Below are 115343 nucleotides of genomic sequence, written 5' to 3'. Positions count from 1 at the left end.
CGTCGGATTCGTGTCACTCTCGGTGTAATGGAGCCTTTTAGCTTTCCTCTTACTTGCCCCGGCGCTCGGACGGCCTGCGCAGCGGGTCGAGCAGCGTATCCGGGTTGGAGATGCCGAGCATACTGCGCCCGCCGGTCGATTCCGGGTGATGGGCCAGAATCGCCAGCGAAATCGCGCCCGGAATCATGATGATCGCGGCAATCGCCGCCAGTCCCCAGCTCACGAAGATTCCGATGCCGACCAGTACGACCGCAACCACCGCGATTGCGCCGATGATGGTCGCCCGGGCCTGCTTCGGCCCCGATGCCTTGGTCCATGTGCCTTTCGCCGTCTTCGTTGCTTTCGGCGCTTTTGGCGCAGAGCCGCCGTTCCGCTGTGGGCGCTTGTCATCCGTATTCGTCATACCCATCAGCATATGCCCATGGACGCAGGCTGGTGAACGTTCCCGCTGGCGGACGTTCGGCTCGTAGTAACGTGAATTCCATGAGCGAGCACAACGGTACTTCAACACAGATCGCATACTTCGCCGGCGGCTGCTTCTGGGGGCTCGAGCGGTACTTCCAGAACGTCGACGGCGTCACGGACACCACGGTCGGCTACGCGCAGTCCAAGGTGGAATCGCCCACCTACGAGCAGGTCTGCTCGGGCGCGACGGACGCGGCCGAAACCGTGCAGGTCACGTTCGACCCGTCGCAGGTGAGCCTGCGTACGTTGGCACTGCTGTTCCTGGAGGTCATCGACCCGTTCTCCGTGGACCGTCAGGGCGAGGACACCGGCCGCCAGTACCGCACCGGCATGTTCTACGCGGACGACGCGCAGAAGTCCGTGTACATCGCCGCGTTGGAACAGCTGGTGGACCGCCAGCCGCAGCGTCCTGCTGTGCTGGTCGAGCCGCTGCGCAACTTCTACCCGGCCGAGGCGCATCATCAGGACTATCTCATCAACAATCCCGGCGGCTACTGCCATGTGCCGATCGCGGCCATCGCGAACGTGAAGCGCCGCCAGAAATACGTGGAACGGATCTGGGACCTGACGCTGGAGCAGTTCGCGGTCACGCAGAACGCCGCCACCGAGCGTCCGTTCGTCAACGAGTACGACGAGGAGTTCGAGCCGGGCATCTACGTGGACATCGTCAGTGGTGAGCCGCTGTTCTCCTCGCGCGACAAGTTCGATTCCGGCTGCGGCTGGCCGGCGTTCTCTCGCCCGCTTTCCGATTCGCTGCTGACCGAGCATGAGGACCATCGCATTCCCGGCCGCGATCGCATCGAGGTGCGCACGGCGGAGACGCAGATTCACCTGGGCCATGTGTTCGAGGACGGCCCGGCCGACCGCGGCGGCCTGCGCTACTGCATGAACTCGGCGGCCCTGCGGTTTGTGCCGCGCTCGCGGATGGAGGCCGAGGGTTACGGCGACTGGATTCCCGCCGTGGATGGCACCGATACGGGTGCCGCCAACGCCGCGAAGGGCGACGAGTCATGAGCATGGAGAACGTGCCGCCGGCTGCTGAAACCGGCTCGGCATATCCGGCGCATCCGCGGCCGAGGAAGCGGGAAGACGAGCATACGGTCGCTGGCGAGCATCGTCCGATGCGCCGCGCCGATCGCGAGGTGACCGATCCCGCGCAGATCGCCGCGATTATCGACGGTTGCGACGTCGTGGAGATGGCGTACGCGGACGCCGAGGGACTGACCATCGTGCCGCTGAACTTCGGGTATGAGTACTCGGCTGATGCGGCGGGTGCGGTTGGCGTGGTTGTCGTGAATGGTCCGGCTGGTTCGGTTGATTCAGCGGGTACGACTGATTCGACCGGCTTGACTGATTCGACCGGCTTGACTGATTTGACTGACCTGGCTGATTCGATTGGCACGAATGCCGCCGCGGCGACCGGCAATCGCGTCGATCCTGCCGGTGCGCCTGGCCATCTGACGCTCTGGTTCCACTCCGCCCCGCGCGGCCGCAAGCTCGACGCGATTCGAGCCGCCGGCAATCGCCTCCCGGTCGCCTTTACCATGCAGACCGACTGCGAGGTGGTGGCCGGCCGGACCGCATGCAACTGGGGCGAGGCGTTCAAGTCGATCGTCGGCAACGGCGCCGCCTCGCTGGTCGACAGCCTGGACGAGCGCCGCCGTGGTCTGCAGGCCCTCATGGCCCAGCAGGCGCACATGCCGCACGTCGAATTCACCGACGCCCAGCTCATGAGCGTGTCCGTCTGGAAAATCGAGGCCGACTATTTCACTGTCAAGGTCCGCCCCAAGCCCGGTCCGGCGCACCGGGGCTAATCGTTCACATGGAATCTATGGCGTCTACGATGGGGCGAAGTCGTGCCGCCAGCTCCGATGCATCGTGCATGACGGTGTCATAGAGTGATTCAACGTCGATTTCGTCGTAATCGTGAACCAGTACGTTGCGAAGCGCGCGGAGCTCGGCCCAAGGCAAGTCCGGCATTGACTGACGGCAGCTTCCGGAGAGCCGGCGAGCACATTCCTGAGCCTGCGTCATTTCCATGGCGACGGAATTGAAGCGCATGCGATCGGCGAACAGATCATCGGGCGATTGGGTGCCTCGCGCGTCTTCGATGGCATGGTTGAGATGCTCCAGCAGGCGGATAAGGGTGGTTTGGTCACGGAAGAGCTGGTCGCTATGAATTATGGGCGCGGTGCTATCCCGGTAACCCGCCTGGTGTAGGACGTCGTTCATGGGTGTCAGGCCACCTTAATCATGTCTTTGGCGATGTGTTCGAGGAATCGTTGGCTGGCCCGGCTTCGTTGCGCGTTGCGGAGCAGCGAGTCGTATGAAGTCAGCGACACCTTGCGGCCGGTCATCGATTCCAAGTCGTCAGTAAGCCGTTGCATTGTCATCATCGAATGCGAAGCGCCGGGTTTGAGCCGATACAGCAAATCCACGTCGGAATCCGGTCGTGCCTCACCGCGCGCCACGGAGCCGAAAACGTACATGTCCGCGATGTCGTATCGCTCGACGAGCTGGGAGATGATCAGTCGTAATGTGACGATTTCGAGTGTGCTGTCATGAGAAGCGCTCGGATTGCCGGCTGGTCTTTGATCCGGGAGTGGCTGGACTGCGGCGCCGTGACCAGTACCTGTATCGCCCATGATGATGCTGCGTAACGAGTTCTCATAGCGCTGCAGGAAGTCCTGTGTTGGGTTGCCGTCGCGCTCTGCGCGAGACACTGCCGACTGCGTGGTCCCCATCATCGCGGCCACGCTGGCTTGATTGATATGTGCGCGCAGTCGTTCTTCGCGCAGTTCCCCAATCGTCTTCATGCCACGAATATAGCATATGTGCTATACGACTGGTCTGTAGATCCGTCTTTCGCGGTGTTTTCTGCATCAAATCACGCCAATATGAGGCAGAAAACCGTCCTATGGTGCAGAAAATGATGCAGAAAAGCCAACGTATGGCTGTTTGCCGCTACTGAAGAGCACTTGCCAATACCAAGCGGTTCAGCCAGTATGGGTTATGGATACCGATTGAACCAGCGAGCCAAAGGAGACCCACGATGATTCTCGTCACCACCACGCCATCCGTCGACGGATACACCATCACCAACTATCAGGGCATCGTGTTCGGCGAGGTCGTCTCGGGCGTGAACATGTTCAGGGACATCGGCGCGAGCTTCCGCAACGTGTTCGGCGGCCGCAGCCAGGGTTATGAGGAGGAGCTGCTGAACGCCCGCAACGAGGCCATCGCCGAGATGCAGCAGCGTGCCGAGGCGATGGGCGCGCATGCGGTGGTCGGCGTCGACATCGACTACGAGGTGCTCGGCACGGACGGCTCCATGCTCATGGTCACCGCCTCCGGCACAGCTGTGCAGCTCGCGCGCAAGGCCTGAGGCCGGCAGCCGAACGCGAACGGGAACGACCCGCCGCGCGATTCATCGACTATTCATCCGAGCTCGCGCGATTCCGGCCCGCCGGCCCGCCATAATCGGGTTATGGATGCGGATATGGGCGCCTGGTTCGAGGGGCGGGAAGACGTCGGCCGTGAGGCTTGGAATGGCATGAAGCCGGTGGGTGGCATCGCGATGGCGCTGCTTTTCTTCGGCTGTTGGACGGTGGCAGTCGTAATCGTCATGGCGATTCCGTATACGCGGGAGATATTCAACCATTTCGAAGACCATAAAGTCGAAGCGCTGATTCTCGCCGGCGTGACGTTCGTCATCGCACGGGTTCTTGCACAGGCGCAGGTGTTCTGGCATCGGGCGCATATGCCGGAGGGATTGGTTGGCGTGCAGACGGCGCTGTTCGAGCCGCAAGGCTACGAAATCGTTGGCGGCGACGACCATACGGATTCCAACAATGACAGCATGGCGCCCTCGTGGCTGTCCAGGCCGGTGCGGACGCTGCTGTTCCGCCCGGCCTCCGGTGATCGCAGCATCGACGTGTACGCCTATCCCGCAGGCAGCAAGGTCGGAGATCGAGGGGATGCGGCCCGCGTCACCCTACTGATTTCCGGTACCCGGGTTCGTCTGGTGGGGCTTGCCGCCGACCAATCCGGCTCGGATGCGTCTCCTGTGCACCCAGCGGCCAAGTACTACGAACGAGGCGAGTATCTGCTGGTGCCGGATGCGGCGGACTCGGCGCAGTCCTCGTTCTGAGCACTGCAGATTCGTGCCGGCCGCCGTTACAACGCGCTGACGCCGCCGGTATGCTCAAAGTCGGTGAAAAGCAAAAGGGCCGGAACCTTTCGGTTCCAGCCCTTTCTTGCTGGTGCGAGTGGGGGGAGTTGAACCCCCACGAGCATACACTCACTGCCACCTGAAGACAGCGCGTCTACCATTCCGCCACACTCGCAGACAATCGACTAACTTACACCCTCATCGCGGATTGTACAATCCTCGGCGTGTCGCGCCGGAATCCCAGTATTTCCAAGGCATCGTTAACACATGTCCGGAATGCCGCAGTCTGATCGTCTTGTGCGATGCGGTCATATCGCGGAGGGCATACGAAGACTCCCCTCAGCCGGCCGCATGCGCGGGATGAGGGGAGTCTTCAGTCAATTCCGATGCCGCCATACGCGGCCGCTTACAGGATCACAGCCCCGGCTTGCGCTCGCCGTTGCCGTAGAAGCGGGCCAGCGTTTCGTCGCGGAACTCGTCGAAGTAGCCGCCGTCGATGGAGGCGCGGATGTCGTCCAGCAGCTTCACGAAGAAGTGCTCGTTGTGGATGGTGGCCAGCGTGAACCCGTTGAACTCGCGGGCGCGCAGCAGATGATCCACATACGCGCGCGAGTAGTGCCGGCAGGTGTAGCAGTCGCAGCCCTCCTCGAGCGGCCCGAAATCGAACTTGTGCTGCGCGCGCTTGATGTTGTACCGGCCGGAGCGCGTGTAGATGGCGCCGTTGCGGGCGCAGCGGGCGGGGGCCACGCAGTCGAACGTGTCGCCGCCGTTCTCCACGCACGCGAAGATGTCGTCCACGGAGGCGATGCCGAGCACGTGGCGCGGACGGCTCTCCGGCATCGCGTCGCAGATCCACGCGCACGTGTTGCCGATGATGCGCTTCTCGATGGCGCCGCCGATGCCCACGCCGTCGAAGTCCAGCGAGGCGATCTGCTCGGCCGCGTGACGGCGCAGGTCCTCGTAGTTCGCGCCCTGCACCACGCCGTACAGCGCCTGGTACGGCTTGCCCAGACGCTCGGCGGTCAGCCGTTCGTGCTCGGCCACGCATCGTTTGGCCCAGCGGAAGGTGCGCTCCACCGAATCCTCCTGGTAGGAGCGCGTGTTCATCAGCGTGGTGAGCTCGTCGAACGCGAACATGATGTCCGCGCCGAGCTTGTGCTGGATGCCCATCGAGATCTCGGCGGAGAAGCGGTGCTCATCGCCGTTCAGGGGCGACTTGAACGTCACGCCGTCCTCGTCCACCCACGCCATGCGTTCCTTGCCCTTGGCAATGATGTCGTCCGACTTCATGCCGGTCACGTCCATCGCCAGCGTCTTCTTGAAGCCCACGCCCAGGGACATGACCTGGAAGCCGCCCGAATCGGTGAAGGTCGGGCCGTCCCAGTTCATGAAGCGCGCGAGGCCGCCGGCCGCGTCCAGCACGTCCTCGCCGGGGCGTTCGAACAGGTGGAAGGCGTTGGCGAGCAGGCACTGCGCGCCCAGATCCTTCATCTGTTCGGGCAGCACGGCCTTCATGGCGGCCTGCGTGCCCACCGGCACGAATGCGGGGGTCTTGATGTCGCCGTGGGGCGTGTGGATGATGCCGGTTCGGCCGTAGCGTGCGCCGTCGCGGCCCAGTCCCTCGGACGAGGAGGGCAGACGGGTGATGGTCTCGAAATGGAAGGCGCTGCGATCGCCGGGCTTGCCGGCTTCCGCGCCGCGCGGATGGTCAAGAAGGCCTGTCGCTGTAGGTTCGCTCATACGTTTCACTTTAGGCAGAAGGGCCAGAAAATGTGAAGATGTTCGGGCTTTCCGGGTTACGAAGGGCGGTTGCGCGGTGTTCGGAACATCCATCCGCGTTGCGAGGGGATTCGCTTCTCCTCAACCAACCCGAAATCCGCCGTTTCAAGCCCTTATGAGGCTTTTTGGCAAGGGTGGGGCAGCCCTTCGTAGCGCAGGTGGATCTCCGGAAAATCCCGAATCGGCCCCTCGTAAGCGTGATGCTCATCAGACTCTGCGATGATTACTCCAAGACTCCCAACCAACGTTCAGAAAACCTCCAGATTGACTGCCTTTACTACAGAGGTAGCGAACGAGAGGCGCGCAGCCCAACGGATTTTGGCAGTGAACGATCCGCAGCCGCGCGCCGATGAACGTGATTGGAATGTAGACAAAGGAGCAGCAATGGCTGACGAATTCAACCCGCAGGGCGTCGACCAGACCCCGCAGAGCAGCAATACCAATGAGGCCGCGCAGGCCCCGGCCGGGGAGCAGGCAGCCCCCGCCATCAACGAGGCGTCTGCCCAGCCGCAGACCGAACAGACCGCCGTCACCGAGCCGATTCCGGACTACGCCTCCGCCAAGGGCGAGAGCACCGTGGTTTCCAGCGCCCCGTCAACGCCGACCACCGCGCTGCCGCACGATTCCGCCGCTCAGGCATCCCAGACCGCCCCCACGGCCCCGCTCTACCGTCCGGCCCCGGAATACGGCGCGTATGGACCGGTTCCCACCCAGAACCAGTCGGCCGGCACCCCGAACGCTGCCAACAACTACCCGTTCGGCGCCCCCGCTGCACAGAACCAGGCCCCCCAGGGCCAGCAGGGCAACCGCAACCCGTACTTCACCAACAACCCGCAGCCCACCGGCAACGGCAACCCGTTCGCGCCGGCCGGCTCCAACCCCGCCAACGGTCCGCAGAACGGCCAGAATCCCGCCAACAACGGCAATCCGTTCACGAACCCGGCCCAGGGCGGCATGTTCGTGGGCAACGGCGCGCCCGGCACTCCGAACGGCAACGGCCCGCTGCCGGGCCAGCCCGGTCAGCCCGGTGCCGGCAAGCCCGTCTCCAAAACGTTCGGCTATGTGCTCACCGCCGTCATCGCGGCCGTGGTCGCCGCCGCCCTGTGCCTCGGCCTCGGCTTCGCGGCCATCACCAACGGCTGGGTCTCCGTGCCCAGCACGAGCTCGCTGTCCAGCATCACCTCGAACAAGTCCGGCTCCGGCACGGCCACCGCCAAGAGCGGCGAGGCCGTCGACTGGACCTCCGTGGCCTCCGACGTGTCCAACTCCGTGGTCTCCATCCAGACCACGCTCTCCAACGGCACGGCCAAGGGCTCCGGCGCCATCCTCGACACCGAGGGTCATATCGTGACCAACAACCACGTGATCTCCGGTGCCCAGCAGATCCAGGTGACGCTCGCCAACGGCAACATCTACAGCGCCACCCTCGTGGGCACCGACACCACCACCGATCTGGCCGTGATCAAGCTCGACAATCCGCCGAGCGACCTCAAGGCCGTGGAGTTCGCCGATTCCGACAAGCTCGCGGTGGGCGAGAACGTGATGGCCATCGGCAACCCGCTCGGCTACGACGACACCGCCACCACCGGCATCGTCTCCGCCCTCAACCGCCCGGTGACCGTGACCGACGACAACAACAACGAGATCGTGACCAACGCCGTGCAGATCGACGCCGCCATCAACCCCGGCAACTCCGGCGGCCCGACGTTCAACGCGGCCGGCCAGGTGATCGGCATCAACTCGTCCATCGCCTCCACCGCCACCTCCTCCGACTCCGCCGGCTCCATCGGCATCGGCTTCGCCATCCCGTCCAACCTGGTCAAGCGCGTGGCCAACGAGATCATCAAGGACGGCAAGGTCAAGCACGTCGCCCTCGGCGTGACCATTTCCTCCGCCACCGTCGAGGCGGACGGCGTGACCCGCGGCGGCGCCAAGATCACCACACCGTCCACCGGCGGTTCCGCGGTCGTCTCCGGCGGCCCGGCCGACAAAGCTGGTCTCAAGGCCGACGACACGATCGTGGCCTTCAACGGCAACGCCGTGAACAACAACTACTCGCTGCTCGGCTACGTCCGTGCCGCCGCCCTCGGCGACAAGGTGACCCTCACCATCGTGCGCAACGGCAAGACCATGGACGTGGACGTCACGCTGGATCAGGAGGAATCGTCCGTGAACGGTTCGTCCAGCTCCAACTCGAACGGCAACAGCAATAACAACAACCAGAACAACCAGAACGGCAACGGCAACAACGGCTACGGCAACGGTTCCGACGGTAACGGCGGCACCGGTGACGACGGCGGCTTCTCCGACCCGTTCGGCCTCTGGTAAATCCAGACGTCGCATGACGCTGGGCGGCCACCGCTGAGCGCCATGCCGGACAACCAAAGGACCGTGGAGGGCTTGACCCCCACGGTCCTTTTGCGTCTGCGCGTCGAAAGTCCGGCGTCTCGGGCACCATGGCAGGTGCAACGAACTTGCGATAACTGAATACCGAATTCTTTACGCCGTGTATCGGAAGGTCGCGCGGGAGCGGTTTGGGCTTGGCAAGGGCCCGCTGCCCGGCATAGACGCCGGTGGGTTAACAAGGCGTGACCACAGTGCCGATTCCGGCCGGGCCACGCATACGCATACCCGCACCGCCCGAATCGGCCCCGTATACGAGAGTAAGGAGCAATGATGAGTGATCTCATCCGATTCTTCCGACGATTGTTCGCCGCAGCCGTGCGCGTCTGCCGGCTGGTACCCATGCTGCCCGTGGTGGTGCTCGCCTCGATTCCGCTGGCCTTACTGGGCGATTGGCGTCCGTGGGATGCCGCCTTTGCCGGTCCGGCCGGCGCGTCCGTGACCTCCCCGATTGCGATTCCCGTCCTCGGCGACCCCGGCGTGGGCCAGTGGCTGGTCATCGCGCTCGTGCTGGTGATTGTGACGGACACCGTGCGCGGCATGATCGACGACCTGCGCCACGGCCAGGTGGGCGTCGACCTGCTGGCCGTGATGGCGATGCTGTCCACCGTGGCCGTCCACGAATACTGGGCCAGCTGGGCCGTGACGCTGATGATCACGTCCGGCGAGGCCATCGAGGAATACGCGCAGAACAAGGCCGAGCACAGCCTGACCGCCCTGGTCAAGGCCGCTCCGCAGACCGCGCACGTGGTGACGCTGCCCGGCGTGGGCCGCGACGCCACCGGTAACGCTAACAATGCCCGCAAGGGCGATGCCGTTCCCGCTCCCGCCGACGGCTTCCGCCGTACCTCTACGGGTAATCTCGGCTCCCCTCTCCGAGGGGAGCTGCCGGCAAAGCCGACTGAGGGGAGCCTGCCCGGCGCAACCACAACGGCTGCCGCTGCGTCATTCCCCGCCTGCGTCATCACCGGCCGTGACCCCGAAGCCTGCGACCCGGCCATCGACAAGGCGAAAACCGCCATGCGATCCGCCGCGGTAACGTCCGCCGCACAGCACTTCACTACGGTCCCGGTGAGCGAGGTGCAGCCGGGCGACGTACTGATGGTGCTGCCGGGCGAGACCGTGCCGGTGGACGGCGAGCTGCTCTCCGGCACGGCCACGCTGGACCTGAGCGCCATCAACGGCGAACCGGTGCCGCGCGAGGTGTTCGCCGGCGCTCGCGTGATGTCCGGTGCGGTGAACGGCTCCACCACGCTGACCATGCGCGCCACGCAGGCCGCCGCCGACTCCCAGTACCAGCGCATCCTCCAGCTCGTGACCGCCGCGCAGGAGTCGCGTCCGGCCGTGGTCAAAACCGCGGACAGGCTGGCCGTGCCGTTCACCATCCTTGCGCTGGTCATCGCCGGCGTGGCTTGGGCCGTCTCCGGCATCCCGACGCGATTCGCGCAGGTGCTGGTGCTGGCCACGCCTTGCCCGCTGCTCATCGCCGCCCCTGTGGCGTACGTAGCCGGCACCGGCCGGCTGGCCAGAAACGGCGTGCTCATCAAGACGCAGGACGTGCTGGAGAACCTCGGCCGGGTCACGCAGGTGTTCTTCGACAAGACCGGCACGCTCACCGTCAAGCAGCCGCAGGTGGTGCGTGTGGAGATGCTGCCGGGTGTTGAGACCCGCCTGAACGAGGACCACGTGCTCATGATGGCCGGCGTGGTCGAGGGCTATTCGGTGCATATCCTGTCCAAAGGCATCGCCAAGGCCGGTGCCGAGGCGATGGGCCGGTTGCGTGCGCGGTTCGCGGCCGGGCAGCGCGCATGCCCGGAGCCGGAGGCCAGCTGGCCCGGCCATGGCCGCGACTATCCGGTGGTCCGCCATGTTGAGGAGGAGGCCGGCAAGGGCGTGTCCGGCGAGGTCAACGGGCATATGGTGCGCGTGGGCAGGCTGTCATTCGCGGCGGCTCGCGATGATGGCTTCCTGACGGCGGAGCGCGTCATGAATGACGCCCGCACGCGATTCGGGATGCTGGAGCCGGACGAGATGGCGTCCTACGTGTCCGTGGACGGTCGTCTGATCGCTCGCATCGTGCTGCGCGACGTGCCGCGCGCCAACGCCAAGGCGGCGCTCGCCGCGTTGCATGGGCTGGGCGTCTCCAAGCTCACGATGCTCACCGGGGACAAGCGTGCCTCGGCTGAGATCATCGCCCGCGAGGTCGGCATCGACGAGGTGCACGCCGAGCTGTTCCCGGAAGACAAGGTGGCCGCCGTCAAAGCCGCGACCGAGGGGGAGCCATGGGCCGGAACACGGATCCGCGGCGATCGGGCGGACGTAGCGCACGACGGTGCCGACGCGGGGAACCATCGCAATCGCAAGGCCGCCCGTCCGGTCACGATGATGGTGGGCGACGGTGTGAACGACGCTCCGGTGCTCGCCGTGGCGGACCTCGGCGTGGCCATCACGGACGGCACCTCCACCGCCGCCTCGGAAAGCGCGCAGGTGGTCATCATGAACGACGACATCGCCGCCGTGCCGCGTGCCATCGCCATCGCCCGCCGCACCAAGCGCGTGATGCTGCAGGCTGTGATTGCCGGCCTGGCGCTCGCCGTCGTCGGTATGGTGGCCGCCGCGTTCAACCTCATCCCGGTGGTGGTCGGCGCCTTCCTGCAGGAGGCCATCGACGTGGTGAGCATCCTCTGGGCACTCACCGCCGTGCTCGACCGCGACTGAAGGAGCCGCGATAGGTGTGTCCTGAACTGAACTTGACTATAGTTCAGTACAGGACCCATGCGACACCGCCAATGAAGGAGCACGTCATGCCACGCAAGCAGACCGGAAACAAATACCAGCGCATCCCCACGCAGGAGCGGCTGCTGCAGATCATCGACGCGGCCACGCTGCTCATCGGCGAATACGGTTTCCACGGCTTCACCCTGCGCGACGTGGCCAACGAATGCGGCATCACCGAAGGCGGCGTGCTCTACCACTTCAAATCCAAGGACGAATTGCTCATCGCGGTGCTCAAACACCGCGATGAAGCCGATCGCATGATGCTGTGCGAGAGCCTCGGGCTGGAGAAGCTGGAGGGCGACCCGTTCCCCGTGGGCCTCAAGGACCTCACCATGGCCACCTGCCGCATGAACATGGAGCGTCCGGAGATCGTGCGCCTGTACATGGTGCTGCAGGGGGAGTCCCTGAGCGAGGACCATCCGGCGTGGAAGTACTTCCAGGATCGCGAGCAGTGGGTGCTCAACGAATACCGCCAGGCCGCTAAACGAGACAAGGTTGACAACCCCACGGCTGTGGCCATCGAGGCCTTGGCTGCCATGGACGGCCTGCAGTTCCGTTGGCTCAGGAGCGGGCGAACCCTTGATTTGGTTGGACTTTGGAGGCGTTACATCGACCGGGTGATTCCTGATTCGGTGGCCTGAAAAGCAACTGAGTAAAGACTCAGTTAAATATACGAAAGTACACGGGTGCTGTGGCGATTCCTAGTGAATTCGCCACAGCACCCGTGTTTCGTTTGTGTGGTCATGTCGTGCCACGAGCAGCGCAATTGCTTTGAGGAATAAGCAAAAAGCGTTGAAAAATCAGCGTTTCGCGCAAAATCACCCTTATGTTTGCCTTAACGTTCACGCCAGCGCTCCTCAACTCGACTGAGACACGCCGCAACTGAGTTGAACTGAGTACTCACTCAGTATATAGTTAAGCCATCGGTTGAACGAACAGCCGTGGAAACCAACACCATCCACACCAATCAAGCCAAGTCGTTGTTGACGCAGCCAAAGTTCGAGGAGGAACAGATGAAAGGCACATTGAAGACGAAGGCGATCAGGCTCATGGCCGCAGTGGCGGCCGGCGCCACCCTGCTGTCGGTCGCGGCATGCGGCGCGCAGCCGGGCGGCGGCTCCGCCAAGGCCACCGGCGCGAACGCCACCGTATGGAGCCTCACGGACAGCACGTGGGCCTCCGTCCAGCAGACCTTCGAGGACTGGAACAAGGCCAATCCGGACGCGCAGATCAAGAACGAGTCCTTCGCCAACGACTCCTACAAGGAGAAGATCCGCACCGCCATCGGCTCCGGCAACGCGCCCACCCTCGTCCTGAGCTGGGGCGGCTCCCCGGTCACCGACTACTGGACCAACAAGAACATCATCGACCTCACCTCCGATCTGGACTCCGTGGTCAAGGAGAAGGTGCTCGACTCCGTGGCTGCCGAGGGCTACCGCGACGACAAGCTCGTGGCCGTGCCCGTGGGCCAGGTCCAGCCCGCCATCCTGTGGACCAACAAGGCCGTGCTCAAGGAGGCCGGCATCTCCGACGCCCCGCAGACCTGGGACGAACTGCTCGACGACGTGGTCAAGCTCAAGGACGCCGGCAAGACCCCGATCGCCCTGGCCGGCGGCAGCAAGTGGCCCTACCTGATGTGGGCCGCCTACCTCATCGACCGCATCGGCGGCCCGGACGTGATGCAGAACATCCTCGACGGCAAGAAGGACGCCTGGTCCGACCCGGCCGTCATCGAGGCCATGACCAAGATCCAGGACCTCGTGGACGCCGGCGCGTTCGGCGACAGCTACCAGTCCATGTCCGCCGACGACAAGAAGGACACCGCCCTGCTCGCCAATGGCCAGGCCGGCTTCGACCTCATGGGCTCCTGGGTGTACGCCGACTTCGGCACCATCAACGCAGACTTCGCCAAGAACGACCTTGGCTACGCGGCCTTCCCGGCCGTCGAAGGCGGCAAGGGCGACCCGTCCATGCTTACCGGCAACCTCGCCAACTACTGGTCCGTGGCCGCCTCCGCGGGCAAGGAATCCCAGCAGACCGCCATCAAGTACCTCAAGGAGAACACCTACTCCGACGGCATCGTGGACGGCCTGCTCTCCAGCGGCGGCGTGCCCCCGGTCAAGGGCATCGAGGACAAGGTCAAGTCCGCCGATGACGGCACCGGTTTCCTCACCTACGTCTACGACTCCGTGAAGAACGCCTCCAACTACCAGCTCTCCCTCGACGTGGCCCTGCCCGCCGACCAGGGCCAGGCGCTGCTCAACAACCTCGAGCAGGTCTTCCTCAAGCAGATCACCCCGCAGCAGTTCGCGGACGCGATGAACAAGACCCTGTAAATCCGACTGCCGCCGGCGGCCGGGGGCACGGGACGGGGACGATTGATGCTCGTCGATTCCCGTCTCCGCTTCCGTCCACGTTCCGGGCCCCGCCCGCCGGCACCTATGGCTTCCTCCCCGCACCGCAGCGGGGGGAGCCCAGTGACAAGAGAGGACATCATGTCATTCGTTTCCAAGGCCGTCGCACAGCCCAAGCCCGCCCGCGCGGCCGTTTCATCCAACAAATCCGCCAAAACCGCGGCCAAATCCACCAAGTCCGGCAAGCTCCACAAGGGTCCGTCCCTGTGGTACACGGCCCCGGCCCTCATCTTCTTCGGCATCTTCGCCCTCATTCCGCTGGTCGGCGTGCTCGTGCTGTCCTTCATGAACTGGGACGGCCTGGGCGCCATCACCTTCAACGGCCTGGGCAACTGGGTGCGCATGTTCTCCGACCCGCTGGTCATGAACGCCTTCAAGCTCACCATCATCCTGACCATCGTGAGCTGGGCCGTCCAGACCCCGATCTGCATCCTGCTCGGCACCTTCATGGCCGGCACGCAGAAGTACCGCGCGTTCCTCGCCGTCTTCTACTTCCTGCCGCTGCTCTTCAGCTCCACCGCCGTGGCCATCACCTGGAAGAACCTTCTGGACCCGAACTTCGGCGTGGGCAAGGCGTTCGGCATCGGCTGGCTGGCCCACAACTGGCTCGGCGACCCCAAGACCGCCCTGTGGACCGTGATCTTCGTGGTCTCCTGGTGCTTCATCCCGCTGCACTCGCTGCTCTACCAGGGTGCCGTCCGCCAGATTCCGCAGACCATGTACGAGGCCGCCACCATCGACGGCGCCGGCCCGATCCGCCAGTTCTTCTCCATCACCCTGCCGCAGCTCAAGTACACCTTCGCCACCGATTCCACGCTGATGATCGTCGGCTCGCTGACCTACTTCGACCTGGTGTACGTGATGACCGGCGGCGGCCCCGGCAACGCCACCCGCATCCTGCCGCTCGACATGTACCTCAAGGGCTTCAAGAGCTACGACATGGGCGGTGCGTCCGTGGTGGGCGTGATCATCCTCGCCCTCGGCATCGCGGTGTCGCTGATCCTCAACAAGCTGTCCGGTTCGGACAAGATGGAAAGCCAGATGGAAGGCGCCTGATCAATCATGATTCGCATCAAGAACAAGCAATACAACATCGTCGGCGGATTCCTCGGCTGGTTCTGGTTCGCCCTCATCGTCATCCCGATCTACTACATCGTGGTCACGTCCCTGCGCGACCAGAGCGAGATCTACTCCCAGAACCCGCTCTCCCTGCCCAAACACTTCACGTTCGCCGCGTACGGCCGCGTGTTCGCCAACGACTTCCTGCTGTACATCGGCAACACGCTGTTCGTCACCATCGTGACCGTGGCGCTGATCCTCCTGGTCACCGTGATGGCCGCGTACGCCATCACCCGCCGCGCCGACGCCGGCGCCCGCGCCATCTACAAGGTGATCATCACGGGCCTGGCCATCCCGATGCAGGCCACCATCATCCCGGTGTATTACCTGATCATCCAGATGGGCCTGTACGACACGCTCTGGGCCATCATCCTGCCTTCGGTGGGCTTCGCCATCCCGATCACCGTCATGATTCTGTGCAACTTCCTGCGTGACATCCCGCAGTCGCTGTTCGAGGCCATGGAGGTGGACGGGGCCACCGAATGGAAGATCATGTGGCGGCTCGCCATCCCGATGATCAAGCCGGCCATCATCACCGTCTCCATCTACGACGCGCTGCAGGTCTGGAACGGGTTCCTCTTCCCCCTGATCCTGACCCAAAGCTCCTCGAACCGCGTGATCACCCTGAGCCTGTGGGCGTTCCAGGGCCAGTTCACCGTGGATATCCCCGGCATCCTCGCCGCCGTGGTGGTCTCGGTGATTCCGATCCTGACCGCCTACATCATCGGTCGCAAGCAGATGGTCGCCGGCCTGACCGCCGGATTCAGCAAGTAGATCGCAAACCCTCGGGCGCGTAGGCCCTGACCCCGCTCATGGGGAGGGTCCGGGCCAACGCGCCCTTTTCCAAGCTTTTTCAATCCGAAAGGAATGCTGACATGACTCAGCGCACACTTCATGTTTCGGCTGCGGCGGTCGGTGCCGCGGTACAGGACGGCGGTGAGGCCACACCGTTCGCCACGATATCGGCCGCAGCGGCCGTGGCCCGCCCCGGCGACACCGTGCTGGTGCACGAGGGCGTCTACCGCGAGCAGGTGAGCCCGGCCCTGGGCGGACTCAACGAATTCACGCGCATCACCTACGCCGCGGCCCCCGGCGAGCACGCGGTGATCAAGGGCTCCGAGGTCGTCTCGGGCTGGGAGCCCGTGGCCGGCAAGCCGGGCGTGTGGCATGTGAGCGTGCCGAACGCGGTGTTCGGTGGGTTCAACCCGTTCGCCAAGCCCCTCCGCGGCGACTGGCTGGAGCGGCCGAGCGACTGGACGATGAGCCTGGGCGAGGTGTACCTGGACGGCCGTTCGATGTACGAGGCGCCCAGCGTGGAGGCCGTCGCCGCCGCCAAGCCGCGCACGTTCGGCTACGGGCCGGACTGGGTGTCCGTGACCGAACCCATCGACGACCCGTCCAAGACCGTCTGGCAGTGGCACGCCGAGGTAGGCGGCGACGTCACCGAGATCTGGGCGAACTTCCATGACGTCGACCCGAACGGGCACCTGACCGAGATCAACGTGCGCGAAACCTGCTTCTATCCGGAGCTTCCGGGCCGCGACTACATCACCGTGCGCGGCTTCGAGCTGGCACAGGCCGCATGCGGCTGGGCCCCGCCCACCGGCGACCAGAAGGGGCTCATCGGCACGCACTGGTCGAAGGGCTGGATCATCGAGGACAACGACATCCACGACGCCCGCTGCTCCGGCGTGAGCCTGGGCAAGGACGGCGTGACCGGCGACAACGAGGCGTCCCGCTTCGGCCGCAAGCCCGGCTACCAGATCCAGCAGGAGGTGGTGTTCCGCGCCATCCGCCACGGCTGGTCGCGCGAGACGGTCGGCGGGCACATCGTGCGCCGCAACCACATCCACGACTGCGGCCAGAACGGCATCGTGGGCCACATGGGCTGCGCGTTCAGCCTCATCGAGGACAACCACATCCACCACATCGCCATCAAGCGCGAGTTCTTCGGCCATGAGATCGCGGGCATCAAGTTCCACGCCGCCATCGACACGGTCATCCGGCATAACCACATCCACGACTGCACGTTGGGCACCTGGCTGGACTGGGAGCTGCAGGGCACCCGCGTGACCCGCAACATCTACCACGACAACTGGCGCGACTTCATGATCGAGGTCACCTCCGGCCCATGCCTGTTCGACAACAACGTGTTCGGCTCGTTCTACGCCATGGACAACGTGGCGCAGGGCAGCGCGTTCGTACACAACCTGTTCTGCGGCACCGTGCAACCGCGCAAGGTGCTCAACCGCTCCACGCCGTACCACCTGCCGCATTCCACCGCCGTGGCCGGATACGCCTGCGTGTACGGCGGCGACGACCGCTTCTACCAGAACGTGTTCGTGGGTGGCCCGGAGTTCAGCGCGGTCACGCATCGCGGCACCGCCTACGCCGACGGCTCGCCGGTCTCCGAGGCCGAATACATGGAGCGCGTGCACGTCAACGACCCGGGCGACGTGGAGATGTTCGAGCAGGTGCCCCAGCCGATGTACATCGACGGCAACGCCTACCTGCGCGGCGGCGACGGTCAGGTGGCCCCCTCATTCGACCGCGAGGAGCACAAGTACGTGGCCGTGGCCGGTGCGACCGGTGCGGATGCGGGCGCCGCGTCCGCCGAGCCGGTCGGGCCCGATGGCGTCGCGGAGGCCAATCGTCTGGCCGCCAAGGCGCAGGCGCACGTCACGGCGGAAGCGGACGGCTCGGTCTGGCTGGACGTGGACGTGGATCCGGGCCTGCTCGACCTGCCGACCGTGACGGTGGGCACCGAGCTGCTGGGCACTCCGCGCATCGTCACCGAACCCTACGAGAACCCGGACGGCACCGCGCTCGCCGTCGATACGGACCTCACCGGCGCCCCGCGCGGCGAATATCCGACGCCCGGCCCCATCGAAAGCCTCACCCCCGGCCGCAACCGCATCCGTCTGGCCTGAAACGGTCCGGCGATACCATTGACGAGCTCTCGGACGTGCTGCCGAAATCACCTGGTTCCGGCAGCACGCCCGAGAGCTCTTGATAATCACCTCGTCATTGGGCCGATGCGCCGTCCCGTTGCTTGCCGGTCAGCCAATCGGCGGCTGTGGTGACATGGATGCCTTGCGATACGTAGCTTTGCTCGACTCGGCTGACCACGTACTGCTGTTCTCGTGGCACGTCGAGTACGTCGCCGATCAAGGTCAGGTGCCGGGCGAACCGGTCGTGGTAGGTCTGCCCGGATTTGATTTCGATCATCAGACGGTTGTTCGGGTCGGTGAAGTCCAGCAGATCCACCTCGACCTTGCTGGCGTCGCGGTAGAAGAACAGTTGGGGGTCCCTCCCGGCGTTCAGATGCTGTTTCATGGTTTCGGCGATGATGAGGTTCTCGAAGATGTCGCCGAACTTCGGATGGGTGATCAGCGCCTCGACCGTACGAATGCCAAGGAGATGGCACAGCAGACCGGTGTCGTAGAAATAGAGCTTCGGAGTCTTGACCACCTGCTTGCGGGCATTGGTGTAGAACGGCATGAGGTGGAACGCCAGATAGCTTGATTCCAGAATGGACATCCACGCCTTCACGGTCCGTGGGCTCACGCCAAGCTCATTGGCGATGTTCGTGTAATTCACCAGTGCGCCGGAAATCCTACATTAGAAATTCCCGTAATCCTACATTAGGAAAAACCATAATCTGACAGTAGCGTGATTCGCAATCAGAGGCGGGACCCAACCGTGCCGCCACCACCAAAGCCGCCGATATCGCACCGGAAATCACCCTTCCCCGATTCGGCGGCTTGCGTTAGGCTAGAGCGCGTGACTGAATCTTCGAATACTGAACTCCGCATTGCCGTGATCGGCGCCGGCCCGGCCGGTGTCTACTCCTCCGATATCTTCCTGCGCCAGCTCAAGAAGCTGGGCGAGGAGCTGGGCCTCGGCACCGAAGCCCGCATCGACCTGTTCGAGAAGCTGCCCGTGCCGTTCGGCCTGGTGCGCTACGGTGTGGCCCCCGACCACCCCTCCATCAAGTTCATCGCCTCCGCGCTCGAGAAGACCCTCGACAACCCGGACATCCACCTCTACTGCGACGTGGAGTTCGGCAAGGACGTGACCCTCGATGACCTCCTGGCCCGCTACGACGCCGTGCTCTTCGCCACCGGCGCGGTCAAGGACAAGCCGCTCGGCCTGCCCGGCGCCGACCTGGACGGTGTGTACGGTGCCGCCAAGTTCGTCGAATGGTACGACGGCTACCCCACCGGCGCCCGCGAGTGGCCGCTGACCGCCGAGAACGTGGCCGTGATCGGCGGCGGCAACGTGGCCATGGACGTGGCCCGCGAGCTCATGCGCAACGCGGACGACCTCAAGGCCAAGACCGACATCCCGGACAACGTCTACGAGGGCATCCAGAACAACAAGGCCAAGGTGCTGCACCTGTTCATCCGCCGCGGCGTGGCCCAGGCCAAGTTCAGCGTGCAGGAGCTGCGCGAGATGGAGAAGCTGCCCGGCGTGCAGCTCATCATCAACGAGGACGACTTCGACCTTGACGACGAAACCATCGAGGTGGCCGGCAAGGACAAGCTCACCCGCCAGATGGTCGAGGAGCTGTTCGCCATCCGCGAGATGGCCGAGGACATGGAAGACGACGGCGACGTGGACTTCGAGGGCAACCCGGCCGACCGCAAGTACTACATCCATTTCAACTCCGCGCCCACCGAGGTGCTCGGCGAGGACGGCAAGGTGACCGCCATCCGCGTGGAACGCACCGAGACCGGCGCCGACGGCAAGATGCACCGCACCGGCGAATTCACCGACTACCCGGTCGAGGCCGTCTACCACGCCATCGGCTACAAGCCGGCCGAGGCCCCCGGCATCGCGTACGACGAGCACGGCGCCCACCTGGCCAACGCCAACGGCGACGGCCGCATCACCACCGAGGCCGAGGGCGGCGAAGTGCGCGAACGCCTGTACGCCACCGGTTGGGCCAAGCGCGGCCCGGTGGGCCTGATCGGCTCCACCAAGTCCGACGCCCTGGCCATCGTGACCAACATGCTCGAGGACCTGGCCAAGGCCGCCGAGGGCGGTCGCGTGGCCGCCGACCGCGACCCCGAATCCATCGACCGCCTGCTGGCCGAGCGCGGCGTCAAGCCCATCGACTTCGCCGGCTGGAAGAAGGTGGACGCCTTCGAACGTGCCGAGGGCGCCAAGGAAGGCCGCGAGCACAAGAAGGTCATCGAGCCCGCCCAGATGCGCGAGCTCGCCCACGCCTGATTTTGAGGGCAAAAGTTGTTGCCGAGCCTGAGTCGGCGCGGCTGATTCCGGCTCCCCTCCTTGAGGGGAGCTGTCGAGCGAAGTGAGACTGAGGGGAGCCTGGCGGGTGATTCCCGTGGTGCTCCCCTCAGTCGCTTTCAGCGACAGCTCCCCTCAGGGGGGAGCCGGACCATCTCGGCTCTACTGTTGCCTTGCGTATTGCCTGTAAAACGGCTCTTCATGACAAGGTCCCGGCGGGAGCCGCATTTGCGCTGCGGCGCGTCCCCGTTCCGTCAACGGTTTTCCGGAAATTCCCAGTCGGCCGGCACCGTGCGGTCAGCATGGAGTCATAGGCTATGGCGCGGCGAAAACCGACGACCAGACCACCGAACCAGCGCCAAGGAGCGGCATGATGCAGCGAACGAACCAGCCCGGGGAACGCAAATTCGCACGGCGCCGGTCCGCATGGCGTGCGCGCCACGGATCGGGACACGACTCGGGGGAAGCGCATGGCCGCAGCCTGCCATTGTGACGCGAGAGCATACGCGCCCCTCGCCCAATGGCTTGACGGCGTCGGCGTGACCACGGATGTGACGGCCGGCGAGTACTTGGACCTGTCCGCCATCGACATGGCGCGCATGTGGGCCCAGGGTTACGGCTACCTGTTCTCGGACGAGACCTCCGGCGAACCCGGCTCGGCCGAGGCTCGCACATGGCTTGCCTCCGAATACACCAATACGCTCAACTCCAGCATCAACATGGCGCTGGGCGGGCAGTATTCCGTCTACACCAAGGCCGGGTGGATCGGCGGCGAGGGCGGCCTGTACGCGCTCAACGACGCCGGCATCGTCCGCTCCTCCTCCGGCGACTACGTGCTCGCGGTGATGACGGATGCCTCGGGCGAATACAACCTGCTCACCGAACTCATCACCCTCCTGGACCAGATCCACGGTTCCGTGATGACCGCCTGACACGTCCGGACATCCCGTGCATATCCAGCAATCATTCAGGCTGCGTCCTTAGGCTGGGCCTCATGGATGCCAAAGTACAGGTGCATGGCCATTTCAACGGCCTGAAGACGACGCTGCTGTTCGCCCTGATGTGGGCCGTCATCATGCTGATCTGGTGGGCCACCGGTGGCACCCGGCAGACGCTCGGCATCTACATCGTCATCGGCCTGGCTACCACGTTCTTCTCCTACTGGTTCTCGGACAAACTCGCCATCGCCTCCATGGGCGCGCGCGAGGTCTCCGAGGCCGAGGCCCCCGAAATCTACCAGATCGTGCGCGAGCTGAGCGCCAAGGCCGGCAAACCGATGCCTCGCATCTACATCGCCCCCACCATGAGTCCCAATGCCTTCGCCACCGGCCGCAACGAACGCCACGCCGCCGTGTGCTGCACCCAGGGCATCCTGCAGATCCTCAACGCCCGCGAACTGCGCGGCGTGCTGGGTCACGAGCTCATGCACGTCTACAATCACGACATCCTGACCTCCGCCATCGCCTCCGCCATGGCCACCGTGATCACCTACCTCGGCTACTCGCTCATGTACATCGGCGGCGGCAATTCGCGCGACGACCGCGACGGCGGCTCCGGCGGGCTCGGCTTGGTTGGCGTGCTGCTGAGCGTGATCCTGGCGCCGATCGCCGCATCCCTCATCCAGATGGCCATCTCCCGCACCCGCGAATACGACGCCGACGAGGACGGCAGCCTCCTGACCGGCGATCCCGAGGCCCTCGCCTCCGCGCTCAACAAGATCTCCTACGGCGCGCAGACCACGCCGATGCGCAAGACCGCCGGCACCCAGTCCGTCTCCGCCATGATGATCGCCAACCCGTTCTCCGCGGCCGGGTTCTCCAAGCTCTTCTCCACCCATCCGCCGACCGACCAGCGCATCGCCCGTCTCATGGAAATGGCGCGGGAGATGAACGGCACGCCGGTTTCCGCGCCCACGTACTCCACCCGCGTGCTGCGGTAGCGTCACACGACGTGATACGATAGCTGTTCGTGACGTTGCGGCCCCGGCCGCAGCCGACCGGTTCGCGGACATAGTTCATCGGTAGAATGAAAGCTTCCCAAGCTTTAGAGGCGGGTTCGACTCCCGTTGTCCGCTCCATTCTCATCCTGCGCGTATCGTGATGCGCGATGTGTACTTCCAAAACCTCCGAACGCCCCGCGGGCGTCGCCGAACCAGACGTCGCCGAATCAGGCGAAACCGCGAACGGCAGGCCCACCCCCAGCTTCGAACGCACGCCGCGGGACATCCTCGTCGGCGGCGGGCTCGCGCTTGCCGGCGGCGTGCTGTGGGGCGTCAACGCCACCGTCTCCAAAATCCTCATGGGCTCCTACCATGCGGACCCGCTGTGGATCGCGTGCGTGCGCGAACTGCTCGCCGGCGTGATCTTCCTGGTCTGCTCGGGTCTGTTCACGCCGGACAAGCTCATGGGCGCGCTCAAGGACCGCGGCTCGTACCCCAGATTGCTGGTCTGCGCCGTCACCTGCGTGCTCATGGTGCAGGTCTCTTACCTCAAGGCCATCGACTGGACCAATTCGGGCACCGCCACCGTGCTGCAGACGCTCAACCTGCTGGTGGTGCTGGCGTTCGTGTGCATCATGGGACGCAGGCTTCCCGGCAAACGGGAGAGCGTGGGTGTGGCGCTCGCGTTCGTGGGCACCGTGCTCATCGCCACCGGAGGCGACCTGACCCAGCTCAGCCTGCCGTTGCCCGGCCTTCTCTGGGGTCTCACAGACGCGGTGGGCACATCGATGATGACCATCCTGCCCATCGCGCTGATGGCCAAATGGGGCAATTTTACCGTCAACGGCATCATGTTCATGATCTCCGGCATTCTGCTGCTGCCGTTCGTCAAGCCATGGGCCACCGCGCCCGCGCTGGACTGGGTTGGTGTGGCGCTCATGGCGTTCACGGTGATCGGCGGTACGTTCGGCGCCTTCTGGCTGTTCCTGGCCGGCACGCAGAAGTGCGGGGCCATGCGCGCCACCATGCTCGGCACCAGCGAGCCGGTCACCGCAACCATCTCCGGCGTGCTGTTCGCGGGGGCCGTGTTCACGCCCACCGACCTGGCCGGTTTTGCGATGATCATCATCATGGTGTTCCTGGTGCGGTGAACCTGCGGTGATTTTACGGTAACGGGTGAGCTAGGTCACGTCCGTGCCGGCCCGTCCGGCGCGGGCAGCGGGCAGGCCCCGAGCGATAATGAAGCCATGACGATCGCAACACCGGAACGCTATGCCGAAATGCTCGACGCCGCACGCCGCGGCGGATATGCCTACCCTGCCATCAACGTGACCAGCTCCCAGACGCTGAACGCCGCGCTGAAGGGCTTCGCCGATGCCGAATCGGACGGCATCATCCAGATTTCCGTGGGCGGCGCGGCATACGTGTCCGGCATGGGCGTGAACGACCGCGTCACCGGCTCGCTGGCGCTCGCGGCCTTCGCGCACGAGGTGGCCGCGAAGTACCCGAACATCACCGTGGCCCTGCACACCGACCACTGCGCCAAGCAGTACCTGGACGAATGGGTGCGCCCGCTGCTGGCCCACGAGGCCGAGCAGGTGGCCCGCGGCCAGGAGCCCACGTTCCAGTCGCACATGTGGGACGGCTCCACCGTGCCGCTCAAGGAGAACCTCGACATCGCCGAGGAGCTGCTGGACAAGTCGCAGAAGGCCCACACCATTCTGGAGATCGAGATCGGTGCGGTCGGTGGCGAGGAGGACGGCCACTCCGCCGAAATCAACGAGAAGCTGTACTCCACGCCCGCCGACGGCCTGGAGGTGGCCCGCCGACTGGGTCTGGGGGAGCGTGGCCGGTACATGGCGGCCTTCACGTTCGGCAACGTGCATGGCGCGTACAAGCCCGGCGTGGTCAAGCTGCGCCCGGCCCTGCTCGGCGAGATCCAGGCCCGCGTGGCCCAGGCCGTGGTGGACGGCGAGCTGCCCAGCGCCGCCGGCATGGTGGACTTCCCCAACGGCAAGCCGTTCGAGCTGGTCTTCCACGGCGGTTCCGGCTCCACGCCGGAGGAGATCGCCGAGGCCGTGCGCTATGGCGTGGTCAAGATGAACATCGACACCGACACCCAGTACGCCTTCACCCGCCCGATCGCGGACCACGTGTTCGAGAACTACGACAAGGTCTTGAAGATCGACGGCGAGGTGGGCGAGAAGAAGTTCTACGACCCGCGCTCCTGGGGCCGCAAGGCCGAGGACGGCATGTCCGAGCGCGTGGTGGAGGCCTGCCGGCAGCTCGGTTCCGCGGGCAAGGCGCTCAAGTAGCGGCAGGCTGTGTGAAACTCCCCTCAGTCTCGCTGCGCTCGACAGCTCCCCTCAACGAGGGGAGCCGAAAAACAGGACCGGCTTCCTGTGACCGGGCTGTTGCGTATGACTCATCCTTGATGAGATGAGGCCTTTCGCGGGTAGAGGGTTTACGGTACTCTAGTCCCCGGCGGAATCGTACTAGCGGGGAGGCTATCATGCCTGGAATTGTTCTTATCGGCGCTCAGTGGGGCGATGAAGGTAAAGGCAAGGCGACCGATCTGATCGGCACCAAGGTCGATTACGTGGCCCGCTTCAACGGCGGCAACAACGCCGGCCATAGCGTGGTGGTGGGCGACGAATCGTATGCCCTGCACCTGCTGCCCTCCGGCATCATCAACCCGCACCTGACCCCCGTGATCGGCAACGGCGTGGTGGTCGATCCCGAAGTGCTCTTCCAGGAGATCGACGGCCTCGAGGCCCGCGGCATCGACTGCTCCCACCTGCTGGTGAGCGAGGCCGCGCACATCATCGCGCCCTACCACCGCACGCTGGACAAGGTCACCGAGCGATTCCTCGGCAAGCACAAGATCGGCACCACCGGCCGCGGCATCGGCCCGGCCTACGCCGACAAGATCAACCGCGTGGGCATCCGCGTGCACGACCTGTTCAACGAGCAGCACCTGCACGACAAGGTCGAGGCCAGCCTCCACCAGAAGAACCAGATGCTCGTCAAGCTGTACAACCGTCGCCCGATCGACGTGGACCAGACCACCAAAGAGCTCCTGAAGCTCGGCGAACGCCTCAAGCCGTACGTGGCCAACACCGGCCTGATCCTCAACAAGGCGTTGGACGAGGGCAAGACCGTCCTGTTCGAGGGCGCCCAGGCCACCATGCTCGACGTGGACCATGGCACCTACCCGTTCGTCACCTCCTCCAACCCGACCGCCGGCGGCGCCTGCACCGGCACCGGCGTGGGCCCCACCAAGATCACCCGCGTGATCGGCGTCTCCAAGGCGTACGTGACCCGCGTGGGCGAGGGCCCGTTCCCCACCGAACTGTTCGATGAATCCGGCGAGTGGCTGCGCACCCAAGGCCACGAGTTCGGCGTGACCACCGGCCGCCCGCGTCGCTGCGGCTGGTTCGACGCCGTCGTGAACCGTTACGCCTCCCAGGTCAACGGCCTGACCGACATCGTGCTCACCAAGCTCGACGTGCTCACCGGTCTTGAGGAGATCCCGATCTGCGTGGCCTATGACGTGGATGGTGAGCGTTACGACGATATGCCCACCGACCAGGCCGCCTTCGCCGCCGCCAAGCCCATCTACGAGACCATGCCCGGCTGGAGCGAGGACATCTCCAACTGCCACAGCTTCGACGAGCTGCCGGCCACCTGCCAGGCGTACGTCAAGCGTCTGGAGGAGCTGTCGAACTGCCGTATCTCCGCCATTGGCACCGGCCCGCAGCGCGACCACATCATCTCCGTCCACTCGCTGATCGACTGATTCGGCCGATTCGGTTCGTCTGATTCGACTGGTCCGTCCGATGATGGAGCCTCAAGAGCCTTCACCCAGCACCCAGGAGATCTCCGCCGCCCAGGTGCGCGCCCAATCCACGCCTGAACCGCAGGGCGCGGCCGCCGCGGCCAAACCGCCGCAGATTCCGCTCGCGCCCATCAAGCGCGTCCAGGCCCGCTTCAACCCGCTGGCCGACGGCATGCTGTATCTGGTGGTGTTCCTCGGCGGCACGCTGGGCACCGCCATGCGTTACGGGCTGAGCTTCATCCTGCCCGCTACCGCCGGGCCCGAGGGATTCTGGCACGCCTTCCATGTGCCCACGTTCACGGCGAACATGGCGGCCTGCTTTATCTTCGCGTGCCTGACCTCCTACCTGTCGCAGGCTGCGTGGATTCGCAAGCGCGTGCGTGAACTCACCTCGCGTGGCATCGGCATGGGCATGTGCGGCGGCTTCTCCACACTCTCCGCGCTTGCCATCGAGGAACTCACCACGATGCAGAGTGATCTCATTGCAGGAGCCGTGTTCTACCTGCTCGTGAGTTTCCTCATGGGCCTGGTCGTGGCGTATCTCGGCGCCCGTCTCGGACTGGCGCTGGCCGCCCGCAAAACCGCCAAGGCCGCCATCGTCGCGGTGCGTCAGCAGCAACCGGAGACCTGGCGTCATGTGACGGCGGGGGAGACGGTGGCCATGCCCGTCGACGGCCGGTCCGCCGGAGCCGTTGCGGCCGGCGAGAACGGTGACGGATCCGACATCTCTGACGGCGATGCCCCCGGACACATCGCCCACATCAACCCGCCCTCCTACGAACCCGCGCCCATCACCGACGAGATTCCGCTGACCGGCGACCCGACCACCGGGGAGGCCCACTGATGCTGTTCCTGTTCGTGTGCATGTGCGGCGGCCTCGGCGCGGTCGCGCGATTCGTACTCAACACCTCCATCCAGCGCTGGTGGAACCGGATGTTCCCGCTCTCCACGTTCGTGATCAATGTGATCGCCACGTTCTGCGCGGGCCTTGCCGCGGCCGCGTGGGCACATCAGGTGGTGCCCGAATCGACGTATCTGCTGTTCGTGACCGGCTTCCTCGGCGGTTTTTCCACGTTCTCCACGGCCATCAACGAGATGGTCTCGCTGGCGCGCAACAAGCATTTCGGCATGGCCGCGTTCTATCTGGCGGCCACCGTCGTGGTGCCGGTCATCTGCGTGTCGCTCGGCTGGCTCGTCGGTAGTTTGGCGCACTGATTCCTTTTTTCTCGGCTCCCCTCCTTGAGGGGAGCTGGCTCGCGTAGCGAGACTGAGGGGAGCGCCTGGGAATAACCGTGGTGCTCCCCTCAGTCAGCTTCGCTGACAGCTCCCCTCAGAGAAGGGAGCCGAGGGAAAGGCCAGGGTTATTTCCTTGTAACGAACCGGCGGGCCGGTAACGCAAGGGAAACTTGGGCGCAACCGTGCGCGCTGATTGTCCTCCTAGGTTGAAAACCAAATCCAGAGAGGACAGTTATATGACAGCCGTACACATTTCCATACGGCGTCATCGACTGGGATTGTTGCTGTTCACCACAGTTTTCGCCCTATTGATGGCGCTGAGCATCGCCGCCCCCGGCCGCGCGTTTGCGGCCGAAGCCGTGCCCACGTGCAACCCGACCGCCACGAACGGATGCGTCAACGGCATCCTGCAGGACGCGGACAAGAAACCCATCGCCAACGTGACCCTGAAGCTTTCCGGCAAGGAGGAGGCCACCGCCACCACCGACGCCGAAGGCAAGTGGGCCTTCTCCGTGACCGCGGACGGCGAATACACCGTGACCATGGACGAATCCGTGGCCAAGGAGCACGGCCTCAAGGCCGCTGCCGCCACGGTCGAGATCGAGAAGAACAGTTTCGACAAGGCCCGCCAGGTGGTCCGCTTCGACAAGCCCGTGGCCGCCTCCGCGAACGGCTCCGGCAAGTCCGGTTCCGGTTCCACAGCCTCCGGCACGCAATCCGGTTCATCCGTCTCCTCCGACACCGCCCAGACCGCCAACGGCTCGTCCGCCACCGCCAACATCGGCAAACGCATCTGGCAGCAGTTGTTCTCCGGCGTCATCTTCGGCCTCATGCTGGGCCTGATGAGCGTGGGCATGAACCTCGTCTACGGCACCACCGGCCTGAGCTCCTTCTCCCACGGCGAGCAGGTCACCCTCGGCGGCCTGATGGCGTACGTGGGCACGCAGGTGCTCCACTGGCCGCTGATCCCGGCCGCCGTCTTCGCGGTGGCGATCGGCGCGCTCACCGGTTGGATCCAGAACGAGCTCGTCTGGGCGCCGCTGCGCCGCAAGCGCGTGGGCACCATGCAGCAGATGATCGTGACTATCGGCCTGTCCATGGCGCTGCAATACCTCTTCCAGTTCTTCTTCGGCGGCGACATCAAGGGCATCACCAAGTCCATACCGGCCAGCTTCACCATCGGCCCGGTCACCACGGACGCGCCCACGCTGATCTCGGCGGCCATCGCCATCATCGTGATCGTGGGCGTGACTCTGTTCCTCTACCGGACCAGGCTCGGCCGCGCGACCCGCGCCGTCTCCGACAACGCCGCGCTGGCCTCCGCCTCCGGCATCAACGTGGAACAGGTGGTGCGCATCGTTTGGATCCTGTCCTGCGGCATGGCGGCCCTGTCCGGCGTGCTGCTGGGCGTCTACCTCAACGGCATCTCATGGAACACCGGCGCCACCCTGCTGCTGCTCATGTTCGCGGCGGTCACCCTCGGCGGCCTGGGCACCGCGAACGGCGCCCTCGTGGGTTCCCTGATCATCGGCATCGTCGCGGATATGAGCTCGCTCGTCATCCCCAACGACATGCGTTACGCCAGTGCGCTGGCGATTCTCATCATCGTCCTGCTGATTCGTCCGCAGGGCCTCTTCGGCAAGCAGCAAAGGGTGGGCTGAGCCATGGATTTCCTTACCATCATCTCCAATACGCTGGGCGAACTCATCGCCCCGACCACGGCGGCGTACGTGCTGGCCGCCATCGGCCTGAACATCCACTTCGGCATGACGGGACTCATGAACATGGGCCAAGCCGGCTTCATGCTGCTGGGCGCATACGGCTTCGCCATCACCCAGTCCATGGGCGCGAACCTGTTCGCCTCCGTGTGCGCGGCCGTGGCGCTCGCCGTGATCTACGCGCTGCTGCTGGGCATCCCGACCTTGAAGCTCGGCCCCGACTACCTGGCCATGGTCACGCTGGCGGCAGCCGAGATCATCCGCATCATCGGGCGGTCCACGGCCATGACCAAGATCACCGGCGGTTCGGCCGGCATCTCCCCGCAGGATTTCACCACCCAGTTCGAGGGCACGTCGCCGCTCCCCAACGGATCGACCACCTTCCTGCTGTGGACGTACAACAACAACATCGCGAACTCCTGGTGGCTGCGACTGGTGGCCTGGGTGCTCGTGGCCATCGCCGCGCTGCTGTGCTGGCGCTGGTTCCACTCGCCGTGGGGCCGTGTGCTCAAGGGCATCCGCGAGGACGAGAATGCCATCCGCTCGCTCGGCAAGAACGTGACCACATACAAGATGCAGGCGCTGATCCTGGGTGGCATCTTCGGCGCGTTCGGCGGCATCATCTTCGTGCTGCCGCGCTCCGTGCAACCCGATTCGCTGGGCCGCGCGGTCACGTTCTACACCTGGACCATCCTGCTGCTGGGCGGTGCGGCCACCATCTTCGGGCCGATCCTGGGATCCTGCCTGCTGTGGGTGCTGCTGACGTTCGTCAAGGAGATCATGCGCGGCGCCATCCCGGACACGCTCATCTCCTCCAATCAGGTCGAGGCGCTCGGTTGGGTGATCGTGGGCGTGGCGCTCATGTGCCTGGTGATATTCAGACCGCAGGGCCTCCTGGGAGACCGAAAGGAGCTGGCGTTCAATGCCTGAGTCAAAGCCATTCCAAGACCTCGCCAAGTGGGCCACCAAGGCCCCGGAAGGCGAGAAGCTGATCTCCACCGCCTACCGCGACAAGGTCTCCGCGGACCTCGAATTCGTGGAGCACACACCCGGCGTGCACAAGCCGGACCCCATCCTCGTGGCCAACAACGTGACCCGCAAGTTCGGCGGCATGACCGCCGTGGACGTCAGGCACTTCGAAATCGAACGCCACGGCATCACCGCGCTCATCGGCCCGAACGGCGCCGGCAAGACCACGTTCTTCAACCTGATGACCGGATTCGACACCCCGAACACCGGCGACTGGCGCTTCGACGGGCACGACATGGCCCACGTGCAGCCCGAGAAGGTGGCGCGCATGGGCATGGTCCGCACCTTCCAGCTCACCAAGGTGATGAGTCGCCTGACCGTGCTCGACAACATGCTCCTGGGAGCCCCCGTGCAGCCCGGCGAAGGCATGTTCCGCTCGCTGATCCCGGGCCTGTGGAAGAAGCAGGAGAAGGCGAACATCGAGAAGGCCGAGGCGCTGCTCGAACGCTTCCTGCTCATCAAGAAGAAGGACGACTTCGCCGGCTCGCTGTCCGGCGGCCAGCGCAAGCTCCTCGAAATGGCCCGCGCGCTCATGAGCGATCCGCAGCTGGTCATGCTCGACGAGCCGATGGCCGGCGTGAACCCGGCGCTGAAGCAGTCGCTGCTCGAGCACATCATGTCGCTGCGCGAGGAAGGCACCACGGTGCTGTTCGTGGAGCACGACATCAACATGGTCCGTCACATCGCCGACTGGGTCACCGTGATGGCCGAAGGCAGGATCGTGGCCGAAGGCCAGCCCAAGTCCGTGATGGAGGATCCGGCCGTGATCGACGCCTACCTCGGCGCCAACGCCAACATCGACCTCGGCGACGACTCCGTGCTGGACCTCAAGGAAAGCGAGGAGCAACGATGACTGACATCGAAACCACTGCAACCGCCGACACCCGTCCGCGCTCCGAAATCCACGTCGGCGAACCGGAAGGCGAGCCCCTGCTGGACGCCGTGAACCTCGTGGCCGGCTATCTGCCCGGCGTGAACATCCTCAACGGCGCCTCGCTCACCCTGCACGAGGGTGAGATCGTGGGCATCATCGGCCCGAACGGCGCCGGCAAGTCCACGCTGCTCAAGTCACTGTTCGGACTGGTCCGCATCCACTCCGGCAAGCTCGTCTTCAAAGGCAAGGACATCACCAACCTCAGGGCGGACAAGCTCGTCTCCCTCGGCGTGGGCTTCGTGCCCCAAACCGAGAACGTCTTCCCCTCCCTGACCATCGCCGAGAACCTGCACATGGGCGCCTACCAGGCCCCCAAGAAGTTCAACGAACGGTTCGACTACGTCTGCTCCATCTTCCCCAAGCTGGAGACCCGCAAGGACCAGCTCGCCGGCTCCCTGTCCGGCGGCGAACGCCAGATGGTGGCCATGGCCCGCGCCCTGATGATGAACCCGTCCGTCCTGCTCCTCGACGAGCCGTCCGCAGGACTCTCCCCGATGCTCCAGGACGAGACCTTCATCCGCGTGCGCCAGGTCAACAAGGCCGGCGTCTCCGTGATCATCGTCGAACAGAACGCCCGCCGCTGCCTGCAGATCTGCGACCGCGGCTACGTGCTCGACCAGGGCCGCAACGCCTACTCCGGCCGCGGGCGCGACCTGCTCGAAGACCCGAAGGTCATCAGCCTGTACTTGGGCAACCTGGAAGAAGAGGTCCGCGAAGAAGGCCGGTGACGGAGCGTCCTCGTCGTTGCTCCTCGGTCGACGTACCTTCGTACGCCTTCCCTCGGTGCGCCTAGAGGCCGCACACGTCACCGTCCTTCTTACAGAAGGACGGTCGTTGTTCTGGCTCCCCTCTCTGAGGGGAGCACGCTCTTGCTCGACCCCAAGCGCAAGCATGCCTGAAAACGGCCAAAAACCGCATGTTTCCAACAGTTTTCGGACTTCATCAGACGGTTACACGTGAACAATCTGCACGAATCAACGCCCGCCTAGGCTCAAAGCCAAGATTCGGGCGATCAACCGCTCGCATCGGCACCATTGCCCGCAAGGGCTTGAGAGTAAGTGGTGATTCAAATGTTGAATACCAAGAAGTACATGATCACGGCCACGGCGGCCATCGCCGCCGCCATTATGGCGCTCGCCGGCTGCGGTTCCAGCTCCGGCGGCGGCACGGACTCCGGCACCGCCTCGGCCAAGAAGACCGACACCTTCGTGCTCGGCGGTCTGTGGCCTGAAACCGGTTCGCTGGCCTATCTGGCCCCGCCGGAACTCGCGGCCGAGAAGCTGGCCGTCGCCGACATCAACGCGGCCGGCGGCGTGCTGGGCAAGGACGTGACCACCACGGACGCCGATACCTCGGACGCCGACCACGCCGACCAGAACTCCTCCGCGACCCAGTCCGTGATGAGCAAGAACCCGTCCTTCGTGATCGGCCCGGCCTCCAGCGCGGTGGTCAAGAACGTGTACAAGACCATCACCTCGGCGAACGTGCCGATGCTGTCGATGGGCGCCACGAGCTCCGACTTCTCCGGCCTGAGCCCGTACTTCTTCCGCACCGTGCCGCCGGATTCCGTGCAGGGCGCCGTGCTCGGCCAGGTCATCGCCCAGGACGGCGTGAAGAACCTCGCCGTGGCGGTGTTCAACGACGAGTACGGCACCGGCCTGCGTGACACCATCGTCAAGACCGCCGAAGGCGCGGGCGTGAACGTGGTGTACGGCGCGGACGACGCCTTCGACCCGACCGAAACCAACTTCTCCTCGATCGTCACCGCCATCAAGGCCTCCAACCCGGACGCCATCGCCATCGTGGCCTTCGACCAGACCAAGCCACTGCTCAAGGAGCTCGCCTCCCAAGGCGTGGACATGCACAAGCTCTACTTCGTGGACGGCAACACCGCCGACTACTCCAAGGATCTGGACGCCGGCCTGCTTGAGGGTTCCAAGGGCACCATCCCCGGCGTGATGGCCTCCGACGACTTCCAGAAGAAGCTCGTCAAGGCCTACGGCAAGGACATCACCACCTTCACCTACGGCGCCGAAACCTACGACGGCATCATCCTGGCCGCGCTGGCCGCGCAGAAGGGCGGCTCCGCCGACGGCGCGACCATCCAGAAGAACATGGCCGCGGTCTCCGGCGCGAACGGCGGCGAGGAATGCACCACCTACAAAGACTGCGTGGCGTTGCTCAAGTCCGGCAAGGACATCAAGTACAAGGGCCTGACCGGCATCGGCCCGTTCAACAAGAACAACGACCCGAGCTCCGCGAACATCGGCGTGTACGTGTTCGACGGCAAGAACGTGCCGCAGTTCGACCACACCCAGGAAGGCAAGGTCCCCACCGACTGATCACCAGTCGCCTGACTGATAGTCCCGTGCGATTCGACCGGTCGACCAGCCCCACCGAACGGCCCAAACACAAGCCCCGTCCACTGGCGGGGCTTTTTCATAGGCTCTGTTCGACCAAGGTGACATATTTTTCTCGGCTCCCCTTGTCAGGGGAGCTGTCACGCACTGCGTGACTGAGGGGTAGTCCCGCGGGAGAAGTGTCCTTTTTGGCATAACAGGCGTTTCCACTTCCTGTGTCGAACCGGTTCGACACGCCGGCCGGCTCGACCTCCGACGATCCCGCCGCTACCATCGAACCGGTTCGATACACAAGACGCACCCCGCGGGACACTGTTCTCGTCCGGCAGGGCGCCGCCAACAACACAACACAGGAGTTGCCGTGAAGAACAAAGTCCAACTCATCACCTACGCGGATCGCCTCGGCGACGGCACCATCGCGAGCATGACCGACATCCTGCGCACCCGATTCGACGGCGTCTACGACGGCGTGCACGTCCTGCCGTTCTTCACCCCGTTCGACGGTGCGGACGCCGGCTTCGACCCCATCGACCACACCAAGGTCGACCCGCGCCTCGGCTCCTGGGACGACGTGGCCGAACTCTCCAAGACCCACGACATCATGGTCGACGCCATCGTCAACCACATGAGCTGGGAATCCGCCCAGTTCCAGGACGTGCTCGCCAAGGGCGAGGAATCCGAGTACTACCCGATGTTCCTGACCATGAGCTCCGTCTTCCCGAACGGCGCCACCGAGGAGGATCTGGCCGGCATCTACCGCCCGCGTCCGGGCCTGCCGTTCACCCACTACAAGTTCGCCGGCAAGACCCGTCTGGTGTGGGTCAGCTTCACCCCGCAGCAGGTGGACATCGATACCGACTCGGACAAGGGTTGGGAATACCTGATGTCCATCTTCGACCAGATGGCCGCCAGCCACGTCAGCTACATCCGCCTCGACGCCGTGGGTTACGGCGCCAAGGAGGCCGGCACCAGCTGCTTCATGACCCCGAAGACCTTCAAGCTCATCTCCCGCCTGCGCGAGGAGGGCGTCAAACGAGGCCTTGAAATCCTCATCGAGGTACATTCGTACTACAAGAAGCAGGTGGAGATCGCCTCCAAGGTGGATCGCGTCTACGACTTCGCCCTGCCGCCGCTGCTCCTGCACTCCCTGTTCACCGGTCACGTCGAGCCGGTGGCCCACTGGACCGAGATCCGCCCGAACAACGCCGTCACCGTGCTCGACACGCACGACGGCATCGGCGTCATCGACATCGGTTCCGACCAGCTCGACCGCAGCCTCAAGGGCCTCGTGCCGGACGAGGACGTGGACAACCTGGTCAACACCATCCACGCCAACACCCACGGCGAATCCCAGGCCGCCACCGGCGCCGCCGCGTCCAACCTCGACCTCTACCAGGTCAATTCCACCTACTACTCCGCGCTCGGCCGCAACGACCAACACTACCTGGCCGCCCGCGCCGTCCAGTTCTTCCTGCCCGGCGTGCCGCAGGTCTACTACGTGGGCGCCCTCGCCGGCGGCAACGACATGGATCTGCTGCGCCGCACCAACAACGGCCGCGACATCAACCGCCACTACTATTCCATCGCCGAAATCGACGAGAACCTGGCCCGCCCGGTGGTCAAGGCGCTGAACGCCCTGTGCCGCTTCCGCAACGAACTGCCCGCGTTCGACGGCGAATTCGCCTACGAGGCCGACGGTGACACGTCCATCACCTTCCGCTGGACCGCCGCGGACGGACGGACCCGCGCCGCTCTCACCTTCGAGCCCGGACGCGGGCTCGGCGCGGACAACGAGACCCCGGTCGCCAGCCTGGCCTGGACCGACGCCGCCGGCGATCACGAGACCGTCGACCTGCTGAACGATCCGCCGATCGCCCTCCTCTGACGCCCCGTCCGCGACCGATGAGCGATACCCCCGAATACGTTTGGTCGGGGGTATCGCAAGACACGCCGACGGATTACGTCAATCGATTGACGTCATGCTACTATCGAACCGGTTCGATGAGAACGACACAAGTCAACGCAGGAGTTGTCCATGAGGAACACCGTATGGTTCTTCGGCCCGGAATCCCCGGACGCAGCCTCGTCGTCGGCTTCCAGTCGCGACTGACGACCGCCCAACGCAAACGTCACCCCCAAATCCGCCAATCGATTCTCACAGGGAAGTGAACCATGGAATCAACAATCGAAACGGCAGCCGCGGCCCCCGCCGTGGACAAGGCCGAGCTTGACAGCTACGGCCGCCGCCCTTCCGTGCTGGATGTCGTGCGCCTCGGCGCCGGCTTCACCATCAGCCTGATCATCACCGGCATCGTCTGGGTCTCGCTGTCCTCCATCCTCGTGCCGCAGCTCGTGGACCAGATCGCCCCCGGCCAGCGCGAGGCCTTCATCGGCACCATCAACTCGGTCGGTTCCGTGGTGGCGTTGTTCGCCAACATCATCTTCGGCACCTTCTCCGACCTCACCCGTTCCAAGTGGGGCAAGCGCACGCTGTGGATCATCAGCGGCGGCATCCTGTGCGGCGCCTGCGTGGCCGGCCTGCTCGTCACCCGTTCCCTGCCGCTCATCCTGCTGCTGTGGTGCGGCATGCAGCTGTTCTACAACTGGATGAACGCCCCGTTCGTGGCCACCCTGTCCGACCGCGTGCCGGACAAGTTCCGTGGCTCCGTTTCCTCCTTCATGGGCGCCGGTGGCGTGCTCGGCCAGACCGCTGGCTCCCTGGTCGGCTCCCTGCTCATCAGCAACATCGACCTCGGCTTCACCGTGGGCGCGCTCGGCTTCGCCCTCGTGGGCATCATCGTCGTCGGCATCTGGCCGCGCGAACCCTCCAACGTGGACGAGGAGCGCGAGCCGGTGAGCCTGGGCATGGTGCTGCGCGCCTTCATCCCGCCGCACGGCAAGGGCGCCCGCAACTTCTACTACGCCCTCTTCGGCCGCATGATGATGGTCGCCGGCTACCAGATGATCAACGGCTACCTGCTCTACGTGGTCAAGTACTACACCTTCTCCGACTCCGGCTACGACGCCGAGCAGCTCAAGACCGCGGCCGCCGGCGTGATCGCCACCATGTCCGTGATCACCATGGTCGTCTCCCTGATCGCCGCCCTGGTCTCCGGCCCGATCTCCGACAAGCTCGGCATGCGCAAGATCCCGGTCGCCGGCGCCAGCGTGCTGTTCGCCATCGGTGCCGCCATGCCGTGGATCTTCCACAACGCCTGGGGCATGTACCTGTTCGCCGCCATCGCCGGCTTCGGCTACGGCGTCTACAACGCCATCGACCAGGCCCTGAACGTGTCCATCCTGCCGAACCCGAAGGAGGCCGGCAAGGATCTGGGCGTGCTCAACATGGCCAACACCCTGTCCACCGTGCTCGGCTCCCTGCTCACCTCCGGCGTGGTCATGGCCACCGGCGGCAACTACGGCCTGGTGTTCCCGGTCTGCATCGTGGTGGTGCTCATCGCCGCCTTCCTCATCATGCAGATCCGCGGCATCAAGTAGTCCGTCCGCAGGGCCCGTCCGCAACGGCTCGAAAGCCCATCAAGTATTCGGTCCAGCGTAGACTGGGCTGATGGAAAGCAAACCGCCCGCAGTGCACTGAAGCCAGTGCGCGCGGGCGGTTTTGCGTTGCCGTGAGCCTTGCTGCAAGCGTGAGGGCGCGGCAACCGGAGAGCACAGAACAGAGCACAAGGGAAAGAGCGAATCATGTTGGAACCGTACGTGCGCCCGGGCATTGACGACCGCCCGGATCTCGACAAGGCGCTGAGCCCGGAAGACAAGGCCGCCGTGGCCCGACTGGCCTTCAAGGACCGCCGCCGTCCGCCCGAACCGTCCGCCGACCAGCCCGAGGCCCAGACCGTCCGCCTCGCCTCCTCCGCCACGTCGGCCGCCGTGGCCGCTGCCGCCAGCGTGGACGCCCCCGCGCCGGACATGTCCTCCGCCTATCTGGACATGCGCGACCCGATGGTCGCCGCCAACGGCGAGAAACCGGACGCCCGCCGCGTCTCCCGCCTCAACTGGGGCTTCTTCGTGGCCTCCATGCTTGTGGGCGCCCCCTGGGTGGCGCTCAACTCCATCGCCGTGCCGAACATGGCGGCCCGCATGATGGGCTACGACACCTCGCTGCCCACCGCGATCACCCTCAACCCCGCCACCGGCCGACCGCTGCCCGTGGCCACGGATCTGGCCATGCCGCTCGCCGTGCTTGTGGTGGTCGGCGTGGTGGCCGCCATGTTCTCCATGCCGCTGGTCTCCGCTCTGTCCGACCGCACGCGCGTGCCGTTCGGCCGCCGCACCCCGTGGATGGTCGCCGGCGGTCTGCTGTGCGCGCTCAACACGCTGATCCTGGGACAGGACACCAGCATCGTGGTCATGGGCATCTTCTGGGCGGTGATGCAGTTCGCGTACGCCATGCTGTCCGTGCCGCTGGCCAGCGCCATCAGCGAACGTGTGCCGGACAAGTTCCGCCCGCGCATCGAACGCTGGCATGGCATCGGCGTGATGCTGGCCCAGGCGATTGGCATGTGCCTCGGCGCGTTCGGCGTGATGTTCGGCTTCGACTCCGCCTTCACCACGCTCGCCGTGATCTTCGCGCTCTCCGGCATCCTCACCGTGCTGATCCTGCCCAAGGAGCCGTCCAGCACCGAACAGCCGCACGTGCGCATGGACGGCGCCGCGGTGCTCGGCCAGCTGAAGTTCCCGGCCCACGCGCCCGCCTTCGCCCGCGCGTTCGCCGCCCGCACCCTGATGATGGCCGGCGTGGGCATGACCGGTGTGTTCCTGTGGTACCTCGTGCGCTTCTGGGTCTACGGCAAGGCCGTGCGGTTCACATCCGCGCCGCTGACCATCCCGGCCGGATTCCTCATCATGGCGATGGCCGTGGCCACGCTCGTGGGTGCCGCGCTCGCATCCTGGGCCGCGGGCCCGATCTCCGAGAAGATCGAGGAGAAGGGCATCGCCACCGCCACCGTGGTGGCCTCCTCCTGCGTGCTGTACGCGCTCGGCCTGGCGCTCGCCTGGGGCCTGGGCGTCTGGTCCACCGGCACCGCGCGTGAGAACGGCCTGATCGCCTTCGCACTCATCTCTGGATTCGCGTTCGGCCTCTACGACGCGCTCGGGCTGGAGCTCGTGATGGATTCCCTGCCCGATCCGCGCACCGCCGGCCATGACCTCGGCGTCTACGCGCTCGCCAACTCCGCGGGCCTGGCGCTCGCCGCCATCGTGGGCGCCATCCTGGTCAACGCCTTCGCCTCCAGCTTCGGCTACTACCTGCTCTTCCCCGCGGGCATCGTGCTGGTGCTGCTGGCCGGCACCGTGACGCTGGTCTCCGCCAACGCCGCCGACTGAGAGCGTCCGGTAGTTCCCGAAAACGGCCGGTCCGGTCCACCTTCGCCCCGCGCGATATTCGCTTCGCGTGGGGCGAAACGCTGTCAAACCGGTTCGAGTACACTGTATTCCAACATGGGCCGTGATGTGCGCGGCAGGCGGCCCGACGGTCCAACGACTCACCGGGGAGGAACGAACATGGTCGGTATGCGCGACGTGGCCAAGCAGGCCGGAGTGTCCCTGAGCACCGTCTCGCTGGTGGTCAACAACACCGGATACGTCTCGGACGACATGCGTTCCAAGGTCGAGGCGGCCATGCGCAAGCTCAACTACATCCCCAACGAACTGGCCCGCAACCTCTACCACAACCGCACCAACACCGTCGGCGTCATCATGCCGACCATCGCCCACCCGTTCTTCGCCACGCTCACCGCCGCCCTGCAGCGCGAATTCGCCTCCCGCGGCCTGAAGACCCTGCTGTGCTCCACCGCCGATGCGGACACCGGCGAAAGCGAATACGTGGGCATGCTCCAGCGTCACATGATGGACGGCATCATCATGGCCGCCCACACCGAGCACCCCGCCGACTTCTGGACCGCCATCCGCCGCCCGATCGTGGCCTTCGACCGCTTCCTCGGCGCCGGCGTGCCCACCGTCCACTCCGATCACGAACAGGGCGGCCGGCTCGTCGCGCAGCACCTCATCCGCACGGGCGCGCGCCATGTGGTGCTCGCCGGCGGCCCGCGCACCCAGTTCGCCGACGGCACCACCTTCCCCACCGTGCGCTACCACCTCACCGTCGAGCGCATGCTTTCCGAAGCCGGCATCGCCTGCGACTACGTGGAGGCCGGCTCCGTCACGGACGTGACCGCCCACGAAGCCGTCGCCCGCAACATCTTCGAACGGTACTCCGGCGTCGACGCCATCGTCGGCGCGGACGTGGTGGCCGCCATGGCCCTGCAGGAGGCCTGCCGCCGCGGCATCAACGTGCCGCGTGACCTGCAGATCATCGCCTACGACGGCACGCTCATCACCGAAATCGCGGGCAAGCGACTGACCGCCGTCCGCCAGGACTTCCCGGCGCTCGCCGCCGCGCTCGCCAATCGCATGGACGACCAGATCGCCGCCGATGACACGGCCGGAGGCAAGCCGTCGCGTGCGTCCAAGACGGACGATGCCGGCGACGAATCCGTCATCGAAGAGCAGGTCGTGCCAGTCGCCTTCATCCCCGGCGAGACCACGCGATAGTCGCTCAGTCATCACCTGTGTCTCTCGACTTCTTGGCTCCCCTTGTCAGGGGAGCTGGCGGCGTAGCCGACTGAGGGGTAGTCCAATGGAATGCATGCCGGTCTTTGTTGTGCAGGTGCAGGATCGATTGCTTCGCTCCATCTGTCAAGACCCTGCGTCCACATAGTGAACCTCTGCTGGTTTGGGCGCAGGTGCGCGCTTATTGTCTCATTCCAGTTCGGGTCGAACGGACCCGAGGAACACCGAAAGGAGGCCACGCGATGACTGGATTCAATGCTTCTGCGTTTGATTCCGCACGAATTATTAGCCCGTCTTCGCTGGCGGACTAACGGCAACCAATGCTTGAGGCCCCGTCAACGAAGGCAGGGCCAATCAATACCGACACAATCGGTCAGGCCCTGCGCGATGCGGGGCTTTTTTGTTGCGCTCACAAGGCATGAAGGCAAATCTCCGCAGCGCGGTACGGCAGCGGAGAGCACGCGGTACATAACCCAAGAACCAATTCCCAAGAAACGAATCTCGCAGTCACCCCAGGGCGCGGTAAGGCCCGTACGAGAGAGTGATGGAGAGTTACAGGAGCAACTCATGACTGCAGCAGTCGAAGAGACTGGACTGAACCAGGTGGCGGGCAAGGCCGCCGCCATGGTGCGCGACTCGGTCAAGACCGTGATCGCCGCCTCGATGGTCGGCACCGCCATCGAATTCTACGATTTCTACGCCTACGGCACCGCCGCAGCGAACTACTTCCCGCATATCTTCTTCTCCGACAAGGCCAACCCGACCGTCGCCCTGCTGATGAGCCTGCTGACCTTCGCCATCGCGTTCATCGCCCGCCCGCTCGGCTCGCTGGTCTTCGGCCACTTCGGCGACCGCATGGGCCGCAAGACCACGCTGGTCGTCTCGCTGATGACCATGGGTGTCGGCACGTTCCTCATCGGCTGCCTGCCCACCTACGACCAGGCCGGTGTGTTCGCCGTCGCCATCCTGTGCCTGCTGCGCTTCGTCCAGGGCATCGGCCTGGGCGGCGAGTGGTCCGGCGCCGCGCTGGTGGCCACCGAGAACGCCCCGGAGAACAAGCGCGCCCTGTACGGCTCCTTCCCGGAGCTGGGCGCCCCGATCGGCTTCTTCCTGTCCAACGGCACCTACTTCGTGCTCGAGTCCTTCAATGACCAGGACGCCATGCTGGCCTGGGGCTGGCGCGTGCCGTTCCTGCTGTCCGCCGTGCTGGTGATCGTGGGCCTCGTGGTCCGCGTCCACATGGAGGAGACCCCGATCTTCCGCATGGCCCAGGAGCAGAAGAAGGTCGTCAAGTCCCCGCTCACCGAGGTCTTCCGCAAGTCCTGGCGTCAGGTGCTGCAGGCTACCTTCCTCGTGGCCGTGACCTACACGCTGTTCTACACGCTCGCCACCTGGTCCCTCGCTTGGGGCACCAAGGACGTCGCGAATGGCGGCGGCAACTTGGGCTTCACCAACCAGGAGTACCTGCTCATGCTCATGATCTCCATCTGCGTGTTCGCCCTGTTCATCGTGCTGTCCTGCCTGTACGCGGACAAGATCGGCCGCCGTCGCGTGCTGACCTTCTCCTCCTGCGCGCTCGTGGTGTTCGCCGTGCTGTTCCCGTTCCTGCTGGACGGCCAGCTCGTGGGCCAGAAGAACTTCGCCGCCAACATGGCCTTCCTGTGCATCGGCTTCGCGCTGATGGGCATCGCCTTCGGCCCGATCGGCGCCTTCCTGCCCGAGCTGTTTGACGCCAACGTGCGTTACTCCGGCTCCGGCATCGGCTACAACCTCGCCGCCATCGTGGGCGCCGCCTTCGTGCCGACCATCGCCACCTGGCTGTCCCACAACTGGGGCGTCCACTCCGTGGGTCTCTACCTCGGCGTGATGGCCGTGTGCTGCCTGGTCTCCGTGCTCACCTGCCGTGAGACTAAGGACGTTGATTTCACGAAGTGAAATCAACGGCTGGTTTCCGGCTTCGCGATTGCCTCCGCACTTTGGCTCCCCTCTCTGAGGGGAGCTGTCACCGAAGGTGACTGAGGGGAGCCCACGGTGAACATTGCTCCCTCTCAGAGAGCCAGAAACCCTCACATCTCATAACTCAAAATCCCCGGTTCACAACGTGAAAAAACTTGAGTTCACAGAGTGAACCCCCTGAGGGCTTTTCCGAAACGACAGGACTAAACCTGCATATCGGAAAAGCCCACAAGGAAGAACCAAGAATTTTCCGCATCAGCGGAACGCATTAATACTCACCCCATAAATAAACAATAGATATAAAGGAGCGCCAAAAATGGCAGCAACTATCTGGTACGAGAAGGACGCCGATCTGTCCGTGTTCGATGGCAAGAAGGTCGCCATCCTGGGCTACGGCTCTCAGGGCCACGCCCACGCGCTGAACCTGCGTGACTCCGGTGTGGACGTGGTCGTCGGTCTGCGTCCGACCTCCAAGTCCGTCGAGTTCGCCAAGGAGCAGGGCCTGGAAGTCAAGTCCGTTCCGGAAGCCGTCGCCGAAGCTGACGTCGTGATGATCCTGCTGCCTGATCAGTACCAGGCCAAGGTCTACAAGGAGGACGTCGAGCCGAACCTGAAGCCGGGTGCCGCCCTGGCCTTCGCTCACGGCTTCAACATCCACTACGGCTACATCAAGCCGTCTGAGGATCACCCGGTGTTCATGGTTGCCCCGAAGGGCCCGGGCCACATCGTGCGTCGTGAGTACGCCGCCGGCCGTGGCGTCCCGGTCGTGGTCGCCGTCGAGCAGGATCCGGATGGCAAGACCTGGCCGCTGTGCCTGGCTTACGCCAAGGCTCTGGGCGCTCTGCGCGCCGGTGCCATCAAGACGACCTTCACCGAGGAGACCGAGACCGATCTGTTTGGCGAGCAGGACGTCCTCATGGGCGGCATCAACCACCTGTGCGACATGGGCTTCGACGTGCTGACCGAGGCCGGCTACCAGCCGGAGATCGCCTACTTCGAGGTGTTCCACGAGCTGAAGATGCTGGTCGACCTCGCCAACGAGGGTGGTCTGAACAAGGCCCGTTGGTCCTGCTCCGACACCGCCCAGTACGGCGACTACACCTCCACGGTCATCACCGAGGAGACCAAGAAGCGCATGCAGTACCAGCTCAAGCGCATCCAGGACGGCTCCTTCGCCAAGGAGTTCATGGACGACCAGGCCGCCGGCGCCCCGAAGTTCAAGAAGCTGCAGGAAGAGTACTCTCACCCGCACCTCGAGACCGTCGGCCCGAAGCTGCGCGCCATGTTCTCCTGGAACAACGGCCCGGCCAAGGATCAGGACGAGGCCGAGTCCTTCAACGGCAAGATCGCTCGTACTCAGGTTCAGTGACCATCCGCTGATTAGCGTCTGACGCATAAGGCCGCCGCTCCCGTTCATTCGGAAGCGGCGGCCTTTGCTTTCTTTTTGGTTCTGTTGCACCAGGATTGACATGTCCCTTATTCTTGGCTCCCCTTGTCAGGGGAGCTGTCGGCGAAGCCGACTGAGGGGTAGTCCCATAGGATTCATGTCGATCTTGGTCTAACAGAGCTTTTTGCTCGGCTGCGACGGCCGGCCGAATTTTCCACATGTCGAGCAACTGTCCAAAACCGTTTTGTAACCCAGCTCACGTTTTGGACGGAGGGCAAGCGACGCCCCCGTTCTCGGTAGGATGGACACCAGTTTGCGGGACACAATCCCGCCACGCTTGAGCCCGCCCGGGAATCCGGGCGCCCACCCAAACGCGCACCATGCATAACCACTGCATACGCGCAACCACCACAACACCGTGTGCCGGCTTACCCCATTCTCGCCGGTACGCAAGTAGTACAAGGAGTGCTTACATGGCTGCACAGATCTGGTACGACAACGATGCCGATCTTTCCGTCCTCGATGGCAAGAAGGTTGCCATCATCGGTTATGGTTCCCAGGGCCACGCCCACGCGCTGAACCTGCGCGATTCCGGCGTTGATGTGGTCGTCGGCCTGCGTCCGACTTCCAAGTCCGTCGAGTTCGCCAAGGAGCAGGGCCTCGAGGTCAAGTCCGTGCCGGAGGCCGCCGCTGAGGCCGACGTCATCATGATCCTGGCCCCCGACCAGTACCAGCGCAACATCTGGAAGGACGACATCGAGCCCAACATCAAGCCGGGTGCCGCCGTCGCCTTCGCCCACGGCTTCAACATCCACTACGGCTACATCAAGCCCACCGAGGATCACCCGGTGTTCATGGTCGCCCCGAAGGGCCCGGGCCACATCGTGCGTCGTGAGTACGCCGCCGGCCGTGGCGTCCCGGTCGTTGTGGCCGTCGAGCAGGATCCGCGCGGTGACGGCTGGGCCCTGACCCTGGCCTACGCCAAGGCCCTCGGCGCCCTGCGCGCCGGCGCCATCAAGACCACCTTCAAGGAGGAGACCGAGACCGATCTCTTCGGCGAGCAGAACGTGCTCATGGGTGGCGTGAACAAGCTCGTCGAGATGGGCTTCGAGGTCCTCACCGACGCCGGCTACCAGCCGGAGATCGCCTACTTCGAGGTCTGCCACGAGCTCAAGATGCTCGTCGACCTGATGAACGAGGGTGGTCTGAACAAGGCCCGTTGGTCCTGCTCCGACACCGCCCAGTACGGCGATTACACCAACACCGTCATCAACGAGGACTGCCGCAAGCGCATGGAATACCACCTGCAGCGCATCCAGGACGGCTCCTTCGCCAAGGAGTTCATCGACGACCAGGATGCCGGCGCCCCGCACTTCAAGGAGCTGCAGGAGAAGTACTCCAACGAGCGCATCGAGACCGTCGGCCCGAAGCTGCGCGCCATGTTCTCCTGGAACAAGGACGGCGTCAAGGACGCCGACGAGGCCAACTCCTTCACCGGCAAGATCGCCCGCGCCCAGGTTCAGTGACCTGATGCGGTGAGCATCCGCTGATTAGCGCCTGACGTATAAAGGCCGCCAGCCCGATTCATTCGGACTGGCGGCCTTCCTGTATTCGATGCGCGCGTTCACTCTTGGAAGAATATTCAACCCCTATCGTAGGGTGGATGTATGGCAGTCAAAGGCAGACAATGGAGCGAACTGGAACGGTTGACGGCACAGTATTTCGTGAGACTTCGTGAGGAGTCGGACGATACGCCGTCATACCGCCGTATCGGTGCCGGTACGAACATGACGCATAGTCGCATCATCGATATTTTCCGGCAACGAAACGGCACTCCGACGCTTTTGGAATTCACCTCATTATGCCGATTCTTCGGCAAGGATCCTGCCGATGTGCTCCGTGAATTGGAGCGAGAGACCGATTTTCTTTCGAAAGGGGATGAACATCATGAGCGAAAAGCATGATCCGGAGAACCTCGATGCCGAGGTGGAGGCCAATATCGTTCTGTATCAGGATGACGGTCGTAACGTACCGGTCCAGGTGCGTTATGAAGACGAGACATTCTGGCTGACGCAGAAGGCCATGGCGGAGCTGTTTGATGTCAATGTGCCCAATATCTCAAAGCACCTATCGCATATTTACGAAGAAGGTGAGCTGGATGAAGGGGCAACTATTTCCAAAATGGAAATAGTCCGGCAGGAAGGTAGCCGTAAAGTGTGCAGAGAGGTGGCATTCTACAACCTCGACGCCATCATTGCGGTTGGCTACAGAGTCAATAGCTTGAAAGCCACGCGCTTCCGTCAGTGGGCCACCAAAACCTTGCGTGAGTACATCATCAAAGGCTTCGTGCTCAATGACGACATGCTGAAAAACGGCCGTCCGTTCGGCGAGGACTACTTCGATGAACTGCTGCGTCGTATCCGGGATATCCGTGCTAGCGAGCGCCGTTTCTACCAGAAAATCACGGATCTGTTCCAGGACATCAGTGTGGATTACGACCCGAAAAGCCAAGCGGCGCGGGACTTCTTCGCCAATGTGCAGAACCGGTTCCACTATGCCGTGAGCGGTCATACCGCTGCTGAGATCATCGACGAGCGCGTTGACGCCGACAAACCGCATATGGGATTGACCACATGGAAAGGCGCTCCCGAAGGCAAGATCCATTCCTCGGATGTCACAGTAGCCAAGAACTATCTCAGCGAAGATGAACTCAGCCATCTCAACCAATTGGTATCCGGCTTTCTGGATGCGGCGGAACTGCGTGTACGCAACCACCAGACCACCACCATGGAGCAATGCATTGAGCTGTGCAACCAATACATCCTGTTTACCGGCGGACAATCGTTGCAAGGCAAGGGCACGGTGAGCAAAAAGCAGGCGGATGCCAAGGCGATGGCGGAATTCCGCAAGTTCAATGATGCACAGCTTTCCGATTTCGACCTGTTCGTGCAGGAGATTGAACGAAAGCGATGAGTGGTGTATGACGCATAAGGCCGTTGCTCCGATTCGTTCGGAGCAACGGCCTTATGCAATATGCCAGTTTGACCGAGGCTGGCCACCTATCCACCGGTCGGCCCCTTTGAGGCAAACCAAATCAGCGTAGACGCCGGTCTACTGGATGACCCACGTGGACGTGTCGGTCGGCAGCTGGCCATCGGCGGTCAGCGGGCCGGACGCCAGCACCACATCGCCTTCGGGCAGGGCCACCGGAGCGGCGCCGAAGTTCGTCACGGACGTGAACGTGTGGCCATCCGCCGCGGCGCGGGTGTACGCCACCACATCATCGCCCATGTCCACCTGGGAGGCGGACGTGTCGCGCGTGGCGGTCAGCGACTCCTGACGAATCGCCAGCGCCGCATGGTACAGCGCGAGCATCGAATCCGGATCGGCCTCCTCGGTATCCACGGCGAAGTCCTTGAACCACAGCGGCTGTGGCAGGTGCGGGTCGGCGGCCGGCGTACCATCGGCGCGCTCGGCGGGGGAGAAGCCGAAGGACGCGCCCGTGCCGAACTGACCGGCGGCGCACAGCGGCACATGGTTCTCGCCGGTGCCGTCATCGGCCGGAATCGGCAGGCTGAAGGCGGCCAGGGTCGGCTCATCGGAGGCGGTCCACGGCAGCGGCACGCGGCAGCCGTCGCGGCCCTTGTCCATCGTGGCCTGGTTGGTGTGGAAGGCGGTCGGGTCCTCCAGGTGGTCCCACGGGATGTCCGCCACCTCGAACAGGCCCAGTTCCTCGCCCTGGTAGATGTATGCGGCGCCCGGCAGGCCCAGCTCCATCAGCGCGGCGGCGCGGGCGCGCTTGGTGCCCAGCTCGCGGTTTTCCGGGTAGGTGGAGCCGTTGCGCAGCAGCCAGTCGTGCGGCAGCTGGTGGTACGGCGCGCCCTTGACCTGCGGCAGGCCGTAGCGGGAGGGGCTGCGCGGCACGTCATGGTTGTTCATCACCCACGTGGTGGTGGAACCGCCGGTCTCCTCGGCGGCTTTGAGGCCGGCGGCGATGGCGTCACGGAACTCGTCCGCGAACCAGTTGGCCTCGGCGAAATCGAAGTTGAACGACTGGCCCAGCTCGTCCGGGGAGGCGTACAGGTGCTGGTGCTCGGGCACCACCCAGGCCTCGGCCACGGCGAAGCGCGGCGGGTTGTACTCGTTGAACACCTGACGCCATTCGCGGTAGATGTCATGCACCTCGCGGCGGTCGAACAGCGGGTGAGAGAAGTCGTGGCAGAGCACGCCCACCACGTTGTATTCGCGGCCCAGCTCCTCAAGCGGCTTGGATTCGAGGTCCTTGGCCAGGCCGTGCGCCACGTCGATGCGGAAGCCGTCCGCACCGTGGTCGGACCAGAAGCGCAGGGTCTTCTTGAATTCCTCGTGGATGTCCTGGTTCTTCCAGTTCACGTCGGGCTGTGCCTTGTCGAACAGGTGCAGGTACCACTGGCCGTCCTCGACGCGCTGCCAGGCCGGGCCGCCGAAGAAGGACTGCCAGTCGTTCGGCGGCAGTTCGCCATGCTCGCCGCGGCCGTCGCGGAAGATGTAGCGGTCGCGTTCGGGGGAGCCGGGGGCGGCGGCCAGCGCCTCCTGGAAGAAGACGTGCTTGTCGGCGGTGTGGTTCGGCACGATGTCCACGATCACCTTGATGCCGGCCTCATGCGCGGCCTTGGCCATGGCATCGAAGTCGTCCATGGTGCCCAGTCGCGGGTCCACGTTGCGGTAGTCGATCACGTCGTAGCCGCCGTCCGCGAGATCGGAGGGGTAGAAGGGGGAGAGCCAGATGGCGTCGATGCCGAGGCGCTTCAGGTAGTCGATCTTCTCGGTGACGCCGGCGATGTCGCCGAGTCCGTCGCCGTTGACGTCCTTGAAGGAGCGCGGGTAGATCTGGTAGACGACGGCCTGCTTCCACCAGTCGTCATGGAGGTTGTTCGCGGTCATGATGTGCGTCCTTTCCGATTGTTGCCGATCGCGGGTGATGCTTGGGTGATGTGTGCCGCACTGCGTCTGTCGGCGACGGGCCGCTTCCGTCCGGGGCGGTCGGTCGGTAGCGCCGTTGCCGTTGTTGATGACAACGATATCATGCAAATGGCGCAAACAAAAATCGATGTTCGGCGTTTCGTGGTGGCAACGTCGTCATGACTGCGATGCCGAACATGACGACGGCGAATCCCATCCGCCCTACGATTGGGCGGACTGGGGAGGTGCGGTGGTCTCGCGGAGCACCAGCGGCGTCGCGGGCTGGCGGAACGCCGGCTCGACGGGCTCCCCGGCGATGGCGGCCAGCGTCATGCGGCCGGCGTCCTGCCCCATCGCGAACGGGTCCTGGTGCAGCGTGGTCAGGCCCACCGACTGCGCCATCGGCACATCGTCGAATCCGATGATCGAAAGATCCTGCGGCACGCGGCGGCCGTACTGGCGCAACCGGTACAGCACCGGCAGGGCCATGTCGTCGTCGCAGAAGCAGAACGCGGTGATGCCGGGCGTCGCGGTGAGCACGGCGTTGAGCGCCGCATTGGTCTCGCCGGTGTCACGTGGCACCTCGATGGACCGCACGGAAACGCCCGGATGCGTGGCCGTGGCGTCCAGCAGGCCCTGCAGACGCGATTCGGCGCTGTAACGCATGGTCGTCCGGGAGCGGGTGCCGCCCACGTAGGCGATGCTGTGATGCCCCAGCGCGATGAGGTGCTCGCTGGCGGCGCGTGTGGCCGCGCGGTCGTCGATGCTCACGGCCGCATCGAAACCCTCGGTGGAGGGGATGTTGATGCCGATGATCGGCACATGCATGTGCTTGAGACGCTCCACCTCGGCCGGCTCGATGTTGAAGGAGCTCACGATCACCGCGTCGGCGTTGCGGCGCACGGGCAGATCCTCGAAGAAGCTGCGGCGCTCGTCGGCGTTGCTCATCGGGTATACCACGGTGTCGTACCCGGCGGGGCGCAGCGTGGAATCGAGGCCGGCGAAGATGTTCGAGTTGAACCAGGTGGTGATGGTCTCGCTGGCCAGCAGCGCCACGCGGAACGACTGGCCGGACTTCAGCGCGGCCGCCGAACGGGAGACGGAGTAGTCCAGCTTCTCGGCCGCGGCCATCACCTTGTCGCGCGTCTCGGGAAGCACCAGGTCCGGCTTGGCGAAGGTGCGGGACACGGTGGATACGGAGACGCCGGCCTCCCGCGCCACCGCCTGAATGCTTGCCTTGGTCATCGCCGCCCCGCTTTCGCCGTCATCGGAATCGTCATAGCTGTGACAACGATATCATGAGCAGGGTGCCGGGGTGTTTTCGGGCTGACTCGCAACGGCAAATCAGTCCCTCGTGACGCAGAAAGCCCGCCACCGCACGTATGGGCAGTGGCGGGCTTTCGGTCAGTTGGCTCCAGCGGCCCCCATCAACGGCTCTTACGCTGCATCACCGCGGACAGCGAGCGGACGCGCGGCAGCGAGAACACCTCGTCGGTGTGCACCACGTGGCCGCCGCCGTCGGCCAGCGGCACGCGCCAGTTCGAGTACTCGTACGAGGTGCCGGGCTGGTTCTGCGAGCGGGTCTCGCCCACGCCGTCCACCAGCGCCGCCTGCAGCAGCAGCGACGGCGTATCGGTGAGCATCGCGTGCATCGCCTCCACGATCTCCTGGATATGGCCTTCCACGTCCTCGGCCACCGAAGCCGTAATATAGCCGCTTTCCACCAGGCGGTTCATCATGGCCGTGCGCTCGGCCATCGCCGAGGCCGCGAACGCCTCCACCGGCTCGCTGAGCAGATGCAGCTCCTCACGCAGCTTGACGTGCTCGAAGTTCAGATAGCCGGCGGTCGGCGGCAGGTCGTGCGTGGTCACCGAGGCCAGCGCCTGCTTGCGGTATTTGCCCGGCTCCTTGTACGGATCGCCCGCGTTCGGGGAATCGTCCACGCGCGAGAACCATTCCACGTCGGTGCCGAGCACGCCGTGATCGGCCAGGATGCGGTGCACGTAATCGGGCACGGTGCCCAGATCCTCGCCGATGACCATGCCGCCCACGCGCGTGGCCTCGATGGCCAGCACGCCGAGCATCGCCTCGTGGTTGTACATCACGTACGCGCCGTTCCTGGCGCCGAGGCCCTGCGGGATCCACCACAGGCGGAACAGGCCAAGCACATGGTCGATGCGCACGGCACCCGCATGCTCGTACATCGAATGCACCATCTCGCGGTAGACCTGGTAGCCGGTGGCCTCCAGATAACGCGGATTGAACGGGGGCTGGCCCCAATCCTGGCCCTGCTGGTTGTAGAAGTCCGGCGGGCAGCCCACCGTCACCGAGCCGGTGGCGAAACGCTCCGGGTTGGCCCAGGCGTCCGCGCCGAGGCCATGCACGCCCACGGCCATGTCCTGCATGAGGCCCAGCGCCATGCCGCTTTCCGTGGCCGCCTGCTGCGCGGCGGTCACCTGCTCGGCCGCGATCCACTGCAGCCAACGGTTGAACTCGAACAGGTCGTGGTGCTCCTCCACCAGCTGCTGGACGTCCGGGTCGTCGATGCGCTTCTCGAAGAACCAGCGGTTCTCGCCCCACGGCGCGCCCCATACCTCGAAGCACAGGCACCACGTGGCGAAGGAGTCGAGGTCCGGTCCCGCGGTGGCCTTGAAATGCTCGAATTCCAACTCGCGCTTGGCGTTGCGGCCCGCGTCGAAGATGAGACGCAGCGCCGGCCGCTTGGCGGACCACGCCGCGTTGATGTCCATCGGGGTCGCCTCGTCGTTGCGCGCGGCCACCGAGGCATGCAGCTCGTCAACCTTCGCCTTGACGTCGGCCGGCAGCGTCTCGTACTCGGGGATGTCCTGCGGGCGAATGTACGTCACGTTGAGGAATCGACGCGATTCCGGCAGATACGGCGAAGGCTCCAGCGGCGGGATCGGCGCGCCGGCGTGGATCGGGTTGATGAGCATGAAGTCCGCGCCGGATTCGTGCGCGGCGTCGACGAGCAGGCGCTTGAGGTCGCCGTAGTCGCCCACGCCCCACGAATCATGGGAACGCACGGAGTACATCTGCGTCATCCAGCCCCAGCGCTGCTGCTCGGCCACCTTGGACGGCACGGGGATGCGGGCCGGTGCGGCGATGATGGTGGCGTGGCCCTCGCGCCCGTCCGCCTGCACGTCGAGCGCGTGGTATCCCATCGGCAGGTCGTTGGCGAGACTCAGAATCGGGTGGCCGGAATTCAGGTCGGGCAGTACGGTCGCGCCGTCGTACGGTTCGCCGTTCTCCAAGGTCACGGTGACGGTGACGTCCGCGTCCGCCGGGCAGTTCAGCGTGATGGTGGTGGTCTGCCCGACGTAGGCGACGACGGTCGGGGAAAGCAAACGTTTGCTGTTTGCTTCCTCCAGCTGCTTCATGGACTGGTCGATGGCCTCCGGGGTCGAGGCGTCCACATCCAGCGCCTTCAACACCGCCACCAGCGCGTCGTCGCTGATTTCGGTGTAGGTGCCGAGCTGGTCGATGAACGAGGTGGCCAGTCCGCAGGCCTTGGCAAGCCTGATGAGCGGTCGGGCCAGACGCTGCGCGCTTTCGGTGCGTTGGACGGTGCCGGTATCGGTGGTTGCTGCTTCATGAGTGCGCGCGTCAGTCATGTGGACTCCTTTGTTGGCTGAAGGTTGCTGTTCGTTTGCATTGCTGTTCGAATGCCGCTCTTCGCTGAGGTTTCGGTAATCTGACAGACCAATGTGCTTGCTGTGCTGCCTTCAACGGTAACTCATTTTGACAACGATTGCAATACGTCGGTGCGTTGGGGTGCCAAGGCTGGGGAACGTCACCCGATCACCGCGAATGATTGCGGCGGAAGGGTGAGCAGCCCGCCGTCAATGGACGGCCCGCCCAGCCCCAGCAGCACGGATGCGTCGCCTGCCAGCTCTCCGGACGGCATCGCGACCTGCGCGTCCGCACGGCTGGGGTTCATCGCGATGAACAGGGTCCGGGCGGACTCGCCATGCGCTGCGCCGTCGGTGCCGTCGGCGCCATCGCCGTTCGGACGGCGCAGATACGCGAACGCGCGCCCCTCGGCCGGCGCGGCGACCACATCGAACCCGGCGTCCGCATCCAGCGCCGGCTGCGCGGCCCGCAGCGTCAGCACCGAACGCACCCAGTGCAGCAGCGAATCGGCGCGCGCCTCCTCGCCCGAGACGGTCGGCGCGCCTGGTTCCGGGTCGACCGGCAGGTACAGCTCATCGGCATCCGCCGTGGAGAACCCGAGGTTCGCCGCACCGGCCTCCCACTGCATCGGCGTGCGGCTGCCGGTGCGCGTGTAGCCGCCCTCCTTGGTGGGCAGCGGGCGGTAGCGCATGCCGATCTCGTCGCCGTAGTAGAGGAACGGGCAGCCCGGCATGGTCATGAGCATGCCGTACGCCACCTTGCGTTCGCGTTCGGTCAGGCGCTGGCCCGTGCGCAGGGTGTCGTGATTGCAGGTGATGAGGCCGAACAGGCCTCCCTCACGTTCGGCATCGCGCAGCTGCGGCAGGTACTGGTCGAGGAACGGCGCGATCGAAGTGTCCGAGTCGGCGTTGAAGTAGCTGGCGTCACCCTCGTGCGTGAGCGGCGTATCCGTGTTGCGCAGCAGCATGTTGTATCCGTTCGGGTTGCCGTCCCAGCGCCAGTCGAGGTAGAAGTCCATATCGAACCCGGCCTGCATCGACTCGTACGGCCGCCCCCATTCGGAGACGAACGCGGCCTCGGGGAATTCGGGGCGGATTTTCGAGAACAGGTACTGCCAGGTGCGGATGGTGAAGGGCTTGCCCCCGTCGTCGTGCTTGACCAGGCTGTCCGCCATGTCCACGCGGAAGCCGTCCGCCCCGCGCGAGAGCCAGAAGCGCATCACGCCCAGCAGCGCCTCGCAGGTGGCGAGGGCGTCCGGGCCGAGCGCCGGCTTCTGCCAGGCGTATTTCGGGTGCGCGAAGCCGTAGTTGAGCGCCGGCTGGCACTTGAAGAAATTGAGGATGTAGGTGCCGTCGCGCCCGGCCTCGCCGCCGATGAACGGCAGACCGTCGCCGCCGGAAATCCAGCAGTCGGTCCAGATGTACCGTTCGGAGACGTTCTTCCCGTCCGTGATGCGGTCGGCGGGGTCGGCCTGGCCCGAGGCACGGAACCAGGCGTGCTCCTCGCTGGTGTGGCCGGGCACCAGGTCGAGCAGCACGTGCATGCCGCGTTCGTGGGCCGCCTCGAACAGGGCGACGAGGTCGTCGTTGGTGCCGTAGCGCGCGGCCACGCGGGTGTAGTCGCGCACGTCGTAGCCGGCGTCCTTGAAGGGGGAGTCGTAGCACGGGTTGATCCACAGCGCGTTGCAGCCGATGCCTGCGATGTAGTCCAGCTTGCCGGTGATGCCGGGGATGTCGCCGATGCCGTCGCCGTTGGAATCGGCGAAACTCTGCGGATAGATCTCGTAGAACCGTGCCCCCGAAAGCCAGTCCGGTCGTGCGAAGGTACGGGGGGATTCCTGGGCGTGTCGTGCTTGGTCGGTCATTGAAACTCCTTTGTTTGCGCGGGTTCACGGGCATTGCCTATCGATTGCAATAGTAGTCGCTCGACACGAATTGCCAACGTATGCAAAACCGTGGTACACTTACAGCCAACGATGTTCCGCAGAGTTGCAAACACGAAACATTCCTAGGCAAAACCAAGAAGATGCAAGCGTATGCAACCCGGTATCCAGTGATGGATTGAGAACGTGTGCATCGAATACAGAACTTTGGACGTAACCGGCCAAGAACAGAGAAAGAAAGGACCGATCAATGAAGATCAACTGGAAGAAGGCTCTCGGCCTCACCGCCGCCGTGGCCATGCTCATGCCGCTCGCCGCTTGCGGCGGCTCCGACTCCGGCAACGGTGGCTCCTCCACCGCCGGCACCGAGGACGTCACCCTGAGCGTCTGGGCCCCGCAGGAGGATCAGGCCAAGGGCGATGACGGCTCCGAGGCCTGGCTCACCCAGGTCGAGGCCAACTTCGAGAAGGATCACCCGGAGTACAAGATCACGTGGAAGAACGACGTGGTCTCCGAGGGCGACGCCTCCACCAAGGTCCAGACCGACCCGACCGCCGCCGCCGACGTCTACATGTTCGCCTCCGATCAGCTCGGCGCCCTCATGAAGGTCCAGGGCATCGGCGAGCTCGGCACCGACGCCGTCAAGCAGCTCAAGGAGCAGAACGGCGATCTGGAAGTCGCCTCCATGACCGGTACCGACGGCAAGTACTACGGCGTGCCCTACACGGACAACACCTGGTTCATGTACTACGACAAGTCCGCCTTCTCCGACGAGGACATCAAGAGCCTCGACACCATGATCTCCAAGGCCGCCGTCTCCTTCCCGCTCAACGATTCCTGGTACATCGGCGGCTTCTATGACGGCCTGCAGCTCTTCGGCGAGAATGGCACCGACGAAAGCGCCGGCATGGTCTTCCCGAAGGACGCCGGCGACATCTCCAAGTACCTGGTCGACCTCGCCGCCAACCCGAACTTCCACAACAGCTCCGATAACTCCGGCCTGTCCGAGATGACCGAAGGCACCGTCAAGGCCTTCTTCTCCGGCTCCTGGTCCGCTTCGGACATCAAGAAGGCCCTCGGCGACAACTTCGGCGCCGCCCAGCTGCCGACCTTCACCGTGAACGGCCAGACCAAGCAGATGAAGTCCTTCGCCGCCACCAAGGCCGCCGCCTACAACCCGAACGCCAAGAACCCGAAGGCCGCCGCCCAGTTCGCCGCCTACCTCGGCTCCACCGAGTCCCAGAAGCTGCACTACGAGCTGCGCAACATCATCCCGACCGACAAGTCCCTGTCCAGCCTGACCACCGATGACCCGGTCGCCATCGCCCAGACCAACACCATGGCCAACACCGCCATCCTGCAGTCCGGCCTGGCCGGCATGGGCTCCTGGTGGGATCCGGCCAAGGCCTTCGGCGACGCCATCCTGAACAAGGAAGTCACCTCCGACAACGCCCAGGCCAAGACCGACGAGTGGGTCAAGCAGGTCGGCAAGTACGCCGAGTGACAGCCCGGCCGATAACCACAGACTTGGGCGACGGTAATACTCCACTCCTTCACGCCGCCCAACCTCACCTATAACTGAACATAACTGAAAACAGATAACTGAAAACCGGTGCTGGAGGTCCGTCAAAGGTACGCCAGTTGCGGGCGATGAGGGGAACCGCGATTCGCCCGCAATCCCCAGCACCACCAAGCGGTTTCGTCTTCTTGTTTCTCCTCCTCCTTCATTGCCAAGCAGAGCTCGGGCAGCGTGCACGCGGTGTCCGGGCTTTACTTGGGTCAGCGCAGGTTGCGGCGTCGAGGCTGCGGCCGGCAGACGGGACGGCATCGGGAAACCACCAACTTTTCAACCATTTCAACCATCAATCGTTATCGTGAGAGGCGGTAGGGTGCAATGACCACAGCAACCCTTTCTCCGCGGGAGATGAAGCGCCGTCGCAGGATGGGCGCGGACTATGTGGCGCCCTCGCCGTATTCGGTGAGGAACGCGCTGACCAAGGGTGACGTGTTCACCAAGCTGTCCGCAGTCGTCTTCGGCCTCGGCAACATCGTCCGCAAGCAGTATGTCAAGGGCGTCGCGTTGCTGGCGCTCGAAGTCGCGTTCATCGTGTTCATGATCACGAACGGCGCGAACTACCTGTCCAAGCTGCCCAGCCTGGGAACCCAGAAGCAGGGCAAGCAGCTCGTGGACGGCTTCTGGGTGTACGTCCAGGGCGACAACTCCGTGGTCATCCTGCTGTACGGCGTGTGCACCATCGTGGCCTGCATCCTGTTCGTCTACCTGTGGACCATCTCCCTTAAGTGCTCGTACAAGGCCGAATGCCTGGCCCGTGCGAACGGCAAGGCCCCGAGCTTCAGGGACGACCTGCGTGCGCTGACCGACGAGAAGGCCTACCAGCTGCTCATGTTCCTGCCGACCCTCGGCATCCTCGTGTTCACCGTGCTGCCGCTGATCTTCATGATCTCGATGGCCTTCACCAGCTACGACCGCAACCATCTGGTGCTCTTCGACTGGGTGGGCTTCGAGAACTTCGGCAAGGTGTTCTCCACCGGCAACGGCACCGTCAGCGCCCGACTGTTCATCCAGGTGACTATCTGGACCCTGGTGTGGGCGTTCTTCGCCACCTTCCTCAACTTCTTCCTCGGCATGTTCTTCGCCATGGTCATCAACCGCAAGACCACCCGCTTCAAGGGCTTCTGGCGCGCGTACTTCTCCATGTCCATCGCCGTGCCGCAGTTCGTGTCCCTGCTGGTAATGCACACCATGCTCCAGCCGACCGGCGCCATCAACCGCCTGCTCATGCAGTGGGGATGGATCGACCAGGCGCTGCCGTTCTTCACGAACACCACGTGGGCGCGCGTCACGGTCATCGTCATCAACCTGTGGGTCGGCATCCCGTACACGATCATGCAGATCACCGGCATCCTGCAGAACATCCCCGCGGACCTGTACGAGGCCGCCAAGCTAGACGGCGCGAACTGGTGGCAGATCTTCACCCAGATCACCATGCCGTACATCATCTTCGTGCTCACGCCGTACCTGATCACCACGTTCACCGGCAACGTGAACAACTTCAACGTCATCTACCTGCTGTCGGGCGGTGCCCCGGTGCCGATCGGCGATTCCGCCGGCACCACCGACCTGCTCATCACCTGGCTGTACAAGCTCACGGTCGATAAGAACGATTACAACCTCGGCGCGGTCATCGGCATCATGACGTTCATCGTCCTCGCGGTGGTATCGCTGATCACCTACCGCAACTCCGGTTCCTACAAGAATGAGGAGGCATTCCGCTGATGAGCAACCACAGCATTCAGAAGGCTGAATCGCACAGCCTCATGCATGATGCGAAGAAGCGTCGCATCCTGGGAGACATCCTCTCCCATCTGTTCCTGGCCGTCATGGCCGTGATCTGGCTGATCCCGATCGTGTGGGTCTTCGCGGAAAGCTTCAACAAGAACACCGCGCCGTACACCAAGACGTTCTTCCCGACCGAGTTCTCGCTCGACAACTACATCGGCCTGTTCACGGACAAGACCGTGCTCGACTTCCCGAAGATGTTCATGAACACGCTCATCGTGGCGTGCTTCGTGTGCGTCATCTCCGTGGTGTTCGTGCTGGCCGTGGCCTACTGCATGAGCCGCCTGCGCTTCCGCACCCGCAAGACCTTCATGAACGTGGTGCTGATCCTGGGCATGTTCCCCGGCATCATGGCCGTCTCCGCCATCTACTTCATCCTCAAGGCCGTGGGCCTGACCAGCGAGGGACTGACCACCATCGCCCTGATCCTGGTCTACTCGGCCGGCTCCGGCGCGGGCTTCTACGTGATGAAGGGCTACATGGACACCATTCCGACCTCGCTGGACGAGGCCGCGATGCTCGACGGCTGCACCCGCCTGCAGGTGTTCTACAAGATCATCATCCCGATCTGCAAGCCCATGATCGTCTACCAGGCCATCATCGGCTTCCTGACTCCGTGGCTCGACTTCGTGATGGCCAAGGTGATCTGCCGCACGCAGTCCAACTACACGGTGGCCCTGGGCCTGTGGCTCATGCTGCAGAAGGAGTACATCCAGAACTGGTACGCGCGCTTCGCCGCCGCGGCCGTGGTGATCTCCATCCCGATCGCCATCCTCTTCATCGTCATGCAGCGCTTCTACCAGGAGTCGATGTCTGGATCGGTTAAGGGCTGAGGCCATCAAGGAAGCCCGGTGGGCTTCCGGCTGGCCTCAGCCTGAGCGAGGCGGTAGCCGAGCGAAGGTCGGATTGAGCCCGGCCGCAGGCCGGTCCGTAATTGCAGGGGCCGAAGGCGAGCCGTTAAGCGGACAGCCCGGTGGACTTCCCATAGCGTCACCCCGAGCGAGCCCGTAATTGCAGGGGCCGAAGGCGACTTCTTTCTCGGCTCCCCTTGTCAGGGGAGCTGTCAGCGGAGCTGACTGAGGGGTAGTCTCCTCGTCCGAAAGTCATTGCCGTCAAAGACCGCTGCCATAGCACCGCATACATAACCATGGCTCCCGCCACCTGACCGGGAGCCATTCTCATATACCCAAAGGAAAGGAGCTTCCCGTGCCGCAACCCGCTTCACTGGCCGTGGCCGACTGGACCCCCGCCGAGACCGCCCTGCCATGCCCCGATTACCCGGTGTACAAGGACGATGATCTCGGTGCGTTCCCGGACTCCAAAGGCACCACGTTCCGCGTTTGGGCCCCCACGGCCAGCGGCGTCACGTTGCGGCTGTTCAAGACCGGATCCCCGAACGAGGAGGCCGTGGCCGACGATGCCGAATCCGTGGTGGCGGCGGGGATGGAAACGCCTCCCTCCGTCAATCCCGCCGCCTTCCCCTTCGAGACCTACGAGCTCGCCCCCGGCGCGGACGGCACCTGGCTCGTTCGTTGCGACGGCATCGGCCATGGCGTCTACTACGACTACATCGTGCGCTTCCCGGATGGCACCGAGCATCGCACCGCCGACCCGTGGGCCCGTGCCGCCGGTGTGAACGGCCGCCGCAGCATGGTCGTGGACCTCTCCCGCACGGATCCGGACGGTTGGGACCAGGACCGCCGCCCGCACATCCCTAGCCGCGACCTGGTCATCTGGGAGACCCACATCGGCGACTTCAGCAACGACCCGCACAGCGGCGTGCCGTTCGAGCACCGCGGCACCTACCTCGCGTTCACCTACGACGGCACGAGCGTGGACGGCGACGGCGAATTCCCCACCTGCGTGGCCTACCTCAAGCGTCTCGGCGTCACCGCCGTGCAGCTCATGCCGTTCTACGACTACGGATCCATCGACGAATCCCTCGCGCGCGACGATCCTCGTCACGGCTTCAACTGGGGGTACGACCCGCTCAACTACAACGTCCCCGAAGGTTCGTACAGCACCGATCCATTCGACGGCGAGGTGCGCATCCGCGAATGCAAGCGGATGATCCAGGCCCTGCACAAGGCCGGCATCAAGGTGATCATGGACGTGGTCTACAACCATATGTTCTCCACTGACAACTGGTTCGAACGCATGATCCCCGGCTACGCGCTGCGCCGCCGCGAGGACGGCAGCTTCGCCGACGGTTCGGCCTGCACGAACGACGTGGCCACCGAGCATCCGATGATGCGCAAGTACATCGTGGATTCCGTGACCTACTGGGCGCGCGAATACCACATCGACGGCTTCCGCTTCGACCTCATGGGCCTGATCGACGTGGACACCATGAACGCCGTCCGCTCCGCGCTCGACCAGCTGCCGGGCGGCGCGTCCATCCTGATGCACGGCGAGCCCTGGGCCGCCCGCGAGACCGCGCTCGTCAAGGGCACGATCCTGGCGGACAAGCGCGGCATGCCGTACCTGAGCCCGCGCATCGGCATGTTCTGCGACTCCACACGCGACGCGGTTCGCGGCCATGTGTTCTACCAGAAGGTGCCCGGCTACCTGACCGGCGCGGCCGCCGATTACGCCGACGACATCCGTCATGCCGAGGACGGCTGGCGCGGCACCCTGAGCGGCACCGCGGCCGTCGGCCAGCTCATCCAGTACGTGTCCGCGCACGATGACCTGACCCTGTGGGACAAGCTGTGCGCCACCATGCGCCCGATTCCCACCGAGGTCGATTACGCGGCCGAAGGCGAGCGTTGCGAGGACCTCATGCAGTCCAACCGGCTGGCTGCCGGCGTCGTGTTCACCGCGGCCGGCGTGCCGTTCCTGCTGGGCGGCGAGGAATTCGCCCGCACCAAGCACGGCGTCTCCGATTCGTTCCGCAGTCCCGTGGCCCTGAACCAGCTCGACTGGTGCCGCGCGCAGCGGTTGAGCGGTCTGGTGGACCATTACGCGGCGCTGATCCGTCTGCGGCGCGGCAATCCCGCGTACTTCGGCGGTGCGCGCATGATCGTGCCGCGCGAGGACGAGGTGGTGGTGTTCCGCGTGGGTGACGACTGCGTGGCCATCAATCCCGCCGACGAGCCGCGCTCGCAAGCCACGGTCCAGCTGGAAATGCCCGGCCCATACGACGAGGTCTCGAAGATCGCGCCCAACGACTGGCGATGCATCTACTGCTCCGAGCCCGGCGTCGCCGTCCCCGAGGCCGAGAACCGTCAGCTTCCCCTCCCGCCCCGCACCTTCACCGTCTGGCGTCGCTCGCGTTAGTCCTGGCCTCGATTCTCCTCCTCCGCTGAGTCGCCGCACATCTCCTGGCTCCCCTCTCTGAGGGGAGCTGTCGAGCATAGCGAGACTGAGGGGAGCCAAACAACGGTCACAACCCCATCCTTTGAAAAGAGGCCCCCATGCCCACCTATTCCGCCGTATTCTTCGACCTGTACGGCACATTGGTCGACATCCGTACGGACGAATCGTCGGAGATCGCATGGTCGGCCTTGTGCGATGCCCTGGCCATCGAGTGCGGTGCGCTGTACCCCTCCAACGACGCCCTGCGTGAGCGATTCGAGGCGCTCGCCGACCCGATTCGGGCCGCGGCGGCGGAGAAACACGGCGAATGGGCCGAGCCCGATCTGTTGCCGGTATACCAAGAGCTGACGGTGCGACCGACATCGCATCAGACCGGCGGCGCGACCGCAGCCGGCCGGGAGACCGCCGGAAAGAACGGTGAACCCGGAAACCCTGCGGAGACGGAAGTCGCCCGCCGTCTCGCCTGGACGTTCCGACGCGCCAGCACCAGCCTGCTGCACCTCTATCCGGGTGCATTGCAGCTGCTGGCCCGATTGCAGGCCGCGGGATTGCGCGTGGTACTCGTCAGCAACGCGCAATCCTGCTACACCCGCCCCGAAATGGAATTGCTGGAGCTTGCCGGCGCGTTCAATCGCATCGTCATCTCCAGCGAGGAGGGCGTGCGCAAGCCCTCGCCGGAGATCTTCAACCGCGCGCTGGCCCGTGAGGGATTGCGACCGGATCAGGTGGTCATGGTCGGCAACGATTCCGTTTCGGACATCGCCGGTGCCCGTGCGGCCGGCATCGACGGCATCTACCTGCGCACCGCCATCTCCCCGCCGGACGACCCGGCCGTCTGCCCCGAAGCCGTACTCTCCCTGACCGGCCCCGATTATGCTGGAATCACACGATTCCTCGGCGTACAGTAAACGATTTACGTTGGCTCCCCTCTCTGAGGGGAGCTGGCTCGCGAAGCGAGACTGAGGGGAGCAGACGCCGAGCGCACAAAGGAGCATCCATGAACGAGATCGAAATGGCCCGTCAACGCAAAGCGGCCGAAGCTGGAGCCGGTCGCCGTCATAAGGGCCTGTCCGTGTTCCGACTCAAGGTGATCGGCGCGGTCTTCATGGCGCTTTCCGTGGCCTCCACCACGCTCGTGCCCACGCTGTTCGGTCCGTTGAACGCGGACAACATGACCGGCCTGACCGTCGCCGTGATCTGCGAGATCGCCTCGTGGTGCGCCGTGCCCATTTACGCCTGGCTGCTCTTCGACGGCTGGAAGCACACGGGCAACCGGGTTCGGTATGGGATCGAACTGTTCATCGTGGCGAGCCTCGCCGGCTTCCCGTACGACAAGATCATGACCGGACATTGGTTCGACGCGCGCACGCACAACCCGGTGTGGGGATTGTTCTTCGCATACGTGGTGCTTGTCTGCATCGATTGGATTCGGCGCACATATTCGGGCGCTCCGCGCTGGCTGCTCGCCATAGCAGTGATCATCGCCGGCGTGCTGTGGAACCTCATCATGCGCGTCGGCGTGAGCCAGCGCGTGATGTACACGGGCGCGCTCGCCCTCGCCTTCGTGCTGATCTTCTACTTCCTCAACAACCGCGAGAACACGATGATGTTCACCGCCGGTCTGCTGGGTGCGGTCATGTGCATCACCCCGGCCGTCGGCGTGGCCTTCCTCCACTACCGCAACGGCGAACTCGGCTACCGGCATTCCTGGACCAAGTGGGTCTTCTACGCCCTCTACCCGGTCATGCTCCTCATCGGGGCCCTGCTGTAGCGCGATTCGCCCGCATGACTTGACGGTCAGACAACAGGAAAACGGCCTGCGAACCATGTAAGTCACATTGGTCGCAGGCCGTTTCCGTGTCTTCGCGAGGGCAGCCTCTTACTCCACGTCGCCGAAGGGCATATCGGTGCCACGCGGCACGAGCTGCGCTTCCACCACCTCATGCGGCGTATCGAGCTCCTTGCCGTCGATGAGCTTCAGCGCCTTGGTGGCCGCGGTCCGACCCATCGCATACGGATCCTGACGCATCGTGGTCAGGTTGATGGTGTCCGCGTACGGGCTGTCGTCGAAGCCCACGATCGAATAGTCGCGCGGCGTGCGATGCCCGTAGCGCTCCAGCTTGAGCACCAGCGGAATCGCCATCATATCCATCTGGCAGCAGATCGCGTCCGGGAATTCGTCCAGCGCGAGCAGTGCGGACAGCGCCGAATCGGCGAACGCCGGGCCGCGCGGCACGGACAGCACCTGCCAGTTGAGCTCGTGCTTGTGCTCGCCGTCCTGGCAGGCACGGATGAAACCGCGTGCACGGGCGTCGATGGAGGAATTCAGCAACGCCGCCTCCGAGCACGGGTACACGATGTGCTTGTGCCCCAGATTGATGAGGTGCTGGGTTGCCGTGTACATGCCGCGCTCGTCGTCGATGCTGACGGTGGCGTCGAAGCCGTCCACGGAAGGCGTGTTGATGCCGATGATCGGCACGTGGAGGCGCTTGAGCTGCTCCGTCTCGTGCGGATCGATGGCGAACGACGCCACGAACACGGCATCCACGTTGCGACGGATGGGCAGATCGGTGAAGAACTCATGGCGGTTCTGCTCGGTGTCGATATGCTGGAACAGCGAGATGTCGTATCCGGCCGGATGCATCATCGACTCGATGCCGGCGAACGTCTGCGTGTTGAACCAGCTGGTGATCTCCTCGTTCATCAGCAGCGCCACACGGTTGGTGCGGCCGGACTTCAGCGCCGTGGCCGAACGGGAGATGTTGAAGTCGAGCTTGTCCGCGATGTCCAGCACCTTGCGGCGGGTCTTGTCCGAGACGAGATCCGGGCGGGTGAACGCGCGGGACACCGTGGAGATGGAAACACCGGCGGCCTTGGCCACCTCGTAGATGTCTGCCTTACCCATATGACTCTCCCTTTCACGCAGCGCGCGGACATCGTCCCGAGATGCCGAACTGTCGCGATGATACGTCGTTGTAATGTCAACTATCGCCATCATACACTGCAAACGTTAGCGAAACAACGAGCCACACGTGGTTTTAATCATGATATTCTTTGCGTAAAGACTAAGGTGCGAACGTATGCGGTAAGACTTGCTGCATGGCAGTGCCGCTTGATGAGACGCAAACGCTCGATGGAGAGTGGGGGAGACCGATGACGATAAGGATCGCGGTACGACGGTTCGTAGGTCCGCTGCGCAGGGTGATGGCGTCCGCCGTCTCGGCGATCGTGGCGCTCGTGATGACGATGGTGGCGTTGCCCGTCCTGCCGTCCGGCCCGGTACGGTCCGCCCGTGCCGCCGAACCGCAGAGCGATGTCATCGTCATCGCCTTCCAGACCAACTGGAACTCCGTTGCCCGCGAATGCACCGAAGCCTACGGCCCGGAAGGCGTGGGATACGTGCAGGTCTCCCCGCCGCAGGAGACCATCGCCGGCGCGCAATGGTGGACCTCCTACCAGCCGGTCAGTTACAAGCTCGATTCCAAGCTCGGCACCGAGGCCGAATTCAAGGCCATGATCAAGGAATGCAAGGCGGCGGGCGTGCGCGTCATCGCGGACGCGGTCATCAACCATATGGCCGGTGCCGACCGATCCGGCACGGGCGTGGCCGGCAGCGCCTTTGACAACGCTGGCAGCTTCCCTGCGGTGCCGTACACCCCCGCCAACTTCCACGACTGTACTGCGAACGTAAGCAACTACAACGATGCCGACAACGTGCAGAACTGCCGGCTGAGCGGACTGCAGGACCTCGACACCGGTCAGGAATACGTGCGGGACAAACTCGCCGACTACATGGCCAAGCTGCTGGACATGGGCGTGGCGGGCTTCCGCGTGGACGCCGTCAAGCACATCGCCGCCAAGGATGTGGAGGCCATCAAGGCCAAGCTCGCCGAGAAGACGGGCCGGAATGCGGACGACATCCTCTTCGAGCAGGAGGTCATCGGCAGCGCGTCGGAGGCCGCGGAGATCCAGCCGTCCAACTACCTGAGCGCCGGCAAGGTTTCCGAATTCAACGTCAACGCGCGGCTCAAGCAGGCCTTTGACGGCGACATCAACTCCGCCAGCTTCGGACTGGCCCGCATCGGCGCCAGCGCAAGCTGGGTGCCGTCCGACAAGGCCGCCGTATGGGTCACGAACTGGGATACCGAACGCAACGGCAGCGCCCTGACCTACAAGGACGGCGCGAAATACCTGCTGGCCAACGCCTTCCTGCTGGCATACGGATACGGCCAGCCGCACGTCTATTCCGGCTACTACTTCGGATCCAACGACGACGGCGCGCCCGGCGCCACCGCCGACTCGGTGCCGGATATGACCTGTCCTACGGACGGCGCCGAAAGCGCCGGCACCTGGCAGTGCGCGCAGCGCTGGACCGCCATCCGGGGCATGATCGGCTTCCACAACGCCGTGGTCGGCACCAAGGTCACGGATTGGAAGGAGTACGGCGAGAACGTGGTCGGCTTCGGTCGCGGCGCTGCTGCCGGCGACGCTGGTGACTCTGGCACCGCTTCTGGTTCCGGGGCGTCTGCCGGCGACGCCGATGGTGCGGCCGACGACATGACCGCGGCTGGCGAGGCCGGTGCCGGCGTGGGCTATCTGGCGATCAACAACAGCGACAAGACCGTCACGCAGACGTTCTCCACTTCGATGCCGGCCGGCGTGTACTGCAACGTGTACGCCGCCGGCGATTGCTCCGCCGCCGTTTCCGTCAAATCTGACGGCACCTTCGAGGCCACGCTGCCGGCCGGTTCCGCCATCGCGATCCATGTGGGCGCCACGCGCGGCGCGTGGTCCGGCACGCAACGCTCCGACCCGACCGATCCGGATTGGTTCGTCGCCAGCGCCGCCGAGATGACGGACGCCCAGCCCGCGGACCATGCGGACGCCGTCATGGACGAGGAGACGGCCGAAACCATCGACGAAACCAGCCGTTCCGCGGGCCTTTCGGTTCTCGTCCTGGCCGCCGCCATGCTCCTCCTCACCGCCCTCGCCCGCCTGCGCAAAGGCCCCTCCAAAACCTGAGTGCCATGGAGTATATGGCTCCCCTCTCTGAGGGGAGCTGTCGAGCATAGCGAGACTGAGGGGAGTCCCATAAAACCTGAGTGCAACACGCTCAACTTTTTGTGACGAATTTGGGAATAGAACTTGCCGTTCGGAAGTTGAGTGGTGTAGGCTCAAGTTTTGGAAGGTCCAAGAGACGACCGGTTCGGAACTTGGGCGAGAAACGTACGAACGAATAATCAAGAACAAAAGGAGCACACATTATGGCACGTGCAGTTGGTATCGATCTGGGTACTACGAATTCCTGCATCGCAACGCTGGAAGGCGGCGAGCCCACCGTTATCGTGAACGCTGAGGGCGCCCGCACCACGCCGTCCGTGGTCGCGTTCTCCAAGTCCGGCGAGATCCTCGTCGGCGAAGTGGCCAAGCGTCAGGCCGTCACCAACGTTGACCGCACCATTTCTTCTGTCAAGCGTCACATGGGCACCGACTGGACCGTCGAGATCGACGGCAAGAAGTGGACCCCGCAGGAGATCTCCGCGCAGATCCTGATGAAGCTGAAGCGCGACGCTGAGGCTTACCTCGGCGAGCCGGTCACCGACGCCGTGATCACCTGCCCGGCATACTTCAACGATGCTCAGCGTCAGGCCACCAAGGACGCCGGCAAGATCGCAGGTCTGAACGTCCTGCGTATCATCAACGAGCCGACCGCGGCCGCTCTGGCCTACGGCCTTGAGAAGGGCAAGGAAGACGAGCGCATCCTGGTCTTCGACCTCGGCGGCGGCACCTTCGATGTCTCCCTGCTGGAGATCGGCAAGGATGACGACGGCTTCTCCACCATTCAGGTGCAGGCCACGAACGGTGATAACCACCTGGGCGGCGACGATTGGGATCAGAAGATCATCGATTGGCTGGTCTCCGAGGTCAAGAACAAGTACGGCGTCGACCTGAGCAAGGACAAGATCGCCCTGCAGCGTCTGAAGGAAGCCGCCGAGCAGGCGAAGAAGGAGCTCTCCTCCTCCACCTCCACCAGCATCTCCATGCAGTACCTGGCCATGACCCCCGACGGCACCCCGGTGCACCTGGATGAGACCCTGACCCGTGCGCACTTCGAGGAAATGACCTCCGACCTGCTTGGCCGTTGCCGCACCCCGTTCAACAACGTGCTGCACGATGCCGGCATCTCCGTGTCCGACATCGACCACGTGGTGCTCGTCGGCGGTTCCACCCGTATGCCGGCCGTCAAGGAGCTCGTCAAGGAGCTCACCGGCGGCAAGGAAGCGAACCAGTCCGTGAACCCGGATGAGGTCGTGGCCGTCGGCGCCGCCGTGCAGTCCGGCGTCATCAAGGGCGACCGCAAGGACGTCCTGCTCATCGACGTGACCCCGCTGTCCCTCGGCATCGAGACCAAGGGCGGCATCATGACCAAGCTCATCGACCGCAACACCGCCATCCCGACCAAGCGTTCCGAGGTCTTCTCCACCGCTGAGGACAACCAGCCGTCCGTGCTGATCCAGGTCTACCAGGGTGAGCGTGAGTTCGCCCGCGACAACAAGCCGCTGGGCACCTTCGAGCTGACCGGCATCGCTCCGGCCCCGCGTGGCGTCCCGCAGATCGAGGTCACCTTCGACATCGACGCCAACGGCATCGTGCACGTGTCCGCCAAGGACAAGGGCACCGGCAAGGAGCAGTCCATGACCATCACCGGTGGTTCCGGCCTGCCGAAGGACGAGATCGACCGCATGGTCAAGGAAGCCGAGGCTCACGAGGCCGAGGACAAGAAGCGCAAGGAGGACGCCGAGACCCGTAACCAGGCCGAGGCCTTCGCCTACAGCACCGAGAAGCTCGTCAACGACAACAAGGACAAGCTCTCCGACGACATCGTCAAGGAAGTCACCGAGAAGGTCAACGCCCTCAAGGAATCCCTGAAGGGCGAGGACACCGAGAAGGTCAAGACCGCTCAGACCGAGCTGATGACCGCCGCCCAGAAGATCGGCCAGGTCCTCTACGCTCAGCAGGGCGCCGAGGGTGCCGCGGCCGGTGCCGCCGGCGCCGGTGCGTCCGCCGGTTCCGCCTCCTCTTCCTCCGACGATGACACCGTCGAGGCCGAGGTCGTGGATGACGACGACAACAAGGACAACAAGTGATGTCCGACTTCAATAAGGACGACTACCTGAACGACCTGCCGGACGCGGACGATTTGGCTGCTGCCAAGTCCTCCACGGCCGGCACGGCCGCCTCTGAGGGCGGTTCCCAGCCTGAGACTGCAAATACCTCGGCTCCCTCTGACGAGGGAGCTGGCGCGGCCACTGCCGCGACTGAGGGAGAGAAGCCGGCGAATGCCGGAAAGGACAACGACTCGGCGAAGTCTGAGTCCGACTCCTCCTCTTCCTCCGACGACGACACCCTCACCCCGCTCGGCAAGGCCAAGAAGGAGGCCGCCGACTACCTTGAGGCCCTGCAGCGCGAACGCGCGGAGTTCATCAACTACCGCAACCGCGCTACCCGCGAGCAGGAGCGCTTCCGCCAGCACGGCATCATCGACGTGCTGACCGCGCTGCTGCCGGCCCTCGATGACATCGACCGCATCCGCGAGCACAGCGAGATGGACGATTCGTTCAAGGCCGTGGCCGCCAAGATCGACAAGGCCTTCGAGAAGTTCGGCGTCGAGAAGTTCGGCGAGAAGGGCGAGACCTTCGACCCCACCAAGCACGACGCGATTCTGCACAAGCCGGATCCGAACGCCGACAAGGAAACGGTCGATACCGTGGTCGAAGCCGGCTACCGCATCGGCGACCGCGTGATCCGCGCCGCCCGAGTGGTAGTAGCCTCCCCCCAAAACTAAATCCCTCCCCCAAAAGAGGACCTTCCGAAATCCGTTCACTTATTGAACGTAACGATTTTCGGACTTACATGCAGTGAACGCAGACGTAAGTTAATGGCTAAACGGAGCGTGAGGCGATGGCATGTGTTGCATGACCGTAGGCTTGGCCGAACGGCCTTGAGTGTGTCAGGCAACACATGCCATCGCCTCACGCGCACCCCACGACTTACTTAATCAAAACAGACTTAAGAAAGGAGACATGAATGGCTGAGAACGAATGGCTCAGCAAGGATTTCTACAAGGTCCTTGGTGTCTCCAAGGACGCCTCCGACGACGACATCAAAAAGGCGTACCGCAAGCTCGCCCGCAAGTACCATCCGGACGTCAACAAGACCAAGGAGGCCGAGGAGAAGTTCAAGGACATCTCCGAAGCTTATGACGTGCTGAGCAAGAAGGAAGATCGCCAGAAGTATGACGCGATCCGCCAGTTCGGCATGGGCGGCGCACGCTTCGCCGGCGGTTCCGGTTCCGGCGGCTTTGATGCCTCCGGTTTCTCCGACATTTTCGGCTCCATGTTCGGCGCGGGTTCCGGCATGGGCGGCAACGGTTCGCGTATCCGCTTCTCCACGTCCGGCGCCGGCGGCAACCCCAACCTCAACGACATCTTCTCGATGTTCGGTGGCGCCGCGGGCCAGGGTGCCCAGTACGGCAACGCCGGCGGCTACGGCTACGAGGAGGCCCCGCGCCCGGAGAACGGCGAGGACCGCAACTCCAAGATCGCGCTGACCCTGCGTCAGGCCATCAAGGGCGCCACTGTGTCCCTGTCCGTGGACGGCAAGAAGTTCAAGGCCCACGTGCCCGCGGGCGTGCGCGACGGTCAGAAGATCAAGCTCGCCGGCAAGGGCAAGCCCGGTCTCAACGGCGGCAAGGCCGGCGATCTGTACCTGCACGTCACCGTCAAGCCGGATGACACGTTCTCGATGCGCGGTTCGGACATCGTCATGGACCTGCCCGTCACCGTTGGCGAGGCCGTGGCCGGCGGCAAAGTCGAGGCCAAGGACATCGACGGCAACCCCGTCACCTTCAAGGTGCCGGCCGGCTCCAGCTCCGGCACGGAGCTCAAACTTGCAGGCTTGGGTGTTCAGCGCGGCAACCAGTCCGGCGACCTCATCGGCCGCGTGCAGATCATGGTCCCCGCCAAGCCGGGCCTCATGCTCAAGCACGCCGCCAAGGAATTCGACGAGAAGGCCGGCGACTACCTCGCCCGCTGATCCCGCCCGGGCTCTTTCTCATCATCGAACAGCGGTTTCGGCTCCCCTGAAGCGGCTGTGAGCGTGTTGATGGATTACGACCCGTTTGCACATTGGCTCCCCTCTTTGAGGTGAGCTGGCCGCCGTAGGCGGACTGAGGGGAGTCCCTATGCAAAACCGCGTATTCAACGCCTAATTCAAGGAGGCACATCATGGCGCGAACAGCCAATCAGATGCGGCAGCTCTACGCCATGTGCGCCACCGCGCTCGTCATGGGCCGCGCCGACCTGGACGGTGCGGATGAGGTCGGTTTCGACATCGAACTGCCCATCTTCACCGTCGGTCAGGCGGCCGAACTGGCGGGCATCCACCCCCAGACCCTCCGTCAATACGACCGGTTGGGTCTGGTTCGTCCCCAGCGCACGGATGGCGGCGCCCGCCGCTACTGCCTGCGCGACATCGCCCGCCTGACCCGCGCCCAGCGCCTGAGCCAGGACGAGGGCATCAATCTTTCCGGCATCGCCCGCATCCTGTCGCTCGAAGAGGAGAACCGCCAGCTGCGCCGCGAGGTCAAGCGCATGCAGTCCGCCAATGAGGACAGCGTCTTCGCCGCCGGCCGTGACGGCAACATCGTGGAGGTCCAGCGTTCCAATCGCGCCCGTCTGTGGCGCAATGCCATCCGCCGCGAAACCCGCGAACTCCCCGGTCGCCCCGCACCTGCCGCGGCGGGCTACGGCCAGAACGCCGCCGACTCGCGTTCCGCCGTCGCCTCTCCTTATACCGACGATTCCAAGTCCATGGTCCTATGGGGCTGGTGATGCTCGCGGCATCGCCGAACACCCCTGTATCCCCTGATGCACGGTCGCACAGTGTGGTCAAAATCCCGCGGTGTGGTGGTCCCGCCATGGCGTAACGGCTAGGAATGGCTGTATTCCGCCCTTTTCCGTAACCACATCGTGCGCGGCACACCACACTGTGCGGGAATCACCACACCGTAGGCGCGTTGAACTTCTCCAACTGTCGTATCCGGTTGGTGCAATGGAGCATAGGGAGACGCAACGTGACGAAATGGATGTATGAACGGAGGTAGGCATGCTGCTCAAGGCTGTGTTCTGGGATCTGGACGGTACGCTCATCGATTCCGAGCCGCTCTGGCATGACGGTGAGATTGAAATCGCGCACGCCAATGGTGGCGACTGGAACGAGGAACTCGGCTGGTCCGTCTCGGGCACCCCGGTGCCGAACGTGGCCCGGCACATGATTGATCGTGGCTGCACGCTGAGCGTCGAGGAGATCGACGTGCAACTCAAGGATTACGTGTTCAACGCGGAAGTCGAGCGCCTGCCGTGGATTCCCGGCGTGCGGGACGTACTGCGTTCACTCAAGGACGCCGGCATTCCGTGCATGCTGGTCACCACCTCGCCCCGCCGCATGGCAGAGAACATCATGAAGCAGGCGGACGGCCTCCTCTCCGGATACATCTGCGGCGACGACCCGTACGACCACAAGCCCAGCCCCGCGCCGTATCTGGCCGCCGCGGCCAAACTCGGCATCGCGCCCGAGGACATGGCCAAGTGCGTGGTCATGGAGGACTCCTCGGTGGGTCTCAAGGCGGGTGCCGCGTCCGGTGCCACGCTGATCGCGCAGACCGGCTGGATCCGCACCGACACTTCCGGTCTCGGCCAGTTCGTCTCCATCGATTCCTACGAAGGCATCGATGCCGCCGCCCTCGACGCTTTCGTGCGCCAGCGCCTGGCGCAGTCGGCCGAATAACCTCGCACGGCGGCGACCGGTAACGGCAGCTGGTAACAGCAGCCGGTCGGGGATCATCGGCGCATTGTGCAGATTCCTATGAGCCTGTCGGTTTCCGTTCAGGCTTGTATAAGCCCCGCTGGTAGGGTAGTGGACGGCTTGATACGTGCGTTTCGCGCGCCGCCGTCCGCCGCGAATCCCGGCGAGAGCGGGGCCTGCGACGCATGACCAACTTCGACTCATAGGAATTCCAGGAATCACATGGGCTTTATCAATTTCATCCTCGAACTGCTGAAGGATCCGCGCGCCGCGATCGCCGGTTGGATCGCCATGGGCGTGGCGCCGACCCTCGGCTTCATCTTCCTCATCGTCTTCATCGAGACCGGCGTGGTGTTCTTCCCGTTCCTGCCCGGTGACTCGCTGCTGTTCGCTGCCGGCGTGTTCGCCGCTCCGGACGCCGCCACCGGCAAGGCCGCCCTGCCGCTGCTCTACCTGCTGCCGGTGGTGTGGTGCGCGCCGATCATCGGCGACCAGTGCAACTACTTCATCGGCCACTTCTTCGGCCGCCGCATCATCCAGTCCGGCAAGGTCAAGGCCATGACCCCCGAGCGCATCGCCAAAACCGAAGGCATGATCGAGAAGTGGGGTCCGCTTGCCGTGTTCCTGGGCCGGTTCTTCCCGTTCATCCGCACATTCATGCCGTTCATCTCCGGCATCTCCGGCATGCGGTGGAGCCGATTTACGCCGTTCTCGGTGCTCGGCGGCCTCACTTGGTCCACGCTGTTCACGCTGCTGGGCTACTTCTTCGGCAACATTCCGGCCGTGCAGGATCACTTCGAGCTGGTGATCGTGCTCATCCTGCTGGTCTCGCTCGCCCCGACCATCATCGGCCTGTTCAAGGCCAAGTTCGGCAAGAAGAAGCCGGAGCCGGTGACCGATTCCCAGCTCGACGTGATGGAGTCCGGCATCGAGCACCTCGATAAGTAAGCCTCCAAATTCCCGCCATAGCGGCCATGCCTCGCGCATGGCCGTTTTTGTTTAACAGAGCTTTTTTGTTTTCTGACTTATCCACATGCGTGGTGTGCGACATGCCGGACTGTGGATAAGTCCCCGAGCCGGAGCCACACGACTGCGCCCGAGTGGAGCCGACCGGCTCCAAGACGTTTCAATCGGGCCTTATGAACAGCAACACCACACCCCGCGTGGCTCGCAGGATGACCTCGCCCGCGGTGGCTCCTCCGGGCGTTCCCCTGCCCGCGGACGACATGCATTCATCCGCATTTCGCTACTACACCCCTCCGCCCAAGCCCCTGGCCTCATCCGACCGCAAACGGTCCAAAGACGCTCCGCCTGCGGCCCTAGCCACGGATACCATGTTCCACAACATCGTGACGATGACCGCCAGCCACAGTGGCATAGGATTAAGCGTCACCGCATCCATGCTGGCCTGGACCCTGGCCGGCCGCGGTCTGAACTGCGCGCTGGTGGACGCCGATTTCGTAGGCGGATGCTTGGATCTGCTGCTCGGCGTGGAGCGGGAATCCGGTCTCAGATTCAGCCAGATCGATGCTCCATTGGGGCGCATCGAAGGCGCCGCGCTCAACCACGAACTGCTGGTCTGGGAAGACGTGCGCATCCTGCCCTATGATCCCTGGAACGCCCGCCAACCCGAGTGGTGGGAGGTCCAGGCCGCGATACGAGCCTTGGCGGAAGCGAACGACGTGGTCATCGTGGATGCCGGACAGGGAGGCCTGATCGAGACCGTTCCCGACCTACGCCGGGGCGTGCAGGTCGTGGTCGCCGAACTATCCGTCATGGGACTGGCGAGAACCAAATCACACCGGTCCAGACTGGCCTCGTGGGGATGCGACACCCCCACCATCGTCGGCATCGAACCACGCGGGGTGCCGCGAGGCCGGGGCGGCGTCGGCATCGCCGAAGCGGAGGACTACCTCATCGCGACCGTGCTCGGCCCCATCCGCCCGAACGTGGGATTGTGCGGCGACGTATTGGAAGGACTCGGCATCCGCTCGGTGGTCAAGGGCAGCCGCAAGGCCGTGACCATGCTGGCCGACGCGGTGGAGCAGGCCATACGGCCTCCCCGTGCGGTGTCCAAGCCATCCGAAGAGTGGTGACATCATGAGTCGCCAATACAGCACCGTGTTCTTCGGCCTCCTTGACGGGCTGGCCTCGGACCCCCGCATCACGGATCTGGCGGTCACCTGCGACGGCCGGGTCTGGGCGGACCGGGGCAACGGCATGGTGGAGCAGCGGATACCGGTGCCGTTCCGATCCCCGCAGGTGGTCCGTGAATACGCGGTCCAACTCTGCGCGCAACTGGGCCGCCGCCTGGATGACGCCTGCCCCATCGCGGACGCTTCCAGCGTGGACGGCATCCGCGTGCATGCGGTGATCGCCCCGCTGGTACCGCAAGGCGCCTCGATATCCATACGATTCCCCGACCGCACGCGCGCCACGCTTCCGGCCCTGGGACAATCCGGCATGTTCCCCGCGGCATGGCTGCCGCTCCTGACGGGATTGGTGGACAAAGCGGCCACGGTGCTGGTCACCGGCGGCACCGGCGCGGGCAAGACCACGCTGGTCAAGGCCCTGCTGGGCCGGTGCGGTGCGAACGAACGCATCATCACCGTGGAGGAAGTCCGTGAGCTGGGCGATTTCGGCCATGCGAACCATGTCTCCCTGGTGGCGCGCGAAGCGAACGTGGAGGGCATCGGTGCCATCGGCCTGTCCGATCTGACCAAGGCCACGCTGCGTATGAGACCCGACCGCGTGGTGCTCGGCGAATGCCGAGGCGAGGAGATTGTGGATTTGCTGCGCGCCTTCAATTCGGGTCATCACGGCGGTATGACCACGCTGCACGCCGACGGTGTGGAACGAGTGCCGGCGCGCCTCGTCTCCCTGGGACTGCTTGCCGGCGTGGGACCGCAGGCCTTGGCCATGCTCGCGGTCGGCGCGTTCGACGTGGTGCTGCATCTGGAACGAACCGATGGGCGTCGCCGCATTGCGCAGATTGGCGGACTGCGTGCGGCGCGGGACGGGCTGAGCGGTGTGCCGCTGGCGGTCTGGGATGGTTCCGAAGCGCCACGGTATGCGCCCGAATGGGAGCGATTCCGGGCCCGTTGGAGCGGCTGAACCATGTGGTGCGCGGTGCTGGCGGCGCTCGCCGTCATATTGTGGCCGGACCGGCGGGCGCGTGTTTCCGGGCGGTTGCCTGGACGGCGTCCGGCGAACAGCTCCATCCATGCTCCGGGAATGCCCGCAGTGTCCTTTGGCGGTAATGGAACGGACGGCAATGCCATCCGGCCCGGTGCCGGCGGGCAGGGGAGCGGGATGCTCCCGCGGGTCGGCATCGCACAGGTCATCGCCTCGGCCATCGCCCGCATGAAAGGCGGCGGCACGCTACTGGAATCCTTCGAGGAACAGTACGGCCGCCGCTTTGCGGTGCCCAAACTCACCACCACCCGTTTGACGGCGTTGTTCGAGGCGCGGCGATTACCGGACGAATCCTCGACCCAGATGCATCAGGCCGCGTCGGGCGTCGCCGCCGCATCCACGCTCAGCGACGAGCTCGGGTGCCAGGCGGCGCCATGTCTGGAAGCGGTATTGGCGGCATACCGGCAATTGCGGCTGACACAGCATCTGACCGCCCAGGCATTCGCCGTACCCAAAGCCACCATCGGGCTGTTGAGCGTGCTGCCGGCCGCCACGGTGGCATTGGGTGAACTGATGGGCGCGAAATCGCTCGCCTTCCTGCTTGGCTCCTCCCGTGGGTTGGCGTGCCTGGCGTTGGGCGGATGCTGCTATGTGGCCGGCCTGGCATGGGTGCATGCGTTGATGAAGGAGGATCTGACATGACCACATGGCTTGTCGGCGTCGCATCCTGTTGCGCGGCCGGTGCGGCCTGGCTGCGGGTCGGTCGGGCTGACGCCGACGCTGGAAGCCGGCTCCGGAAATACGGTGACGATGGCGTGCGGGATGGGAACGGTGACGAAGCCGGGGCGTCCTGGACCGTGCTGATATTGCGGATGATGCAAGTCGCGCTGCAGCAGGGCGCGTCGATTCCACGCGCTTTGGAAGCGGTGGGGCGGGCCGCGGGCGGCGATTGCGGGATCCGCATGGAACGGGTCGGCGCGGCGCTCAACCGCGGTGCTTCATGGGATGCTGCGTGGAAGGCCGCGGCCGCCGAGGATGATGGACCTAGCCGTCGGCGGGTTTCCGGAGGCCGGTCCGGCGATGTGTTGCCGCTGCTGTGCGCCACTTTGGAATCCTCATGGAAACACGGCGATGCGCCGGGCGTGCGCATCGAAGCCGCCATCGAACAGCTGGACCGCGATGAGCGCTCGCTGATCGAACGCAACGCGGCGCGATTGTCCGTGAAACTGCTTATGCCAACGGGATTGTGCTTCCTGCCGGCCTTCGTGCTGATAGGCGTGATTCCCGCCATCGTTTCGTTCGTCATGTAGCAGTCTGATTCGCTCGTCATTGCCGTGATTACGGGATGGGCTTCCGTTTGGGGCCGGCTGGGTGGAAGCCTCGCGGGATGCGGCGGCGGTTCCGTTGATGATGATGATGATGATGATGATGATGATGATGATGAGCCTTGATTCAAGGCTTCCTCCGCTGACACTGTTTGCGATATCGCCTCGGCCGAACCAGATTTTCCAGTTATCCACAGTCGCGGTGGAGGACACTCCCGACGGTGGATAACCGGGGAAGCTGGAACCACATACCCCGTTTTTCTTCCGATACCTGCTCTCCGGCCGGCACAGTGGAAGCACCCCGTGCCGAATCAGGTGCGGGGGCCACCATCCATACCCACTCGGGAAGGGCATGTCGGCGCCGCGTCTCCTTCCCATCCATATGAAAGGAAAGCCATGAACTCCTCCTTAGCCATTGTTGATGGCCGTTCCGGTCCGTTGGTCCGCGGTAGGGCCAAGCTCACGGAATTACGGGAACGGGCCCACGAACGCCTATGCCTCATGGACGCCAGGATCCGCACCCTGACGGCCGAACCCGAGGAAGGCGCGGCCACGGCCGAGTACGCCGTCGTGCTCATCGCGGCCACGGGCTTCGCGGCACTGCTGGTCACCATCCTGAAGTCGGACGCCATCAAGACGCTGTTGCTGAACATCGTCAAGAAGGCATTGAACATCGGATGACGGCTATGAGATTTTCTGCATTCCGGTGGCGGGCGCGATTGCCGCCGCATCACGCAGCGGGGCCGTCACCGCATGAATGGCGGTCCGGCAAGGGGAACGGCGTCGATGACGGGGCATGCTCATGGGAGAGGGGATCGGCCACGGCCGAGTTCGCCATCGTGCTGCCCAGCGTCGTCGCCATCGCCGGACTGCTGCTGACGTTGGGGCGAGTGGTGTCGGTCTCGATGGACTGTCATGGCGCCGCTTCGGCCGCGGCCCGTGAGTTGGTGGTCTCCGGTCAGGAGTCCTCCGCGCGACGGGTCGCCGCCGATGTGGCCGGCAATGGCGTTTCGATGCGGGCGGAATACGGCGAACGCTCGGTGAGCGTAGTCGTGGAATGCCCGGTGCTGCCCGGCCCGTTGGACGTGACGCCGACCCGCATCACCAGTGACGCCACCGCGGTGCTGCAATGACGTATGCGGCGATGAGTACGCAAAGGAGCGAACAGTGAACCGGACACGATTCGAGGAAGGCTCGGGAACCATGGCCGGTGCCATGCTGGTCATGGCCGTGGGTGTCGTGCTCGCGATCGTGGCCTGTGTGGGCAATCTGATGGTCTGTCAGAGCCGGGCCCGTTCGCTGGCCGATCTGGCCTCGTTCTCCGCCGCATACGCCGCATGGCATGAGGATGACGATGACCCTTGCGCGCTGGCCGTGAATACGGTTTCGGCGAGCGGGGCCATGGCATCCGACTGCACGATACGCGGCGACGACATATGGGTCACCGTCGAGGTGGAGACCAAGGTGCCGTTGATGTTTCATGTGGAACATACGTCACGGGCCGGGCCCGTGGAATGCGCGAGAGGAGCCGGGGAATGAGCTAACGCGATGAACTAACGCGATATATCGGGGGAGGATGTCGGATAAGCCACATGCGCGAGGGGAGCGTCGCTCTGGCGGGCCATGGCCATCATTGGTTAAGGTGAAGGCATGAGTGAACGCAACGAACGCTGCCGGGTTGTGGCCATGGTGGGCAACCCCACTTCGGACAAGGGCCGCGGCGCCAAGGTGGACGCACAGGTGCTGTCCCTGCTTCAGGCCGCCGGCCGGGTGCATGATTTCACGGTGATGGACATCACCGGCACCAGTTTCGACGATTCGCTGAACCAGGCCCGCGAGCGGGCGCATGAATACGACTATCTGGTGGTGGTCGGCGGCGACGGCATGATCGCGCTCGGCGCCAACGCCGTGGGATGCAGCGGCAAGCCGCTGGGCGTGGTGGCCATGGGCTCGGGCAACGATTTCGCGCGCGGACTCAAGCTTCCGGTCAACCGCATCGAGACCGCCGTGGAGGGCATCGTCGGCGCGATCGTGTGCGGTTCGACCATCGACGTGGACATGGGGCGCGTGACCTCGCTGGAAGGCGGACATGCGGTCGATCCGACCACCGGAGCCGAATACGAGTCGGCCGTTGGGCAGGTCGAAACCCGTCCGATCGACCGGTACTATGCGGGCATGCTGTCCTGTGGCATCGATGCGAGCATCAACGACCGGGCGAACCATTCGCGCCTGCCGAACGGTTCCGTGCGTTACTTCGCCGCGGTGCTGGTGGAGCTGACGCGCATGAAACGGTACGGCTACCACGTCAAAGCCACCTTGGCCGACGGCTCGACGGATGAGCGGGACATCGTCTCGCCGTTGCTGACCGTGGCGAACTCGCGCCACATCGGCGGCGGCATCGAAGTCTCGCCGTACTCATGCTTCTCCGACGGGCTGCTGGATCTGGTGTGGATGGATCATGTGCCCAATTTCGGCGAATGCGCGGTGGCCGTCTCGAACGCCTATAACGGCAGGCTGCTCGCCTCGCGGGTGTTCGGATGGGAGCGCGTGCGGGAGATCGAGATCACCAGGGCGGACGAAGGCGACGAGCCCCCGCTGCTCATGGCGGACGGCGAGTACATCGGTCGGTTGCCGGTCCGGGTGGTGGCCGAGGACTGCGCGTTGCGCGTGCTGGTGCCTCCGGCCGTGGCCGCGCAGAGCGTGGACGACCGGCAGCGGGTAACGGACGCCATCGCCAGGGATGGGCGCGATCCGCTGACCGGACGGTTCGAATAATCGTCGGACTTCGGCCCTTGAGCTCAGTCTTGGGTGACGTATCCCTCGATGTGCAGCGTCTGGGCCATGACCTCCTTGATGGTCTGGTCGCTGACGTTCGGATGGGAGCGAATCAGTGAGATGAGACCCACGATCAGCGTGAAGAACGTCTCATGGACGTTGGTGATCGGCAGTCCGTGCAGTTGCTCGAAATCGCGCACGGTGGTCTGGGCGATGTAGTCCGCGATGCGATCGGCGGCCCGGTCGATGAACTTGATGTACAGTTCGGCGTTGCCGTCCTGGATCATGCGGTTCGAGAACGGGCTTTCGTCGGCGATGAGCGCGCGCAGCAGCCGGACGATGTCGTTGATGGCCTTGCTCACGTTGCCGGTCTCGCGGGACTGGTTCCAGCGTTCCAGTTTGGAGAGGATCTCGTCGATGACGTCGTCCAGTACGGCGTCCGCCACGGCGTCCTTGTCCTTGAAGTAGTGGTAGAACAACGAGCGCGTCATGCCGACCTCGCCTGCGATGTCGGACACGGTGATGCGCGAGAAGCCCTTTTCCAGGCAAATGTTGCGGGCGGCCTGCACGATGGCCTCGCGGCGCGCGTCACCACGGGCGGACTGCTTCTCTTCGGGAGCGCTGGTCATGATCCCTCCTGCCTGACAAGGTTATTGACACTATGTTAATACCTGTCCGGGCGGCGATTGTCCGGTGGTTCCGGCAGTTGAGTGGGGTCGGGGAGGCGATGGATGGCGGCCGGACGCGGTCGTACCGGAATGTAGGTGAGGGCAAGGTAGGTTAGTAGCTATGGCACTTGCACTGTATCGTCGCTATCGTCCGGACACCTTCGCGGGTGTGATCGGCCAGGACCAGGTCACGGTCCCGCTGATGCGCGCCCTTGACGAGGGCAAGCTCACGCATGCCTATCTGTTCTCCGGGCCGCGCGGCTGCGGCAAGACCAGTTCGGCGCGTATCCTGGCGCGATGTGTGAACTGCGCCAAGGGTCCCACCTCGCATCCCTGCGGCGAATGCGAGAGCTGCAAGGACCTGGCCACCGGAGGCCCAGGCTCCATCGACGTGGTGGAGATCGACGCCGCCTCGCACAACGGCGTGGACGATGCCCGCGAACTGCGTGAACGCGCCGGATTCGCCCCCGCCCGCGACCGCTACAAGATCTTCATCCTCGACGAGGCCCATATGGTCACGCAGCAGGGCTTCAACGCGCTGCTCAAGATCGTCGAGGAACCGCCCGAGCATGTGATGTTCATCTTCGCCACCACCGAACCGGACAAGGTGATCGGCACCATCCGCTCGCGCACCCACCATTACCCGTTCCGACTGGTGCCGCAGGAAGTCATGGGCCCATATCTGGAGACGATTTGCGAGAAGGAGCATATCAAGGCCGAACCAGGCGTGCTCAAGCTCGCGATGCGCGCCGGCGGTGGTTCGGTACGAGACACCCTGTCCGTGCTCGACCAGTTGATGGTCGGCTCGGTGGACGGCGTCATCACCCATGACGCCGCCGTGGCGCTGCTGGGCTTCACCCCGGAGGCGCTGATCGGCGAGGCCGTGGACGCGGTGATCGACCACAACGGCGAGGCCCTGTACGGCGTGATCCAGAAGGTCGTGGTCGGCGGATTCGACCCACGCCGGTTCGTGGAGGATCTGCTGGCCCGCGTGCGCGACCTGCTGGTGCTCACCTTGGCCGGCGACCGTGCGGAATCCGTGCTTTCGGATACCGCCGAGGCCGAGGACATGGACGATTTGCACCGTCAGGCCAAGGCGCTGGGACTTGGCGCGTTGACCGCCATGGCGGAGATCATCAACACCACGCTGGGGGCCATGACCGGCGCGATTTCCCCGCGTATGCGGTTGGAGCTGCTGGCCGCGCGACTGTTGGCGGGCAGCGAGACAGGCTTCGCCGTTGCCGTGCCGGGCATGGCTGGAGCTGCCGGCACTGGTGCTCCGGGCTCGGCGCAGGGCGGTATTGCCGGAGGTGCCCATGGTGCGGCGGCTGGGACTGCCGGAGGTGCCCATGGTGCGGCGGCTGGGACTGCCGGAGGCGCGGCTTCCGGTGGTTTTGCCGGTGCTTCGCGCGGTGGTTTCGTCGGTTCCTCTCATGGCGGGTTCTCCGGTGCCGAGCGCAATCAGCGGCAAGCGGTTGGTGGCAACGCCTCCGTGTCGCAGCGCAATGCGGGCGGTACTGCGGGCGGTGCGCAGACCGGTGGCTGGTCGGTCGACGGATCCGCCGGGGTTCAGACTGGCAGGAACTCCGGATCCGCAATTGCAGGCGGTGCGCAACAGGCCGCGGCGAACGCCCAGGACGGGACGAACGATGGTTGGGGTGCCCCTGCCGGCAACGCCGGTGCGGCCAGGACCGCGACGGCGGATAGCCGTTCGACGGATGAGAAGTGGGATGCGGCCGTGGCGGGACTGCCCGATGCCGTCCGTGAATATGTGACGCGCGGCAAGGTGCCGACCGTCAGGTTCGGCACCAATCGCAAGGGACTGCCGTGCCTGTCCATGACCTTCGACAAGCCGTTAAGCCAGCACGCTTTCGCGCTCGCCGTGGACACCGACAGCGGCAAGAAGGCCTCGGCCGTGGTGATGGATGCCGTTCGCAAGGAATTCGGTCCTACGGCGGTCATCGCCCCCACCGCGGTGACGGCCAGCGGCGAACGGGCCGAATCCATCAAGCACATGAGCCCAGAACAGCTCGCCAAGGTCAAGCAGCAGATCGCGCTGGCCAAGGCAGGACTGGCCGCATCCAGTCTCGGGGCCGGATTAGGCATGCGTGCCGGCAGCGAGCCGAAGACCCCGAAGCCGGAGTCGCAGCCGAAGGAATCCGACGATATCCACCGAGCCGGAACGGCCTCTGACGCTGCTGGCCAGCCCGGCGTGACCAGCGGATCTTCCACATCCAGTTGGGTGGAGGACGATCCGTGGGCCAAGCCGGTCACCGACGCGGCCGATACCGCAAACAGGACCGCGGTACCGGATTCCGGCAGCCGATCCGGGATGCAGCCGGACGCTTCCGCAATGCCGGCGACCGATGGATTCGCCCCGGCCGAGGCATCTGTCGCGGCACCGCAGCATGAGGAGCACCACAAGAAGCATGTGGCGGTTCCGGACGTCAGCGACGGTGTGGATCCGTGGGCCGTGCCGTCGCAGCCGACCACTCCGAAGACGACCGCCCCGACAGCGGACGACCCATGGGCGGACGGTGCAAGTTCCCGGAACGATGGCTCGTCTGCCTCGTCGGAGGATCCTTGGGCGGGGGCGCAATCCGGCTCCGGCACCGGTGCGGTCACGGCTCCGCAACAGGTCCCTGCCGGGCAGCCGGCTGGAGCCACACAACCCACCCAGTCCAGGGCCAACCCGGCCGCGGCTTCCATGGGTGCAAAGCCCCGGAGCATCGCTAACGGCGAGGATCCGTGGGCGGGCGTGCCGCCGGCGGAGGAGCCGCCGATGGATGACGGTATGGGACCGGACCCGTGGAACCAGCCGCAGAGCAGTGCGCCGGAAAACGACCCGTGGAACCGGCCGGTGGCATCGCCAGGTCGGTCTTCGTCACCTATGCCATCGGAAGCGGATCCTTGGAACCAGCCGGCGGCGCCGAGCCCAGACCAGACCGGACGGACGAGCGGTGCCGGACGCTGGGATCAGCAGCCGAACCAGACCATGCCACCGGTGGGGCAACCGGCGGGACCGTCGGCTGATCCTTGGAACCAACAGGCTCCGTCACAGGCCGGTCCTCAGTCCGGTCCTCAGGTGGCGGCCGAGGACGACGAATACTCGATGAACGACCAGTCGCTGGGCGAGGCCTCGGCCATGAGCCTGGACGACCTGAAGAAGATGTTCGAGGTCAAGAAGGTCGAGGAATACTCGGCCGACGACCCCAAGAACCCGAGGAACATGCAGGCCACCAAGAAGCCCGAGGAGTGACAGTTCCTCTCCGGGGAGGGGAACCAGAAATAGGGCCCATGACCATCATGGTCTGACGGGCCCATCCATGATGACTGCGGCCGTGAGACCGCAACGGAAAGTGAGACATACCCATGGCATTGGCCTATGACGGTGCCGTACAGCGCCTGATCGACGCATTCGGACGACTGCCGGGCATCGGACCCAAGGGTGCGCAACGCATCGCGTTCTACATCCTGTCCGCGCCGGAGGATGAGGCGCGCGACCTCGCCGAAGCCATCGAAGAGGTCAAGGAGAAAGTGCGGTTCTGCGACATCTGCGGCAACGTCTGCGAGTCCAGCCCATGCCCGGTGTGCGCCGATCCGCGCCGAGACCACACGGTGATCTGCGTGGTGGAGGAGCCCAAGGACGTGATGAGCATCGAACGCACCCGCGAATACCGCGGCCTGTACCACGTGCTCGGCGGCGCCATCAACCCCATGGCCAACGTGGGGCCCGCCGACCTGCGCATTCCGGGCCTCATCAAACGGTTGGAAAGCGGCGAGGTCACCGAGGTGATCATGGCGCTCGACCCGAACATCGAAGGCGAAGCCACCACCAGCTATCTGACCCAGCTGCTCAGGCCGGCCGGCGTCAAGGTCACCCGACTGGCAAGCGGCCTGCCGGTGGGTTCCGACCTGGAGTACGCCGACGAGATCACCCTCGGCCGTGCGCTCGCCGGTCGTCGGGAAGCCTGAGCTGGAATCTGAGGTCTCTAGGCCGGGAACCTAGTCGGCGAGCGGGTCGTTCGGCTTGCTGCCGGGCAGACGATGCCACGGCCAGAACGCCGCGTGGCGGATGATGCGGGCGGTCTCGTGGCGGCGGCGCAGCCAGACGACGAACAATCCGACCATCAGTACGCCGGCGGTCACGCCGATGGTGATGTTGCGGGCGTCGAGGATGTCGTTCGGCTCCGGGGCCGGCACCGGAATGGCCACGCGATGGCCGGAGATAAGCAGTCGGTGCGTGTTCACGCCGTACGGCGTGCAGGTCATCAGGGTCACGCGGTCCTCGCCGGGCACGATGCGCAGCTTCGAGGTGTCGTCCGGCAGGATCACCGAGATGCGGTCCACCTTGTAACCCAGCGTCTCGCCCATGACCTCGATGTAGAAGAAGTCGCCCTTCTTCACCTCGTCGAGACGGGTGAACATCATCGCCTCCACCAGACCGCGGTGGCCGGTGATGACCGAATGGGTCGACTTGCCGCCCACCGGCAGGCTCGTGCCGTAGAGGTGGCCGGCACCGGACGCCAGCGCCTCCTCGGACGTGCCGTGGTAGATCGGCAGGTCGATGGACTGCTTGGGCACCTTGATGGTGCCCATCACCTCGTTGCCGGCGTTGAGCAACGACTGGTATTCCGTGTCTTTCTTGGAGGCGGAGTCCTCGCCGCTGGCGCGCGAGCCGCCCTGCGACGTGGCGAACGGGTCCACGGCTTCGCCCAGGACCGGCTGGCCGGACGCGGCGAGTCGCTGGTTATAGGCGCGGGCTGCCTTGAGCGCGTCCTCGGCCTGCGGGTACGGCCAATTCGCCACGTCGCGTGCGCTGGTGGCCGCGGTGGCCGCAAGCTCCCTGCCGGACTGGAACTGCAGGGCCAGCGGGAAGCAGGCCACGGCCGCGGCGGCGATCAGCAACACCAGCGTGATGATGCGCATCACCCAGAGATTGCGTTGCAGGCGTCGGCGTTCGGCGATCAGATCCGTGATGTCGACGGCCTCGTTGAACGACGCGAGCGGGGGAGTCGCGGATGATCGGTCGGCCTGGTCGGTTGCGATCGGTTGCGGTTCGAGGCCGTCCGGCCGTTTATCGCGTGATGGTTCGTGCGATTCGACTGCGGCGTCGGCATTTGATGAGACCGGCTTTTCGGAGCGTCGGGAAGCGGCGTGCTTGCTCGTATGCCGTCCGCTTACAGAAGCCATGGTCGATTCCTCCGTCTCCGATACGCCCCTATGCCGCTGTGCGACACGTTACCCGCGCCGGGAGTCCGGTGCAAATGGCCGGTTGGAGCACAAAAGGAAAGGGCCCGGGTGATGAGTCCGGGCCCTGAGAGAGGAAGAAGAAGGAGAAGAAGAAAGGTTCAATTATGAGGATCTGCGGAAACCCCCTCCGGTTCGCTTTCGTTCGCCGGTAATTGCTATATAACCGTACGAACTTGGGAGGAACGATGCGGGCGGCGCAAAGACCTCTGGCATCATCCTGAAAGTTCACTGAATCCGGTTTGTCGGGTTCGGTGATTCGGCTGACGGGGCAGACGGCGGCGAACCGTCTGGCATCGATTGTGCGGTGGGAGAGTGCAGGTCACGGACGGCGTGACCCGTAAGCGTGGGCCGGACGGTATTGTCCACATGCCGGTGGCGGTCCGCGGGGCGAGGGTGGCGGTCCTTATAATCGTTGCGTTTGCGTAGAATGTTCGGCAAACGTCCCCTAAGAGAAGAACAAAGGACAGCAGTGGCTCTCATCGTGCAGAAGTACGGCGGCTCCTCGGTCGCCGATACCGATTCGATCAAACGTGTGGCCAAGCGCGTTGTGGAAACGGAGAAGAAGGGCAACAAGGTGGCCGTGGTGGTCTCCGCCATGGGCGACACCACCGACGACCTCATCGACCAGGCGCTGAGCATCGACTCCAACCCGCCCGAGCGCGAGATGGACATGCTGATGACCGCCGGTGAGCGCATCTCCATGAGTCTGCTGGCCATGGCCATCCATGCGGAAGGCAGCCGCGCCCACTCCTTCACCGGACAGCAGGCCGGCTTCTTCACCGACGCCCGGTACGGTGCGGCGCACATCAAGTCCGTCAAGCCGGATCGCGTGAAGAACGCGCTGGCCTTGGGGGACATCGCCATCGTGGCCGGCTTCCAGGGCATCAACGCCAAGGGTGACGCCACCACGCTCGGCCGTGGCGGTTCCGACACGTCCGCCGTGGCGCTCGCCGTGGCCCTCGGTGCCGACATCTGCGAGATCTACACCGATGTGGACGGCATCTTCACCGCCGACCCGCGCATCGTACCGGCGGCCCGCCGCATCCCGGTCATCGACTACGACTCCATCCTGGAGATGGCCTCCTGCGGCTCCAAGGTGCTGGCTCTGCGCTGCGTGGAGTACGCCCAGCGGTTCAACATGCCGCTGCATGTGCGTTCGTCCTTCTCCCACCGTCCGGGCACGCTGGTGGTGCCGAACGGCGTGGACCCGCGCACGCTGCCGAACCTCGACTGACGGGGCGGTCCGTCCGCCGGCGCGCGGGCGAATGGCGTCGGTCATCAGAAAAACGTAAGACAATCAAGCAAGACAAGGCAAGACATGACTGAAGAAGAAGCGAAATCCATGGGCGACCTGTTCCCCGACCTCGGCCCTGAGGCCCCGGTGATCTCCGGCATCGCCCACGACCGTTCCGAGGCGCTGGCCACCGTGCGCGGCGTGCCGAACGAGCCGGGCATGGCCGCCAAGGTGTTCACCGAGCTGGCTTCCGCCGGCGTGAACGTGGACATGATCGTGCAGGCCGGCGCGTCCGTGGGCACCGCGGACATCTCCTTCACCGTGCCGGAGGCCGCCGTCAAGCAGGTGCAGGACACCTTGCTCGACAAGCAGGAGGAGCTGGGCTACCACTCCTTCGACATCAACACCAACGTGGGCAAGGTGGCCGTGGTGGGCGTCGGCATGAAGACCCACTCCGGTCTGGCCGCCAAGTTCTTCCGCGCGCTGAGCGACAAGGGCATCAACGTGCTCATGATCTCGACCTCCGAGATCCGTATCGCCGCCCTCGTGCCGCTGGAGCAGCTCAATGAGGCCGTCAAGGCGCTGCACACCGCATACGGGCTGGACGCCACGCAGATCGAGGCCGTGGTGTACGGCGGTACCGGTCGCTGAGTTTTACGCGCATATAGCGATATAGCGCATACAAATATGGCTCCCCTCTCCGAGGGGAGCTGTCAGCGTAGCTGACTGAGGGGAGTTTGCGGTTATTCCGCGGCTCCCCTCAGTCGTCTTCGACGACAGCTCGTCCTGCAATTAAGGACGAACTTCGTTCGCAGTTCGCTGGCTCGACTGTCGTCTCGCACATCGCCTACAAACAGCTCTGCTGTTTGCTTCACGGCGATGTCCTGACGAGGGGAGCCATGAAAGGCTACTTCTTGGTGATGTAGCCGAGGGCCTTGAGCATTTCGGCGCATTCGAGCGCACCGCCGGCGGCGCCGCGCAGGGTGTTGTGGGCCAGACCCACGAACTTCCAATCGAAGATGGAATCCTCGCGCAGACGGCCGATGGAGACGCCCATGCCGCCCTCGTAATCCACATCGAGCTTGACCTGCGGACGATCGTCCTCCGTGAGGTACTGGATGAACTGCTTCGGCGCGTGCGGCAGGCCCAGCTTGGCGGCCTCGGAGGTGTAGTTCACCAGTCGGTCGATGAGCTCCTCCTTGGTGGCCTTCTTGCCGAGGTTCAGGAACACGGTGGCGGTGTGGCCATTGAGCACGGGCACGCGGATGCACTGGGACGTGATCTTCAGCGCGCCGTCGAACGGCACGATCTCGCCCTTGGCGGCGTCCACATGGCCGAACACCTTGAGCGGCTCCTTCTCGCTCTTGGCCTCCTCGCCGGAGATGAACGGGATGATGTTGCCCACCATCTCAGGCCAATCCTTGAAGGTCTTGCCCGCACCGGAAATCGCTTGGTAGGTGCTCACGACCACCTCGCGCGGCTCGAATTCCTTCCACGCGGCCAGGGCCGGGGTATACGCCTGGATGGAGCAGTTGGGCTTGACGGCGATGAAGCCGCGCGTGGTGCCCAGACGCTTGCGCTGGTGCTCGATCACGGCGAAGTGCTCCGGGTTGATCTCCGGCACCACCATCGGCACGTCCGGGGTCCAGCGGTGGGCGCTGTTGTTGGAGACCACCGGGGTCTCGGTCTTGGCGTAACGCTCCTCGATGGCACGGATTTGGTCCTTGGGCATGTTCACGGCGGAGAACATGAAGTCCACGTCCTTGGCCACGTTCTCCACGTCGTCACCGTCGAGCACCGTCATGTGCTTGACGAACTCGGGCATCGGCGTCTCCATCTTCCAACGGTCGCCGACGGCCTCCTCATACGTCTTGCCGGCGCTGTGCGCGGACGCGGCGAGCGTGGTCAGCTCGAACCACGGATGATTCTCCAGCAGCGTGATGAAGCGCTGGCCGACCATGCCGGTGGCGCCCAGAATGCCGACCTTCAACTTTTCGGACATATCAACCCCTTGGGTCAGATGGATGGGTATACACACGTAAATCTCAATCTTACGGAATCGGCCGGGCCGCGGCGTGCGCTCTTCCGCATGATGGCTGGGCCGCGGGCCGCCCGACATGGCGACGCGCTACGCTGGTAGCCATGTCTATCGCATCAGTAGAGGCGCAGAAGCAGCTTGACCGTATCGTGGCCCTCGGATACCCGGATGTGGCGGATATGTCCGCCGCGGCCTTCCGGTCGCTGGCCCGGCCGCTCATCGAGGCTCTGGAAGGGGCCGACCTGGGGTCGAACATCCTGCTGGTGCCCACGCGCGAGCTGGTCTCGCCCGAATCGCTGATTGCGCGAACCTCCATCAACCGCATGGCCGGATTCACCACCATGCCCCCGCGCGACATCGCCAGTTTCCTGCCGCAGGACGGTTTCGAACCGCCGGAGGGGCCGTTCTATCTGGTGGTCGAGCCGCACACCGGCACCTGCTACATCAATCGCGAGCCGGACGTGGCCCGCAAGCTCATCGACTCGGACGAACGTCTGCCGCTCACCCTGGAGGAGGGACTGGCCATCGCCACCCAGCACCCGGAGTGGCTGCTGGAGAAGAACGGCTTCAACCTGCTCGGCTCGCGTTCGGCGGACGGGCGCGTGCCATCCATCTGGATGAGCCAGAACGCGCCACGACTCGGTGCCGTCTGGCCCAACTCGCGCCATACCTGGCTGGGCAACGCCTACTGCATGGCACGCCGCGGCATCAGCCTGTTTCTGTAAGACCGTCGACGATGTTGCATCGACGGTAATACCGGTATTCATGGGACCGTCCTCCGGTCCATTTCGCCGACAGTTCGTCCGATAGGGGAGCCAAGAAGGGTCGGACGCTCCAGAGATTAGACATCAGACGTCTGATGATAGTAGGATAGGGTTGTCTTGGCACCAGCTTTTCAAGGAGGAAACCAGCATGCCATCATTCGTCGTCGGCGCCTATGCGTCGCTGCCTCCAGGGCGCGAAGCCCAGGAGGATTACTACAACCTGTTGGGGAGACAGCCTTGGGTGAGCGGTACCGAACTGCCCTTCCCCGGCGACCTCGCGGAAACCGCCGGCCGCATCTGGCTGGCCGGCATCCTGCCCGCCCATTGGCACGACAACACCATCACCGTCATTCCCGGAACCATGCAGCACGTATGGAAGGACGCGGACTTCGGCCTCGCCAGCCCGGACGAGGACGGGCGTCGGGCCGCACTCGACTTCATGAAGCAGGTGCGCGATGCGCTCGCCGACTTCACGCAGTGGCGCGGCAGCCAGGACGTCCGGTTCGTTGAAATCCATTCGGCTCCCACCGCCAAGGCCAACCGTAACGCCATGGCCGCCTCGTTGGAGGAGCTTGCGCAGTGGGACTGGTCCGGGGCGAAGCTGGTGATCGAGCACTGCGACAAGTACATTGACGGGCAGAAGCCGGAAAAGGGATTCCTGCCCATCGAGGACGAAAACGAACTGTGCGAACAGGCGGGCATCGGACTGACGGTGAACTGGGGCAGGTCCGTGGTGGAAGGCCGTGCCGCTTCCACCGCGATCGAGCATGTAAGCGAGGCCGCGCGGGCCGGCGTGCTCAAGGGCCTCATGTTCTCCGGGGCCGGTCCTGAGGAAACCCAGTACGGATACGGCTGGATCGACGGCCATCTGCCCATGAGCCCGGACGAGCCGACCTCGCTCATGGACGCCGACGCGATTGCGGAGACCGTGCGGGCCACATACGTGCAGGGGGTGCCGCTCGATTATCTGGGTGCCAAGGTGTGCGTGCCCAAGGATGCGACCATCGAAGAGCGGCTCGGCTATCTGGAGCGCATCTACCGGGCGGCCGTGTCATGAGCGGGGGAGTGCAACTCACGTATCTGGCATTCGACATCGGCGGCACCAAAGTCGCCTCGGGGTTTGTGACGCTGCCGGCCTTGGCCGGCGAGACTCCCGTGGTGACGGGCCGCTGCGCGATACCGACCGAAGCCGCACGCGGCGGCGACGACCTTAAGGGTCGTATCGTGGCGCTCGCCGTACGTCAATTGGAATCGGCCGCGGCCGAAGGCATGACGATCGCGGGCATCGGCATCGCGGCGGCGGGCGTGCCGGACAGCGAGACCGGCGTGATCGTCTCCGCCACCGACATCTTGCCCGGCTGGAAAGGCCAGCGTATCTACGATGCCTTCGCCGAAGTGACCGATCTGCCGGTGCGCATGATCGGCGACGTGGGTGCGCATGGGCTTGGCGAAGCCAGCTACGGAGCCGGCCGCGGCAAGGGCGTGGTGCTTTCGATCGGCGTGGGCACCGGCATCGGCGGCGCCATCGTGGCGGACGGCGAGCTGTTCGCCGGCGCGCACGGCGTGGCGGGTCATGCAGGGCACGTACCGAGCGCGCTGGGCCGGGGATTCCTCTGCTCATGCGGTACTTGCGAAGGGCATATCGAACCGGTAGCGTCCGGCACGGGTCTGAAGGACCTGTACAACCGGCGCCGCGAGGAGATGCGCACGGGGAGCGCTGCTGTCGCGGCCGAAGTCGATGGCGACGTTCCCGAGCCGGTGCAGAGCGGTGCGGATGTGGCCTCGCGGGCCGCGGCGGGCGAACCGCTGGCGTGCGCCGTGCTGGCAGACAGCGCCCGGGCGCTCGGCGAATGCATCGGCGGTATGGGCAACCTCATCGACCCGGATGTGATCGTGGTGTCCGGATCGGTGGTCAAGGCCGGGCCGATCTGGTGGGACGCACTGCGCGGTGGCTTCGCGGAATCGGCGCTCGCGCTGGTCAAGCCCACGCCGCTCGTCGAAGGCGAACTCGGCGGTGACGCGCCGCTCATCGGTGCGGCCGCGGCCGTGGATCGGTATGTGCAGTCTCGATAACGATTGCGCTGAATTCATGTTGATTTCGAGGTACTACCCCTCAGTCGGCTTCGCCGACAGCTCCCCTGACAAGGGGAGCCGAGGGAGCAGGGAGCAATGACTATGCATCAGACGATTGAACGAATCAAGGGCGGGCTCGTGGTGAGCTGCCAGGCGTATCCGGGCGAGCCGCTGCGCCACCCGGAGACGATGGCGCAGATGGCCATGGCGGCCGTCGAAGGCGGTGCCGTGGGCATCCGGTGCCAGGGCCTCGCGGACATCGCGGCCATCAAAGGCCAGGTGAGCGTGCCGGTGATCGGCATCTGGAAGGACGGCGAGGAGGGCGTGTACATCACGCCGACCCTGCGTCACGCCCGCTGCTGCGCGGCGGCCGGCGCGGACATCGTCGCCATCGACGCGACCGGACGCCCGCGACCGGACAGCCTGACCTACGCGGACACCGTGCACGCCCTGCACGACGAAGGCGTGCTTGTGATGGCCGACTGTGGTAGCTTCGCCGACGCCGAGCGCGCCGTCGAGGCCGGCACCGACATCATCTCCACCACGTTGTCCGGCTATACGGGCGACCGGCCGAAAACCGATGGGCCGGACTTCGAACTGCTCGGCCAGATGATCGAGGCGTTCCCCGACGTGCCGGTGCTGTGCGAGGGGCGCATCCACACGCCGGCCCAGCTGCATCAGGTGATGGCCGCCGGCGCGTGGGCCGCCGTGGTGGGCACGGCGATCACGCATCCGACGAGCATCACGCGCTGGTTCGTGGCGCAGCTGTGATCTGAAAAACCGAAGGGCGGCGGTTCACAATGGCTGATTCCGGCTGAATTCCAGTCGTTTCGGCCATTGCGGCCGCCGCCTCCGTGTTCCGGCAAAGCCACAACACTCCCGACTTGAAATCAGACATCAGACGTCTTATCATTAAATCAGTTCGACGACGACGTTAAGGGTTCACACTGGACCTCCAACCGAGAGATCGGCATGGCAAGAACCCATCACCAATTACCAATCATCAAGAATCATCACCCATCTCACTTCAAGAAAGGCACCGTCTCGCTTCGAACGATGGTCCTACATTCACTCAACGACGAGGAGAACCAATGATCAGGAAGAATGGAAAGTTCAAGGCTGCCGTGGCGGCGACCGTCGCGGGCCTCATGCTGCTCGCCGGATGCGGCGGCGGTGGCAACACCCAGAGCACGGCGAAGGGCGGCACGGCGGTGGCCGACACCATCACCGCACAGGTCGCGTACGCAACCCGCGACTTCTCGCCGTCCACCACGTCCAGCGCCCTCGCCATGGCCGGCAACTGGCATGTGACCGAGCCGCTGTACGCGCTCAACTACACGGACTACTCCGTGTTCAACGCGCTCGCCGCCGGTGAGCCGGAGCAGGTCTCCGACACCGAGTACGTCGTCACCCTGCGCGACGGAGCCAAGTTCTCCGACGGCAAGGCGGTCACCGCCGACGACGTGGTCTCCTCCTACAAGCGCACCACCGCCGAAGGCAGCCTGTACATCTCCATGCTCGACTTCATCGATTCCGTCGAGGCCAAGTCCGACACCGAAGTGACCTTCAAGCTCACCCGCGCGTTCCCGATGTTCAAGCAGCGCCTCGCCCTCATCCAAATCGTCCCCTCCTCGATGAGCGACGAGGACCTCAAGGCCCAGCCGATCGGCTCCGGCCCGTGGAAGTACACGGAGATCACCGACCAGCAGGTCAAGTTCGACAAGAACGACCAGTACAACGGCGACTACCCCGCCCAGGCCGCGCACATGGTGTGGAACGTGTCCGTGGACGACACCGCCCGCGTCACCGCCATGCAGGCCGGCAAGGTGGACGTGATGGAGATGGTCCCCGCCAACGCCTTCAAGACCCTCGAATCCTCCGGCTCCGAACTGGAGACCGTGCAGGGCTTCAACCTGCCGTTCCTGATGTTCAACACCAAGAAGGCCCCGTTCGACAAGAAGGAAGTCCGCCAGGCCGTCTTCTACGCGATCGACACCCAGAAGCTCATCGACAACCAGATGTCCGGCCAGGCCACCGCGGCCACCAGCTTCCTGCCCGAGAACTTCTCGAACTACCACAAGGCCAGCAACGTCTACACCAAGAACGTGGAGAAGGCCAAGGAACTGCTCAAGGAGGCCGGCGTCACCGGTGACCTCAAGTTCACCCTCTACACCACCGACCACTCCTGGATCACCCAGCTGGCCCCGCAGATCAAGAACGATCTGGCCGAGATCGGCATGACCGTGGACATCCAGTCGATGGCGTCCTCCGCCCTCTACCCGAACATCACCGACAAGGAAGACGCCGACTTCTCCATGGTGCTCGCCCCCGGCGATCCGTCCGTGTTTGGCAACGACCCCGACCTGCTGATGAACTGGTGGTACGGCGACAACGCCTGGACCAAGACCCGTACCTTCTGGAACGGCTCCGAGGGCTACACCGAGCTCCACGAGCTGATGGACAAGGCCTTGGACGCCTCCAGCGACGACGAGCGCCAGGACTACTGGAACCAGTGCTTCGACCTGCTCAGCGAGGAGGTCCCGCTCTACCCGCTGTTCCACCGTCAGACGACCACCGCCTTCAAGAAGGGCGTGTTCAAGAGCGTCGACGCCATCGGTTCGACCGGCATCAACCTGGTGAACGCCGAGCTGAACAAGTAACGTCCCGCCGGTAGCGAAAACCCACCATCATCGAACGGCCCTCCCGTCCCCGCGGGCCACTGAACGTCCGCGAGGCGGGAGGGCCATGCCGTTCATCGAGCTGGTCTTCGGATCTGATGCGATGGGTTCCGACTACCCCTCAGTCACTTCGTGACAGCTCCCCTGACAAGGGGAGCCGAGGAAAGGAATGCGGCGGTTTAAGCCCGATGGAGTACCGGCCCGCATGCCATTCCCGAATCACCCTGAATCACCTGTCTTGAACAATCCGACAAGGGAGTCCCATTGAACAACCTGCTACGCCTCCTCGGCAGACGACTGATCGCCCTGCCGTTCATGGCATTCGGAGTGACCCTGCTGGTCTACTTCCTGATGTCCTTCTCCCAGTACGACCCCGCCGTCGCCGCCCTCGGCGAGAACGCCACCCCGCAGGCGCTCGCCGCCTACCGCCACGAAATGGGCTTCGACCGCCCCTGGTGGGAGCAGTTCTTCTCCTACCTCGGCGGCCTGCTGCGCGGCGACCTCGGCGTCTACGGCGTCAACAAGGACCCGGTGAGCGGCCGCATCGCCACCGCGTTTCCCATCACCCTCCAGCTGACCTTCATCGGCCTGCTCATCGCCATCGTCTTCGCCGTCATCTTCGGCGTGCTGGCTGCCCTCTACCGCGACACCTGGGTCGACCAGGCCATCCGCGTGGTTTCCATCATCGCCATCGCCACCCCGTCCTTCTGGCTCGGCGTGCTCCTCATCTACGCGCTGCAGATCAAGATGGCCTGGCTGCCCGGCGCCGGCGACCTGCCCGCCTTCACCCAGGATCCGACCGGATACCTGGCCCGCATGGCCATGCCCAGCTTCGCGCTCGGTCTGCCCGTGGCCGGCTCCCTCACCCGCATCATCCGCACCTCCATGGTCGAGGAGCTCGACAAGGACTACGTGCGCACCGCCATCGGCGCCGGCGTGCCCAAGGGCGTGGTCGTGGCCCGCAACGTGTTCCGCAACGCCCTGATCACCCCGGTCACCATGCTCGGCATGAAGATCGGCTACCTCATGGGCGGCGCCATCGTCATCGAGGTCATCTTCGCCCTGCCCGGCATGGGCACCGCGATGTTCGACGGCATCAACAACAACCAGCCGACCCTTGTGCAGGGCGTGGCACTGGTCGTGGCGTTGGCCTTCATGGTGGTCAACGTGATCGTCGACCTGCTCTATGTCCTCATCAACCCGCGAATCAGGACGGTGTGACGATGCTCGGAAGCAACAACGCAACCCGCGAATTCAGCAAGCCCAATACCAAGGTCAGGGTCAAGCGCTGGTCGAGCATGACCATCGGTACGCGCATCTCGGTCATTGTCATCGCGGTGCTCGCGCTGGCCGCGATCTTCGCGTCCGTCGTGACCCCGCACAACCCGACCGAGATCACCCTCAGCTACCAGGCCCCCACCGCCGACCACTGGTTCGGCACCGACAACCTCGGCCGCGACGTCTTCTCCCGCGTCATCTACGGCGCGCGGTACTCGCTGGTCATCGGCCTGAGCTCCATCGCGTTCGCCCTGGTCGTCGGCTCCATCATCGGCGCCGTGGCCGCCGTCTCGCGCACCTGGGTGTCCGAGATCATCATGCGACTGATCGACGTGGTCATGTCCGTGCCGACCATCGCGCTCGCCGCGGTGTTCGTCTCCATCCTCGGCCAGTCGATGATCGGCATCATCATCTCCATCGGCGTGCTGTACGTGCCGCAGGTGGCCCGCATCGTGCGAGCCAACATCATCAGCGAGTACGGCAAGGACTACGTGCGTGCGGTGATCGTCTCCGGCGCCCGTGCCCCGTGGATCCTCTTCAAGCACGTCACGCGCAACATCGCGGCCCCCGTCATGGTGTTCACCACGCTCTCCGTGGCCGACGCGATCGTGTTCGAGGCGTCCCTGTCGTTCATCAACGCGGGCATCCCCGAGCCGACCCCGACCTGGGGCAACATCCTGTCCTCCGCCAAGGCCGGCGTGCTCTACGGCTACTGGTGGCAGGCCATGTTCCCGGGCCTGGCGATCATGATCACCGTGCTGTGCCTCAACATCCTGTCCGAGGGCATCACCGACGCCATGGTGGCCGCCCCCACCGCCCCCATCCAGCAGAGCGAGGAGGGCAAGGAGCTCAGCCGCAAGGAGGACCGCCTGCTTGTGGATCCGGTGGCCGCCTACGCCGCCCAGAAGGAGAGCCTCGACCAGCGCCTCGAGCAGCTGCGTGAGGCCGAGCTCAAGCGCAAGGACCGCTTCATCCCGCTGTCCACCGCCAAGCCGGTCATCGAGGTGCGCGACCTGTGCATCAAGTTCCCGCGCCACGGCGACGTGAACGTGGTCGACCACCTGTCCTTCGCCGTGCGCGCCGGACAGACCATGGGCCTGGTGGGCGAGTCCGGCTGCGGCAAGTCCATCACCTCGCTGGCCATCATGGGCCTGCTCGACCCGCGCGCCGAGATCAGCGGCGAGATCCTGTTCGACGGCAAGAACCTGGTGGGCATGAGCCCCAAGGAGCACAACGCCCTGCGCGGCCATGAGATCGCCATGGTCTACCAGGACGCGCTCTCCAGCCTCAACCCGTCCATGCTCATCAAGGCGCAGATGAAGCAGCTGACCAAGCGTGGCGGCACCCGCACCGCCGAGGAGCTGCTCGAACTGGTGGGCCTCGACCCGAAGCGCACGCTGGAGTCCTATCCGCACGAGCTCTCCGGCGGACAGCGCCAGCGCGTGCTCATCGCCATGGCCCTGACCCGCGACCCGAAGCTCATCATCGCCGACGAGCCGACCACCGCACTCGACGTGACCGTGCAGAAGCAGGTCATCGACCTGCTCAACGAGCTGCGCGAGAAGCTCGGCTTCGCGATGATCTTCGTCAGCCATGACTTGGCGCTTGTGGCCAAGGTCGCCCACTCGGTGACCGTCATGTACGCCGGCCAGGTCGTCGAGCAGGCGTCCACCAAGGAGATCCTCACCGATCCCCGCCACGAGTACACCCGCGGCCTGCTCGGCTCCGTCACCTCCATCGAGGCCGGTCAGGGCCGCCTCCACCAGGTGCCCGGCACCGTGCCCTCGCCGGCGGACTTCCCCAAGGGCGACCGCTTCGCGCCGCGCTCCTCGCATCCGGACCGCGGACTCGACATCCACCCGGTCATGAAGCGCGTGCCCGGCACCCAGCACATGGTGGCCTGCCTGCCTGACGACCCGGAGCCCGCACCCGCACCCGCCTTCACCTACGACTGGTTCGCGCCCACGCCGGAAGTGGCCGAGCGTGAGGCCGCGGAAGCCCTGAAGGGAGCACAGCGATGAACAGCAAGACCAACAGCAACGCAACCCCGATCATCGAGCTGAGGGACGCCGAAGTCGTGTTCACCACACGCGCCGGCACGCTGTTCCACCCGAAGAAGGTGACGGCGGTCAACAAGGTGAACCTCAAGCTCATGCCCGGCCGCACGATCGGCATCGTGGGCGAGTCCGGCTGCGGCAAGTCCACCACGGCCAACGTGATGTGCGGCCTGCAGACCGTCACCGGTGGCCATGTGTTCTTCAAGGGCCAGGACGTGACCAAGCGCACCGCCAAGGAGCGCATGGACATCGGCCGCGTGGTCTCCGTGGTCTTCCAGGACCCGGCCACCGCGCTCAACGCCCGCATGAGTGTGCAGGACCAGCTCATGGACCCGCTCGTGGTGCATAAGCTCGGTGACTCGGCGGCCCGCCGCAAGCGCGCCTACGAGCTCATCGACATGGTCGGCCTGCCGAAGTCCGCGCTGAACGCGCTGCCGGGCCAGCTCTCCGGCGGCCAGCGCCAGCGCGTGGCCATCGCCCGTGCGCTCTCGCTCAACCCGGACGCGATCATCGCCGACGAGCCGACCTCCGCACTGGACGTGTCCGTGCGCGCGCAGATCCTCAACCTGCTGTCCGACCTGAAGAAGTCGCTCGGCCTGTCGATGGTGTTCATCAGCCACGACATCCAGACGGTCCGCTACGTCTCCGACGAAATCGTGGTGATGAACCACGGCACCATCGTCGAGCACGGCGAGGCCAAGGATGTGCTGAACAACCCGCAGGACGACTACACGAAGCTGCTGCTGGGCGCGGCGCCATCGCTGCTGCATCCGACTCCGGAAGAGTGCATCTGAGCGTCCGGCGCATCTGACGCAGACGCAGGGCCTGGCCGGCGGGAATCGTCGATGATTCCCGCCGGTGGGCCGTCCCTGCGCGGGTCCGGTCGCCACGCGGCCGCCGGACCGATTGATTCATCCATCGATACCCATCCAAACGTCTTCCAACGAAGCGACAGACACACAAGGAACCACCATCATGAACACCACTTTCCGCGGCGTAATCCCTCCGGTCGTGACCCCGCTGACCGCTGACCGCCAGCTCGACCGCGCCAGCTTCAAGCGCTCCATCGACCGTCTCGTCGATGCGGGCGTCAACGGCCTGTTCTTCCTCGGCTCCTCCGGCGAGGTGGCCTTCAGCACCGACGAACGCCGCCGTGAGATCATCGAAGCCGCCATCGAATTCACCGCCGGCCGCGTGCCGGTGCTTGTCGGCTGCATCGACACCGAAACCGAGCGCGTGATCGCCCACGCCAAGGTCGCCGCCGAACTCGGCGCGGACGCCATCGTGGCCACCGCACCGTTCTACGCGCTCGGCGGCCTGCCCGAGATCGAGAACCACTTCCGCCTGATCCACGAGGCCGTGGACCTGCCGCTGTTCGCCTACGACATCCCCGTGTGCGTGCACGTCAAGCTGCCTGGTGACCTGCTCATCCGTCTCGGCCTTGACGGCGTGCTCACCGGCGTCAAGGACTCCTCCAACGACGACGTCTCCTTCCGCTTCCTGTGCGACGCCAACCGCAAGGCCGGACATCCGCTGGTGCTGCTCACCGGTCAGGAGGTCGTGGTCGACGGCGCCTACATGGCCGGTGCCGACGGCAGCGTGCCGGGCCTGGGCAACGTGGAGTGCACCGGCTATGTGCGCATGTGGCAGGCCTACGAGGCCGGCGACTGGGCCACCGTGCGCACCGAGCAGGACAAGCTCGCCGCGTTGATGAACATCGTCAACGTCACCTCCGGCGTCTCCGGATTCGGTGCCGGCGTGGGCGCGTTCAAGACCGCCATGGCGTTGCTCGGCATCTTCGAGACCAACCAGATGCCCAACCCGGTGCGTGCGCTGACGGGCGCGAACGTGGAGGCCGTGGCCGGCGTGCTGCGCGAATGCGGTCTGGAGCCGGTGCGCACCGCCGAGGAGGTCAGCGCCTCCACCGTGATCGTCGAGGCCTGAGCGGCTGGCCCGAACTGACCTGAACTGACCCGAACCAGAAAGGAATTTCCCCATGGCGGAAGTCATCATTGTCAAGGACGAAGCCGAAGCCGGCGCGATCTACGGCCGGTGTGTGGCCGATCTGATTAAGGCGAAGCCGGACGCGGTGCTGGGACTGGCCACCGGGTCGAGCCCGTTGGCCGCATACCGTGCGCTGCTCGGCATCGTCGAGGCCGAATCCATCGACGTCTCGCAGGTGCGCGGGTTCGCGCTGGACGAGTATCTCGGCCTGCCGCTGACCCACCCCGAGTCCTACCATGCGACGATCCACCGCACGGTGGTCGAGCCGCTGGGACTGGACCCGGCCAAGGTGCACGTGCCCGGCGACATCCTGGAAGGCGCGCCCCTGTCCGACGGCGAACGGATCGCGGGTGCCGGCCCGGCCTATGACGCGGCGATCGAGGCGGCCGGCGGCATCGACGTGCAGATCCTCGGCATCGGCACGGATGGTCACGTGGGCTTCAACGAGCCCGGCTCGTCGCTGGCCTCGGGCACGCGCGTCAAGACGCTGACCGAGCAGACCCGCATCGACAACGCGCGGTTCTTCGACGACGATCTCGCGCAGGTGCCCACGCACTGCATCACGCAGGGCATCGGCACGATCCTCAAGGCACGGCATCTGGTGCTGCTGGCGTTCGGCGCCGGCAAGGCCGAGGCGGTGGCGGAGACCGTGGAGGGCGGCGTTTCGGCGTTCTGCCCGGCGTCCGCACTGCAGCTGCACCCGCACGCCACGATCATCGTGGACGAGGCGGCGGCCTCCAGGCTGAGGCACAAGGACTACTACCGGTACTCGTACGAGCACAAGCCGGCCTGGCAGGGCATCTAGTTATCGGCCGCCCCCCAGTCGGACATGCGGCTGAGGGCTCCTCTGATAAAGGAGCCGGGTGGTCCTTCGGTCTTATTCGTTGGCGCTGTTAAACCAAGATTGACATGAATCCATGTCTGACTACCCCTCAGTCGGCTTCGCCGACAGCTCCCCTGACAAGGGGAGCCAAGAATAGGGGGTATGTCAATCTTGGTGTAACAGAGCCTATTCGTTTCCTTCCCTCCTCCCAAATGAAGGCGGGGTCCGTTCCGGAAATGTTCCCGGAACGGACCCCGCCTTCTTGGATTTGGAGGAAGGGATGGGTTATTCGTCGCCGTCTTCGATGCGCTGCTTGAGGATGGATTCGATGGGCTCGTAATGGTCGATGACGGCCTTGCGATACGCCTCGACGTCGCCCGCCAGCGCGGCGTCGAGCATGCGGCGGTGGGCCGACGCGGTGCGGTCGAGTTCGCTGGAGACCGGCAGCCCGAGCTGGGGAAGCACCGCCATATGGACCAGCCAAAGCGACCGGACCATCTGCTTGACGATGGTGTTGTCCAGCGAATCGAGGATGCCCATGTGGAATTCGATGTCGAGCGCGAGGAAGGTCTTGCCGTCCTTCGCGGTGGCGGTCATGGAATCGGCGAGCTTCATGAGATGCGGCTGCTCGCTGTTCGCCAGCGACGCCACCACCTCGTCGGCACAACCGAGGTCAAGGAACCGCCGCAGCTGGACCACATCCTGCAGGTCGGCGAAGTTCTTGCCCACGGACACCATGGAGCGGAAGGCGAGCGTCTCCACCATCGGGTCCAAGGACAGCGACCCGACGAAGGTTCCTTTGCCATGCTCCACATTGACGATGTTCAGTGCCTCGAGCTTGCGCACCGCCTCGCGCACCGAGGAACGGGAGGCGCCGATGGTGTTGCACAGCTGCGCCTCGGTCGGCAGCACGTCTCCGGGCTGCAGATGCTCGTGCAGGATGTAGGACTTGATGGCGTCCATCGTCTCGTCGCAACGGCTGCGCGGGGGGACGACGGATGATGTGCTTTGCAGCGACAGGCGGGCCAGCAACGCCAGTTCCTGCTGGGTATATTCGTATGGGGCCTCATCGTTGTGCGATTGGGTCGATTCCCCGGTCTGGGTCGGCGTCTCAAGTGCGGCCGGACCGGATGGGTTGCTCATGATACGCTCCTTGTCTTGTTCGTCCTTGCGGGGTCGTGACGTTGCCGCCGCGGTTGATGAAAGCCGTTCTCCCCGGCGGGTCTTGCCAACCACAATAGTGCGAAACGCCGGTACTGGCGCGGTTTTGTGCCCATTGCGATATGGTCCGGCCCGATAGGGGGTGCGGGGTGCTTGTCGGGGGTGTCCGGTGCTGACATGTGCGGGTGCCGTCTCAAGTGCGTGGGATCCGCGCCGGTCTCTGAGTGATGGCTCTACGCTGAGTTATCAGACATCTGACAACTACTATCGTATCATGAATGCATCGCGGCCGCGCGGGGTTGGCCGGGCTTCTTATGGGCCGACGCTGGGGCTGGGGCTAGGGCTAGGGCGGCGCCGAGGCTTGCTGGTGTTCGCGGTGGACGCGGTTGTCCGCGGGCGTTCGTGGGCCCCCGCGGAGCCGCAGGAAACCGCGGCGCACTAGAATGGTGCGCGATTGCACCATTCGGATAGAGGGAAGACCGAGGATGTTCTGCGCGAGGTGTGGTGCCGCCAATAAGGACGGCAATAAGTTCTGTGTGGGGTGCGGGGCGCCGCTGAGACGAGGCGGACGAGCGACGACGCCGGCCGGCCAATCCGGTGTGCGGCTTCCGGCGCCCGGTGCGGTTCCGTTGCCGCAGACCGCGTCCGTTCCCGGCCGGCCGGCGGCGAATTCCGGGGCCGCTCCCGCGCCTGCGGGTACAGGTGTCCCGATGCCTCCCGTGACTGCCGCCACGCCGTCCGGTCCGGTGGTCCACTCCGGTGTCGTGGCGACTACCGTACCCGTCGCACCTGCCGGCACTGCGGCCTTGACGACGGCCGCGGCCCCGGCCAAACCGGATCGGATGGTGCTGCTGTTGGCGGCGTTGCTGGCCGTGCTGGTCGTGGCCGGCATCGCGCTGTTCGCCACGTGGAAGGCGGAACTGTGGGGCGGTCGCTCGCTGCCGGATCCCGCGTCCATCACCGTCGCGGCATCGGACACCGGCGACGGACAGTCGGCGGAGGTCAAGGCCTCGGATGTGACCGCCGCGCTCAAGGCCAAGGGTTTCGGCGCCCGGACCGAGCAGGTGTTCTCCGGCAAAACCGAGGGCTCGTTCGTCGGATACAAGGGCACCCAGCCGGGCGCGCGCATGCCGAAAGGCGCGGTGATCACCGTGCAGGAATCGGCCGGACCGGGCGTGCCGAAAGGCGTCATCGGCAAGCAGGCCGAACAGGTGACGTCCACCTTCAACACGATGGGCGTACCCGTGCATTACAAGAAGGTCATCGTCAACGATACGAAGCGCATGCCGGAAGGGTCCGTGGTGGCCACCTACCCCGCCGCCGGCACCGGACTGCCCGAAGACAAGCGCGACGAGGGCATCTACATCGGCGTGGCGGGCAAGGGCGACGGCATCGGCGCGGACATCGTGGGGCAGGATGCGGCCGACGTGCGTTCCGAGCTGGAGTCGCAGGGCTATGACGTGACCGTCAAGCGGCATTTCGCCTCCGAGAACATGGTCGGCAAGGTGATCGGCGCAGATCCCGCACCCGGTTCGCCGACGACTTCGGGCGAGTCCATCACGCTGTATCAGGGCGTGGACGCCGGCAGCGTGAACGATCTGATGATCGACACGTCCGGCCGGTCCCAGCCCGGCGCGCGCACGCTGTACATGATGAGCGACGCCATCACCGGCACGTACTGCAAGGCGACCATCACCGACATCGACAAGGACTGCATGACGCTGAGCGCCGGCGAGAACGACTATGGTGATACGACCATCTCGCAGACATGGGGCTCCTCGGCTGGCAGCGACTCATCGGACGGCACTGAGGTCAGCCAATGCTTCGCCTCAAACGGCGGGGACGTGGCTCGCTGCTCCATCGATATCACTTCCGATGGGCAGAAATACGAGGGTGGTTCCAAGAACCGCCTCATCACCAAGAACTGGGGCATGTTCGACTTCGGCAGCGGCGGCGAGGGCGCCATGTGCGGCGGGCAGATGATTTCGACGTGGTTCGATGGTTGCCGTAACGGCGTGCCGTCGGCGCGTTCCGACTCGGATGGCTGGGACGGCAGCGCCACCTACGAGATGAAGGCCAACGATCTGTTCGTCTACGTGGCGGCCGGCGCTGACATCAAGGCCGCAGAGGACGGCGGCTACTTCGACGCGGACGCGGTCAAGGCCGCCGGCAAGCAGAAGGCCGTGGACGGCGATCGCACGTTCATCCTCTACCGCGACCCCGCGCTGTACGACCAAACCAGCGTGAAGGTGACCAAGGAAAACGTGGGCGACAACCCGTTCGTGCCATCCACCGACGACACCAACGACGTGAAATTCAAGCCCGCCGCGAGCGACGCCACCGCCTACTACCTGGTCGATCAGACCGGCGACTACGACTGGGACTCCATGACCAACCTCGCTGTCAAAGGCGCCAAGGATTCCGATGGCTCATCCAGCGGTTCGTCCAGCACCGCCCAAGGCAAATCGAATACGGCTGCCGACAAGGTCTTCAAGGAGGCGATGAAGGAAGCCGCCGAAGAATACGGTTTCTCATCCGGTGTCGGCGGCTGGGGCACCAGCCTGACCGTTCACGAGGACGGCACGTTCGAAGGCACATACATCGACACCGACCTGGGCGGCGGTGGCAGCGAATACCCGCGCGGCACCCGCAGCCAGTCGGAATTCTCCGGGAGATTCGTCTCGGCCAAGAAGAACGACGACGGCACCTATACCCTGCAGTGCGACACCAAAGGACTGAAGATCAAAGGCACCGTCGGCGACTCGTACGACGAGAACGGCGCCAAAGTGACCATCACCGAACCGTATGGCATGTCGCCATGCGGGGAGTTCACGCTCTACCCCAAGGGATACGCCGTGTCGCGCCTGAGCGACGCGATGAAAGGCTGGGGCGTCGGATACTTCGGTTCGGACAGACAGGCCAGCGCCTTGCCCGGTCCGGCGCTGGTGAACGAGACCAGTGGCTCCGGCGAAACCTTCTACAGCAACCTGGTGTAAGCGCGCCCTACCGCTGCTTGAGCAGGGAGTGGATGATGGCGATGAAGCCGAGGCTCATGGCGCCGGCGAGGACGGCGAAGACCTGCGGGCGTCGCAGCTCGTTGCGGATGCCGATGGCGTCGGTGATGCAGTGGTCCTCGAACCAGACGCGCACTTCATTGCTGGAGTAGCGGCCCACCAGATCGCCCCACGTGAGCATGCGCGTCACGTAGCCGGCCGGATTGCTTTCGTGGAACTCGAACAGGCGGATGCCGCGGTAGCGCGACTTCGGGCCGTAGCATTCGAAGCCGCAGGTGGGCGCGTATCCCAGATCGATGCCGTGCACATGACCCACGAAGGCGTTCTTGTGGTCGTGCCCGCAAAACAGTGCGAAGTACCCGCCGGCCTCGGTCAGCGTGCTCACCTCGCCCACGTTCTCGTCCGCGCAGCCGATGGCCTCGCCCAGGCGCGAGCCCGGTCGGCAGACCGTGTGGTCGAGCACGTAGCAGTGGCCGGCATGGGTGCGTGCGCCCTCCACCGAATTCGGCGTCCATGCGGGCGCCTCCTTCAGGCAGTCGTAGAACTCCTGCGGGGGGATGTGCTGGAAGGCGATGGCGGGCACGGGCTTGCCATCGCCGTTGCGCTCGCCGAGTTCGGTCTGGACGTTGCGCAGCCAGTCGATGGCCTCGGGCGAGGGAGTGCCGTAGCCGTCAGCATCGGCCAGATCGAGGCCGCGGGAGTTGACCACGTATGCCGGGTACTGGGCGTCGTTTTCCTCGGGTTTGCCGGCGTAATCACCGGAATTGACCATCATGACGGACATGGCCACGCGGCCCGAGCCGTCCGACGACTCGATGGGCAGGGCGAACGTGCCGGGCTCCAGGCTGTCCTGCGGGTTGAGGCAACCGGGGAACTCGCGGTAGATGTCGTCCTGCTCGTCGGCGAGGATGCCGCACTGGAAGTCGTGGTTGCCGTAGGTGGCGGCGAAGGGGACACCGGCCTCCACGATGGGCCCGAGGAATCCGGAGAACGTGCGGCGGACCTTCTCGCGCGTCTGGTCCATGAGCTCGTTCATGGTGGCGGGGGCGTCCGGGGCGAGTGTGGTTGTGGCTGCGGGTTCGGGGAAGGACGGGGACGCCGGGTCGGAGCCCGCCGGTGCATCTGCGGGGGCCGTGCCGGCATTGGCGATTCCGGCGATTGCGCTGATTTTGGCAGGTACGGGACGGCCGGCCTCGGTCAGTCGGTCGGCGATGCGTCCGGCCGCTTTGCCTGCGGCCTCGCGGATGACGGGGTGACGCTTGATGCCGCGCAGTTTGGCCTCGACTTCGGTGACTGCGCGTACGCGGGCACCGGGTTCCTCGCCGCGACGACGCAGGAAAGTGTCGATGTAGGCGGGGTCGTAGCCGCGGATCTGGTCGCCGGTGAAGACCACAAGGTCCGGGTCGGAGGCGCGGATGGCCTCGCGGATGAGGCGGATGGTGTCTGGCCGGACGTCGGGACCGTCCTGCACGTCGGCCATCTGCAGCACGCGGAAGCTGCCGTCTTCGTGGAATCGCAAGCTCGTCATGGCTACACAGTGTAGGAGAGCGGTGCGGTGGACGGGCGGGTGTTCACAGTACCGGCACAGGGATGTTGCCTGGCGTTTTCAGGGACAAACGGAAAGCTCTGTTCAATCGCAATTGACATGCTCCTTATCTTGGCTCCCCTTGTCAGGGGAGCTGTCGGCGAAGCCGACTGAGGGGTAGTCCCTGAGTATGCATATCAATCATGGCTGAACAGAGCCCAACAAAAAGGCTCCCCTCTCTGAGGGGAGCTGGCCGCGGAGCGGGCTGAGGGGAGCTGCGCCAGTAAGGTGACGAGGACTCCCCTCAGTCGGCTTCGCCGACGGTTCGTCCTGCAATTACGGACGAACTTCGTTCGCGTTCTGCTGGCTCGACTGTCGTCTCGCACATCGCCTACAAACAGCTCCGCTGTTTGCTTCACGGCAATGTCCTCAAAGAGGGGAGCCATAGATAGGGAAATTAGTTCTGGGAGTAGGGGTAGAAGGCGGAGCGCTCGGCGTCCTCATCGTAGAGCAGGTTCGACTTGTAGGAGTCGGAGTTCGAGGAATCCATCTGACTGCCGTACGCCAGCGCGTACTTGACCTTATCTCCCGATGCCATGGACGACCACGGTGTGCCGGCGGGATACCAATGCCAGGCGCCGCATGGACTGAGACCGCTCTCATCCGTATACTTGTCCTTCTCCCACTTGAAGGACGAGGAGTCGCACTGCAGGTCGTAGCCGCCGGCGCTGTTCTTCTTGATGGAGGAGAACTTGCCGGAGAACGGATACGTAATACGTGGTGCCTTGTAGGTGGGTTCGCCGGAGTTCATGTCTGCGGTGTTCGCCTCGCCTGCGAAGCTGCCGTCGTCCTTCACGGTCATGTCAATGAATGCCGATCCATTGCCCGTGGAGAAGAACCGGTACTGGTCGGCGACGTTCTTGAACAGGGCGGCGCTGGCCTTGGAATCGGACTTGCTGTCCGAATCGTCGGAGCTGGACTTCGCGGCCTTGCCGGCGCCCTTGACCTCGGCGTCGGGCAGGGAATCCCAGTCAGGGTCGGACGATTCCACTCGGTAATAGGCGTTTGCGTCGCTTGGTGCGGGCTTCATCTTGACCACGTTGGATTTATCGCCGCTGTAGCCGTTGTATGGCAGGAATGGGTTGAAGTTCATGCCGGTGCCGCTGTACGGTGCCGTGGTGGTCTCGTACTTCGAAGGGTCTCGCCAGAGGATGAACGGGCGGTCCGTGTCGACGGCCTTCTCCTTCTTCGCGGCGGCAAGGGCGTCCTTATCGAAGTAGCCCTTGCTCTCCAGTCCTTCGAGATTGGCGCCGGTGGGAACCACCAGGAACAGGTCCTGCAGATGGTATTCGCCGGACTTGGGCCAGGAATCGTCCATATGCACGCCATTGCTGTCGTACATCTTGCCGTTCGACCAGAAGTTGGTGAGGCTGATATGGGGGAGCAGTTCGAATGCGCCATAGTCCTGGGTGACCAGATAGTCGGCGTTCGGGTTGCTGCAGTATGCCTGCTGAATGGCATCGCAGGCAACCAGATAGCCGTCGTACGAGCTGTTGTAGTCGGAGTTGTCGCTGCCGCCTTCGGTGATCTTATGATCCTCGATGGTGATGCACTGGCCGTCGTTGGTGCACCACTGACCATCGGCCGCATCCGTGGTGCCGAGCAACGCATCGCCTCCGGTTTCGGGCAGATTGCTGTCCGTGAAGGCATCCTTCATGCTGGTGGCGTCGATGCCCTCGTACAAGGTCACGTCATCGCCGGAATCAAGCGAGGAACCGGGGGCGGGATCCGCGCCGGCCACCTTGCCCACGTACTGTTTGGAGGAGAAGCGCTTTTCGACGGTCACGCTGTGGCCTTCGGACTCCAGCTGTGATTTGATGTCGTCCACGCTCTTGCCCATCACATCGAGCGGCAGGGCGGTGCCATCGCCCTTGGTGGCCACGCCCACGTAGATGCCCTTGTCCTTTTCGGAGTCCTGCACGCCGGTGCCGGCGGCGGGGTAGGTGGCCACGACGGTGCCTTCGGGGTTCTTCTTGGTGTCCGAGACGTAGACCTTCTTGTAATGTACGGGCACGTTCATGCCTTCGAGCGTGTCAACCACCTGCTCGGCCTTCTTGCCGAGCGTGTTCTTCGGCACGCCGGGGCCGGCCGATTCCTGCACGGTGACGATGGTGCCCGCGGAGACGCGCTGCCCCTGCTTGAAGCCGTCGTAACCCAGGAACGCGCCGCTTTCCTTGCCGGAGAAGACCTTCTCGGTCTTGGCGTTGATGCCCTTGAGCTTCAGCGCCTCGGTGACGTCCTTGGCCTTGATGGTGGCCGACTTGCCGTCCTTTGAGGCCGTGGTCTTGACGATAGACGCGGGATTGGGCAGGGTCTTGCCGCCCCACATCTCCGCCTTCCAGGTGGCGAACAGGGCGATGCCCGCCACCACGATGACGGCCAGCACGGCGGCCAGTGCGATGATGAGCTTGTTCGGCGGCTGCTTGGCGGTGCTGAATGCCGTTGTGGAGGCCGCCGTGGCGGAAGCTTCGGAGACTGTGGCGGAGGCCGTGGGCGATGTCGCCGGAGCCTCGGCGGCTGGTGCGGCCGGGGTTGCGGCCGGGGCTTCGGACGTCGGACCGGCCGGGGCGGGTACGCTGTCCGGCAGCGGCACAGCCGTGGGTGTCGGAGTTGCGGCGGGCGTTGCCGGTGCGGCCGGGGTCGCGGCCGGAACTTCCGGCTTGTCCAGCTTCGCGCCGCAGGAGGTGCAGAACTTGGCGGAATCGTCGTTGGGCTTTCCGCAGTGAGTACAGAACATGACTTTGCTTTCGTGAATCGATGAAAAAAGACAGCATGAACGAACCGTCTCGGCTATGCCGGCGAAGGCGGCCTACAGAAGGCTCTGTTACACCAAATTGATATGGACTACCCCTCAGTCGGCTTCGCCGCCAGCTCCCCTGACAAGGGGAGCCAAGAATAGGGGTATGTCAATTTTGGCTTAACAGAGCCTCGTGGAAACGATTGACGGATGCGGCGGGGCTCAGCCGCGGACGTTGTAGTCGGCGGAGAGGTCGTTCATCGCGTGCAGCAGCTTGTAGTAGTAGATGAACGGACCCACGATGATGAACGCGCCGAGGATGCCCCACAGCCAGAACGTGGCGGCGGAAACGGTGGGCGCCATGCCGCGGGCCTGCTGCTCCTCGCCCACACGCGCGCTTATGCGATGGAACCAAACGAGGGTGCCGATGCCGAGGGTGATCGGGCCCACGATGAAGAAGAGCAGGCAGTAGTGCATGGTCTTCTTGCCGTCGCGGCGGGAGGCCATGAGATTCAGGGATTCGCCGATTTCACTCAGCTGCCAGAGGTCGTAGATGCCGAGGGTGATGATGCCCAGTAGGATGTACTTGAGCAGGCCGCGCTTGGTGCGCAGTTGACGGGCCGGGCGCGAGCTGTATACGGCGGTGGGCTGTTGCGGTGCCGGCATCGACGGGGCGGCGGGAACCATGCCGGTCGGGATTGCGGGAGCACCCGGGGTTCCCGGAGTGCCGGCGGAAGCGGCGGGCGTGAAGGACGGGGCCGGTGCGGGCTGGGCCGGCTGCTGCGGCGCGGCGTACTGCGGGGCCTGCGGCGCCTGATAGGCCGGCTGCGGTGCGTACTGCGGAGTGCGAGGAGCGGCGGAAGGCTGCGGAATCGACGGCTGAGGCACGGACGGCTGCTGCCCGTAGGCCGGAGCGGAAACGGGCGCCTGAACAGGCGCGGCGAACGGTGCCTGAGCGGGCGCCTGGGTCGGCGGCTGGACCGGCTGCGGCATCGGTGCGGACTGCACGCGCGGTGCCTGCGGCATCGGAGGCATCTGCGGAACCTGAGGGGTCGGGGGAACATTCGGATTCGTCATAATGGACTTCTTCTCTCATGGCGGAAGCCTTGCGCCCCCGCGCATGCTTCCAATCCTAGTGCCGCCGGTCCGTCATCCCAAGGAAACACAACCGATTCCGGCAGATTGTGAGACGTGCGGGGTGTTGGAACGGGCCGTCGCTAGGATAGAGAGATGCACATGTTACATGTGCGTAAACGACTAACCATTGAGGAATCATTCCACACAGCAAAGGAGGAACAATGGGTCAGGATCAATCGTCCGTCTTTGATCTCGCAGCGGTCGCCGCGGCATCCAATGGAGGGAACAATGACCCGCTGCTGCCTCCGGCACGATTCATCGGCGATCCGCAGAAACCGAGCCGTATGCCGTACAACAAGTACGCCGCATACGACAAGCAGATCCCCTTTGATTACCCGGAGCGCACGTGGCCGGGTAAGCGACTGCAGCGCGCGCCGCGCTGGTGCTCCGTCGATCTTCGCGACGGCAATCAGGCCCTCGTCAACCCGATGGATTCCGAGCGCAAGCTGCGCTTCTGGAACCTGCTGGTCTCCATGGGCTTCAAGGAGATCGAGGTGGGCTTCCCGTCCGCTTCCGAAACCGATTTCGACTTCATCCGCATGCTCATCGAGCGCGAGCTGATCCCGGACGACGTGACCATCGTGGTGCTCACCCAGTGCCGCGAACACCTCATTCGCCGCACCTACGAGGCCCTCAAGGGCGCCAAGCGCGCGATCGTGCACTTCTACAACTCCGTCTCCGTGCTGCAGCGCGAGGTGGTGTTCCGCAAGAACAAGGAAGAGATCAAGAAGCTCGCCACGGACGCCGCCGAGCTGTGCAAGGATCTCGAGGGCGAGGCCAAGGGCATCGACCTGTACTATGAGTACTCCCCGGAGTCCTTCACGGGCACCGAGCCGGAGTACGCGGTCGAGGTGTGCAACGCCGTGATCGGCGTGATCAAGCCCACCCCCGAGCATCCGATGATCATCAACCTGCCCGCCACCGTGGAGATGACCACGCCGAACGTGTTCGCCGACGAGGTGGAGTACGTCTCCACCCACCTGGACGACCGCGACTCCGTGGTGCTCTCCCTGCACCCGCACAACGACGAGGGCATGGGCGTGGCCGCCACCGAGCTGGCCATGCTGGCCGGCGCCGACCGCGTCGAGGGCTGCCTCCTGGGCAACGGCGAGCGTACCGGCAACGTGGACCTTGTCACCCTGGGCCTCAACATGCTCACGCAGGGCATCGACCCGCAGATCGACTACTCCAACGTGCCCGAGATCCGCAAGACCGTGGAGTACTGCAACCAGATCAAGATCTCCGAGCGTCACCCGTACGCCGGCAACTTCGTGTTCACCGCGTTCTCCGGCTCCCACCAGGACGCCATCAAGAAGGGTCTTGAGGCCCGTCAGGTGGCCGCCGACCGCGCCGGCGCCGATCTGGACAACTTCGTGTGGCTCGTGCCGTACCTGCCGATCGATCCGAAGGACATCGGCCGCACGTACGAGGCCATCATCCGCGTCAACTCGCAGTCCGGCAAGGGCGGCATGGCCTACCTGCTCAAGACCAACCACAACCTCGACCTGCCCAAGCGCCTGCAGGTGGAGTTCGACAAGATCGTCCAGAAGTTCGCCGACGACACCAAGAAGGAAGTCAAGGACGAGGACATCTGGCGTCTGTTCAAGGACGAGTACCTGCCGGTCGAGCAGTCCGGCATGACCGCCGCCGGTGTGGTCGTGGGCGATACGCACGACGCCTCGCTCGCGCCGTGGGGCCGTCTGAAGCTCCTGAAGGTGGCCATCAGCTCCGGCGAGGACGGTTCGGACACCGTGCTCAAGGCCCGCGTGCTCGACCGCGGCGTGAACGTCGGTACGGATACGCCGGTGGAACGTGAGGTCTCCGGCATCGGCAACGGCCCGATCGCCGCCTTCCTCAACGCCATCTCCAACTTCGGCGTGGACGCCTCCATCATGGACTACGTGGAGCACACGATGTCCGTGGGCACCAACGCCATGGCCGCCTCCTACGTGGAATGCCAGGTGGGCGAGGCCGACGACGCGAAGATCGTGTGGGGCGTGGGCATTGATTCGTCCATCACCACCAGCGCCCTCAAGGCGATCATCTCCGCGATCAACCGCTCCCAGCGCACGCGCTGAAGCCGCTGAAGCCAGATAGGCTGATTGGCTGATTTGGACGGCCGCCGATTGGGCGGTCGTCTGAATACGGCTGAATATACATACGAATGGGCCCGTCTTCCCAAAGTGGAAGACGGGCCCATTGCGTTGGGGACGGAATCGGCCGTTGGCCGATGCGCTTCTTGCGGCCGTTGGCCGCGGCTACTCTCCCCCAGCCTCGCTACGCTCAGCAGCCCCCTCGACAGAGGGGGCCAAGACCTACACGATCAAAACCTGCCTCCCTCTGTCGAGGGAGGTGGCATCGCGAAGCGATGACGGAGGGAGAGTAGCCGCGGCCAAACGGCCGCAAAAACACAGCATTGGCCGCAAGGCCAATCCTGCTGCGCTCCTCGCTACTCCGTGGTCGAATAGGAATACGTCTCGCCGGGTGCGAAGGGCGACTCCTCGTCAGGCTGGACGGGCTCGTCATAGGACGGGCCGCTGTCGTCGCCGTTGGACGGGTCGTTCGCGGTGCCGCCGTTGTTGGTGCCCGGATTGTTCGGGCAGTCAGCGGAATAGCTCGGATTCTTCAGACATTCCTGGGCGAATTCCTGCGTGTTCTGCGAACCGGAACCCGTGCCGGAGCCGGAGGACTGGTCCTTGCCATCGGCGGAGGAACCGTCCTTGGAATCACCGTTGTCGTCGGTCTCGGCCTTCTGCTGGCCGGACGTGGTGCCGGAGCTCTGGCCCTTGCCCAGGCCCCACGTGCCGTCCGTGCCGCCGATCTTACCGGTGTCCTTGGCGGTGGGGAATTCCTCGACCTGAGTGCCCTGCAGGACCTTCGACATGTATTCCTGGAACAGGTGCGCCGGGTAGCCGGTGGAAGAGATGCCGTAGCCGGAGAAGGCGGGCACCACCTGCGGGTTGCCGTCCTTGTCCGGGTTCCAGATGGCCCACACGTTCAGCAGGCTCGGCGTGTAGCCCACGAAGGAGGAGGCCTTCTCGTCGTTGGCGGTGCCGGACTTGCCGGCGACCGGGCGTCCCAGCATGGTGGAGGTGCCCGCCGCGGTGCCGTACGTGGTGGTGCCGAGCATGGCCTTCTGCACCAGCGCGCAATCGTTGGCGTCGAAGACGCGCTCGTTCTCGTTCGGCGCGTTGTACAGGTCCTTGTTATTGGAATCGATGACGCGATCGACCATGTGGATGGTGTTCTTCACGCCGTTGTTCGCGATGGTGGAGTGACCCTGCGCCAGATCCCACACGGTCAGCGCGTTGATGCCGAGCACGTTGTACATCGAGTTCTCGTCGATGTCTCCCACAATGCCGGCCTCATGCGCGATCGCCGCCGTGCGCTGCGGCGTCAGATGCTCATTGACGTTCATGAACACCGTGTTCACCGAGTTGGCGGTGGCCTGGTAGAGGTTGATGTACCCCCAGTTGTTCTCCAGGGCGTTGTTCACCTCGGCGTCCAGGCCGGAGAAGTGTTGGTGCGAGTTGCCGTTGAACAGCGTGTTGAAGTTCACGCCGGACTGCGCCGCGCCCAGCAGCGCGAACGGTTTCATGGTGGAACCGGGCTCGAACAGGGCCTGATCGGCGTTGTTGAGCTGTTTGGTGAGGTAGTCCGAACCGGCGTACACCGACACCACGGCCCCGGTCTTCGGCTCCACGGCGATGCCGCCGATCTGCAGCGTCTCGGGCATGTCCGAAAGGCGCGTGTCTCCGATGGACTGCATGACATCCTGCTTGGCCTTGTCGATGGTGGTGACGATCTTGTAGCCGCCGGTGGCCAGCTCCTCTTTGGTGAAGGCCTTGGACTGCACCAGCTCGCGCTCCACCATATCCAGCAGATAGCCGGTGGAGCCGGCGTATTCGTTCTGCTGGGCCACGGGCGCCGTGTCCGGGAACTTGGCCGCCGCCTTGTCCTTGGCGGTGATGTAGCCGTCCTCCTCCATGATGTTTAGCACGCGCTTGAAGCGTTGCTTGGCCATGGCGGCGTTGTCCGCCGGATCCCATGTGGAGGGGGAGGGGATGATGCCGGCGATCATCGCGGCCTCGGAGAGCGTCAGATCCTTGGCGTCCTTGTTGAAGTAGGCCTTGGCCGCCGCCTGGATGCCGTAGGAGTTGCGGCCCAGGTAGATGGTGTTCATGTAGTTGCACAGCACCTCGTCCTTGGACTCGGTCTGTGCGATCTTGAGCGCCAGTATGGCCTCGCGCGCCTTGCCGGCGTACGTGGTGGTTTCGCCCAGATAGTAGCGTTCGGCGTACTGCTGGGTGATGGTGGAGCCGCCTTGGCGGGTGCCGGTGGTCACGTTGTTCCAGAACGCGCGGGCGATGCCCTTCAGGTCCACGCCGCGATCCGTATAGAAGGTGCGGTTCTCGGAGGCCACGATGGCGTTGCCCAGATAGCTCGGCAGGCCCTCGCAGGAGATGATGTCGCGGTTCTGCTCGGCGTAGGAGCCGATGAGCGTGGTGCCGTCCGCGTAATAGACGCGCGTCTTTTCCGCCAGCGCGAACTTCTCAGGTTGCGGGACCTCGGTGGTGGTGTACAGGTATGCGAAGGCCGCGCAGCCGGTCAGCAGTCCCAGGCCGAACAGGCCGAAGAAGATGCCGAGCACCCATTTCAGCACGCGATGCGGCCGCCTGCCGCCATTCCTTCTCCTGCTGCGCTTGGGTGCCTTATGGCTTGTGGGACGGTGCGTGCCGGAACCTGCGCGCGTTGCGCGGGTGGCGCTAATGCCGTTCTCCGCGGTGCCGTAGGTCTTGCTCTGCGCGGTACGCGGCTGCCTTGCGGCATAGGCCCGACCCTGCGCGTGTGCACGACGTTGATATGAAGACATATAGACCACCGTAACCGCTGGTCTTGAACATTCGTTGGCCGTGAACGCAACCAAGCGGTCTCAAAACCCGGATTTACGCGGAATCCTCACATATGGACACGGCATTGGACACGCCGCTGCAAGTTGTCTGGAAAACGGCTGTATATCGGGCACGTACGGGGTTCCGAGGGTGCCTTTTCAGGGGACGCGGGTCGCTTCCGGGCGCTTACGGACGGCTTCAAGTCAGCTTCCGACCGGCTTTCTGCCGGCTCGCCGTCACCGTTCCCGCCGCCCATGCCCCGCCCGCGCGCATCCTGGTCCACCCGTCTCCGTATATTTACTCGAAGCCTCCACGCGGCGCTATGTCACCCAACTCCCCCAGGGCAGGAATGCAGCAAGGGTAAGTGGCCTCTGACGGGTGCGTGGAGGTTTTTCCATCTTTGCCGGAACGGTAGCGGTGAGGCCTGGTGCGCCTCGCCAGACCGTAGGCTTGGCCGAACGGCCTTGAGTGTGTCGGGCGAGGCGTACCAGGCCCCACCGCGTAACTGTCACATGAGAATGTGCGGATTCGGCTACGGGCTCGCAATGCGGCGGGGTACTGTCCGGGGCGCGGCCGTACAGTCGAACGTATGAATGACGCACAGCATCCCACCATTCGTGACCCGCACGCGCCGGCCAATCTCGTAGGTTCCGCAGGATTCCCCGGATCATCCTCCCGCACGCAGTCGTCAGTCCCGGCCCCCGAACCCGATCCGCTGGCCGCACTCGGCCCGGACCCCCGCACCACCGCCACCGCCGCGACCCTCGGCATGACCCGTGCGACCGGCCGCTCCGGCATGCCCTACAGCGACGAACCGGACGACATCGACCGCGGCCTGGCCCGTCTCGACCCGCTCACCGTGCGTCCGCGCGTGTCCAGCCGCGTGCTCTGCGTCGTGTTCGGACTGCTGCTCATCGCCGTGGGCTTCGGCGTGTGGTGGGGATGCGTGTACACGGAAAACGGCCAGTCGTACGACGAACTCGTCTGGAAGAACCTGGCCGACCATGTGCCCGGCTTCGCCACCGGCATCATGGGTGCCGTGGCCCAGTCGTGGCTGGTGATCGCCGTCAGCTGCGCGATCGCCGCCATCGGCATCGTCACCGCGCTGATCCGACGCCGCTGGTGGTTGGTCGGGCAGGTGGCCGTGTTCGCCGTGATCTGCCTGGCGACCACGCGCATCAAGGACGTGCTGCCGCGACCGTTCATCATCAACACCGAATCGCCCGCCGTCAACTCCGCGCCTTCCGGGCACACGATGCTGGCCGCCGCCTGCGCCGCGATCCTGTTGCTCGCCGTGCCGCGCGCCGCCCGAGCGCTGGCCGGGGT

The 115343-nt window shown here is 64.7% G+C and carries 88 protein-coding genes, 2 tRNA genes, 1 other RNA gene and 1 pseudogene (1 of these 92 only partly in view); 73 read left to right on the top strand and 19 right to left on the bottom strand.

Features of this window, described 5'->3' with window-relative positions; all coding sequences use genetic code 11:
* Window positions 1–49 precede the first annotated feature (49 nt).
* The gene (locus JS536_RS11725; protein ID WP_240544180.1) at window positions 50–403 is read right to left on the bottom strand and encodes a hypothetical protein; all 354 of its coding nucleotides are present in this window, start codon (window positions 401–403) and stop codon (window positions 50–52) included.
* A gap of 71 nt (window positions 404–474) precedes the next feature.
* Between JS536_RS11725 and msrA the strand changes: the two genes are divergently transcribed.
* Window positions 475–1479 carry a peptide-methionine (S)-S-oxide reductase MsrA gene (msrA, locus tag JS536_RS00980; protein WP_214355505.1) on the top strand — a complete coding sequence of 335 codons (1005 nt, stop codon included), beginning with the start codon at window positions 475–477 and terminating at the stop codon, window positions 1477–1479.
* 2 nt (window positions 1480–1481) lie between these two features.
* Window positions 1482–2279 carry a flavin-nucleotide-binding protein gene (locus JS536_RS00975; protein ID WP_214355504.1) on the top strand — a complete coding sequence of 266 codons (798 nt, stop codon included), beginning with the start codon at window positions 1482–1484 and terminating at the stop codon, window positions 2277–2279.
* Between the two features lie 4 nt (window positions 2280–2283).
* Here JS536_RS00975 and JS536_RS00970 read toward each other — a convergent pair whose 3' ends face one another.
* Both JS536_RS00970 and JS536_RS00965 read right to left on the bottom strand, forming a co-directional pair.
* Window positions 2284–2697 (bottom strand): HepT-like ribonuclease domain-containing protein, encoded by a 414-nt coding sequence (locus JS536_RS00970; protein ID WP_214355439.1) that lies wholly within the window; start codon window positions 2695–2697, stop codon window positions 2284–2286.
* Window positions 2698–2702: 5 nt separating this feature from the next.
* Window positions 2703–3281 (bottom strand): XRE family transcriptional regulator, encoded by a 579-nt coding sequence (locus tag JS536_RS00965; protein WP_214355438.1) that lies wholly within the window; start codon window positions 3279–3281, stop codon window positions 2703–2705.
* Between the two features lie 236 nt (window positions 3282–3517).
* Here JS536_RS00965 and JS536_RS00960 point away from each other — a divergent pair, with 236 nt between their 5' ends.
* The gene (locus JS536_RS00960; RefSeq protein ID WP_109055977.1) at window positions 3518–3850 is read left to right on the top strand and encodes a putative heavy metal-binding protein; all 333 of its coding nucleotides are present in this window, start codon (window positions 3518–3520) and stop codon (window positions 3848–3850) included.
* Window positions 3851–3964: 114 nt separating this feature from the next.
* Entirely contained in the window at window positions 3965–4615 is a 651-nt protein-coding gene (locus tag JS536_RS00955; RefSeq protein WP_214355437.1) for a hypothetical protein, read from the top strand.
* Between the two features lie 110 nt (window positions 4616–4725).
* On the opposite strand, the gene JS536_RS00950 is transcribed toward JS536_RS00955, so the two are convergent.
* Both JS536_RS00950 and tgt read right to left on the bottom strand, forming a co-directional pair.
* Window positions 4726–4811: transfer RNA gene (locus JS536_RS00950), tRNA-Leu, on the bottom strand.
* Window positions 4812–5050: 239 nt separating this feature from the next.
* Window positions 5051–6376: a tRNA guanosine(34) transglycosylase Tgt gene (gene tgt / locus JS536_RS00945; protein WP_214355436.1), complete on the bottom strand. Its 1326-nt coding sequence runs from the start codon at window positions 6374–6376 to the stop codon at window positions 5051–5053.
* A 423-nt stretch (window positions 6377–6799) separates the two neighbouring features.
* On the opposite strand from tgt, the gene JS536_RS00940 reads away from it, so the two are divergent.
* From JS536_RS00940 to JS536_RS00910, 7 genes are all read left to right on the top strand, one after another.
* On the top strand, window positions 6800–8743 hold the full coding sequence (locus JS536_RS00940) for a trypsin-like peptidase domain-containing protein (RefSeq protein ID WP_214355435.1): 1944 nt from the start codon (window positions 6800–6802) through the stop codon (window positions 8741–8743).
* A 348-nt stretch (window positions 8744–9091) separates the two neighbouring features.
* Complete coding sequence (locus JS536_RS00935) at window positions 9092–11536, top strand: heavy metal translocating P-type ATPase (RefSeq protein ID WP_214355434.1); 2445 nt, start codon at window positions 9092–9094, stop codon at window positions 11534–11536.
* Between the two features lie 86 nt (window positions 11537–11622).
* Entirely contained in the window at window positions 11623–12237 is a 615-nt protein-coding gene (locus JS536_RS00930; RefSeq protein WP_214355433.1) for a TetR/AcrR family transcriptional regulator, read from the top strand.
* Window positions 12238–12537: 300 nt separating this feature from the next.
* Window positions 12538–13932 carry an extracellular solute-binding protein gene (locus JS536_RS00925; protein ID WP_214355432.1) on the top strand — a complete coding sequence of 465 codons (1395 nt, stop codon included), beginning with the start codon at window positions 12538–12540 and terminating at the stop codon, window positions 13930–13932.
* Between the two features lie 159 nt (window positions 13933–14091).
* A complete protein-coding gene (locus JS536_RS00920; RefSeq protein ID WP_109055985.1) occupies window positions 14092–15066 on the top strand; it encodes a sugar ABC transporter permease in 975 nt (324 codons plus the stop codon).
* A 6-nt stretch (window positions 15067–15072) separates the two neighbouring features.
* Window positions 15073–15903, top strand: coding sequence for a carbohydrate ABC transporter permease (locus JS536_RS00915; protein ID WP_109055986.1), 831 nt, complete (start codon window positions 15073–15075; stop codon window positions 15901–15903).
* A 101-nt stretch (window positions 15904–16004) separates the two neighbouring features.
* Window positions 16005–18059 (top strand): right-handed parallel beta-helix repeat-containing protein, encoded by a 2055-nt coding sequence (locus tag JS536_RS00910; RefSeq protein WP_214355431.1) that lies wholly within the window; start codon window positions 16005–16007, stop codon window positions 18057–18059.
* Between the two features lie 94 nt (window positions 18060–18153).
* Here JS536_RS00910 and JS536_RS00905 read toward each other — a convergent pair.
* Window positions 18154–18741, bottom strand: a pseudogene (locus JS536_RS00905) (DUF4143 domain-containing protein); the annotation flags it as partial.
* A 171-nt stretch (window positions 18742–18912) separates the two neighbouring features.
* On the opposite strand from JS536_RS00905, the gene JS536_RS00900 reads away from it, so the two are divergent.
* From JS536_RS00900 to JS536_RS00790, 23 genes are all read left to right on the top strand, one after another.
* Entirely contained in the window at window positions 18913–20364 is a 1452-nt protein-coding gene (locus JS536_RS00900) for an FAD-dependent oxidoreductase (RefSeq protein ID WP_214355430.1), read from the top strand.
* A 488-nt stretch (window positions 20365–20852) separates the two neighbouring features.
* Entirely contained in the window at window positions 20853–21314 is a 462-nt protein-coding gene (locus JS536_RS00895) for a class A beta-lactamase-related serine hydrolase (protein ID WP_214355429.1), read from the top strand.
* A gap of 62 nt (window positions 21315–21376) precedes the next feature.
* Window positions 21377–22321, top strand: coding sequence for a zinc metalloprotease HtpX (htpX, locus tag JS536_RS00890; protein ID WP_214355428.1), 945 nt, complete (start codon window positions 21377–21379; stop codon window positions 22319–22321).
* 64 nt (window positions 22322–22385) lie between these two features.
* Window positions 22386–22459: transfer RNA gene (locus JS536_RS00885), tRNA-Gly, on the top strand.
* Between the two features lie 29 nt (window positions 22460–22488).
* Window positions 22489–23472 (top strand): EamA family transporter, encoded by a 984-nt coding sequence (locus tag JS536_RS00880; RefSeq protein ID WP_214355427.1) that lies wholly within the window; start codon window positions 22489–22491, stop codon window positions 23470–23472.
* 96 nt (window positions 23473–23568) lie between these two features.
* Window positions 23569–24636: a class II fructose-bisphosphate aldolase gene (fbaA, locus tag JS536_RS00875; RefSeq protein WP_214304212.1), complete on the top strand. Its 1068-nt coding sequence runs from the start codon at window positions 23569–23571 to the stop codon at window positions 24634–24636.
* Between the two features lie 197 nt (window positions 24637–24833).
* Entirely contained in the window at window positions 24834–26120 is a 1287-nt protein-coding gene (locus JS536_RS00870; RefSeq protein ID WP_214355426.1) for an adenylosuccinate synthase, read from the top strand.
* Between the two features lie 40 nt (window positions 26121–26160).
* Window positions 26161–27003 (top strand): CrcB family protein, encoded by an 843-nt coding sequence (locus JS536_RS00865; RefSeq protein ID WP_214355425.1) that lies wholly within the window; start codon window positions 26161–26163, stop codon window positions 27001–27003.
* 2 nt (window positions 27004–27005) lie between these two features.
* On the top strand, window positions 27006–27374 hold the full coding sequence (locus JS536_RS00860) for a CrcB family protein (protein ID WP_236029288.1): 369 nt from the start codon (window positions 27006–27008) through the stop codon (window positions 27372–27374).
* 257 nt (window positions 27375–27631) lie between these two features.
* On the top strand, window positions 27632–29056 hold the full coding sequence (locus JS536_RS00855; RefSeq protein WP_214355424.1) for an SdrD B-like domain-containing protein: 1425 nt from the start codon (window positions 27632–27634) through the stop codon (window positions 29054–29056).
* Window positions 29057–29059: 3 nt separating this feature from the next.
* Complete coding sequence (locus tag JS536_RS00850) at window positions 29060–30043, top strand: branched-chain amino acid ABC transporter permease (protein WP_214304217.1); 984 nt, start codon at window positions 29060–29062, stop codon at window positions 30041–30043.
* Window positions 30036–30995 (top strand): ABC transporter ATP-binding protein, encoded by a 960-nt coding sequence (locus JS536_RS00845; protein WP_214355423.1) that lies wholly within the window; start codon window positions 30036–30038, stop codon window positions 30993–30995. The genes JS536_RS00850 and JS536_RS00845 overlap by 8 nt, the downstream gene beginning before the upstream one ends.
* Window positions 30992–31804: an ABC transporter ATP-binding protein gene (locus JS536_RS00840; protein WP_214355422.1), complete on the top strand. Its 813-nt coding sequence runs from the start codon at window positions 30992–30994 to the stop codon at window positions 31802–31804. The genes JS536_RS00845 and JS536_RS00840 overlap by 4 nt, the downstream gene beginning before the upstream one ends.
* A 342-nt stretch (window positions 31805–32146) precedes the next feature.
* Window positions 32147–33418 (top strand): ABC transporter substrate-binding protein, encoded by a 1272-nt coding sequence (locus JS536_RS00835; protein WP_240544179.1) that lies wholly within the window; start codon window positions 32147–32149, stop codon window positions 33416–33418.
* A 379-nt stretch (window positions 33419–33797) separates the two neighbouring features.
* On the top strand, window positions 33798–35321 hold the full coding sequence (gene gtfA / locus JS536_RS00830) for a sucrose phosphorylase (protein WP_214355421.1): 1524 nt from the start codon (window positions 33798–33800) through the stop codon (window positions 35319–35321).
* Between the two features lie 287 nt (window positions 35322–35608).
* Window positions 35609–36934 carry an MFS transporter gene (locus tag JS536_RS00825; RefSeq protein WP_214355420.1) on the top strand — a complete coding sequence of 442 codons (1326 nt, stop codon included), beginning with the start codon at window positions 35609–35611 and terminating at the stop codon, window positions 36932–36934.
* 204 nt (window positions 36935–37138) lie between these two features.
* The gene (locus tag JS536_RS00820; RefSeq protein WP_214355419.1) at window positions 37139–38779 is read left to right on the top strand and encodes an MFS transporter; all 1641 of its coding nucleotides are present in this window, start codon (window positions 37139–37141) and stop codon (window positions 38777–38779) included.
* Between the two features lie 177 nt (window positions 38780–38956).
* Window positions 38957–40006 carry a LacI family DNA-binding transcriptional regulator gene (locus JS536_RS00815; protein ID WP_214355418.1) on the top strand — a complete coding sequence of 350 codons (1050 nt, stop codon included), beginning with the start codon at window positions 38957–38959 and terminating at the stop codon, window positions 40004–40006.
* 585 nt (window positions 40007–40591) lie between these two features.
* On the top strand, window positions 40592–41959 hold the full coding sequence (locus JS536_RS00810; RefSeq protein WP_214355417.1) for an MFS transporter: 1368 nt from the start codon (window positions 40592–40594) through the stop codon (window positions 41957–41959).
* A gap of 337 nt (window positions 41960–42296) precedes the next feature.
* Window positions 42297–43349, top strand: coding sequence for a ketol-acid reductoisomerase (gene ilvC, locus JS536_RS00805; protein WP_101625426.1), 1053 nt, complete (start codon window positions 42297–42299; stop codon window positions 43347–43349).
* A gap of 491 nt (window positions 43350–43840) precedes the next feature.
* Window positions 43841–44893, top strand: a complete 1053-nt coding sequence (ilvC, locus tag JS536_RS00800) for a ketol-acid reductoisomerase (protein WP_214355416.1) — start codon at window positions 43841–43843, stop codon at window positions 44891–44893.
* Between the two features lie 141 nt (window positions 44894–45034).
* Entirely contained in the window at window positions 45035–45331 is a 297-nt protein-coding gene (locus JS536_RS00795; RefSeq protein WP_214304226.1) for a hypothetical protein, read from the top strand.
* Complete coding sequence (locus JS536_RS00790; RefSeq protein ID WP_214355415.1) at window positions 45315–46340, top strand: virulence RhuM family protein; 1026 nt, start codon at window positions 45315–45317, stop codon at window positions 46338–46340. Before JS536_RS00795 ends, JS536_RS00790 begins: the two co-directional genes overlap by 17 nt.
* Before the next feature lie 138 nt (window positions 46341–46478).
* Here the strand turns inward: JS536_RS00790 and JS536_RS00785 are convergent, their stop codons facing one another.
* From JS536_RS00785 to JS536_RS00770, 4 genes are all read right to left on the bottom strand, one after another.
* Window positions 46479–48290, bottom strand: coding sequence for an alpha-amylase family glycosyl hydrolase (locus JS536_RS00785; protein ID WP_214355414.1), 1812 nt, complete (start codon window positions 48288–48290; stop codon window positions 46479–46481).
* Window positions 48291–48530: 240 nt separating this feature from the next.
* Entirely contained in the window at window positions 48531–49553 is a 1023-nt protein-coding gene (locus tag JS536_RS00780; protein WP_214355413.1) for a LacI family DNA-binding transcriptional regulator, read from the bottom strand.
* Between the two features lie 182 nt (window positions 49554–49735).
* Complete coding sequence (gene malQ / locus JS536_RS00775; RefSeq protein ID WP_214355412.1) at window positions 49736–51940, bottom strand: 4-alpha-glucanotransferase; 2205 nt, start codon at window positions 51938–51940, stop codon at window positions 49736–49738.
* A 179-nt stretch (window positions 51941–52119) separates the two neighbouring features.
* Complete coding sequence (locus JS536_RS00770; protein WP_214355411.1) at window positions 52120–53823, bottom strand: alpha-amylase family glycosyl hydrolase; 1704 nt, start codon at window positions 53821–53823, stop codon at window positions 52120–52122.
* A gap of 268 nt (window positions 53824–54091) precedes the next feature.
* Between JS536_RS00770 and JS536_RS00765 the strand changes: the two genes are divergently transcribed.
* The 6 genes from JS536_RS00765 (at window position 54092) to JS536_RS00740 (ending at window position 62291) form a co-directional block, all read left to right on the top strand.
* On the top strand, window positions 54092–55345 hold the full coding sequence (locus JS536_RS00765) for an extracellular solute-binding protein (protein ID WP_214304233.1): 1254 nt from the start codon (window positions 54092–54094) through the stop codon (window positions 55343–55345).
* 420 nt (window positions 55346–55765) lie between these two features.
* Complete coding sequence (locus JS536_RS00760) at window positions 55766–57139, top strand: sugar ABC transporter permease (RefSeq protein ID WP_214355502.1); 1374 nt, start codon at window positions 55766–55768, stop codon at window positions 57137–57139.
* On the top strand, window positions 57139–58035 hold the full coding sequence (locus tag JS536_RS00755; protein WP_109056012.1) for a sugar ABC transporter permease: 897 nt from the start codon (window positions 57139–57141) through the stop codon (window positions 58033–58035). The genes JS536_RS00760 and JS536_RS00755 overlap by 1 nt, the downstream gene beginning before the upstream one ends.
* 373 nt (window positions 58036–58408) lie before the next feature.
* Window positions 58409–60481: a type I pullulanase gene (gene pulA / locus JS536_RS00750; protein WP_346427444.1), complete on the top strand. Its 2073-nt coding sequence runs from the start codon at window positions 58409–58411 to the stop codon at window positions 60479–60481.
* 137 nt (window positions 60482–60618) lie between these two features.
* Complete coding sequence (locus tag JS536_RS00745; protein WP_214355410.1) at window positions 60619–61428, top strand: HAD family hydrolase; 810 nt, start codon at window positions 60619–60621, stop codon at window positions 61426–61428.
* 89 nt (window positions 61429–61517) lie between these two features.
* Window positions 61518–62291: a TraX family protein gene (locus JS536_RS00740; RefSeq protein ID WP_214355409.1), complete on the top strand. Its 774-nt coding sequence runs from the start codon at window positions 61518–61520 to the stop codon at window positions 62289–62291.
* Window positions 62292–62399: 108 nt separating this feature from the next.
* Here JS536_RS00740 and JS536_RS00735 read toward each other — a convergent pair whose 3' ends face one another.
* Complete coding sequence (locus tag JS536_RS00735; protein ID WP_214355408.1) at window positions 62400–63425, bottom strand: LacI family DNA-binding transcriptional regulator; 1026 nt, start codon at window positions 63423–63425, stop codon at window positions 62400–62402.
* Window positions 63426–63673: 248 nt separating this feature from the next.
* Here JS536_RS00735 and JS536_RS00730 point away from each other — a divergent pair, with 248 nt between their 5' ends.
* From JS536_RS00730 to JS536_RS00660, 15 genes are all read left to right on the top strand, one after another.
* A complete protein-coding gene (locus JS536_RS00730) occupies window positions 63674–65542 on the top strand; it encodes an alpha-amylase family protein (protein WP_240544178.1) in 1869 nt (622 codons plus the stop codon).
* Window positions 65543–65784: 242 nt separating this feature from the next.
* A complete protein-coding gene (gene dnaK / locus JS536_RS00725; RefSeq protein ID WP_109056959.1) occupies window positions 65785–67668 on the top strand; it encodes a molecular chaperone DnaK in 1884 nt (627 codons plus the stop codon).
* On the top strand, window positions 67668–68366 hold the full coding sequence (gene grpE, locus JS536_RS00720) for a nucleotide exchange factor GrpE (RefSeq protein WP_214355407.1): 699 nt from the start codon (window positions 67668–67670) through the stop codon (window positions 68364–68366). Before dnaK ends, grpE begins: the two co-directional genes overlap by 1 nt.
* Before the next feature lie 242 nt (window positions 68367–68608).
* Window positions 68609–69616, top strand: coding sequence for a DnaJ C-terminal domain-containing protein (locus JS536_RS00715; RefSeq protein ID WP_214355406.1), 1008 nt, complete (start codon window positions 68609–68611; stop codon window positions 69614–69616).
* Window positions 69617–69807: 191 nt separating this feature from the next.
* On the top strand, window positions 69808–70413 hold the full coding sequence (locus JS536_RS00710) for a helix-turn-helix transcriptional regulator (protein ID WP_214304239.1): 606 nt from the start codon (window positions 69808–69810) through the stop codon (window positions 70411–70413).
* A 274-nt stretch (window positions 70414–70687) separates the two neighbouring features.
* A complete protein-coding gene (locus JS536_RS00705) occupies window positions 70688–71368 on the top strand; it encodes an HAD family hydrolase (RefSeq protein WP_214355405.1) in 681 nt (226 codons plus the stop codon).
* Window positions 71369–71608: 240 nt separating this feature from the next.
* The gene (locus tag JS536_RS00700; RefSeq protein WP_109056954.1) at window positions 71609–72334 is read left to right on the top strand and encodes a VTT domain-containing protein; all 726 of its coding nucleotides are present in this window, start codon (window positions 71609–71611) and stop codon (window positions 72332–72334) included.
* A gap of 191 nt (window positions 72335–72525) precedes the next feature.
* Window positions 72526–73482, top strand: coding sequence for a cobyric acid synthase (locus JS536_RS00695; RefSeq protein WP_214355404.1), 957 nt, complete (start codon window positions 72526–72528; stop codon window positions 73480–73482).
* 4 nt (window positions 73483–73486) lie between these two features.
* Window positions 73487–74500, top strand: a complete 1014-nt coding sequence (locus tag JS536_RS00690) for an ATPase, T2SS/T4P/T4SS family (protein WP_214355403.1) — start codon at window positions 73487–73489, stop codon at window positions 74498–74500.
* 3 nt (window positions 74501–74503) lie between these two features.
* The gene (locus tag JS536_RS00685) at window positions 74504–75223 is read left to right on the top strand and encodes a pilus assembly protein (protein WP_214355402.1); all 720 of its coding nucleotides are present in this window, start codon (window positions 74504–74506) and stop codon (window positions 75221–75223) included.
* Window positions 75220–75831, top strand: a complete 612-nt coding sequence (locus JS536_RS00680) for a type II secretion system F family protein (protein ID WP_214355401.1) — start codon at window positions 75220–75222, stop codon at window positions 75829–75831. Before JS536_RS00685 ends, JS536_RS00680 begins: the two co-directional genes overlap by 4 nt.
* A 411-nt stretch (window positions 75832–76242) precedes the next feature.
* Entirely contained in the window at window positions 76243–76527 is a 285-nt protein-coding gene (locus JS536_RS00675) for a DUF4244 domain-containing protein (protein WP_214355400.1), read from the top strand.
* Between the two features lie 5 nt (window positions 76528–76532).
* On the top strand, window positions 76533–76979 hold the full coding sequence (locus JS536_RS00670; protein ID WP_214355399.1) for a TadE family protein: 447 nt from the start codon (window positions 76533–76535) through the stop codon (window positions 76977–76979).
* A gap of 34 nt (window positions 76980–77013) precedes the next feature.
* Window positions 77014–77385, top strand: coding sequence for an Rv3654c family TadE-like protein (locus JS536_RS00665; protein ID WP_214355398.1), 372 nt, complete (start codon window positions 77014–77016; stop codon window positions 77383–77385).
* Window positions 77386–77496: 111 nt separating this feature from the next.
* A complete protein-coding gene (locus JS536_RS00660; RefSeq protein ID WP_214355397.1) occupies window positions 77497–78621 on the top strand; it encodes a diacylglycerol kinase family protein in 1125 nt (374 codons plus the stop codon).
* A 23-nt stretch (window positions 78622–78644) separates the two neighbouring features.
* Here the strand turns inward: JS536_RS00660 and JS536_RS00655 are convergent, their stop codons facing one another.
* Window positions 78645–79250, bottom strand: a complete 606-nt coding sequence (locus JS536_RS00655) for a TetR/AcrR family transcriptional regulator (protein WP_214355396.1) — start codon at window positions 79248–79250, stop codon at window positions 78645–78647.
* Window positions 79251–79410: 160 nt separating this feature from the next.
* Here JS536_RS00655 and JS536_RS00650 point away from each other — a divergent pair, with 160 nt between their 5' ends.
* Together JS536_RS00650 and recR are read left to right on the top strand one after the other, a co-directional pair.
* A complete protein-coding gene (locus JS536_RS00650; RefSeq protein WP_214355395.1) occupies window positions 79411–82548 on the top strand; it encodes a DNA polymerase III subunit gamma and tau in 3138 nt (1045 codons plus the stop codon).
* Window positions 82549–82661: 113 nt separating this feature from the next.
* Window positions 82662–83264 carry a recombination mediator RecR gene (recR, locus tag JS536_RS00645; protein WP_109056945.1) on the top strand — a complete coding sequence of 201 codons (603 nt, stop codon included), beginning with the start codon at window positions 82662–82664 and terminating at the stop codon, window positions 83262–83264.
* A gap of 30 nt (window positions 83265–83294) precedes the next feature.
* Here the strand turns inward: recR and JS536_RS00640 are convergent, their stop codons facing one another.
* Window positions 83295–84482 carry a class C sortase gene (locus tag JS536_RS00640; RefSeq protein WP_214355394.1) on the bottom strand — a complete coding sequence of 396 codons (1188 nt, stop codon included), beginning with the start codon at window positions 84480–84482 and terminating at the stop codon, window positions 83295–83297.
* 529 nt (window positions 84483–85011) lie between these two features.
* Between JS536_RS00640 and JS536_RS00635 the strand changes: the two genes are divergently transcribed.
* Window positions 85012–85776, top strand: coding sequence for an aspartate kinase (locus JS536_RS00635; protein WP_109056943.1), 765 nt, complete (start codon window positions 85012–85014; stop codon window positions 85774–85776).
* Window positions 85777–85860: 84 nt separating this feature from the next.
* A complete protein-coding gene (locus JS536_RS00630; RefSeq protein ID WP_214355393.1) occupies window positions 85861–86427 on the top strand; it encodes an ACT domain-containing protein in 567 nt (188 codons plus the stop codon).
* Window positions 86428–86683: 256 nt separating this feature from the next.
* On the opposite strand, the gene asd is transcribed toward JS536_RS00630, so the two are convergent.
* Window positions 86684–87778, bottom strand: a complete 1095-nt coding sequence (gene asd / locus JS536_RS00625) for an aspartate-semialdehyde dehydrogenase (protein WP_214355392.1) — start codon at window positions 87776–87778, stop codon at window positions 86684–86686.
* A gap of 140 nt (window positions 87779–87918) precedes the next feature.
* On the opposite strand from asd, the gene JS536_RS00620 reads away from it, so the two are divergent.
* The 10 genes from JS536_RS00620 to nagB all read left to right on the top strand — a co-directional run bounded on the left by JS536_RS00620 (window position 87919) and on the right by nagB (window position 99473).
* Window positions 87919–88539, top strand: coding sequence for a DUF5701 family protein (locus tag JS536_RS00620; RefSeq protein ID WP_214355391.1), 621 nt, complete (start codon window positions 87919–87921; stop codon window positions 88537–88539).
* A gap of 187 nt (window positions 88540–88726) precedes the next feature.
* The gene (locus JS536_RS00615; protein WP_214355390.1) at window positions 88727–89635 is read left to right on the top strand and encodes a DUF4862 family protein; all 909 of its coding nucleotides are present in this window, start codon (window positions 88727–88729) and stop codon (window positions 89633–89635) included.
* A complete protein-coding gene (locus JS536_RS00610) occupies window positions 89632–90651 on the top strand; it encodes an ROK family protein (RefSeq protein ID WP_214355389.1) in 1020 nt (339 codons plus the stop codon). Before JS536_RS00615 ends, JS536_RS00610 begins: the two co-directional genes overlap by 4 nt.
* Before the next feature lie 102 nt (window positions 90652–90753).
* A complete protein-coding gene (locus JS536_RS00605; protein ID WP_214355500.1) occupies window positions 90754–91422 on the top strand; it encodes an N-acetylmannosamine-6-phosphate 2-epimerase in 669 nt (222 codons plus the stop codon).
* Between the two features lie 320 nt (window positions 91423–91742).
* The gene (locus JS536_RS00600; protein WP_214304257.1) at window positions 91743–93311 is read left to right on the top strand and encodes an ABC transporter substrate-binding protein; all 1569 of its coding nucleotides are present in this window, start codon (window positions 91743–91745) and stop codon (window positions 93309–93311) included.
* A 282-nt stretch (window positions 93312–93593) separates the two neighbouring features.
* A complete protein-coding gene (locus JS536_RS00595) occupies window positions 93594–94550 on the top strand; it encodes an ABC transporter permease (protein WP_221339831.1) in 957 nt (318 codons plus the stop codon).
* 2 nt (window positions 94551–94552) lie between these two features.
* A complete protein-coding gene (locus tag JS536_RS00590) occupies window positions 94553–96628 on the top strand; it encodes a dipeptide/oligopeptide/nickel ABC transporter permease/ATP-binding protein (protein WP_109056934.1) in 2076 nt (691 codons plus the stop codon).
* Window positions 96625–97458 (top strand): ATP-binding cassette domain-containing protein, encoded by an 834-nt coding sequence (locus tag JS536_RS00585; RefSeq protein WP_109056933.1) that lies wholly within the window; start codon window positions 96625–96627, stop codon window positions 97456–97458. Before JS536_RS00590 ends, JS536_RS00585 begins: the two co-directional genes overlap by 4 nt.
* 181 nt (window positions 97459–97639) lie before the next feature.
* Complete coding sequence (locus tag JS536_RS00580; RefSeq protein ID WP_214355388.1) at window positions 97640–98608, top strand: dihydrodipicolinate synthase family protein; 969 nt, start codon at window positions 97640–97642, stop codon at window positions 98606–98608.
* A gap of 52 nt (window positions 98609–98660) precedes the next feature.
* Complete coding sequence (gene nagB, locus JS536_RS00575) at window positions 98661–99473, top strand: glucosamine-6-phosphate deaminase (RefSeq protein ID WP_214355387.1); 813 nt, start codon at window positions 98661–98663, stop codon at window positions 99471–99473.
* A 303-nt stretch (window positions 99474–99776) separates the two neighbouring features.
* On the opposite strand, the gene JS536_RS00570 is transcribed toward nagB, so the two are convergent.
* Window positions 99777–100634 carry a FadR/GntR family transcriptional regulator gene (locus JS536_RS00570; protein WP_214304260.1) on the bottom strand — a complete coding sequence of 286 codons (858 nt, stop codon included), beginning with the start codon at window positions 100632–100634 and terminating at the stop codon, window positions 99777–99779.
* 728 nt (window positions 100635–101362) lie between these two features.
* Here JS536_RS00570 and JS536_RS00565 point away from each other — a divergent pair.
* The gene (locus tag JS536_RS00565; RefSeq protein WP_214355386.1) at window positions 101363–103648 is read left to right on the top strand and encodes a PASTA domain-containing protein; all 2286 of its coding nucleotides are present in this window, start codon (window positions 101363–101365) and stop codon (window positions 103646–103648) included.
* 7 nt (window positions 103649–103655) lie between these two features.
* On the opposite strand, the gene JS536_RS00560 is transcribed toward JS536_RS00565, so the two are convergent.
* The 3 genes from JS536_RS00560 to JS536_RS11935 all read right to left on the bottom strand — a co-directional run bounded on the left by JS536_RS00560 (window position 103656) and on the right by JS536_RS11935 (window position 109065).
* The gene (locus JS536_RS00560) at window positions 103656–105194 is read right to left on the bottom strand and encodes a metallophosphoesterase family protein (protein ID WP_214355385.1); all 1539 of its coding nucleotides are present in this window, start codon (window positions 105192–105194) and stop codon (window positions 103656–103658) included.
* A gap of 454 nt (window positions 105195–105648) precedes the next feature.
* On the bottom strand, window positions 105649–107988 hold the full coding sequence (locus JS536_RS00555) for a PASTA domain-containing protein (RefSeq protein ID WP_214355384.1): 2340 nt from the start codon (window positions 107986–107988) through the stop codon (window positions 105649–105651).
* 222 nt (window positions 107989–108210) lie between these two features.
* Window positions 108211–109065, bottom strand: a complete 855-nt coding sequence (locus tag JS536_RS11935; RefSeq protein ID WP_276310817.1) for a DUF4234 domain-containing protein — start codon at window positions 109063–109065, stop codon at window positions 108211–108213.
* Between the two features lie 221 nt (window positions 109066–109286).
* Between JS536_RS11935 and leuA the strand changes: the two genes are divergently transcribed.
* A complete protein-coding gene (leuA, locus tag JS536_RS00545) occupies window positions 109287–111203 on the top strand; it encodes a 2-isopropylmalate synthase (protein ID WP_214304264.1) in 1917 nt (638 codons plus the stop codon).
* A gap of 371 nt (window positions 111204–111574) precedes the next feature.
* Here the strand turns inward: leuA and JS536_RS00540 are convergent, their stop codons facing one another.
* Window positions 111575–113998, bottom strand: a complete 2424-nt coding sequence (locus JS536_RS00540; RefSeq protein WP_217625078.1) for a transglycosylase domain-containing protein — start codon at window positions 113996–113998, stop codon at window positions 111575–111577.
* Window positions 113999–114318: 320 nt separating this feature from the next.
* Here JS536_RS00540 and ffs point away from each other — a divergent pair.
* Together ffs and JS536_RS00530 are read left to right on the top strand one after the other, a co-directional pair.
* Window positions 114319–114415: signal recognition particle sRNA small type (ffs, locus tag JS536_RS00535), an RNA gene on the top strand.
* Between the two features lie 191 nt (window positions 114416–114606).
* Window positions 114607–115343, top strand: partial view of a phosphatase PAP2 family protein gene (locus tag JS536_RS00530; protein WP_109056925.1) — the 5' portion only. It continues 436 nt past the right edge of the window; only the first 737 of its 1173 coding nucleotides appear in the window; its start codon is at window positions 114607–114609; its stop codon lies beyond the right edge, outside the window.

Source organism: Bifidobacterium sp. SO4 (genome assembly GCF_018555355.1).
Lineage (GTDB): Bacteria > Actinomycetota > Actinomycetes > Actinomycetales > Bifidobacteriaceae > Bifidobacterium > Bifidobacterium miconisargentati.
Note: the sequence above shows the minus strand (reverse complement) of the source record. Positions and strands in the feature narration are given on the sequence as shown.

Excerpts from the sequence above, each read along its gene's own strand:
- JS536_RS11725 (WP_240544180.1), bottom strand. The coding sequence starts at position 403 with ATGACGAATACGGATGACAAGCGCCCACAGCGGAACGGCGGCTCTGCG.
- JS536_RS00975 (WP_214355504.1), top strand. The coding sequence starts at position 1,482 with ATGGAGAACGTGCCGCCGGCTGCTGAAACCGGCTCGGCATATCCGGCG.
- JS536_RS00970 (WP_214355439.1), bottom strand. The coding sequence starts at position 2,697 with ATGAACGACGTCCTACACCAGGCGGGTTACCGGGATAGCACCGCGCCC.
- JS536_RS00965 (WP_214355438.1), bottom strand. The coding sequence starts at position 3,281 with ATGAAGACGATTGGGGAACTGCGCGAAGAACGACTGCGCGCACATATC.
- JS536_RS00960 (WP_109055977.1), top strand. The coding sequence starts at position 3,518 with ATGATTCTCGTCACCACCACGCCATCCGTCGACGGATACACCATCACC.
- JS536_RS00955 (WP_214355437.1), top strand. The coding sequence starts at position 3,965 with ATGGGCGCCTGGTTCGAGGGGCGGGAAGACGTCGGCCGTGAGGCTTGG.
- tgt (WP_214355436.1), bottom strand. The coding sequence starts at position 6,376 with ATGAGCGAACCTACAGCGACAGGCCTTCTTGACCATCCGCGCGGCGCG.
- JS536_RS00940 (WP_214355435.1), top strand. The coding sequence starts at position 6,800 with ATGGCTGACGAATTCAACCCGCAGGGCGTCGACCAGACCCCGCAGAGC.
- JS536_RS00935 (WP_214355434.1), top strand. The coding sequence starts at position 9,092 with ATGAGTGATCTCATCCGATTCTTCCGACGATTGTTCGCCGCAGCCGTG.
- JS536_RS00930 (WP_214355433.1), top strand. The coding sequence starts at position 11,623 with ATGCCACGCAAGCAGACCGGAAACAAATACCAGCGCATCCCCACGCAG.
- JS536_RS00920 (WP_109055985.1), top strand. The coding sequence starts at position 14,092 with ATGTCATTCGTTTCCAAGGCCGTCGCACAGCCCAAGCCCGCCCGCGCG.
- JS536_RS00915 (WP_109055986.1), top strand. The coding sequence starts at position 15,073 with ATGATTCGCATCAAGAACAAGCAATACAACATCGTCGGCGGATTCCTC.
- JS536_RS00910 (WP_214355431.1), top strand. The coding sequence starts at position 16,005 with ATGACTCAGCGCACACTTCATGTTTCGGCTGCGGCGGTCGGTGCCGCG.
- JS536_RS00895 (WP_214355429.1), top strand. The coding sequence starts at position 20,853 with ATGGCCGCAGCCTGCCATTGTGACGCGAGAGCATACGCGCCCCTCGCC.
- htpX (WP_214355428.1), top strand. The coding sequence starts at position 21,377 with ATGGATGCCAAAGTACAGGTGCATGGCCATTTCAACGGCCTGAAGACG.
- JS536_RS00880 (WP_214355427.1), top strand. The coding sequence starts at position 22,489 with ATGTGTACTTCCAAAACCTCCGAACGCCCCGCGGGCGTCGCCGAACCA.
- fbaA (WP_214304212.1), top strand. The coding sequence starts at position 23,569 with ATGACGATCGCAACACCGGAACGCTATGCCGAAATGCTCGACGCCGCA.
- JS536_RS00870 (WP_214355426.1), top strand. The coding sequence starts at position 24,834 with ATGCCTGGAATTGTTCTTATCGGCGCTCAGTGGGGCGATGAAGGTAAA.
- JS536_RS00865 (WP_214355425.1), top strand. The coding sequence starts at position 26,161 with ATGATGGAGCCTCAAGAGCCTTCACCCAGCACCCAGGAGATCTCCGCC.
- JS536_RS00855 (WP_214355424.1), top strand. The coding sequence starts at position 27,632 with ATGACAGCCGTACACATTTCCATACGGCGTCATCGACTGGGATTGTTG.
- JS536_RS00850 (WP_214304217.1), top strand. The coding sequence starts at position 29,060 with ATGGATTTCCTTACCATCATCTCCAATACGCTGGGCGAACTCATCGCC.
- JS536_RS00845 (WP_214355423.1), top strand. The coding sequence starts at position 30,036 with ATGCCTGAGTCAAAGCCATTCCAAGACCTCGCCAAGTGGGCCACCAAG.
- JS536_RS00840 (WP_214355422.1), top strand. The coding sequence starts at position 30,992 with ATGACTGACATCGAAACCACTGCAACCGCCGACACCCGTCCGCGCTCC.
- JS536_RS00835 (WP_240544179.1), top strand. The coding sequence starts at position 32,147 with ATGTTGAATACCAAGAAGTACATGATCACGGCCACGGCGGCCATCGCC.
- JS536_RS00825 (WP_214355420.1), top strand. The coding sequence starts at position 35,609 with ATGGAATCAACAATCGAAACGGCAGCCGCGGCCCCCGCCGTGGACAAG.
- JS536_RS00820 (WP_214355419.1), top strand. The coding sequence starts at position 37,139 with ATGTTGGAACCGTACGTGCGCCCGGGCATTGACGACCGCCCGGATCTC.
- JS536_RS00815 (WP_214355418.1), top strand. The coding sequence starts at position 38,957 with ATGGTCGGTATGCGCGACGTGGCCAAGCAGGCCGGAGTGTCCCTGAGC.
- JS536_RS00810 (WP_214355417.1), top strand. The coding sequence starts at position 40,592 with ATGACTGCAGCAGTCGAAGAGACTGGACTGAACCAGGTGGCGGGCAAG.
- ilvC (WP_101625426.1), top strand. The coding sequence starts at position 42,297 with ATGGCAGCAACTATCTGGTACGAGAAGGACGCCGATCTGTCCGTGTTC.
- ilvC (WP_214355416.1), top strand. The coding sequence starts at position 43,841 with ATGGCTGCACAGATCTGGTACGACAACGATGCCGATCTTTCCGTCCTC.
- JS536_RS00795 (WP_214304226.1), top strand. The coding sequence starts at position 45,035 with ATGGCAGTCAAAGGCAGACAATGGAGCGAACTGGAACGGTTGACGGCA.
- JS536_RS00790 (WP_214355415.1), top strand. The coding sequence starts at position 45,315 with ATGAGCGAAAAGCATGATCCGGAGAACCTCGATGCCGAGGTGGAGGCC.
- JS536_RS00785 (WP_214355414.1), bottom strand. The coding sequence starts at position 48,290 with ATGACCGCGAACAACCTCCATGACGACTGGTGGAAGCAGGCCGTCGTC.
- JS536_RS00780 (WP_214355413.1), bottom strand. The coding sequence starts at position 49,553 with ATGACCAAGGCAAGCATTCAGGCGGTGGCGCGGGAGGCCGGCGTCTCC.
- malQ (WP_214355412.1), bottom strand. The coding sequence starts at position 51,940 with ATGACTGACGCGCGCACTCATGAAGCAGCAACCACCGATACCGGCACC.
- JS536_RS00770 (WP_214355411.1), bottom strand. The coding sequence starts at position 53,823 with ATGACCGACCAAGCACGACACGCCCAGGAATCCCCCCGTACCTTCGCA.
- JS536_RS00765 (WP_214304233.1), top strand. The coding sequence starts at position 54,092 with ATGAAGATCAACTGGAAGAAGGCTCTCGGCCTCACCGCCGCCGTGGCC.
- JS536_RS00760 (WP_214355502.1), top strand. The coding sequence starts at position 55,766 with ATGAAGCGCCGTCGCAGGATGGGCGCGGACTATGTGGCGCCCTCGCCG.
- JS536_RS00755 (WP_109056012.1), top strand. The coding sequence starts at position 57,139 with ATGAGCAACCACAGCATTCAGAAGGCTGAATCGCACAGCCTCATGCAT.
- JS536_RS00745 (WP_214355410.1), top strand. The coding sequence starts at position 60,619 with ATGCCCACCTATTCCGCCGTATTCTTCGACCTGTACGGCACATTGGTC.
- JS536_RS00740 (WP_214355409.1), top strand. The coding sequence starts at position 61,518 with ATGAACGAGATCGAAATGGCCCGTCAACGCAAAGCGGCCGAAGCTGGA.
- JS536_RS00735 (WP_214355408.1), bottom strand. The coding sequence starts at position 63,425 with ATGGGTAAGGCAGACATCTACGAGGTGGCCAAGGCCGCCGGTGTTTCC.
- JS536_RS00730 (WP_240544178.1), top strand. The coding sequence starts at position 63,674 with ATGACGATAAGGATCGCGGTACGACGGTTCGTAGGTCCGCTGCGCAGG.
- dnaK (WP_109056959.1), top strand. The coding sequence starts at position 65,785 with ATGGCACGTGCAGTTGGTATCGATCTGGGTACTACGAATTCCTGCATC.
- grpE (WP_214355407.1), top strand. The coding sequence starts at position 67,668 with ATGTCCGACTTCAATAAGGACGACTACCTGAACGACCTGCCGGACGCG.
- JS536_RS00715 (WP_214355406.1), top strand. The coding sequence starts at position 68,609 with ATGGCTGAGAACGAATGGCTCAGCAAGGATTTCTACAAGGTCCTTGGT.
- JS536_RS00710 (WP_214304239.1), top strand. The coding sequence starts at position 69,808 with ATGGCGCGAACAGCCAATCAGATGCGGCAGCTCTACGCCATGTGCGCC.
- JS536_RS00705 (WP_214355405.1), top strand. The coding sequence starts at position 70,688 with ATGCTGCTCAAGGCTGTGTTCTGGGATCTGGACGGTACGCTCATCGAT.
- JS536_RS00700 (WP_109056954.1), top strand. The coding sequence starts at position 71,609 with ATGGGCTTTATCAATTTCATCCTCGAACTGCTGAAGGATCCGCGCGCC.
- JS536_RS00695 (WP_214355404.1), top strand. The coding sequence starts at position 72,526 with ATGAACAGCAACACCACACCCCGCGTGGCTCGCAGGATGACCTCGCCC.
- JS536_RS00690 (WP_214355403.1), top strand. The coding sequence starts at position 73,487 with ATGAGTCGCCAATACAGCACCGTGTTCTTCGGCCTCCTTGACGGGCTG.
- JS536_RS00685 (WP_214355402.1), top strand. The coding sequence starts at position 74,504 with ATGTGGTGCGCGGTGCTGGCGGCGCTCGCCGTCATATTGTGGCCGGAC.
- JS536_RS00680 (WP_214355401.1), top strand. The coding sequence starts at position 75,220 with ATGACCACATGGCTTGTCGGCGTCGCATCCTGTTGCGCGGCCGGTGCG.
- JS536_RS00675 (WP_214355400.1), top strand. The coding sequence starts at position 76,243 with ATGAACTCCTCCTTAGCCATTGTTGATGGCCGTTCCGGTCCGTTGGTC.
- JS536_RS00670 (WP_214355399.1), top strand. The coding sequence starts at position 76,533 with ATGAGATTTTCTGCATTCCGGTGGCGGGCGCGATTGCCGCCGCATCAC.
- JS536_RS00660 (WP_214355397.1), top strand. The coding sequence starts at position 77,497 with ATGAGTGAACGCAACGAACGCTGCCGGGTTGTGGCCATGGTGGGCAAC.
- JS536_RS00655 (WP_214355396.1), bottom strand. The coding sequence starts at position 79,250 with ATGACCAGCGCTCCCGAAGAGAAGCAGTCCGCCCGTGGTGACGCGCGC.
- JS536_RS00650 (WP_214355395.1), top strand. The coding sequence starts at position 79,411 with ATGGCACTTGCACTGTATCGTCGCTATCGTCCGGACACCTTCGCGGGT.
- recR (WP_109056945.1), top strand. The coding sequence starts at position 82,662 with ATGGCATTGGCCTATGACGGTGCCGTACAGCGCCTGATCGACGCATTC.
- JS536_RS00640 (WP_214355394.1), bottom strand. The coding sequence starts at position 84,482 with ATGGCTTCTGTAAGCGGACGGCATACGAGCAAGCACGCCGCTTCCCGA.
- JS536_RS00630 (WP_214355393.1), top strand. The coding sequence starts at position 85,861 with ATGACTGAAGAAGAAGCGAAATCCATGGGCGACCTGTTCCCCGACCTC.
- asd (WP_214355392.1), bottom strand. The coding sequence starts at position 87,778 with ATGTCCGAAAAGTTGAAGGTCGGCATTCTGGGCGCCACCGGCATGGTC.
- JS536_RS00620 (WP_214355391.1), top strand. The coding sequence starts at position 87,919 with ATGTCTATCGCATCAGTAGAGGCGCAGAAGCAGCTTGACCGTATCGTG.
- JS536_RS00615 (WP_214355390.1), top strand. The coding sequence starts at position 88,727 with ATGCCATCATTCGTCGTCGGCGCCTATGCGTCGCTGCCTCCAGGGCGC.
- JS536_RS00610 (WP_214355389.1), top strand. The coding sequence starts at position 89,632 with ATGAGCGGGGGAGTGCAACTCACGTATCTGGCATTCGACATCGGCGGC.
- JS536_RS00605 (WP_214355500.1), top strand. The coding sequence starts at position 90,754 with ATGCATCAGACGATTGAACGAATCAAGGGCGGGCTCGTGGTGAGCTGC.
- JS536_RS00600 (WP_214304257.1), top strand. The coding sequence starts at position 91,743 with ATGATCAGGAAGAATGGAAAGTTCAAGGCTGCCGTGGCGGCGACCGTC.
- JS536_RS00590 (WP_109056934.1), top strand. The coding sequence starts at position 94,553 with ATGCTCGGAAGCAACAACGCAACCCGCGAATTCAGCAAGCCCAATACC.
- JS536_RS00585 (WP_109056933.1), top strand. The coding sequence starts at position 96,625 with ATGAACAGCAAGACCAACAGCAACGCAACCCCGATCATCGAGCTGAGG.
- JS536_RS00580 (WP_214355388.1), top strand. The coding sequence starts at position 97,640 with ATGAACACCACTTTCCGCGGCGTAATCCCTCCGGTCGTGACCCCGCTG.
- nagB (WP_214355387.1), top strand. The coding sequence starts at position 98,661 with ATGGCGGAAGTCATCATTGTCAAGGACGAAGCCGAAGCCGGCGCGATC.
- JS536_RS00570 (WP_214304260.1), bottom strand. The coding sequence starts at position 100,634 with ATGAGCAACCCATCCGGTCCGGCCGCACTTGAGACGCCGACCCAGACC.
- JS536_RS00565 (WP_214355386.1), top strand. The coding sequence starts at position 101,363 with ATGCCTCCCGTGACTGCCGCCACGCCGTCCGGTCCGGTGGTCCACTCC.
- JS536_RS00560 (WP_214355385.1), bottom strand. The coding sequence starts at position 105,194 with ATGACGAGCTTGCGATTCCACGAAGACGGCAGCTTCCGCGTGCTGCAG.
- JS536_RS00555 (WP_214355384.1), bottom strand. The coding sequence starts at position 107,988 with ATGTTCTGTACTCACTGCGGAAAGCCCAACGACGATTCCGCCAAGTTC.
- JS536_RS11935 (WP_276310817.1), bottom strand. The coding sequence starts at position 109,065 with ATGACGAATCCGAATGTTCCCCCGACCCCTCAGGTTCCGCAGATGCCT.
- leuA (WP_214304264.1), top strand. The coding sequence starts at position 109,287 with ATGGGTCAGGATCAATCGTCCGTCTTTGATCTCGCAGCGGTCGCCGCG.
- JS536_RS00540 (WP_217625078.1), bottom strand. The coding sequence starts at position 113,998 with ATGTCTTCATATCAACGTCGTGCACACGCGCAGGGTCGGGCCTATGCC.